Source organism: Jonesia quinghaiensis DSM 15701 (assembly GCF_000423205.1).
In the GTDB taxonomy this organism is placed as follows: Bacteria; Actinomycetota; Actinomycetes; order Actinomycetales; family Cellulomonadaceae; genus Jonesia; species Jonesia quinghaiensis.
Genome location: NZ_AUHN01000005.1, coordinates 345,848 through 461,190, shown reverse-complemented (window position 1 = coordinate 461,190; position 115,343 = coordinate 345,848). Strand labels below are relative to the sequence as shown.

94 protein-coding genes, 1 tRNA gene, 1 pseudogene and 1 riboswitch (2 of these 97 running past the window's edge) are annotated in these 115,343 nt (G+C 57.4%); of the genes and pseudogenes, 36 read left to right on the top strand and 60 right to left on the bottom strand.

From position 1 onward, the window contains the following. From nrdF to G538_RS0105195, 12 genes are all read right to left on the bottom strand, one after another. On the bottom strand, positions 1–560 hold the 5' portion of the coding sequence (gene nrdF / locus G538_RS0105255) for a class 1b ribonucleoside-diphosphate reductase subunit beta (RefSeq protein ID WP_029068500.1). 418 nt of this gene lie to the left of the window's left edge; the window shows 560 of its 978 coding nt (coding positions 1–560); the start codon lies at positions 558–560; its stop codon lies off the left edge, out of view. A 46-nt stretch (positions 561–606) separates the two neighbouring features. Next, positions 607–2,724 (bottom strand): class 1b ribonucleoside-diphosphate reductase subunit alpha, encoded by a 2,118-nt coding sequence (gene nrdE, locus G538_RS0105250; RefSeq protein WP_157544304.1) that lies wholly within the window; start codon positions 2,722–2,724, stop codon positions 607–609. Continuing rightward, on the bottom strand, positions 2,721–3,137 hold the full coding sequence (gene nrdI, locus G538_RS0105245; protein ID WP_029068498.1) for a class Ib ribonucleoside-diphosphate reductase assembly flavoprotein NrdI: 417 nt from the start codon (positions 3,135–3,137) through the stop codon (positions 2,721–2,723). Before nrdI ends, nrdE begins: the two co-directional genes overlap by 4 nt. A 70-nt stretch (positions 3,138–3,207) precedes the next feature. Beyond that, a complete protein-coding gene (gene nrdH / locus G538_RS0105240) occupies positions 3,208–3,450 on the bottom strand; it encodes a glutaredoxin-like protein NrdH (RefSeq protein ID WP_029068497.1) in 243 nt (80 codons plus the stop codon). 529 nt (positions 3,451–3,979) lie between these two features. Then, positions 3,980–5,434, bottom strand: coding sequence for a GH1 family beta-glucosidase (locus G538_RS15200; RefSeq protein WP_035833244.1), 1,455 nt, complete (start codon positions 5,432–5,434; stop codon positions 3,980–3,982). Positions 5,435–5,608: 174 nt separating this feature from the next. Then, positions 5,609–6,490 carry a LacI family DNA-binding transcriptional regulator gene (locus G538_RS15195; protein WP_084618099.1) on the bottom strand — a complete coding sequence of 294 codons (882 nt, stop codon included), beginning with the start codon at positions 6,488–6,490 and terminating at the stop codon, positions 5,609–5,611. Between the two features lie 113 nt (positions 6,491–6,603). Beyond that, positions 6,604–9,243 carry a glycoside hydrolase family 2 protein gene (locus tag G538_RS0105225; RefSeq protein ID WP_029068496.1) on the bottom strand — a complete coding sequence of 880 codons (2,640 nt, stop codon included), beginning with the start codon at positions 9,241–9,243 and terminating at the stop codon, positions 6,604–6,606. A 106-nt stretch (positions 9,244–9,349) separates the two neighbouring features. After that, positions 9,350–10,171: a carbohydrate ABC transporter permease gene (locus G538_RS0105220; protein ID WP_029068495.1), complete on the bottom strand. Its 822-nt coding sequence runs from the start codon at positions 10,169–10,171 to the stop codon at positions 9,350–9,352. Beyond that, positions 10,168–11,142: a carbohydrate ABC transporter permease gene (locus tag G538_RS0105215; RefSeq protein ID WP_029068494.1), complete on the bottom strand. Its 975-nt coding sequence runs from the start codon at positions 11,140–11,142 to the stop codon at positions 10,168–10,170. The genes G538_RS0105220 and G538_RS0105215 overlap by 4 nt, the downstream gene beginning before the upstream one ends. A gap of 120 nt (positions 11,143–11,262) precedes the next feature. After that, positions 11,263–12,567, bottom strand: coding sequence for an ABC transporter substrate-binding protein (locus tag G538_RS0105210; RefSeq protein ID WP_245566797.1), 1,305 nt, complete (start codon positions 12,565–12,567; stop codon positions 11,263–11,265). Positions 12,568–12,985: 418 nt separating this feature from the next. Beyond that, on the bottom strand, positions 12,986–13,210 hold the full coding sequence (locus G538_RS0105200; protein WP_029068492.1) for a hypothetical protein: 225 nt from the start codon (positions 13,208–13,210) through the stop codon (positions 12,986–12,988). Positions 13,211–13,241: 31 nt separating this feature from the next. After that, positions 13,242–14,486, bottom strand: a complete 1,245-nt coding sequence (locus G538_RS0105195; protein WP_029068491.1) for a hypothetical protein — start codon at positions 14,484–14,486, stop codon at positions 13,242–13,244. Positions 14,487–15,000: 514 nt separating this feature from the next. On the opposite strand from G538_RS0105195, the gene G538_RS0105185 reads away from it, so the two are divergent. The 3 genes from G538_RS0105185 to G538_RS0105175 all read left to right on the top strand — a co-directional run bounded on the left by G538_RS0105185 (position 15,001) and on the right by G538_RS0105175 (position 18,635). After that, complete coding sequence (locus G538_RS0105185) at positions 15,001–16,278, top strand: ROK family transcriptional regulator (RefSeq protein WP_035833240.1); 1,278 nt, start codon at positions 15,001–15,003, stop codon at positions 16,276–16,278. Positions 16,279–16,385: 107 nt separating this feature from the next. Further along, positions 16,386–17,357, top strand: a complete 972-nt coding sequence (locus G538_RS0105180; protein WP_029068489.1) for an acetylxylan esterase — start codon at positions 16,386–16,388, stop codon at positions 17,355–17,357. A gap of 12 nt (positions 17,358–17,369) precedes the next feature. Next, positions 17,370–18,635 carry an AGE family epimerase/isomerase gene (locus G538_RS0105175; protein WP_029068488.1) on the top strand — a complete coding sequence of 422 codons (1,266 nt, stop codon included), beginning with the start codon at positions 17,370–17,372 and terminating at the stop codon, positions 18,633–18,635. 29 nt (positions 18,636–18,664) lie between these two features. Here the strand turns inward: G538_RS0105175 and yicI are convergent, their stop codons facing one another. Both yicI and G538_RS15190 read right to left on the bottom strand, forming a co-directional pair. Continuing rightward, on the bottom strand, positions 18,665–20,947 hold the full coding sequence (yicI, locus tag G538_RS0105170) for an alpha-xylosidase (protein WP_029068487.1): 2,283 nt from the start codon (positions 20,945–20,947) through the stop codon (positions 18,665–18,667). Beyond that, positions 20,944–23,004 carry a beta-galactosidase gene (locus G538_RS15190; protein ID WP_051196588.1) on the bottom strand — a complete coding sequence of 687 codons (2,061 nt, stop codon included), beginning with the start codon at positions 23,002–23,004 and terminating at the stop codon, positions 20,944–20,946. Before G538_RS15190 ends, yicI begins: the two co-directional genes overlap by 4 nt. Before the next feature lie 183 nt (positions 23,005–23,187). Here G538_RS15190 and G538_RS0105160 point away from each other — a divergent pair, with 183 nt between their 5' ends. Then, a complete protein-coding gene (locus G538_RS0105160) occupies positions 23,188–25,734 on the top strand; it encodes a glycosyl hydrolase family 95 catalytic domain-containing protein (protein ID WP_029068486.1) in 2,547 nt (848 codons plus the stop codon). Continuing rightward, the gene (locus G538_RS15185; protein WP_051196607.1) at positions 25,721–26,773 is read left to right on the top strand and encodes a LacI family DNA-binding transcriptional regulator; all 1,053 of its coding nucleotides are present in this window, start codon (positions 25,721–25,723) and stop codon (positions 26,771–26,773) included. The genes G538_RS0105160 and G538_RS15185 overlap by 14 nt, the downstream gene beginning before the upstream one ends. Before the next feature lie 225 nt (positions 26,774–26,998). On the opposite strand, the gene G538_RS0105150 is transcribed toward G538_RS15185, so the two are convergent. The 3 genes from G538_RS0105150 to G538_RS0105140 all read right to left on the bottom strand — a co-directional run bounded on the left by G538_RS0105150 (position 26,999) and on the right by G538_RS0105140 (position 30,743). Continuing rightward, positions 26,999–28,006 carry a carbohydrate ABC transporter permease gene (locus G538_RS0105150; protein ID WP_029068485.1) on the bottom strand — a complete coding sequence of 336 codons (1,008 nt, stop codon included), beginning with the start codon at positions 28,004–28,006 and terminating at the stop codon, positions 26,999–27,001. Positions 28,007–28,008: 2 nt separating this feature from the next. Beyond that, on the bottom strand, positions 28,009–28,971 hold the full coding sequence (locus G538_RS0105145) for an ABC transporter permease (protein WP_029068484.1): 963 nt from the start codon (positions 28,969–28,971) through the stop codon (positions 28,009–28,011). An 89-nt stretch (positions 28,972–29,060) separates the two neighbouring features. Beyond that, on the bottom strand, positions 29,061–30,743 hold the full coding sequence (locus tag G538_RS0105140; protein WP_029068483.1) for a type 2 periplasmic-binding domain-containing protein: 1,683 nt from the start codon (positions 30,741–30,743) through the stop codon (positions 29,061–29,063). A 343-nt stretch (positions 30,744–31,086) separates the two neighbouring features. Between G538_RS0105140 and G538_RS15180 the strand changes: the two genes are divergently transcribed. Beyond that, the gene (locus G538_RS15180) at positions 31,087–33,969 is read left to right on the top strand and encodes a glycoside hydrolase family 3 C-terminal domain-containing protein (protein ID WP_035833238.1); all 2,883 of its coding nucleotides are present in this window, start codon (positions 31,087–31,089) and stop codon (positions 33,967–33,969) included. Between the two features lie 73 nt (positions 33,970–34,042). Here the strand turns inward: G538_RS15180 and nucS are convergent, their stop codons facing one another. The 20 genes from nucS to G538_RS0105040 form a co-directional block, all read right to left on the bottom strand. Continuing rightward, positions 34,043–34,738, bottom strand: coding sequence for an endonuclease NucS (gene nucS / locus G538_RS0105130; RefSeq protein WP_029068482.1), 696 nt, complete (start codon positions 34,736–34,738; stop codon positions 34,043–34,045). 32 nt (positions 34,739–34,770) lie between these two features. Next, a complete protein-coding gene (locus G538_RS17695; protein ID WP_157544303.1) occupies positions 34,771–35,211 on the bottom strand; it encodes a DUF2550 domain-containing protein in 441 nt (146 codons plus the stop codon). A gap of 23 nt (positions 35,212–35,234) precedes the next feature. Next, positions 35,235–35,510, bottom strand: a complete 276-nt coding sequence (locus G538_RS0105125; RefSeq protein WP_029068481.1) for a F0F1 ATP synthase subunit epsilon — start codon at positions 35,508–35,510, stop codon at positions 35,235–35,237. Positions 35,511–35,553: 43 nt separating this feature from the next. Next, positions 35,554–37,035, bottom strand: a complete 1,482-nt coding sequence (gene atpD / locus G538_RS0105120; RefSeq protein ID WP_029068480.1) for a F0F1 ATP synthase subunit beta — start codon at positions 37,033–37,035, stop codon at positions 35,554–35,556. Positions 37,036–37,129: 94 nt separating this feature from the next. Continuing rightward, complete coding sequence (locus tag G538_RS0105115; protein WP_029068479.1) at positions 37,130–38,029, bottom strand: F0F1 ATP synthase subunit gamma; 900 nt, start codon at positions 38,027–38,029, stop codon at positions 37,130–37,132. Positions 38,030–38,032: 3 nt separating this feature from the next. Beyond that, complete coding sequence (atpA, locus tag G538_RS0105110) at positions 38,033–39,664, bottom strand: F0F1 ATP synthase subunit alpha (protein ID WP_029068478.1); 1,632 nt, start codon at positions 39,662–39,664, stop codon at positions 38,033–38,035. Between the two features lie 81 nt (positions 39,665–39,745). Further along, on the bottom strand, positions 39,746–40,561 hold the full coding sequence (locus G538_RS0105105) for a F0F1 ATP synthase subunit delta (RefSeq protein ID WP_029068477.1): 816 nt from the start codon (positions 40,559–40,561) through the stop codon (positions 39,746–39,748). Continuing rightward, complete coding sequence (locus tag G538_RS0105100) at positions 40,561–41,142, bottom strand: F0F1 ATP synthase subunit B (RefSeq protein ID WP_029068476.1); 582 nt, start codon at positions 41,140–41,142, stop codon at positions 40,561–40,563. Before G538_RS0105100 ends, G538_RS0105105 begins: the two co-directional genes overlap by 1 nt. Further along, a complete protein-coding gene (locus tag G538_RS0105095; RefSeq protein ID WP_029068475.1) occupies positions 41,139–41,372 on the bottom strand; it encodes an ATP synthase F0 subunit C in 234 nt (77 codons plus the stop codon). The genes G538_RS0105100 and G538_RS0105095 overlap by 4 nt, the downstream gene beginning before the upstream one ends. Positions 41,373–41,534: 162 nt before the next feature. Continuing rightward, the gene (gene atpB / locus G538_RS0105090; RefSeq protein WP_425402177.1) at positions 41,535–42,272 is read right to left on the bottom strand and encodes a F0F1 ATP synthase subunit A; all 738 of its coding nucleotides are present in this window, start codon (positions 42,270–42,272) and stop codon (positions 41,535–41,537) included. 355 nt (positions 42,273–42,627) lie between these two features. Further along, positions 42,628–43,140 carry a Cg1360 family ATP-synthase-associated protein gene (locus G538_RS0105085; protein ID WP_029068473.1) on the bottom strand — a complete coding sequence of 171 codons (513 nt, stop codon included), beginning with the start codon at positions 43,138–43,140 and terminating at the stop codon, positions 42,628–42,630. Next, the gene (locus G538_RS15175; protein ID WP_051196586.1) at positions 43,130–44,287 is read right to left on the bottom strand and encodes an MraY family glycosyltransferase; all 1,158 of its coding nucleotides are present in this window, start codon (positions 44,285–44,287) and stop codon (positions 43,130–43,132) included. The genes G538_RS0105085 and G538_RS15175 overlap by 11 nt, the downstream gene beginning before the upstream one ends. After that, positions 44,284–44,970, bottom strand: coding sequence for an L-threonylcarbamoyladenylate synthase (locus G538_RS0105075; RefSeq protein ID WP_029068472.1), 687 nt, complete (start codon positions 44,968–44,970; stop codon positions 44,284–44,286). Before G538_RS0105075 ends, G538_RS15175 begins: the two co-directional genes overlap by 4 nt. 4 nt (positions 44,971–44,974) lie before the next feature. After that, the gene (gene prmC, locus G538_RS0105070; RefSeq protein WP_245566796.1) at positions 44,975–45,976 is read right to left on the bottom strand and encodes a peptide chain release factor N(5)-glutamine methyltransferase; all 1,002 of its coding nucleotides are present in this window, start codon (positions 45,974–45,976) and stop codon (positions 44,975–44,977) included. 3 nt (positions 45,977–45,979) lie between these two features. Then, on the bottom strand, positions 45,980–47,065 hold the full coding sequence (gene prfA, locus G538_RS0105065) for a peptide chain release factor 1 (RefSeq protein WP_029068470.1): 1,086 nt from the start codon (positions 47,063–47,065) through the stop codon (positions 45,980–45,982). 165 nt (positions 47,066–47,230) lie between these two features. Beyond that, positions 47,231–47,440: a 50S ribosomal protein L31 gene (rpmE, locus tag G538_RS0105060; RefSeq protein ID WP_029068469.1), complete on the bottom strand. Its 210-nt coding sequence runs from the start codon at positions 47,438–47,440 to the stop codon at positions 47,231–47,233. A gap of 169 nt (positions 47,441–47,609) precedes the next feature. After that, positions 47,610–49,694: a transcription termination factor Rho gene (rho, locus tag G538_RS0105055; RefSeq protein WP_029068468.1), complete on the bottom strand. Its 2,085-nt coding sequence runs from the start codon at positions 49,692–49,694 to the stop codon at positions 47,610–47,612. A gap of 318 nt (positions 49,695–50,012) precedes the next feature. Next, a complete protein-coding gene (gene thrB, locus G538_RS0105050; RefSeq protein ID WP_029068467.1) occupies positions 50,013–50,957 on the bottom strand; it encodes a homoserine kinase in 945 nt (314 codons plus the stop codon). A gap of 6 nt (positions 50,958–50,963) precedes the next feature. Beyond that, positions 50,964–52,034 carry a threonine synthase gene (gene thrC, locus G538_RS0105045; RefSeq protein WP_029068466.1) on the bottom strand — a complete coding sequence of 357 codons (1,071 nt, stop codon included), beginning with the start codon at positions 52,032–52,034 and terminating at the stop codon, positions 50,964–50,966. After that, the gene (locus G538_RS0105040) at positions 52,034–53,335 is read right to left on the bottom strand and encodes a homoserine dehydrogenase (RefSeq protein ID WP_029068465.1); all 1,302 of its coding nucleotides are present in this window, start codon (positions 53,333–53,335) and stop codon (positions 52,034–52,036) included. Before G538_RS0105040 ends, thrC begins: the two co-directional genes overlap by 1 nt. A 181-nt stretch (positions 53,336–53,516) precedes the next feature. On the opposite strand from G538_RS0105040, the gene G538_RS0105035 reads away from it, so the two are divergent. Further along, positions 53,517–53,930, top strand: coding sequence for a hypothetical protein (locus G538_RS0105035; RefSeq protein WP_029068464.1), 414 nt, complete (start codon positions 53,517–53,519; stop codon positions 53,928–53,930). Here the strand turns inward: G538_RS0105035 and lysA are convergent. Then, on the bottom strand, positions 53,927–55,318 hold the full coding sequence (lysA, locus tag G538_RS0105030; RefSeq protein ID WP_084618094.1) for a diaminopimelate decarboxylase: 1,392 nt from the start codon (positions 55,316–55,318) through the stop codon (positions 53,927–53,929). The genes G538_RS0105035 and lysA overlap by 4 nt on opposite strands. Before the next feature lie 11 nt (positions 55,319–55,329). Continuing rightward, on the bottom strand, positions 55,330–57,006 hold the full coding sequence (gene argS / locus G538_RS0105025; RefSeq protein ID WP_029068462.1) for an arginine--tRNA ligase: 1,677 nt from the start codon (positions 57,004–57,006) through the stop codon (positions 55,330–55,332). A gap of 132 nt (positions 57,007–57,138) precedes the next feature. On the opposite strand from argS, the gene G538_RS0105020 reads away from it, so the two are divergent. Further along, entirely contained in the window at positions 57,139–57,825 is a 687-nt protein-coding gene (locus G538_RS0105020; protein ID WP_029068461.1) for a FadR/GntR family transcriptional regulator, read from the top strand. Between the two features lie 39 nt (positions 57,826–57,864). After that, positions 57,865–57,937: transfer RNA gene (locus G538_RS0105015), tRNA-Arg, on the top strand. A 141-nt stretch (positions 57,938–58,078) separates the two neighbouring features. Here the strand turns inward: G538_RS0105015 and G538_RS0105010 are convergent. Beyond that, the gene (locus tag G538_RS0105010) at positions 58,079–58,846 is read right to left on the bottom strand and encodes a DeoR/GlpR family DNA-binding transcription regulator (protein ID WP_029068460.1); all 768 of its coding nucleotides are present in this window, start codon (positions 58,844–58,846) and stop codon (positions 58,079–58,081) included. Positions 58,847–59,104: 258 nt separating this feature from the next. Here G538_RS0105010 and G538_RS15170 point away from each other — a divergent pair, with 258 nt between their 5' ends. Beyond that, a complete protein-coding gene (locus tag G538_RS15170; protein ID WP_051196585.1) occupies positions 59,105–60,265 on the top strand; it encodes a CDP-glycerol glycerophosphotransferase family protein in 1,161 nt (386 codons plus the stop codon). Further along, positions 60,262–61,374 (top strand): CDP-glycerol glycerophosphotransferase family protein, encoded by a 1,113-nt coding sequence (locus tag G538_RS0105000; protein ID WP_029068459.1) that lies wholly within the window; start codon positions 60,262–60,264, stop codon positions 61,372–61,374. The genes G538_RS15170 and G538_RS0105000 overlap by 4 nt, the downstream gene beginning before the upstream one ends. A gap of 11 nt (positions 61,375–61,385) precedes the next feature. Here the strand turns inward: G538_RS0105000 and pnuC are convergent, their stop codons facing one another. Both pnuC and G538_RS15165 read right to left on the bottom strand, forming a co-directional pair. After that, positions 61,386–62,075 (bottom strand): nicotinamide riboside transporter PnuC, encoded by a 690-nt coding sequence (gene pnuC, locus G538_RS0104995; protein ID WP_029068458.1) that lies wholly within the window; start codon positions 62,073–62,075, stop codon positions 61,386–61,388. An 87-nt stretch (positions 62,076–62,162) separates the two neighbouring features. Then, positions 62,163–62,291, bottom strand: a riboswitch (FMN riboswitch). A gap of 39 nt (positions 62,292–62,330) precedes the next feature. Then, a complete protein-coding gene (locus G538_RS15165; protein ID WP_035833235.1) occupies positions 62,331–62,900 on the bottom strand; it encodes a MarR family winged helix-turn-helix transcriptional regulator in 570 nt (189 codons plus the stop codon). A 394-nt stretch (positions 62,901–63,294) separates the two neighbouring features. On the opposite strand from G538_RS15165, the gene adhE reads away from it, so the two are divergent. Next, on the top strand, positions 63,295–66,060 hold the full coding sequence (gene adhE / locus G538_RS0104985; RefSeq protein ID WP_029068457.1) for a bifunctional acetaldehyde-CoA/alcohol dehydrogenase: 2,766 nt from the start codon (positions 63,295–63,297) through the stop codon (positions 66,058–66,060). A gap of 220 nt (positions 66,061–66,280) precedes the next feature. Here the strand turns inward: adhE and G538_RS17240 are convergent, their stop codons facing one another. From G538_RS17240 to G538_RS0104970, 3 genes are all read right to left on the bottom strand, one after another. After that, entirely contained in the window at positions 66,281–68,020 is a 1,740-nt protein-coding gene (locus G538_RS17240) for a M15 family metallopeptidase (RefSeq protein ID WP_051196584.1), read from the bottom strand. A 337-nt stretch (positions 68,021–68,357) separates the two neighbouring features. Then, positions 68,358–69,422 (bottom strand): hemolysin family protein, encoded by a 1,065-nt coding sequence (locus G538_RS0104975; RefSeq protein WP_029068456.1) that lies wholly within the window; start codon positions 69,420–69,422, stop codon positions 68,358–68,360. Next, positions 69,419–70,738, bottom strand: a complete 1,320-nt coding sequence (locus G538_RS0104970; protein ID WP_029068455.1) for a hemolysin family protein — start codon at positions 70,736–70,738, stop codon at positions 69,419–69,421. Before G538_RS0104970 ends, G538_RS0104975 begins: the two co-directional genes overlap by 4 nt. Positions 70,739–70,930: 192 nt before the next feature. Here G538_RS0104970 and G538_RS0104965 point away from each other — a divergent pair, with 192 nt between their 5' ends. The 6 genes from G538_RS0104965 to G538_RS0104940 all read left to right on the top strand — a co-directional run bounded on the left by G538_RS0104965 (position 70,931) and on the right by G538_RS0104940 (position 79,472). Beyond that, positions 70,931–71,677 carry a response regulator transcription factor gene (locus tag G538_RS0104965; RefSeq protein WP_051196605.1) on the top strand — a complete coding sequence of 249 codons (747 nt, stop codon included), beginning with the start codon at positions 70,931–70,933 and terminating at the stop codon, positions 71,675–71,677. Between the two features lie 75 nt (positions 71,678–71,752). Continuing rightward, entirely contained in the window at positions 71,753–72,820 is a 1,068-nt protein-coding gene (locus tag G538_RS0104960; protein ID WP_029068453.1) for a sensor histidine kinase, read from the top strand. A gap of 26 nt (positions 72,821–72,846) precedes the next feature. After that, the gene (locus G538_RS0104955; RefSeq protein WP_029068452.1) at positions 72,847–73,761 is read left to right on the top strand and encodes an ATP-binding cassette domain-containing protein; all 915 of its coding nucleotides are present in this window, start codon (positions 72,847–72,849) and stop codon (positions 73,759–73,761) included. Further along, positions 73,761–74,570: an ABC transporter permease gene (locus G538_RS0104950; RefSeq protein ID WP_029068451.1), complete on the top strand. Its 810-nt coding sequence runs from the start codon at positions 73,761–73,763 to the stop codon at positions 74,568–74,570. The genes G538_RS0104955 and G538_RS0104950 overlap by 1 nt, the downstream gene beginning before the upstream one ends. A gap of 343 nt (positions 74,571–74,913) precedes the next feature. Then, positions 74,914–78,759: a multifunctional oxoglutarate decarboxylase/oxoglutarate dehydrogenase thiamine pyrophosphate-binding subunit/dihydrolipoyllysine-residue succinyltransferase subunit gene (locus G538_RS0104945; protein WP_245566795.1), complete on the top strand. Its 3,846-nt coding sequence runs from the start codon at positions 74,914–74,916 to the stop codon at positions 78,757–78,759. Between the two features lie 110 nt (positions 78,760–78,869). Continuing rightward, positions 78,870–79,472, top strand: a complete 603-nt coding sequence (locus tag G538_RS0104940) for a GDSL-type esterase/lipase family protein (RefSeq protein ID WP_029068449.1) — start codon at positions 78,870–78,872, stop codon at positions 79,470–79,472. A gap of 11 nt (positions 79,473–79,483) precedes the next feature. On the opposite strand, the gene G538_RS0104935 is transcribed toward G538_RS0104940, so the two are convergent. After that, positions 79,484–80,587 (bottom strand): type IV pilus twitching motility protein PilT, encoded by a 1,104-nt coding sequence (locus tag G538_RS0104935; RefSeq protein ID WP_245566794.1) that lies wholly within the window; start codon positions 80,585–80,587, stop codon positions 79,484–79,486. 132 nt (positions 80,588–80,719) lie between these two features. Here G538_RS0104935 and G538_RS18510 point away from each other — a divergent pair, with 132 nt between their 5' ends. Then, entirely contained in the window at positions 80,720–80,794 is a 75-nt protein-coding gene (locus tag G538_RS18510) for a 50S ribosomal protein bL37 (protein WP_404810762.1), read from the top strand. A gap of 61 nt (positions 80,795–80,855) precedes the next feature. Here G538_RS18510 and rsrA read toward each other — a convergent pair whose 3' ends face one another. Both rsrA and G538_RS15155 read right to left on the bottom strand, forming a co-directional pair. Next, positions 80,856–81,131 carry a mycothiol system anti-sigma-R factor gene (rsrA, locus tag G538_RS0104930; RefSeq protein WP_029068447.1) on the bottom strand — a complete coding sequence of 92 codons (276 nt, stop codon included), beginning with the start codon at positions 81,129–81,131 and terminating at the stop codon, positions 80,856–80,858. Beyond that, positions 81,128–81,859: a sigma-70 family RNA polymerase sigma factor gene (locus G538_RS15155; RefSeq protein ID WP_084618092.1), complete on the bottom strand. Its 732-nt coding sequence runs from the start codon at positions 81,857–81,859 to the stop codon at positions 81,128–81,130. Before G538_RS15155 ends, rsrA begins: the two co-directional genes overlap by 4 nt. A gap of 145 nt (positions 81,860–82,004) precedes the next feature. Here G538_RS15155 and G538_RS0104920 point away from each other — a divergent pair, with 145 nt between their 5' ends. The 5 genes from G538_RS0104920 to hisN all read left to right on the top strand — a co-directional run bounded on the left by G538_RS0104920 (position 82,005) and on the right by hisN (position 87,443). Continuing rightward, on the top strand, positions 82,005–82,493 hold the full coding sequence (locus G538_RS0104920) for a DoxX family membrane protein (RefSeq protein WP_029068446.1): 489 nt from the start codon (positions 82,005–82,007) through the stop codon (positions 82,491–82,493). Positions 82,494–82,572: 79 nt separating this feature from the next. Next, positions 82,573–83,904, top strand: coding sequence for a 3-phosphoshikimate 1-carboxyvinyltransferase (aroA, locus tag G538_RS0104915; RefSeq protein WP_029068445.1), 1,332 nt, complete (start codon positions 82,573–82,575; stop codon positions 83,902–83,904). A gap of 38 nt (positions 83,905–83,942) precedes the next feature. Further along, on the top strand, positions 83,943–85,049 hold the full coding sequence (rsgA, locus tag G538_RS0104910) for a ribosome small subunit-dependent GTPase A (protein ID WP_029068444.1): 1,107 nt from the start codon (positions 83,943–83,945) through the stop codon (positions 85,047–85,049). Positions 85,050–85,145: 96 nt separating this feature from the next. Further along, positions 85,146–86,510 carry a hypothetical protein gene (locus G538_RS0104905; protein WP_029068443.1) on the top strand — a complete coding sequence of 455 codons (1,365 nt, stop codon included), beginning with the start codon at positions 85,146–85,148 and terminating at the stop codon, positions 86,508–86,510. A 135-nt stretch (positions 86,511–86,645) separates the two neighbouring features. Next, positions 86,646–87,443, top strand: coding sequence for a histidinol-phosphatase (gene hisN, locus G538_RS0104900; RefSeq protein ID WP_029068442.1), 798 nt, complete (start codon positions 86,646–86,648; stop codon positions 87,441–87,443). A 4-nt stretch (positions 87,444–87,447) separates the two neighbouring features. On the opposite strand, the gene G538_RS0104895 is transcribed toward hisN, so the two are convergent. Genes G538_RS0104895 through G538_RS0104885 form a run of 3 tightly spaced genes read right to left on the bottom strand, consistent with a single transcriptional unit; the run spans position 87,448 to position 90,059 of the window. Next, entirely contained in the window at positions 87,448–87,939 is a 492-nt protein-coding gene (locus tag G538_RS0104895) for a DUF6912 family protein (protein WP_029068441.1), read from the bottom strand. An 18-nt stretch (positions 87,940–87,957) separates the two neighbouring features. Beyond that, a complete protein-coding gene (locus G538_RS0104890) occupies positions 87,958–89,331 on the bottom strand; it encodes a CpaE/TadZ family protein (protein ID WP_029068440.1) in 1,374 nt (457 codons plus the stop codon). Beyond that, the gene (locus G538_RS0104885; protein ID WP_029068439.1) at positions 89,328–90,059 is read right to left on the bottom strand and encodes an SAF domain-containing protein; all 732 of its coding nucleotides are present in this window, start codon (positions 90,057–90,059) and stop codon (positions 89,328–89,330) included. The genes G538_RS0104890 and G538_RS0104885 overlap by 4 nt, the downstream gene beginning before the upstream one ends. Before the next feature lie 134 nt (positions 90,060–90,193). Here G538_RS0104885 and G538_RS0104880 point away from each other — a divergent pair, with 134 nt between their 5' ends. After that, the gene (locus G538_RS0104880; RefSeq protein ID WP_029068438.1) at positions 90,194–90,409 is read left to right on the top strand and encodes a helix-turn-helix domain-containing protein; all 216 of its coding nucleotides are present in this window, start codon (positions 90,194–90,196) and stop codon (positions 90,407–90,409) included. A gap of 56 nt (positions 90,410–90,465) precedes the next feature. Here the strand turns inward: G538_RS0104880 and G538_RS17235 are convergent, their stop codons facing one another. Further along, positions 90,466–91,032 (bottom strand): hypothetical protein, encoded by a 567-nt coding sequence (locus G538_RS17235; RefSeq protein WP_029068437.1) that lies wholly within the window; start codon positions 91,030–91,032, stop codon positions 90,466–90,468. 173 nt (positions 91,033–91,205) lie between these two features. Between G538_RS17235 and G538_RS0104870 the strand changes: the two genes are divergently transcribed. Both G538_RS0104870 and G538_RS15145 read left to right on the top strand, forming a co-directional pair. Further along, positions 91,206–92,402 (top strand): hypothetical protein, encoded by a 1,197-nt coding sequence (locus G538_RS0104870; protein ID WP_029068436.1) that lies wholly within the window; start codon positions 91,206–91,208, stop codon positions 92,400–92,402. Positions 92,403–92,410: 8 nt separating this feature from the next. Continuing rightward, entirely contained in the window at positions 92,411–92,863 is a 453-nt protein-coding gene (locus tag G538_RS15145; RefSeq protein ID WP_051196583.1) for an Rv3235 family protein, read from the top strand. A 333-nt stretch (positions 92,864–93,196) separates the two neighbouring features. On the opposite strand, the pseudogene secA reads toward G538_RS15145, so the two are convergent. The 6 genes and pseudogenes from secA to mtrA all read right to left on the bottom strand — a co-directional run. Beyond that, positions 93,197–95,692 (bottom strand): annotated as a pseudogene (gene secA / locus G538_RS0104860) (preprotein translocase subunit SecA); the annotation flags it as partial. A gap of 191 nt (positions 95,693–95,883) precedes the next feature. Then, entirely contained in the window at positions 95,884–96,552 is a 669-nt protein-coding gene (gene hpf, locus G538_RS0104855) for a ribosome hibernation-promoting factor, HPF/YfiA family (protein ID WP_029068434.1), read from the bottom strand. A 145-nt stretch (positions 96,553–96,697) separates the two neighbouring features. Next, positions 96,698–97,495 (bottom strand): ComF family protein, encoded by a 798-nt coding sequence (locus G538_RS15140; RefSeq protein WP_157544302.1) that lies wholly within the window; start codon positions 97,493–97,495, stop codon positions 96,698–96,700. A gap of 112 nt (positions 97,496–97,607) precedes the next feature. Beyond that, positions 97,608–99,386 carry an LpqB family beta-propeller domain-containing protein gene (locus G538_RS0104845; protein WP_029068433.1) on the bottom strand — a complete coding sequence of 593 codons (1,779 nt, stop codon included), beginning with the start codon at positions 99,384–99,386 and terminating at the stop codon, positions 97,608–97,610. Beyond that, a complete protein-coding gene (mtrB, locus tag G538_RS15135; RefSeq protein WP_157544301.1) occupies positions 99,376–101,052 on the bottom strand; it encodes an MtrAB system histidine kinase MtrB in 1,677 nt (558 codons plus the stop codon). The genes G538_RS0104845 and mtrB overlap by 11 nt, the downstream gene beginning before the upstream one ends. Before the next feature lie 14 nt (positions 101,053–101,066). Continuing rightward, a complete protein-coding gene (gene mtrA / locus G538_RS0104835) occupies positions 101,067–101,750 on the bottom strand; it encodes an MtrAB system response regulator MtrA (protein WP_029068432.1) in 684 nt (227 codons plus the stop codon). Positions 101,751–101,914: 164 nt separating this feature from the next. Between mtrA and G538_RS0104830 the strand changes: the two genes are divergently transcribed. Genes G538_RS0104830 through G538_RS0104805 form a run of 6 tightly spaced genes read left to right on the top strand, consistent with a single transcriptional unit; the run spans position 101,915 to position 107,454 of the window. After that, complete coding sequence (locus tag G538_RS0104830) at positions 101,915–103,162, top strand: DUF3824 domain-containing protein (RefSeq protein WP_157544300.1); 1,248 nt, start codon at positions 101,915–101,917, stop codon at positions 103,160–103,162. After that, entirely contained in the window at positions 103,159–103,800 is a 642-nt protein-coding gene (locus G538_RS15130) for a DUF4129 domain-containing protein (RefSeq protein WP_051196581.1), read from the top strand. The genes G538_RS0104830 and G538_RS15130 overlap by 4 nt, the downstream gene beginning before the upstream one ends. Continuing rightward, on the top strand, positions 103,797–104,972 hold the full coding sequence (locus G538_RS0104820) for a DUF4350 domain-containing protein (protein ID WP_029068430.1): 1,176 nt from the start codon (positions 103,797–103,799) through the stop codon (positions 104,970–104,972). The genes G538_RS15130 and G538_RS0104820 overlap by 4 nt, the downstream gene beginning before the upstream one ends. Continuing rightward, positions 104,962–105,945 (top strand): AAA family ATPase, encoded by a 984-nt coding sequence (locus tag G538_RS0104815; protein WP_029068429.1) that lies wholly within the window; start codon positions 104,962–104,964, stop codon positions 105,943–105,945. Before G538_RS0104820 ends, G538_RS0104815 begins: the two co-directional genes overlap by 11 nt. A 13-nt stretch (positions 105,946–105,958) precedes the next feature. Next, entirely contained in the window at positions 105,959–107,251 is a 1,293-nt protein-coding gene (locus tag G538_RS0104810; protein ID WP_029068428.1) for a DUF58 domain-containing protein, read from the top strand. Further along, the gene (locus G538_RS0104805) at positions 107,248–107,454 is read left to right on the top strand and encodes a hypothetical protein (RefSeq protein ID WP_029068427.1); all 207 of its coding nucleotides are present in this window, start codon (positions 107,248–107,250) and stop codon (positions 107,452–107,454) included. Before G538_RS0104810 ends, G538_RS0104805 begins: the two co-directional genes overlap by 4 nt. Before the next feature lie 91 nt (positions 107,455–107,545). On the opposite strand, the gene G538_RS0104800 is transcribed toward G538_RS0104805, so the two are convergent. Further along, the gene (locus G538_RS0104800; protein ID WP_029068426.1) at positions 107,546–108,532 is read right to left on the bottom strand and encodes a stage II sporulation protein M; all 987 of its coding nucleotides are present in this window, start codon (positions 108,530–108,532) and stop codon (positions 107,546–107,548) included. Between the two features lie 97 nt (positions 108,533–108,629). Here G538_RS0104800 and G538_RS0104795 point away from each other — a divergent pair, with 97 nt between their 5' ends. Further along, a complete protein-coding gene (locus tag G538_RS0104795; RefSeq protein WP_029068425.1) occupies positions 108,630–109,433 on the top strand; it encodes an RDD family protein in 804 nt (267 codons plus the stop codon). Between the two features lie 7 nt (positions 109,434–109,440). On the opposite strand, the gene ahcY is transcribed toward G538_RS0104795, so the two are convergent. Beyond that, on the bottom strand, positions 109,441–110,928 hold the full coding sequence (gene ahcY / locus G538_RS0104790; protein ID WP_029068424.1) for an adenosylhomocysteinase: 1,488 nt from the start codon (positions 110,926–110,928) through the stop codon (positions 109,441–109,443). 233 nt (positions 110,929–111,161) lie between these two features. Here ahcY and G538_RS0104785 point away from each other — a divergent pair, with 233 nt between their 5' ends. Both G538_RS0104785 and G538_RS0104780 read left to right on the top strand, forming a co-directional pair. Then, complete coding sequence (locus G538_RS0104785) at positions 111,162–113,555, top strand: SpoIID/LytB domain-containing protein (RefSeq protein ID WP_029068423.1); 2,394 nt, start codon at positions 111,162–111,164, stop codon at positions 113,553–113,555. Positions 113,556–113,667: 112 nt separating this feature from the next. Then, positions 113,668–115,343, top strand: the 5' portion of a protein-coding gene (locus G538_RS0104780; protein ID WP_029068422.1) for an endonuclease/exonuclease/phosphatase family protein. 82 nt of this gene lie beyond the right edge of the window; 1,676 of the gene's 1,758 nt are visible here — the first part of the coding sequence; the start codon lies at positions 113,668–113,670; its stop codon lies off the right edge, out of view.

Below are 115,343 nucleotides of genomic sequence, written 5' to 3'. Positions count from 1 at the left end.
GTGTTGGTGAGCTTGGCGTGGCTTGACCAGTACATGGGCAGGTAGAACCCGGAGTAGAACAAGAACGACTCCAACAGGGTGGAGGCGACCTTACGCTTCAATGGGTCTTCACCGCGGTAGTACTGCAAAATGATTTCCGCTTTGCGCTGCAGGTGAGGGTTTTCCTCAGACCAGCGGAACGCTGTGTCAATTTCCTGGGTGGAAATCAGTGTAGAGAAAATTGAGGAGTACGACTTTGCGTGCACGGACTCCATGAACGCAATGTTCGTCAGTACCGCTTCCTCGTGCGGGGTGAGCGCATCGGGGATCAGCGAGACAGCACCTACGGTTCCCTGGATGGTGTCCAGCAACGTCAACCCAGTGAACACACGGGTGGTGAGTTCTTGTTCCTCTTTGGTGAGAGTCGCCCACGATTGGATGTCGTTAGAAACGGGTACCTTCTCAGGGAGCCAGAAGTTCCCAACAAGCCGGTCCCACACTTCGAGGTCTTTGTCGTCCTCGATGCGGTTCCAGTTGATCGCTGTCACGCTGTCAATCAGCTTCAGCTTTCCGGTGGACATGTCACTCCTTGTGTCTCAGAGCCGTTGGTGTCAGATGGCGTCGTGGTTAAAGCATGCACGAGACGCAACCTTCAACCTCGGTGCCCATCAAAGCTAGTTGGCGCAGGCGAATGTAGTACAACGTTTTGATGCCTTTACGCCAAGCGTAAATTTGTGCGCGGTTGACGTCACGGGTGGTTGCGGTGTCCTTGAAGAACAAGGTCAACGAAAGCCCTTGGTCCACGTGTTCTGTCGCAGCCGCGTAGGTGTCGATGATCTTCTCGAAACCGATCTCGTACGCGTCCTGATAGTACTCGAGGTTGTCGTTCGTCATGTAGGGCGCAGGGTAGTACACGCGCCCAATCTTGCCCTCTTTACGGATCTCAATCTTCGACACGATCGGGTGGATCGAGGAGGTTGAGTTGTTGATGTACGAGATTGACCCAGTCGGTGGCACAGCCTGGAGGTTCTGGTTGTAAATACCGTGCTCCATGACTGAAGCTTTCAGTTCACGCCAGTCATCCTGGGTGGGCAGTGCAATGCCGAACTGGTCAAACAGTTCACGCACACGCTGTGTTTGTGGCGCCCACACCTTCTCGGTGTACTTATCAAAATAAGTACCAGACGCGTAGGTTGACTGTTCAAACCCACCAAATGCCCGGCCGCGTTCAATGGCCAGCTGGTTCGATGCGCGAATCGCGTGGAATGCCACGGCGTAGAAGTACATGGACGTGAAGTCGATGCCCTCTGGTGAACCGTAGTAAATGTGTTCGCGGGCGAGGAAACCGTGCAGGTTCATTTGGCCCAGACCAATAGCGTGACCCAACTCGTTGCCGTGCTTGATGGACGGAACCGACTCGATGGAGGTTTGGTCAGACACGGCAGTCAACGCACGAATAGCAGCGTTAACGGTCTCCCCCAGGTTTCCACCATCCATCACCTTGGCGATGTTCAGTGATCCCAAGTTGCAAGAAATGTCGCGCCCGATTTCGTCATACGAGAGGTCCTCGTTGAACGTTGACGGGGTTGAGACCTGCAGGATCTCCGAGCACAGGTTTGAGTGCGTGATTTTCCCGGCGATAGGGTTCGCCCGGTTCACGGTGTCTTCGAACATCACATACGGGTAGCCAGATTCGAACTGCAACTCGGCAATGGTTTGGAAGAAGTCACGAGCTTTGATCTTCGTTTTACGGATCCGCGCATCGTCGACCATCTCGTGGTAGACGTCGCTGACGTTGATGTCAGCGAAAGGTTTGCCGTAAATGCGTTCCACGTCATATGGCGAGAAGAGGTACATGTCCTCGTTCTTTTTCGCCAGTTCAAACGTGATGTCAGGGATGACCACACCAATGGACAGCGTCTTAATGCGCACCTTCTCGTCAGCGTTTTCGCGCTTAGTGTCCAAGAACCGCATGATGTCGGGGTGGTGGGCGTGCAAGTACACGGCGCCAGCGCCTTGACGGGCACCCAACTGGTTGGCGTAGGAGAACGAGTCTTCCAGCAACTTCATCACAGGGATGACACCAGATGACTGGTTTTCGATCTTCTTGATCGGGGCACCAAACTCACGCAGGTTAGACATGAGAAGCGCCACGCCACCGCCACGCTTAGACAACTGCAGCGCAGAGTTCACGGCGCGCGCAATGGACTCCATGTTGTCTTCGATGCGTAACAAGAAGCAGGAGACGGGCTCGCCGCGTTGCTTCTTGCCCGAGTTGAGGAACGTGGGGGTAGCAGGCTGGAAACGCCCAGAGATAATTTCCTCAACAAGGTGACGAGCCAACTGCTCATCACCGTCAGCGAGTGTCAACGCGACCATGCACACGCGGTCTTCGAAACGCTCAAGGTACCGCTTGCCGTCAAAAGTTTTGAGCGTGTACGAGGTGTAGTACTTAAACGCACCAAGGAACGTTTCAAAACGGAACTTCTTTGAGTAGGCAAGCTCAAAGATGCCCTTAATGGACTCGCGGCTGTAACGCTCAAGCACGTCAGCTTCGTAGTACTCGTTCTCCACCAGGTAGTCGAGTTTTTCATCGAGCGTGTGGAAGAAAACAGTGTTCTGGTTGACGTGCTGCAAGAAGTACTGGCGAGCAGCTTCACGGTCTTTTTCGAACTGAATTTCACCGTTGGGCCCGTACAGGTTCAACATCGCGTTGAGCGCGTGGTAGTCCATTTGTGTCGTCATGCTGGGATCTGCGATTGACGTTGCCAAAATACTCTCAATCCTTCACGTACTCGATGGACATCCTCAGATGTCCCTAGCAGTTCGAACCCGTACAGGTAAGGCACCTTGCACTTGGCCGAGATAATCTTGCCGGCAAGACAGTAGGTCTCACCGAAGTTGGTGTTTCCCGCAGCGATCACGCCGCGGATCAGTGACCGGTTGTTCTCGTCATTGAGGAACCGGATAACTTGTTTCGGGACAGCCCCACCTTCTTTGCCACTCCCATATGTGGGCAGGATCAGCACAAAAGGTTCGGTTGCTGTCAGGTGGCCCTCCCGCGGGAGGAGGGGGATGCGTTGTGCGGGAAGCTTCAGCTTTTCCACAAAACGGTGGGTGTTCTCAGATGCGCTGGAGAAGTAAATGAGGTTCGACATCTTCTCCCTTTCCATGCCTTCGAAACGCTCAGCACACGTGACGCCCCGCAGGGCGTCACGGTGACATCACTTATGCGGAGACGGAAACCTGTGCAGCAACGGCTGCGATACGGTCGGGGCGGAACCCGGCCCAGTGGTCATCGCCTGCAACAACAACGGGGGCCTGCATGTAACCCAAGCCGCGAACCATGTCCATGGCTTCTGGGTCCTGCGTCAGGTCGATAACCGTGTAGGCAACGCCCTTCTTGTCGAGCGCACGGTAGGTCGCATCGCACTGAACGCAGGAGGGCTTGCTGTAGACGGTAACGCTCATCGTCGGTAACTCCTCGGTGTGGGGGGTGCTTGGCGCTAGTGGTTCGGAAACCCAGCTGGAAAGACACCGTCTATCTGTTGTTTAGTCTGTGGTGATGAGGGGTTAAGACACCTTTCACTACCGGAAAAATCTTCGTTATCCAGTAGCGCCCCGTTCACGTTCAACCACTATACCTAGTGTTTGATTCCGATCGACCCCCAACACCTTGCGGTTGAGGGTCATGATGCTCACAGTGCGTCGACTTGCCTGTGGACAAGCCTGTGGGGTACCGACCCGTAGCAAAGCCCGTTGCGCCTCGTCATCGAAAGGGCACCCTGAAAGCAGGGTCTCACGAGGGTCTGACAAACACTGAGAGCATGCGACTTTGGTGCCAACTCCCCATCCAGTGGCACAGTTATTCGCCGGCTCACTCCCCCAAAAAAAGATTATCCACCGCCTGTGGGTAACCTCATCCACAGGCGGTGGATAACTCACTGCCGAGACAAAAATTGCCTGGGTGAAACAAACAACATTGGGCGTGTCGAGATGCTCAGCCCGCCGTGGGTTGCTCGACGTACTCCACCGCATCGGGCGCAGGCAACACATTCGTGCGAGCCAACGTGCGGTACCAGAACGCCGAATCCTTCCAGATACGCTCTAAGGTCTCGTAATCAACGCGGATAATCCCAAAGCGACGATCATAACCCCAACCCCACTCAAAGTTATCCAGCAACGACCACGCAAAGTACCCGCGCACATCCACGCCAGCCTCACGAGCATCAAGAACCGCGGCAATGTGATCATGCAGGTACGCCACCCGCTCCACATCATGGACCCGGCCATCATCAGTGACCGTGTCATAAAACGCCGCACCATTTTCCGTGACCATCAACGGCTGCTGCGGGTAGCTGTCACGCAGTGACACCAACAACTCCGTCATCCCAGCAGGGTCAATGTTCCACCCCATCGCTGTGTACGGGCCAGGCATCTTCACCCACTCAACATGCTCAGAGCCCACCCACGGCGAGTGCGACGAATTGCCGTGCCCATCGTTATCCGAACCACCCTGACCCTCAGTTGCCTCACGCACCATGCCCGTGGAGTAGTAATTCACACCCAACACATCAAGCGGAATGTGAATGAGATCAGTGTCCCCCTCCAACACAAAAGACCAGTCAGTAATGCCAGCGGTGTCCTGCATGACGTCAGCCGGGTAGGCCCCCTCCAACAACGGTTGCAAAAACACCCGGTTCGCAACCCCATCGATACGGCGCAACGCATCACGATCACCGGCGTTTTCCGGGTCAAGCATCCGCGTCACATGCAGATTCAGGGTGATAGAAACCTTCGTCGACTCCCCCAACACCTCGCGAATGGCACGGCCCGCGAGACCGTGAGCAAGGTTCAAGTGGTGAACAGCCTGCAATGCGGCAAGCGGCTCGGTGCGCCCCGGTGCGTGCACCCCCGATGCGTACCCCAAGTACGCAGAACACCACGGCTCATTCAGGGTGGTCCACACGTCGATGTCTGAGCCAAGTTCCTGCGCCATTTTGCGCGCATACTCAGCAAACAGGTACGCGGTTTCGCGGTTAGTCCACCCGCCTTCGTCTTCGAGTTCTTGCGGCAAGTCCCAGTGATACAGGGTGACAACAGGCTTGATGCCGGCTTCAAGAAGTCCGGCAACCAACTGCTGGTAAAACGCAATACCTTCAGGGTTGAACTCGCCTCGCCCGCCCGGCTGAACCCGTGGCCAGGAGATTGAAAAACGGTAGGCATCGAGCACGAGTTCCTTCATGTGGGCAATGTCCTCTTGCCACCGGTGGTAGTGGTCATCGGCAACGTCGCCGGTATCGCCATTGAGGGTGCGCCCTGGGGTGTGGGAATAGGTGTCCCAGATGGAAGGGCCACGCCCGCCTTCGCGTGCGGCGCCTTCAATTTGGTAGGCGGCGGTCGCTGATCCCCAGGTGAAGTCGCTGGGGAAGGTCCGCGTTGTGTGCTTGCTCAACTGATCTCTCCTTGACCGTGCGGTGGATGCTGGCGGTCATTCGCGCAATGCCGCAGCGCCCGTGGGATCGTTCCCACGGCTGTGCGTACCCATCGTATCGAATCGATTCGACGCTGGGAAGGTGTCCGGGCGATGCGTGTAGTGGACGGGGTGCGCCGGGACAGGTCCGGAGGGTCAGGTGGAGTCGCGGGCGTTCAGTGTTGCGGTCACAACCACAGGGTCGTGCACTTCCCCGGTTGCCACGAAGGCGAGCAGGGACGCGGCGGCGTGCTGGCCCATCGCGAAAATGTCCAGGGTTGCGGTGGTCAGTGGTGGTTCCGTTAACCGGCACAGTGGTGAGTCGTCCCACGCGACGATGGCGACATCGTGCGGTACACGAAGCCCGGCGCTGCGGGCCGCGTGCAACCCGGCAACTGCCATCACATCGTTGTCGTAAATGATTGCTGTGGGCGGTGGAACAGCACGTAACGCCTGCTCAGTGAGGTGCTCCCCGGAGGTGTCGGAGTAGTCGCCCTCGAACGTGTCCACTCGCACGCCCTGCGCGGCGGCAAGAGCTGCGAGCGCTGTTTGGCGGGCGAGGGTGTGGTCGTAGGTGGTGGGGCCGCAAATGTGGGCGATTTTGCGGTGTCCTCGTTGGGCGAGGTGGTTGAAGACTGTGGTCATTGCGGCGGCGTCGTCGGCGTGGACGCTGGGTAGTGCGATGTTGGGTTGGGGTGCGCCGACGAGTACTGCGGGGATTCCGAGTTCGATGAGGAGCGCGGGGCGGGGGTCGTTGTGTTGGAGGTTGACGACGAGGACGGCGTCGACCATGCCGGTTGCTGCCCAGCGGCGGTAGGTGTTCATTTCGGCGGTGAGGTCCTCGACAACGGCGAGGAGGACGGATACGCCGTGGGGGGTGAGGCCTGATTCGACTCCGGTGATGAACTCCATGAAGAAGGGTTCGACGGTGACCATGCGTCGTGGGGCGGTGCGGATGAGTCCGACTGCCCCGCGTGGTAGTACCGGGGGTTGTGTTGTGGTGTGTGGGGTGGGGGTGTCCCCTGTTGCTGCTGTCATGCGGTGGCGTTCCGTTTCTGTCCTGCGGTGTGTCCACCCTACCTGTGGTGGGGTGAGTGGTGGTGCGTGTGCGGGCGCTTCCCCACGTGTGTGTCGCCCGCACACGCGGTGTGTTACCCCGGGATGAGTGAGTTCACGGATCGCACGATGCGGTGTGTGGTGGCGGGGTTGTTGAGGGCGTCACGGATGTCTTGTGGGCTCAGGGTGGTGGTGATGGTGAAGGTGTGGTTTTCTCCTGCGTTGAGGGTGATGAGTTGGTCGTTGATGGTGGTGTGGGGGTTGAGCCGGTCCACAAGGAGTGCCACGTCGACAGCGAGGCTGGTGGCGTGGACTGTGATGTGGACCGGGCTCGTCCCTGTTTCCGCGGTGCCGCGCGCGACCGCGGAGTGTGGTGCGGGGGTGATGTCGGTGACTGTCACTGCCCCGGGGTCAAGGGTGAGGTTTTTGAGTTCGGTGAGGTAGTGGAATGTGCGGGTGTCGCCTAGTTCCACGGTGACGTATTCGTTGGTGGGGTGGGTTGTGGTGAGGATGTGTTGCGGTAGGGGGATGGTCCCTACTGACCAGGGGGCAATGTCAACGGTGACGGTGGTGGTTTCTTCTGTGTTGCCGCTGAGGGTGCGGCGTGTGATGGTGGCGTGCCCGGTCCAGGGGTCGGCGGTGTCGTTGATGAGGTAGGCGATGGGTTGGCCGAGGGCGTCGCGCCCGTTGGGGAGGTCTTGCCCGAACTCTGCGCCGAGGGCCCTGGCGGTGGCGCCTTCTCCTGCGCCGATGGTGTCGCCTGCTGGTTTGACGGTGATGAGGCGGGGGGCGTAGGCGTGTTGCAGCCCGTAGTAGAGGGGTTTGTTGTGGCCGTGTGAGTCGATTGCTGCCCAGGAGGTCACGGGCCAGCAGTCGTTGAGTTGCCAGACGATGGCGCCTGCGGTGTGGGGCCACCGGGAGCGGAAGTGTTCGATGCCGAAGGTCACTGAGTGGCTTTGGGAGAGTTGGGTGGCCCAGTGCCAGTCTTCGAAGTCGGTGGGTAGTGGCAGGTGGGGTGCGAGGCCTTTATCGAGTTTGTTGTTGCCGTCTTCTGCTTTTTGGTGGAGGAGGAATTCGGCGCTTTCTTTGTGGAGGGCTTCTGGTGCGACCGCTGTGGTGAGGGTGCTCCAGGTGGGTGGCCCTTGGTGTCCGAATTCGGAGCAGAATCGTGGGGTGTAGTCGAGGTGGGTGAGGTGGTCTTGGCGGTTCCACACTTCCCATTCGTGGCGGGTGCCGTGGTGTTGGTCGTTGGGGTGGGCGGTGGTGGTGCCGGTGGCTAGTTCTTGGGTGAAGCCTGGTGAGTAGGGGCTTCCGGCGCAGTAGATGCGGGTGGGGTCTAGTTCGTTGAGGAGGCGTGGGAAGAGGTCGGTGTAGTAGCCGAGCCCCCAGGTTTTACCGGCGAGTTCTTCTTTCCATCCCCAGTCCAGGTAGCCCCAGAGGTTTTCGTTGCCGCCGTTCCATACGGCGAGCGCCGGGTAGGGGGTGAGGCGGGTGATGTTGTCGCGGGCTTCTGCTTCGAATTCTGACCAGAAGGGTTCTTCTTCGGGGTAGGCGCCACAGGCGAGGAGGAAGTCTTGCCAGACGAGTAGTCCGTGTTGGGAGCACAGGTCGTAGAAGTCGTGGGTTTCGTAGATTCCGCCGCCCCAGATCCGTAGCAGATTCATGTTGGCGTCGCGGGCTGCGAGGATGCGGTGTTCGAGCTGGTTGCGGGTGATGCGGGTGAGGAGGTGGTCGTCGGGGATCCAGTTGGCGCCGCGTACGAAGATGGGTTGCCCGTTGACGATCAGGGTGAAGGGGGTGCCGTGGTCGTCAGGCGTGGTGTTGGCGGTGATGGTGCGGAAACCGATGCGCCGGTTAAGGAGTGCGGTGGTCTCGTTGTTGAGGTTGAGTGTCAGGGTCGCGTCGAAGAGTGGTTGCTCGCCGTAACCTGCGGGCCACCACAGGGGGGCGTCTGGTACGTCGAGTGTCACGGTGGCGTAGGTGTCGCCTGGGGTCACGGTCACGGTGGCGGAGGTGGCGGGTAGTCCATAACCGTCGGCGAGTGCGATGGTGATGTCGGCGGGTTGGGTGGCTTCTGGCGCCCAGGTGAGTTGGGTTGTTGCGGTGATGTGGCCGGTGCCGTTGTCGTCAACGGTGGTGATGAGGCTGTGGTTGTGGGCACGCACGGTGTGCCAGCGCTCGAGTGTGACGGGTTTCCATAGCCCAGCAGTTTGGAGGTCTGGCCCCCAGTCCCATCCGAAGGAGCACGCCATTTTGCGGACCATGTTGAAAGGGTTGTCGTAGGCGCGTGGGCGGTCCCCCAGTTGGTTGATGTTGTTGCGTGCGGCGGCGATTGCGCTGGCGAAGTCGACGGTGAGGGTGTTGTTGTCGGTGAGGTGATCGGTGATGTCAAAGGAGTAGGTGCGGTGTTGGTTCGCTGTGTCAGCGATGTGGTGCCCGTTGAGGGTAATGGTTGCGACGGTGTCGATACCTTCGAAGATCAGCTCACACCGCTCCCCTGGTGTTAATGGCTCTGCGGTGAACTGGGTGGTGTACTGCCAGTCGCAGTCTTTCATCCACGCGAGGCGTTGTTCTGCCAACCCAATGTAGGGGTCTTCGATGAGCCCAGCATCAAGAAGGTCGGTGTGGACGCTCCCGGGGACGGTGGCGGGGATCGCTTGGATGGTGAGGTCATCTGGGGCTGTTCCGCCGGTGTGGCGCAGGGTCCAGCCGTTGACCAAAGGTGTGGTGGTCATCGTCGAATTCTCCTTGTGCAGGCTGCGGGCGCGCGGTGGCGTGCGCCCGCAGTAGTGCGAATGGTCAGGGCGAGGGTGCGGGCTGTGGGCAGGCGCGCATCGTGAGTTATTTGGTGGCTCCTGAGGTCAGGCCGTTGTAGATGTAGCGCTGGAGGAATAGGAACAGCAGGAGGGTAGGGATCAACACGATGATCACACCGGCTGAGATCACTTCCCATTGCGCACCGAAGGGGCCTTTGAACCGGAACAGTGAGGTGGAGATGACTCCGAGGTCGCGTGAAGGCATGTACAGGAACGGGATGTAGAACTCGTTGTAGATCGCGATTCCCTTGATGATCACGACGGTGGCGATCGCTGGTTTCAGCAGGGGGAAGATGATCCGTGCGTAGATGGTCATGTGGTTCGCGCCGTCCAGGACGGCTGCTTCGTCCAAGGACCGGTCAATGGACCGCATGAACTGCACAAAAATGTAGATCGAGACGATGTCCGTCCCCATGAACAGCAGCATGACCGCTGCCCGGGTGTTGTAGAGGTCCAGGGCGTTAATGACCTGGAATGTTGCGACCTGTGTGGTAACAGCTGGGACCAGTGTGGCAAGGAGGAACCCGGCAAGAACCAGGGTTCGCCCACGGAACCGGAACCTGTCGATGGCGTAGGCGGCCATGGTGCCGATAATGATCGTTCCGGTGATGGCTACCGCAAGGATGATGACCGTGTTCATGAACCCTTGAACCATGTTGCCTTTGGTGAAGGCGATGACAAAGTTATCCAGGTTGAATGTTTGTGGCAGGTCAAAGGGGCCGGTGTCGCGGAACTCTTGTTTTGTTTTGAAGGCCGCCATGAAAACCACGCCAATGGGCAGCAGCGTCACGAGGCAGGCAACGATGAGGGAGAAGTATTTTACGGTGTTGGCGAGGACGTACTTCATGACTGGTTGACTTTCTCGTCGGGGATGAGGCGTTTCTGCATCCACGTGACCACCAAAACAATGGCAAGCAGGACAACGGCCATCGCTGAGGCTTGCCCAACTTTGTTGAATTTGAAGGCGGTATCCACTGTTTTGATGACGAAGGTTTCAGTGCCGTTGGCGCCACCGGTCATGACGTAGGGGATTTCAAAGACCGACAGTGACCCGGAGATAGCAAGAATGAAGGATAGGCCGATGATCGGACGGATTGAGGGAGCAATGATGTACCGGAATTGGTGCCACTTGTTCGCTCCGTCAATTTCAGCAGCTTCGTAGATTTCCCCTGGGATGGATTGGATGGCACCGAGGAACAACACGAAGTTCAGGCCGGTGTATCGCCATACTGAGGTTGCGGCGAGGGAATAGTTCGCAATGGAGCGCTCCCCCAGCCAGTGTTGGGTGTGATCGCCGAGCCCAAGGATCCCCATGAGAGCGTCCAGGGTGCCGTCGGGGCGGAAGAAGTACAAGAAGATGAAGCCAATTGCCACACCGTTAATCAGGTAGGGGAAGAACAGCACCCCTTTGAAGAAGTTCCTGAATCGGGTGTTAAAGCTAAGGACTGTGGCGAAGTACAAGGCGATGCCCATTTGCAGGAATGAGGCAAAGAAGTAGTACAGCGACACTTTGAAGACGGCGAAGTATTCAGGGCTGGTGAACACGGTGACGAAGTTGTCAAAACCAACAAAATCTTTGGTTTTGGCTAGACCGTCCCAGTCAGTGACTGAGTACCAAAACATGTTGGCTACCGGGTAGTACGTCAACCCGAGGAGCAAGATCACGGGGACAAGAAGGAAGAGGTACGGGGTCCCTACCCACCCCCATCCGCTGGACCGGCGGCGCCGGCGAGGGCTGGGGTCATTGTGTTGAATGTCGTTCTTTCGGAGCTTCTTAGCTACCCGGGCGGGTGCTGAGCCATCGGTATGCGTTGCCATGGTTTCCTCGCGTCACTGCGGGTCTCAAGGGTGGGGTGGGTGCGCGTTGCCCTGGGGCGGGCGCCTGAAGTCACGGCGCCCGCCACGATTGTGAGTGGGCTGTTATGCGCTAGGGGTGGATTAGCCCATGACCTCTGCGCGGGCTTCCTTCCACCGTGCGTTGAGGTCAGCGAAGATGTCCTCTTTGGTTTCATCTGCTTGGCCACGTGCTGCGTCGATGATGCGCTTGCGGTACATGTCCTGCCACAAACCGATCTCGGCGGTGTTGTCGATCTCGTCGATTTTGCCTTCCATGCCGGGCTCGGCTGGGAGTTGTTCTACGTATTCCACGCCTGCTGCCGCGAAGTCTTGGAGGACTTGTGGTTCTGGGGAGTCCTTCAGTGGGGACAGACCACCCTGTGACTCTGCGTAGCCTGATTCGTTGTTGAACCAGTCAATCCACAGGCGTGCTTCTTCTTTGTGCTCTGAGTTGACGTTGATTGCTTGGTTGTAGTCGCCGCCCACTGAACCGTGGAACTTTCCATCAACCTGGTATGGGAAAGGCATGTAGCCGATGTCCTCAGCGGCACCGCCGTTGTCAACCGCAGCTTGTTGCATCTGAACGATCGCCCAGGAACCAAGCACCATGGTGGCGACGTCACCGGTGGCGAGGAGGTCTTTGGACAGTTCCCAGTCGGTGGTGGTGGGGTCTTCTTCGATCAGTCCTGCTGCGACTGTGTCATAGAGCAGTGAGTCAATGACGAAGTGGTCTGACCCTTGCGTCCAGGGGTTGTCCGTTTCGAGCAGTGAGTTGACGTAGTTTGGGTCAGCTGAGATTTCTCCGCGGTGCCCTTCCCACTGGGTCAGGGTCCAACCAGCTGCGTAGTTGGTGTACATGGGCACGGCGTCGGTGGAGGATTTGATCTTTTCCAGTGCCGCGATGAAGTCTTCAGGGGTGGTGGGGTAGTCAGTGAGGCCAGCTTCGGCCCACACATTTTTGTTGTACACGATTCCCTGAGTGTTTCCCACAACTGGAATACCGTACACCTGGCCGTCATAGGCCTTTTCTCGAACGAACCGGTAGGTTTCTTCAATCTCATCAACGGTGCCTAGTGGTTCGAAGAAGTCACCGAGTTGGTTGGGTTGGACTGTTCCCACAATGCCGAGAACATCGCCGTAGTTGTCGGTGCTCATACGGGTTTTGACTTCACCTTCGTAGTCAGTGATCCCTTCGAACTCGACGTTGATGGTGGGGTTGGCTTCGGTGAAGCGCTCTGCGTATTCGTCGAATGTGCCGTCTTCAACCAGGTCGGTGCGCCAGGTGAGTACTTTGAGGGTGACATCGCCTTCTGCAGAGTCAGAGTCGGATGAGCAGGCACTGAGTGCCAGCATCGAGGCGATTGCGCCAACGGCGGCAATCTGTCGCGCGGTGCGAGGGAACATCATTGATCCTCTCCTTGACTCAACACAGCCATTGTGTTGAGGGTCGTGGTGTGCGAACGGGGTGATGTGCGTCTCCCCTTGCAGTATTCTTAATCAATTGAATAAAGTAAGTCAACAGCAGTGACCAGATCGTTGCCAAACACCTCAACCAGTGATGGTCCACCACGGCGAAGATGCCCGGGCATACTGGATGTGCACCATACGCGTCGTCCCACACACCGCGGGCGAAGACGCCCTGCTATCATGCACTCTTCTTGTAACAGCGCCGGTAGTCAACGGCACATAAGGAGCACTTTGATCCGATCAAGAACGCTATGCATCGTAGGACCGAATTGCATATCTAACCACTCTAACGCGCCACTCGTCGCACACAGCAAAGTGTGCTTCAGAACGCTCTGAAGCACACTTTGCCGATCGTATGTTAGGCGGCGAGGTCTACTACCCAAGCGATAACAGCCGTGATCGTGAAGGCTAGGAACACCACGAAAGTAGCCCAATCTGATCTGCCAAATCCTTCTCGGAATTCCTTTACTCCGAAAGGCTTATCAGGCTCTGTAACGGCGCGTTCGTTCTTGCTGATGATGAACATCAGCACAAACGACAAAGCGAGCCCAACCGAAAGTATCGTAAAGACGATTTTCTCCACTAGATTACTTCTTTCCCTTACGATCGAATCGCTAGAGTGCGTCCACCATTTCCCAGCATTGATACACCCCAAAGGCCGTTCCAACCGCCTTCGCGCCTTCTTGCAGGAATGTGACTGCTGCTCGACCTTTCGCTCCAGCAACGGAGCGATGCCTACCCAAGGCGCGGTTACCGTGTTTCACGACTAAGCTAGCAAGACTCTTAATTTGCTTTCCGAATTCAGCAAATCGCTTTGAGTCAGTTGAGCCTAGCTTTTTCCAAGCACTATACGCTCTGCCCAATTTGCTCGCACTTGAAGCCTTCTTCATCTGCACCACAAGTTTCGCGATACTGACCGAAACGCGAGCATATCCAAAAGTTGCCATGGCAAGAACACCACTTGCACATGCAGCACCTTTCTTTACCCACCAAGTCCAACTAGGATCTGCGATGACCGGATATGCAGTGTCTTCCGTTGTAGCGATTTTTTGAATCAACGCTGTTCCATTAAGAACGTACTCGGTCTCAAGGGCTTTTCCGTTTGCGTCAATGGCCCAGGGTTCTTCGATGACAGCAATCTCTTGGATGCTTGTCACCGTTTTGGTTTCCGCATCAGGTATATCAGCCAACGCATTCCACTGTTCATCAGTCAGTGAATCAAGGTCATCAAGTGTTACGTTAGCACCAATAATCTGCTCTGCCTGCGCTTCTATACGTGCATCTTCACCGGGTAGAGACACTTCAATTTCCACTGGTGCGCTGATTGTGATTGACCCATCAGGCAGTTGGGTAAGTGTAGCGGCATCAGGAACATCTAAGTCGAATGCTAGTTCTTGTGCTGTCTTTTGGTTATCGATGACTGCAACGACTTGAGCTCCATTTGGTGTCGCACGCGATACGGATTCAATACCCATATCAGGATCACCGCTCACAGCTACCCCATCAACGATGTCAGCACTACCAGCGCCTGAGAGTTTCAGGCCAACCGAGGTCTCGTCATCAAACCCTCCGGCTATCCATGCATCATTAATATCTACGTCGGGTGCGTCATTGATGTAAATACTTTCTTCGGGCGCAACAACGTCTACTAGGTCAATGACGGAGGCTTTGTTGCTTGCGTCATAGTTATCGATCGCCGCACTTAGTTCACCAGCATCAACCTGATCGGCAATAGCCTTGGATGCTGTTTCTAAAAGGCCAGAATTTTCTCCTGCCGAGGCACTGACATTGATTAGAGATAGCGCGCTTGTTATAACAAGGGCTACAGGTAGGCTCCATGCGCTGTTCTGTACTTTCATACTATTTACCGTAACACACCGGTTGACCCTATTCTAAACGCAGCAGGACTTCTTAGCCATCATTTCAAGGTATTTAGTCGAAATTACGGGCACGGTTCAGCTCTCCACCCAGTTCATGTGACGGGCTTCAAAAAGGCTTCTCGGCGCACTCGCGCATATTCTTACAGGTTCTCTATCTAAGGCATTTCACACCGCTTTGACGTCAGAATGCTATGCGCATTGCGCCAACGGCAGCAATCTGTCGCGCGGTGCGAGGGAACATCATTGATCCTCTCCTTGACTCAACACAGCCATTGTGTTGAGGGTCGTGGTGTGCGAACGGGGTGATGTGCGTCTCCCCTTGCAGTATTCTTAATCAATTGAATAAAGTAAGTCAACAGCAGTGACCAGATCGTTGCCAAACACCTCAACCAGTGATGGTCCACCACGGCGAAGATGCCCGGGCATACTGGATGTGCACCATACGCGTCGTCCCACACACCGCGGGCGAAGACGCCTCGAACAGGAGAACACCGTGAGACAGCAGCCACGCACCCTGGCCACCACCGGCAGCACCTCTGTGGTTCTCGATGCCATTCGCGCAGCAGGAACCATCTCACGCGTGGGCATCGCCAGCGTGACCGGCCTGACCGGCGCAACCGTGTCCAATGTGGTCCGCAAGCTCTTAGACGCAGACTTAGTTATCGAAATTGGGCGGGCCGAATCAACGGGCGGAAAACCCCGAGTCCTCCTCGAACTCAACCCCACGGCCCGCTACGCGGTAGGCGTTCACCTTGACCACGGCGCGATCACCTACGCCGTGACAAACCTGGCTGGCGCACCCGTAGCACGCCTTGCTCGCCCCGGCCCAGGCCACGCTGACCCCACCGAAGTTGTCGACCGCATGGCCAAAGAAATCGACATGCTCGTCGAATCTATCGGGATAGCCCGCGAGCGCATCCTTGGTTTAGGGCTGGTTTCTCCTGGGCCTTTGTCCTCGCGGGCGGGTATGCATTTGACGCCGCCTTTTATGCGGTCGTGGGAGGATTTTCCCCTTGATACTCGCCTTGCGGAGGTCTCCGGGTTGCCGGTGCTTTTGGAGAACGATGCCACGGCGGCGGCGATCGGTGAGTACTGGGCTGGGGGGACGCAGCGTGAGGAGAATTTCGCGGCGCTTTATTTGGGTACTGGGCTTGGTGCGGGCATTGTGATTAATGGGACGGCGTACCGCGGGGCTTCGGGGAATGCCGGGGAGATTGGTCATACCAGCGCAAATATTGATGGTCCGGTGTGTTGGTGTGGGGCTCGTGGGTGTTTTGAGGCACTGGCGGGACCTGCTGCGGTGGTCGCGGAGGCTGCTCTTGATCCGCGGATTGTGCAGGCTGCCGGGTTGGACGCACTTGGGGAAGGGTCTCCGATTACTCAGCGGTTTGCGGCGATTGCTCGGGCTTCGCGGATGGGTGATGCTGGGGCGCGGCAGTTGTTGGAACGTTCTGCCCGTTATGTGGGAGTGGCTGCGCAGTCTGTGGCGAACATGTTGGATGTTCGGATGTTGGTGTTGACGGGGTCGAGTTTCGCGGCGGCGAGTCACATTTATGTTCCAGCGATTCGAGAAACGTTGGCATCGTCGTTTTTTGCGCGTGATAACCATGCGGTGGAGGTGCGATTGTCGCAGTCTGCGGAGACTGCTCCGGCTATTGGCGCCGCTGCGTTAGTGTTGCAGGCGCAGTTTGTGCCCGAGCGTTCGACGTCGTTGGCTGCCAATGTCCGCAAATCTGGTGTGGTGAGCGAGCTGTCGACCCTGTCACCGTAATTGTTTACCGCATAAACTTAAGCCGTGCGTACGCCGCAGGGACGCAGCGCACGCATCGGCACCTGACACGTAATGACAATCCACTACCCTCGTCACCAAGGAACACCATGGCTTTTTTTGATTTGTCCCCCGCTGAACTTGCCACCTACACCCCTGATGTACGCCGCCCGGCGGACTTCACCGATTTTTGGGATAACACCCTGGCGCAAGCTCGCAGCTTCGACGTTGATGTCACGCTGAACGAGATCGACGCGAACCTGCCTCACGTGCGGATCTGGGACGTGGAATATTCCGGGTTTGGTGGGCACCGCATCAAAGCATGGCTGACGATGCCCGCCCACGCTGACGCCCCGTTGCCAGCGTTGGTGGAGTATGTCGGGTACGGCGGTGGGCGCGGTTTGCCGCACGAAAACCTGCTGTGGGCCAACGCAGGGTATGTTCACCTGAAAATGGACACCCGTGGTCAAGGTTCTGCATGGGGTAATGGTGGGCACACACCCGACCCGACTGGTTCTGGACCTGCACTGCCCGGGTATATGACTCAAGGCATTCAGGACCCCAACGAGTACTACTACCGCCGAGTATTCACTGATGCTGTGCGCGCCATTGACGCTGTTGCCACCCTGCCCCAAGTCGACCCCAACCGCATCGCGGTGGTGGGCGCAAGCCAAGGTGGGGGCATCGCACTGGCCGCTGCGGGCCTAGCCGGGACGAGCATCGTCGCTGCGATGCCTGATGTGCCGTTCTTGTGTAACTATGAGCGGGCAACGTCGATCACTGATTCTGACCCGTACCATGAAATTACCCGGTATCTCGCAGTGCACCGCAACCAGGTTGACCACGTGTTCACCACGCTGTCGTATTTTGACGGTGTGAACTTTGCTCGCAACGCCACAGCACCCACGCTATTCTCCGTTGCCCTCATGGACGCCATTTGCCCACCCTCAACGGTATACAGCGCTTTTAATGCGTACCAAGCAACCGATAAGACCATAGAGGTGTACCCCTACAACGGACACGAAGGGGGGCAACTACACCACACGGCACGACAACTCACCTGGCTCGCAGCACGCATCTGACCAAGGAAGAACATGACTGACCACACTGGCCCAGCACTGACCTCAGCCACCCACCACTCCTGGTTGGCCACCGAGGCACACGCACTGCTCGACTTCGCCCAACACACAATGGTAGACGGGCGCGGGGCAGGCTGGCTTGACGAGCACGGAACCGTTGACCCCCGCCACGGCATTCAGACGTGGATCACCTGCCGCATGGTGCACTGCTATGCCATTGGCGCCCTGATGGGGCACGAAGGCGCCCAAAAGATCGCCCAAAACGGGCTCGACGCACTGATCAGCGGCCCGTTGCGTGACCACACCAACGGAGGGTGGAACGCCCGGATCGACGCTGACCCAGACCTCTACGACACCGCAGATGACACCACAAAAAGCGCCTACGCGCACGCCTTTGTTGTCCTTGCCGCAACCTCAGCGGTTGCTGCCGGCCTACGCGGAGCCGAGCAACTCCTCACAGACGCACTGGAAGTTTTAGACCTCCGCTTCTTCGAAGAGTCCAGCGGCCTACACGTTGATGAGTGGGACGCATCGTGGACCCAGCTCAGCGACTACCGTGGTGTGAACGCAAACATGCACGCCGTTGAGGCGCTGCTTGCAGCCGGAGATGTCACCGGTGAAACCCGGTGGCACGACCGCGCACTGGGCATAGCCCGCACAGTTGCACTCAGCTGGGCAGCACCCAATGGGTGGCGCATCCCGGAACACTTCACCCCTGCATGGAAACCCCTGCTGGAGTACAACGAAGACCGAAAAGACGACAAATTCAAACCATACGGTGCAACAGTGGGACACGGTATCGAGTGGGCGCGCCTCCTGCTCCACCTTGATGCACTACAACCCGGTGAACACCCCTGGCTCCAGGAGTCTGCACGCTCACTGTACTCACGTGCCATTGGTGACGGTTGGCGCCGCTCCACCGCAGGTGAAATGGGGTTTGTGTACACCACTAACTGGCACGGCACCCCTGTGGTGGAAACCCGAATGCACTGGGTCCCAGCAGAAGCGCTCGCGGCTGCGGCAGCATTGTTCCACGCTACTGATGCCCCGTTTTATGCGAAAGACTACGAAGAATGGCTGGGGCATGTGCGCCGTTTCTTCCGGGATGACATCAACGGGTCCTGGCACCACGAGTTGGACACCCACAACCAGCCAAGTGGTCACGTGTGGCCTGGTAAGCCTGACATTTACCACGCCTTTGGGGCAATGCTCACCCCCCTGCTGCCGTTAACCCCTACGTTGGCTAGCGCAGTGAAAGCGAAAGCCGGCCAGCTAGGCTGACCGACTCTCACCTCACCTGCGTCTCGGTGTCACTGATTCAGTGACACCGAGACGTTGTCGTTGTGGGTTTTTTCACTGACCCCACCGCCCGCGACCTCAAGCGCCCACGGCCCGGTTCCCGCAGTGCGCTGCGCACGCACAACATCGCCGATGCGCTCCACCTGGAACTGCGCCGCCTCATAGGCAGGGTCGTTAGACGGGATGGCGACAGTGACACTGTCTCCATCGGCTAGCTCGTAGGCGCGCAGAGTTACCCCATGCGCCCAGTCATAGTCGGGGCGGGTGTGATCACTCCCCACCGGAATGACAGCGCCGGGGCGAGCCAAAATAGGCATGTCATCAAAACCATAATCACGGGTCACCCAGAGCGGTCCAGTGAACTTCTCCCCCGTCAGCACTGACGTCCACGTGCCCTGCGGCACATAAAACTCCGCTGTTGTCGCTGAGAACACTGGAGCAACAAGAAGGTTGTCACCCAACATGTATTGGGTACCCAATGACCGGGCTGTGCGGTCGTGCGGGAACTCTAAGAGCATCGGGCGCATGACGGGGATACCTTGGCCGGCGGCTTCTGCCCCCAACCGCCCGAGGTATGGCATGAGGGACATTTTCAGGTTCGAGAACAGCCGGGTGACCTCAACTGCCTCGTCATCAAAGACCCATGGGACACGGTATGAGTTTGACCCGTGGAACCTCGAATGTGACGACATAAACCCAAACGCAACCCAGCGTTTAAACACCGCCGCATCAGGGACGCCCTCAAAACCACCAATGTCATGGCTCCAGTACCCAAACCCGCCCATGGACAACGACAACCCGCCACGCAACGACTCTGCCATCGCCACAAACGTCGATTCACAGTCACCACCCCAGTGCACAGGGAACTGCTGGGAACCAACAGTTGCTGAGCGGCCAAAGAGAACTGCCTCCCCCTGCCCGCGTTCCTTTTCCAGCAGCTCAAACACGCACTGGTTGAACAGGTAGGTGTAGTAGTTGTGCATGCGTTGCGGGTCTGAACCGTCATGCCACACCACATCGGTGGGGATGCGCTCACCAAAGTCTGTCTTAAACGCATCAACACCCATGTCAAGCAAAGCTTGTAGTTTTGAGGTGTACCACGCGGTAGCTTCAGGGTTTGTGAAATCAACAAGCGCCATACCGGCTTGCCACATGTCCCACTGCCACACTGAACCATCAGGTTCAGTCACAAAATAGCCGCGCTCCATACCTTCATCAAACAAATATGACCGTTGGGCAATGTACGGGTTGATCCATACACACACTTTCAGCCCCTTGGCTTTAATACGATCCAACATACCCTGAGGGTCAGGGAAGGTCTCAGGGTGCCAGATGAAATCTGACCAGTGGAAGCCGCGCATCCAGAAACAGTCAAAGTGGAACACTGACAACGGAAGGTCACGGTCAATCATGCCGTCGATAAACGACATGACGGTGCCTTCGTCATACTCAGTGGTGAATGAGGTCGACAACCATGTCCCGTATGACCACGCCGGCACAGCCGCTGGGCGCCCGGTCAGTTCGGTGTAGCGGGTCAAAATTTCCTTGGGGGTCGCCCCGTAAATGATGTAGTACTGCAAGTGATCGCCTGGCACCGAGAACTGGGTGCGAGAAACAACCTCAGATCCAATCTCGAACGACACCTTCTCTGGGTGATCAACGAAAACCCCGTACCCGGCATCCGAGACGTAAAATGGGACGTTTTTATACGCCTGTTCTGAGGCTGTTCCACCGTCCTCATTCCACACATCAACAACCTGACCGTTTTTAATGAACGCACCAAAGCGTTCACCCAGGCCAAAGATGTTCTCCGCAACCCCCATGGTCAGCTGCTCATACACATACTTAGCGCCATCGGTATGAGACACCACACCCACTGAACGGTCCATCGAGGAGGTTAAATGCCGGCCCTCACCCGTGAAATCAACATGCCAGGGGCCATCGGTGGAAATCGCTGCCGTTAACCGGCCAGAAGTAATCGTGGCAGGCTGCCCACTATCCCGAATAGGAACAGAAATCTTGGGTTGAGTAGCGTCATGATGCACCGCAAAATGCGGCCCTGGGTCGCGCCGCCCACGGTGATGCTCCACCCGCACCCCAATGACATCCTCCAATGGGGCGGTATAGGTCATCGAAATCAGCGGCCGATTAAGCGTGTCACCCCTCGTGGTGATCGGCGCAGTCGGCGCATAGACCGCGAGCGCACCGTCGCGCTCTTCGACCGCGTCGATGTCTTTGGGGCGCAGGATGGTGTAGCCGTCTTGGACGAGCCAGTATCCATTGGAGAATTTCATGCGTTGAGCTCCTTGGTCTCGCTCACTGCGGGTGCAGCGACGAGTATCGTTGCGTCATATGGAGGGAGCGTGAGGCTGTCCTCCACTGGGGCGCCGGTCATGGCGCAAAAAAGGTTCTGCTGGTCTGTGGTGATGTCTGCGAGCGCGATGCGCTGATGCTCGTTGGTGTGGTTGATCACGGCCAGATGCGTGGGAGCACTGACAACATCAACACCGTGTGGCGGTTCAGCGGGTAGCCGGGTACTGGAGGGCAGTGCGGCTCTAAGCAGGTGGGTCAGCGCATCGGGCGAGAGGCGTGCCGCGCAGTACCAGGTGTTGGTGCCGGCGTTGTGGGTGATGGCTGGATGCCCCGCAAGATCATGGGGTGCATCATCAGTAAAGTGGGCGATTGTGGTGGTGAGGTCGCTGGTCACGGTGATGTGTTCAGCGAAGTCCGCTACTGCATACTGGGCGCCTGCCATGTCGATGTTCACCCCAGCTTCCAATGGAACCCAGTCGTTACCGTGAGTGCCTGTGAGGTCAGCTAAGGGGACAGGGAAACCACCGCGGTGAATGTGCCCATGGTGGTCAGCAACCGCAGTAAATGGCCCCACAATCAGCGGAACAAGGTGGTCACTGCGTTCAACACAGTCACGCAGGTTTGCAAGCGCTTGAGGGGAAGCCTGGTACAGGTTAGGTACGACCACGGCAGCGTACTCACCGAGTGGGTCAGTGGGCGCAACGATGTCTGAGGTGACGCCCAAACGCAGCAGTGCGGTGTGCCAGTCAGCCAAAATGTCTCGGGCATCAAGCCGGTTAGTGGGAAGTGCTGGTTCTTGGGTTGCCCACCAGCTTTCCCAATCGAAAACCAGCGCTACCCGCTGAGGTGTTGCCAACGGTGCAGCGTTCTCTAAGACCGTACTGAGGGTGTCCAGCTCACTGCCGAGTGCTCGTATTGCCTGGTGGGTGGCGCTTGTTGGGCCTTGGTGAGGCACCATCGCCGAGTGGAAACGTTCCGAACCAGCCGTTGACGCCCGCCATTGGAAGAAACACACGCCCCGTGCGCCACGCGCAATAGCAGACAGGGTTTCTCGGCGCGTTTGATGCAACGGCTTTGGGACGTTGTGCGCACGCCAATTCACTGCGGTGATAGCTTGCTCCATGATCATCCACGGTTTACCGCGAGCCAGGGAACGCATCAGCGTGTGAGTCATCGCCGTGGTGTGCCAGGAGTCAGGATCACTGGGATCGGGGTAGATGTCATCAGCAATAACGTCGAGGTGCGGTGCCCAGTGCTGATAGTTCACGGGGGCAAAAAACCCCATAAAGTTCGTGGTCACAACCGCCTGCGGGTCAGCTTGGCGAATGATGTCGCGTTGTTCCAAGAAACATTCCAACATCAGGTCAGAGCTGTAGCGCCGGAAATCAAGGTTCAAACCTGGGTTAATTAAGTACGGCGCAGTTCGCGGCGGAATGATCTCATCAATGGTGGAGTACCGCTGTGACCAAAAAGCTGTTCCCCATGCTTCGTTAATTGCCTCCAGCGTGCCGTAGCGCTTCACCAGCCATGCTCGGAACCGTTCAGCTGACTCATCGGAGTAGCACATTTGCCCGTATTCGTTGCCCACGTGCCACATGACTACTGCAGGGTGCCCTGCGTAGCGTTCAACAAGGCGAGTAACGATGCGTTCGCTGTGGTCCCGGTAGGTTTGCGATGCTGGTGAGAAGTGGTTGCGCGACCCCCAGTGCATGGTGGTTCCGTCGGCGTTGCGCGCCAAGGTGTCAGGGTGTAGTCGTCCCATCCAGGGCGGTGGTGATGCGGTGGGAGTGGCGAGGTCAACGCAGATACCTGCGGCGTGCAGGAGGTTCATGACTTCGTCTAACCATGCGAAGTCGTATTCCCCTGGGCGTGGTTCGAGGCATGCCCAACTGAACACTCCGAGGGTGACGAGGTTGACGCCAGCGTGGGTCATCAACTCGATGTCTTCCCGCCAGATGTCTGGGGACCATTGTTCTGGGTTGTAGTCACCGCCATAGGCGATGCGGTGGGTGAGAAGGGGCTGTCCCGTTCGGTGCACCGTTGCTCCTTGGGTCTATCAGCGTGTGGGCGAGGAAAAATTGGTGTGCTTCCCCTGCGGCTGACTCCACGATATCATCGAAGCGGTTCAACAATCTATCGTCGATGATGACGATTTTTTGAACACCTCACACCGTCACACTTTGGTTTGTGTATTGCCCGTACAACCTTCTGGATAGGTGCCATGAACGGCAACAGAGCAACGAAAAATCACCTTGACACAAACGCCTGCCATCCGCATGCACTAACCCTAGATTCCCCGTGCAAACAATGGGTCGAAGCGCTTCCCCTTGGAAACGGAATTATTGGGGTCATGGAAAATGCTGCACTCCACCGCATTTCCCTTGACCTCAACCATCATGCAGCGTGGTCCGGCGAGCCGCACAGCGCATACTCCCTGCCACCCGCAGCACACAACCCCGCCTGGCTTCACGATGTCCGCAGCGCACTAGACGTTGAAGACTACGAGGGTGCTGAAACGCTACTGACCACCACACAAACAACACACAGCCAAGCGTTTTTACCGCTTGGTGCTCTGCGCATCACCGGTGTCACCGGTGATGCGCCCCTCACCTTCGCCACCCGGCACCTCGACTTCGCCACCGCAACAGCAACCGCGCAATACACCACCGCAGCACACGACACCATCATCCACACCACGTGGGTTCAGCGAGCCGACTCCTACCCTGCACCCGCGCATCTGCCCCACCCAGAATCACCAGATGCGCAACGCGGCGAAGGAAGCGCGATAATCCACCGAATCATCAACAACGGCGCCCACCCCGTGGACATTCACCTTGAGTTCTCATCGCAGCTCAAACACGCCTTACACCACCACAACACCCCAACAACCCGCCACATCGACCTGTTACTGCCCACCGATGTTGCCCCCACCCACGAAAACACTGCCGAACACGTCACGTACGGGACACACAGCGCCACCCTCCCCCTCACCTGGGCGGCAACCGACACCCTCGAAACCTGCCCCGAACACCTCTGGGTGCCACCACACGGCGAAACCAGCATCATCGTGACCATGGGCAGCCCGCAACACCCCACCACTACCCCACCCGCCCACAACCATCAGGGGAATGGGCAGCAGGAAACCCATGAAATAAACGACATCACCGGCCTGTGTAACGCCGCGCGGCGCATCGCCCAACATCCCACGCCACACGAGCTACACGCCCGAAACATCACCGCCCACAGCGAGCTCTACGACCGATGCTCACTACACCTCGGCAATCAACCCGCGTTAACCCGCCAATTTCACATGGGCCGCTACCTCGCAATCAGCGGATGGCACCCCCAAGCACTCCCCTTAACGCTGCAAGGCTTATGGAACGCCGAACTACCACCACCATGGAGTTCCAACTACACACTGAACATCAACACCCCTATGAATTACTGGGCTCTGCCACACGTGGGATTAGGCTGCGCCACCGGCAACCTGCAACGGTGGCTCATCAACGTGGCGACCGGACCGGGCGCTCACGCGGCCAAACAGCTTTACGATGCCCCAGGGTTTGTTTTGCACCACAACAGCGATCGGTGGGGACACCCAACACCGGTCGGCGCAGGCGAAGGGGACCCCGCCTGGTCGTATTGGCCACTGGGTGGCATATGGCTCACCGTCGAAGCGTGGCGCCACACCACACACGGCAATGACGCGGAGGGGTTACGTGACCTATGGCCAGCGCTCGAAGGAGCAGGCCAGTTCGCAGCGTGGTGGTTACAAGACCGGGACGGGACAACCGTTTCCTCACCATCAACCTCACCTGAACACTGTTTCACAGTAGGCGGCACAGCCCACTCCGTGTCACAGACCGCCACCATGGATATTTACCTGTTCCGAGAACTCGCCAATGCGGTCCGGCACACCACTAACCACCTCATCGAACAAGGTGACCTCCACGAGATCCCCGACTGGTTAGTCCCTTTGGAAAAGCTCGTCTCACACCTGCCGGAACCACGGATCACAGCGGATGGACAACTCGCTGAATGGCTCCACGACTACCCCAGCGCCGAGCCCACCCACCGTCACGTGTCGCACCTGATTGGCTTGTACCCGCTACGCCACATCACCGCACCACACGAGGTCACCGCAGCACTCGCGTCGATGCGCGCCCGCGGCCCCGAATCCACCGGCTGGGCGTTAGCGTGGCGCATCGCGCTTGGAGCCCGCGCCCGCGATACACACAGTGTCGAATTTTTCGCCGCCCAGGCACTCAGGCCAGCACAAGATAACGCCGGCGGTCACCGGGGCGGCATCTACCCCTCACTGCTCTCAGCTCACCCACCATTTCAGATTGACGGCAATCTCGGCCTCCTGGCGGGAGTGTGTGAAGCGCTCGTTGACACCAACAATGGGGACATTGAGCTTCTGCCAGCATTGCCGGCTTCCTGGGGCGACGGGTCAATCCATGGGATAGTTCTGCCCGGCCACGTGACATTGACCATGACCTGGCACAACTCAGTACCCCACCACGTCACCATCACCAACACCGCAACAATTGCCGCAACCAACGCCGCAACCAGCAACAAGACTGTCCAACGCCACCTACGATTCAACGGTCACAGCACCACCGTCACTATCCCACCGGGTGAAACGGTTCAACTAACCGGTGAAACACTGCAAAAGACCACCACCACCACGATTAACCTTGGAGACAGCGCGATGACACATAGGCGTGCCACACCACCACGAAAAGCGACCAATGGCCACAATTGATGATGTAGCGAAAGCAGCCGGGGTTTCAACCTCGACTGTCTCATACGTACTGAGCGGAAAACGCCCCATCTCGGGCCCCACACGGGCCCGCGTTGAAAAAGCAATCCGAGACCTCGGTTATCGCCCTCATGCTGGAGCACGAGCACTAGCCTCATCACGCACCAACGTCATCGCTCTCGTCGCGCCCTTGCGCGTTGCGGTCAACGTCAACGTCATCATGGAGTTCGTAACCGGCGTTGTCACCGCAGCACGCAACCACAACTACGACGTTCTACTCCTCACCCAAGAAGACGCCACAGGGATAGACAGGGTCTCATCAGGATCAATGGTGGATGCCATCATCGCCATGGACATTGAAGAAGACGACCCACGTATCCCCCTCCTCAAAGCGGCGAGACAACCCGCAGTCCTCATTGGGCTACCCCGCGACAACGCCGGACTCTCCTGCGTGGACCTCGACTTCTTTGGGGCGGGGGCAGCCACCATACGCCACCTTGCTCACCTCGGACACACCCGCATCGGGATGCTCGGAGCACCCACTGCCGTGTGGCAACGCCACACCTCCTTCTGGGACCGCACCCTCTCCGGGGCGCACTACGAAGCAACCAGCAAAGGGGTCACCTTCACAGCAATCCCCTGCGAAGCATCCGAAGTTGGCGCCCACCAAAGCGTCACCGAATTGCTACGCAAAGCCCCCGATATCACTGGGCTGGTTGTCCACAACGAAGCAGCGCTACCCCACGTGGTCGCCGCACTGCGAGACACCGGGCGCGCCATCCCAGAGGACATCTCAGTGGTCGCGATTTGCCCACAACACCTAGCAACGTCCCAGCCACAACCGCTCACCTCAGTGACAATCCCCGCCACCGCCATTGGGAAAGTCGCTGTCGACATGGCCATGCAACGACTCAGCGACCCAGAACAACCAGCCGAAACACGACTGCTCGCCGCTGAGCTCACCCAACGAGCAACCACAGCAACACTCCACAGCGCGGCAGAAAACACCTCGGGCGACACCGCGTCAATCGGACTGATGTAACCACTCTGATCTGCAGTTCATCCACCGTCACCTGGTGAGTGAACAGCACCCCGCACACCACACAAGGAAGGGCGGGAGGTTCCCCCCGGAACCTCCCGCCCTGCTTTCCCTCTCCCCCGTGGCGCTCAACGCGCCAGGTACTGGCTAAGGTGACACCATGCACGGCAGTCACCTCACCATGGTGATGCCCGCCGCGAGTCGCGCACCTACGGCGGGCATCAGTCATCAACCCTTGATTGCCCCGAAGATCACTCCCTTGGTGAAGTGCCTTTGGACAAACGGGTACACCACTAGGATAGGCAATACTGCCAGTACCATGATGGCCATTTTGAGTGACACGGTGTTCATTTCACCCTGTGCAACGGTGAAGTCCACCCCTGGAATCGACTGACCTTGAAGCACATACTGGCGTAAAACCATCTGTAACGGCCACTTTGATGAATCGTCGATATAGAGCACAGCGTTAAAGAACGCGTTCCAAAAGCCCACCCCATAAAACAGGGCGATCACAGCTGTCACAGCCTTGGACATCGGCATGACGATGGAGAAGAGAATCCTCCACTCTGATGCTCCGTCAATACGTGCAGCTTCAATAATTCCGGTATCAATCCCCATGAAGAAGTTACGCATAATCAGCAGATTGAACGCAGAAACACAGGTCGGCAAAATAAGGGCCCACAAACTGTTTCGAAGACCCAATGATGAGATCCACAAATACGTAGGAATAAGGCCGGCCGAGAAGAACATCGTAATGATGAAGAGGAACAGAATCGGGCGGTGCAGTGCGGTGCCCGGTTTCGACAGCCCGTACGCTGCGAGAGCCGACACCGTCGTGGCGATGACCGTACCAGTCACGGTGACAATCACAGACACCCAGGCCGCCTTGGCAACAACGCCCCCGGACAACAACTGAACGTATGACGCGAAGGTAATTCCCTTCGGCAACAGCACAAGACCACCTGAGTCCTGGACCGTTTTCGCGTCAGACAACGAGGTCACCACGATCCCCCACATCGGAATCGCAACAATCCCCACAACAACCGTCAGGATAAGGAACTTACCGATGAGACCCCACGTGGACGGGCTTTCTTCCCAGACTGGCCGATTGGGGTTGCGGTGTCGGCGCTGATTCGGGAGCCCATCAATGCGGTGATCAATGGGGAGCACCGCAATCTCTGGCGGGGTGAACACTTTTTGTGGCCCACGGGCCGCTTCAGATAGTTCAACAGACACTATTATCCCGCCTTCTGGTAGACGCCGGCTTCACCCATACGGTGAGCAAGGTTGTTCGCACCAAGAACCAACAAGAGCGCAACGATCCCCTTCATCAGTCCAGCTGCGAGTGCGAATCCCCACTTGGAATACTGAATACCTTCGAAATACACGAAAGTATCGAGGACATCGGATGCCCCTGATCCGACCGCGTCACGTTGGAGGTACATTTGCTCGAACCCCACGTTGAGCGAGTCCCCAAGACGCAAGATGAGAAGCAAAATGATGACCGGTCGCAACGCTGGCAACGTGATGTGCCAGAGGCGGCGCATTTTTCCTGCCCCGTCTACGACTGCTGCTTCGTACAAGCTGGGGTTCACCGTTGAGATTGCCGCCAAGAAGATGATCATTCCCCACCCTGCGTCTTTCCAGATCGCTTGGGTGGTGACCAGAGCAATGAATGAGTCAGGGTTGGTCATGATCTGTAACGGCCCCTCCCCGTTGCGGATCATCCACTGGGAAAGCGGGCTTGCCCCACCCACGAACTGTTGGAAGATCGTGATAACCAGAACCCAAGAGAAGAAGTGTGGCAGGTAGATGACCGACTGCACGACAGTCCTGACTTTGGTGCTCAGAATGGAGTTCATGAGCACCGCAAGAAAGATGGGGACTGGGAAGTAGAACAAGAGCGAAAACAACGTAATGAGGAGGGTGTTCTTCAAGGCGTTGGCGAATGATGCTGAGGTGAGAACATCAAGAAAGTTCTCGAACCCAACCCATGGACTGCCAGTGACACCCCCGTAGGGGTTGTAGTCCTGGAATGCTCCTATGTTCCCGATCATCGGGATGTAGTTAAAAACGATAATAAGGACGACCGCGGGGATCGTCATAATGATGAATGTGCGGTCTCGCACGATTTTTTGCCACAGGGTAATCCTACGGACCGGGATCTCACCGGTGTAGGGCTCGTGGTGGGTGGTGGTCATACCTCGTCCCCCCGCCCCCCGCACTGGGGTGCCCACACGTTCGGGCACCCCATGTGTAGAGGACGTTGTGTCGGCCTCGTTGACGGATGTCACGCGGGAAGTTCGTCTAGGATTTTCTTGTAGTAGTCACGCAGGGCGTCTCCACCATCTTTGCGCCACTGGTCCACTCGTTCACGCATAACATCAATGGATGCGCGTCCACGCTGGACTTCGGTTTCCAAGTCTGAAATACCTGCTTCAATGTCCCGGTACTCGTCTGGTACAACGACGTTGATTCCTAGGAAAGGCGAGGACTTGATGTATTGGCCAGCGGCCGCTGAGTAGGCGGAGTATGTTTCCACGTATCCGGGGTACTGGAAGTCAGCAGCGACTCCTGGAGGTGAAGCAAGGAACATGTATGAGGGGACAACCTCTGTGTTGCCGAGTTCTGTTTTCACCGGTTCGCCGACTTCCCCGAGGTTGTAGTGCACCCCTTCGACACCGTTGGCCACGAGATCGTATTCTTCGGTTCCGTATGGTGCGGCAAGGAAGTCTGCCGATGTGAGGATGGCCTTGATCTTTTCCTCACCGATTCCCTTTTTGATGAAGGACCAGAATGAGGCGGGCGCTGCACGCCAGTAGACAGGTTCGCCACCGTTGTAGCCGAACGGAACAACAGCGTCCATCTCAAAGGTCTCATTGACGCCGACTTGGCTGGCGACCATTTCTCGCCACCCTCCTAGCCCGTCACCATTGAAGTAGACGTTGCCGTCAAGGAATGTTTGGCGACCAGCCGAATCGTCGGGGTGGACGAGGTTTTCTTTGTAGCATTTGGCCACGAAGTCAAGGCAGTCGAAGTAGTTGTCGGTTTCCATGCGGTGGATAACTTTGCCGTCAATGACGGTCCACCCTGATTGCACCCCGAAGGCGATGTTCGTCAGTGCAGTCCATGGGTTGAGGGTGGCGTAGCGTCCAGCACCTGGGTCGTTGATTTCTTTGTACATGGCAAAGAGATCGTCGATGCTGGTGGGGGCAACCTCAGTGATGCCTTTTTCTGCCAGAAGGTCCTTGCGGTAAAAGTAGGTCATATCGAGTGCGCCACCAGGCATGGGGATCGCGTAGATCTTGTTTTCCCAACTCGAGTTCATCCACGCTTCCGTGGGGATGTTGGCTAGGTGAGGGTACTCAAGGACCTTGTCACCGGTGAGGTGTGATGTGAGGTCCTCGAACACTGCCGGCGCGATCTCAGAACCGAACTTTGCGTTACCTGAAACCGTCCATGTAGGGAGAGCGAACCAGTCAGGCAGGGAGTTGGCATCTGCTAATCGGGTCTGAGCGATGTCCCAAATGTCGTTCCCAGACAGGAGATTCAGGTCAATAGTGTTGCCGATAGCTTCGTTGATTGCGGTGAAGTACTGCCCCTTAGTATCCGGGATGGGCGACCATGTTGGCGCTGCAGCTGTGATCGTGACGCCGCTTCCCGGTGGCGCGTCATACGCTTTGACGAAATCTGGACGGCTGGTGTATCCCGGCAACGTGCCGTTTACTGAGGGGAAGTCAGGTTCAACGTATTGGATGGGCTGGTAGCTGGGAGCAATTGAACCGTCTGAAGTTGCGGTAGGGGCTCCTCCACCGCCCTTTGCGCTGTCTCCGGGTAATGGTTCGCTTTGAGCGCACGATGCAAGCAATGAGGGGACACCGATCGTTGCGGCACCTGCTGCGAGCAGGCCCAGAAATGATCGGCGGTTGATCGGCGCGTTTAAGAATGTCGATCCTTCACGCTGAGTGTTCATGAGCGTCCTTCACTTCGTTGTGGATACGCAGCACATGTGTGCTTTTTGTGGAATCGCTTACACCGTCGAAGCGATTCGATAAGTGGACTTTAGCGCACCGCACACCTATGCGGCAAGGGGCGCGGGAATTAATTCACTAACGATCACCAAACCGTTATGTTATCTAGGCTGTTCTGCAGAAACACCCTAGACATCAGGGGCCTACGCCGACCGCACCAGCATGTCGAACCGTTTCGAGTAACTACTAGTCTTCACCCGTCATACTGGCATATAGTGGGCCACCACGGGATCGCGCAATGACGCCCACCCGTCCCCTACCTGACTCACGCACCGAGGGCCACCAGTGACAACTCAACACACCGCACCCCAACCATCCTCACCGACAGCATCCACATACGCCCACGAGACAGCAACGCTCCTGGTACAGCGACTGTCAACACCCCAAAAAATCTCACTCCTCCACCAAGCTGCCCCCGCCATAGAAGACCCCAAGCTCGCAGCCTTCACCACCGGCACCGAAGCGCTCCACGGCCTGTCCTGGCTCGGCACAGCTACTGTTTTTCCCCAGCCTATTGGGCTCGCCGCCACGTGGGATCTCGATCTCATTGAACGCATCGGGGATGCTGTCGCCACAGAAGTACGAGCAAAACACACAAGCAACCCAAGTGTCTCACTCAATGTGTGGGCACCAGTAGTCAACCCGCTGCGACACCCTCTGTGGGGACGCAACGAAGAGGGCTACTCCGAAGACCCTCACCTCACCGCAGACTGCGCCATCGCCTACACCCGTGGCCTACGCGGGGACCACCCAAGCATCTGGAAAACCGTTCCCACCCTCAAACACTTTCTCGCCTACAACAACGAAATTGACCGTGCTGTCACGTCCTCCGACATGCGCGCCCGTGTCCTTCAAGAATACGAATACCCCGCATTCCGGCGCCCCCTAGAAGCCGGATGCGTCGGTGCGGTCATGCCGTCATACAACCTCGTCAACGACCGGCCAAACCACGTAGCTCGATCACTGTTGAACACCCTGCGCAGCTGGTCACCACACCCCATCGCCGTCGTGTCAGATGCTGCAGCACCTGGAAACCTCGTTGACGGAGAACGCTACTTCCCCGACCACATCGCCTCACACGCCGCTCTCCTCCACGCCGGAGTCGACTCGTTCACCGACAACGACCGCAATGCCACACCAACCATCGAACGCATCACAGCCGCACTACACCAAGGTCTCATCACCGAAGAAGAGATCAACACCGCCGTGTACCGCATGCTCTACCTGCGCGCTCTCACCGGCGAATTCTCCAATGACAACCCCTACAACACCATCACGGCAGAACACATCGACCTGCCAGAACACCGCACCCTCGCCCGTGAAGCAGCAGCAAAAGGTGTTGTCCTCCTCAAAAACAATGGCGCCCTGCCGCTTAGGCACGAAAAAGTTGCTGTCATCGGTCCCTTCGCCAATCACGTCGTCACAGACTGGTACTCCGGCACACCGCCCTACACGGTAAGCATCACCGAAGGCCTAGCAGCCCAGCACGGCGCCAACAACGTCACCCATACCACCGGATCAGACCACATAGCACTGTGGTCCCCCACAGCACACGGGTACCTCACTACCACCCCTGACGGCCTCGTATCCGCAAACGCCGCAGAAGCACACGCCCAAGAAAGCTGGGAACTCACCGACTGGGGTGACGGCATCAGCTCGCTACGCTCCACCAACACCGGAAAATACCTGAGCGGCGCAGACTGGATCCTCAGCGCAACCTCACCGCGCATCGGCGGATGGGTCGCACACGAAGCATTCACCCTGCACCACCACTCAGACGGCACCGTCTCACTCAACCACCGCGGCTCAGGCAAATGGATCCGCGTGCAACACGGGGCTCACCTTCTCGTCGCTGACACAACTGACCCACAACAGGCTGAACGGTTCGACCTACGCACCCTACGAAACGCCGACGAACAGTTACAACAACTGTGCTCTGAAGCCGACCACATCATCCTGACCGTCGGAAACGACCCCCACCTGTCAGGCCGAGAAACAGAAGACCGCCCACACCTCAACCTTCCCCTGCCCGCCCAACGCATGTGGCGCATCGCCAAGGAAAGTGGCCGCCCCGTCACCCTTGCCATCATCTCCTCATACCCCTACGCGCTCGGAGAGATCGCCAACCAAGCAGACGCCATCGTGTGGTCATCACACGCAGGGCAAGAACTCGGTAACGGGCTCGCCGATGTCCTCACCGGTGCCAGCGAACCATACGGGCGCCTCGCACAAGAATGGGTGACTGACGACACCTGCCCCCCGCATATCTTGAACTACGACATCATCGCCTCCGGGGGCACCTACTGGTACAACACCTGCGAACCAGCTTTCGCGTTCGGGACAGGGCTGAACTACGGAACAGTGACCTACACCGAGCTCGCACTACACACCACCGCGACACCTGAGCACCCCAGCAACCCCACAGTGCCAACTCACGCAACCGTCACCATCACAAACACCAGCGACCGCACCGTTGCTGAACTCGTCCAAATCTACGTTGGTCACACCTGGGCACCCCATGTGCGCTCACAGGCGCCAGCCCGCCGACTCGCCGGGTACCACCGGGTTTACCTCGCCCCCGGAGAAACAGCCTCCGTGAACGTTGAACTCAACCACGAAGCCTTCACAACATACGATCCACGAACCGGCACACACATCGCAGGCGGTGATTACCGTATCTGGGTGGGAACAGCCCGCACCGAACACATCTCAACAGAACATGTGATTGACGTAGATGCCTCCCCCACACCGGTTGCTGGGCAGACACTACTAGCAGCGGATTTTGACACACCACACCAGGTCAGGCTGTCCGATGTCAACCAACTAGAAGGCGACTGCGTGGCTGTGGCTCGTGGACACCATGTCGGCTACATCGACTTCCACGACATTGACCTCACTGACGTGGATGGTGTTACAGCAACCCTGGCCACCGATACCGCAGGGCCCGCGGGCGGACTCACCGTTGAGGTCCTCGCACAGGACACACAACACCCCGTTGCACGGGGAACAATCACTGAACCGTGGGTGACACCCGATGCCAGCCGGTACGCCTGGCACACAGCAGCCCTGCCCCTGACATGGAGCAACGACGCACCGCGCATCGGCACCCTACGGATGACGCTCACCGGAAACATCCGGTTGCACACCCTCTCCTTCACCGCCGGGTGACAAACAGCGGGGCGGTCATCGGATGATGACCGCCCCCTAGCGTTATGTTGGACAACACCTCAGTGTGTTGCCCCTAGAAGAGTCGAGAATCGACGTCGTCGAAGCCCTTCATTTCCTCATAATTAAGTACCACACAGTGAATACCTCGGTCTGTCGCCAGCACACGCGCTTGAGGCTTAATTTCCTGAGCAGCGAAAACACCACGAACCGGCGCGAGCAAGGGATCCCTGTTGAGCAGCTCTAGGTAGCGGGTCAGTTGCTCGACACCATCAATATCACCACGGCGCTTAATTTCCACGGCCACTGTTGACCCGTTAGGTGCCTTGGCGAGAATATCTACTGGGCCAATAGCTGTTGGATACTCACGTCGCACAAGCGTGTGTCCGGGACCAAGAAGGTCAATTTGCTCCGCCAACATGCGTTGCAGGTGTGCCTCAACCCCATCTTTTACCAACCCAGGGTCAACACCCAGCTCATGGCTGGAGTCATGGAAAACATCAAATAACTCGATATCGAGGCGGTCATCAGCCTTTGCGTGCTGCACACGCCATACCTGGGTCACCCCACGTTGTGATTGCAGGTCATCTGGTTCTTTAACCACCACAGAACACGGAGGGCTCATCCAGTTCAAAGGCTTATAAGAACCGCCATCAGAGTGGAGGAGGACGCTACCATCAGCTTTCACCACAATGAGGCGACGAGCCTTAGGCAGATGAGCTGCCAAACGTCCTGAATAGTGTGCCTGACACTCCGCAACGACCAAACGCAAGAAGAACCCCTGTCCAAGAAGATCGGGCAGGCTCAGAGAGCGTACCCCTGTGTTGCCGGTGGCGCTGATTCCGTCCACGACGACAACCCATGATACGCCTCTGCGGACATCATCAACTCAAAGCTGCGCCCCTGATACCGGCACTGTACAAGGTAGAGGCCTGGCAAGTCGGCTTGGTCGAGAGGAACACGCCCCGCGATGTCAAAGAGCGACCGGTCCCATCGCTCTTGAGGTGTGGCTGACAGCGAATAGAATCGCCACCACACTAATTCTTGAGTTCGGTACTCAGCAAGGCCATGTGACCAGTGCTCGGTACTTCGCCATGGCGTAGCCCGGGACCGTGATGGGGCACGCCAGGCACAATCGAAAACTCCCACTTGTCTGGAGAGACGACGAAGCCGCAGGTACCCCCACAGGACCACACTCAGCACCAGTACTACTAGTGCAACAATGATCCATTCGAGGGTACCCACGGCGTCAAACCTATCCAGTGCCGTTAGTGACCTGGAGTGTCAGCGTCTGTGGCATTATCAACCACAATCGTGACAACATCTTGGTCAACTGACAGGAAGCCACCGCTGACAACAAAAACGCGTTTGTTGCCACGTGGGTCCGTGACACGGACACTGCCCGACGTCAGAGCGGACAACATGGGTGAGTGGCCCGCAAGGATACCGATCTCACCATCAGCTGCCGGAGCGCTGACGAGTGTTGCGTCGCCGGACCAGACCTTACGGTCAGCTGCGACAACGTCTACTGACATGTGTGCCACTGTGAACTCCTTGAATGCGGTGAAACGGTTGTGCCGCTAAGCGTCACAGACCGAATTCCTTCTGGATGCGTGCCCAGTTCTTCTCGAGGTCTTCAAGACCACCGATGTTGAAGAAGGCCTGCTCGGCGATGTGGTCGTACTTACCCTCTGCGATTCCCTTGAACGCCTCAATGGTTTCGGTCATCGGCACCGTGGAACCTGGTACGCCGGTGAACTGAGTTGCCATGTAGGTGTTCTGTGACAAGAACTGCTGGATACGACGAGCACGCGAAACAATGGTCTTGTCCTCTTCGGACAATTCGTCAACACCAAGAATCGCAATGATGTCTTGGAGTTCCTTGTTACGCTGCAGAATCGACTTCACGTGGGTTGCCACATCGTAGTGCTCTTGGCCAACATAACGTGGGTCAAGGATGCGCGAGGTGGACGCCAGTGGGTCAATCGCTGGGTACAGACCACGTGACGCGATTTCACGCGACAGTTCGGTCGTTGCATCCAAGTGCGCGAAGGTCGTCGCCGGAGCTGGGTCGGTGTAGTCATCCGCTGGCACGTAGATCGCCTGAAGTGAGGTGATGGAGTGACCACGGGTTGAGGTGATGCGTTCTTGGAGAACACCCATCTCATCAGCGAGGTTAGGTTGGTAACCCACGGCAGAAGGCATACGCCCAAGCAGCGTGGAAACCTCTGAACCAGCCTGAGTAAAACGGAAGATGTTGTCAATGAAGAGCAGAACGTCTTGCTTCTGCACGTCACGGAAGTACTCCGCCATTGTCAGCGCCGACAAAGCAACACGAAGACGCGTGCCTGGTGGCTCATCCATCTGGCCAAATACAAGTGCTGTCTGTTTGATAACACCTGACTCGGTCATTTCCTCAATGAGGTCGTTCCCTTCACGGGTACGCTCTCCAACACCAGCAAACACAGAAACACCATTGTGGTTGTTCGCCACACGGTAGATCATTTCCTGGATGAGGACGGTTTTACCCACACCAGCACCACCGAACAGACCAATCTTTCCACCCTGAACGTAGGGGGTCAGAAGGTCAATCGACTTAATACCGGTCTCGAACATTTGAGTCTTTGACTCAAGTTGGTCGAATGCTGGTGGCTTGCGGTGAATAGGCCACCGTTCGGTGACCTCAATCTTCTCGCCCTCTTTGAGGTTAAGAACCTCACCGGTCACGTCAAAAACGTGACCCTTGGTGACATCGCCGACTGGCACCGAGATAGGTGCACCAGTGTCTGTGACAGCTGCGCCGCGCACCAAACCATCGGTTGGCTTCAGTGCGATAGCACGGATAAGTGAGTCACCCAGGTGCTGGGCAACCTCAAGTGTCATGGTGAATTTCTTTTCGCCTTCGCCCTGTGCAGACAGGTCGACGTCAACGGTCAGAGCGTTGTAGATCTCTGGGATTGCCTCTGACGGAAACTCGATGTCTACAACAGGACCAATGACGCGGGCAATACGACCCGCGGCTGAGCCCGAGCCTGTGCCGGGCGTTGCTTCGACTGTGGTGGCAGTCATGACTGGCCTCGCTTCACTCTGTTGGGCTATTGCCCAACCAGGTATGTGTGTTGTCCTAATACTGGATTCCGGACTGGTGTGACGTCCGGTTGCTTCAGGATCCTGCTAGTGCGTCCGCTCCGGACACAATCTCGCTGATTTCCTGGGTGATCTCTGCCTGACGTGCCGAGTTCGCTTGCCGGGTGTAAGTACGAATGAGGTCCTGTGCGTTCTCCGTGGCGGTGTGCATTGCACTCTGCCGCGCAGCAAGCTCAGATGCTGAGGATTCAAGAAGGAAACTGAAGATCCTGCTACGCACATAACGTGGCAGCAAGGCGTCCAGCACTTCCTCAGCAGAAGGCTCAAAGTCGTACAGTGGGTAAGCCTCAACCTCATGCTCACCATCAGCCGGCGCGTCAACAACCTCAAGAGGAAGCAGACGTACAACCCGAGGGCGCTGAGTAACCATGTTGACGAACTGCGTGTACACGACGTGCAGAGCGCCTACTCCCCCGTTCGAGGCATCCGCAAGGAACGCTTCGAGGAGGGTGTCCGCAACATCTTCCGCAATTTCCACGGTTGGCGCGTCCGAAGCACCGGTCCAGCTCTTTGCAATCTCGCGACCACGGAACTGGTAGAAACTTACTCCTCGGCGACCAGCAACATACAGGTCAACCTCTTTGCCTTCGCCGTGAAGTCGCTGAATCAATGCTTCAGCTTCCCTCAAAGCAGTGGCGGAGTAAGCTCCAGCCATTCCTCGGTCAGAGGTCACAACCAAGACAGCAACACGGTTAGTGTCGTTGCGCTCTGTCGTTAACGGGTGCTCCACATCAGAGTGTGTCGCTACCGCACCGACAGCCTGGGTGATCGCTTCCGCATAGGGCACGGTAGCTTTCACGCGAGCTCTGGCTTTACCAATCCGGGAGGCAGCAATCAACTCCATCGCCCGGAAGATCTTCTTCAGCGACTGAGTCGACTTGATGCGTGCTTTAAAGACACGCTGGTTGCCCGCCACAGGTCACGCCTTCTTCGAACGGACGATCTTTTCCTGCTCAACCTCAGCAGGTGCATCGACCTCTTCTTCGGAATCTACGAGCGAAACGCCATCACCCTTGAGGAACAGGTTACGGAAAGCAATAACTCCCGCTTCCAGTTCTTCTTCAGTCTCGTCAGTGAGCTTCCCGGAGTCAGCAATTGTCGAGAGAACAGCGGTGTTGCGCTTGAGGTAGTCCAGCAACTCTGACTCGAATCGCAGCACGTCCTCAACAGGAACATCGTCGAGTTTTCCGTGGGTGCCAGCCCAGATAGAGACCACTTGGTCTTCTGACGGGTATGGCGTGTACTGCCCCTGCTTGAGCAGTTCCATCAAGCGGGCACCACGGGTGAGCTGTGCCTTTGATGCTGCGTCAAGGTCAGAAGCGAAGAGGGCAAATGCTTCCAGCGACCGGTACTGCGCAAGCTCCAGCTTGAGCGTTCCAGAAACCTTCTTCATTGCCTTCGTCTGAGCGGAACCACCAACACGTGACACGGAAATACCCACGTCAACAGCAGGACGCTGGTTTGCGTTGAACAGGTCAGACTGCAAGAAGATCTGTCCGTCAGTAATCGAGATGACGTTTGTTGGAATATATGCCGACACGTCGTTTGCCTTGGTTTCGATGATTGGTAGACCAGTCATCGACCCTGCACCAAGCTCATCTGAGAGCTTTGCACAACGCTCAAGGAGTCGAGAGTGCAAGTAGAAGACGTCACCTGGGTAAGCTTCACGGCCTGGTGGGCGGCGGAGCAACAGTGACACGGCACGGTAGGCTTCTGCCTGCTTTGACAAGTCATCAAAGATGATGAGGACGTGCTTGCCCTCGTACATCCAGTGCTGACCGATAGCAGAACCCGTGTAAGGAGCTAGGTACTTGAACCCAGCGGGGTCAGAAGCAGGAGCTGCCACAATCGTGGTGTATTCCAGTGCGCCGGCCTCTTCGAGAGCACCACGCACCGCTGCGATAGTGGATCCCTTTTGACCAATAGCTACATAAATGCAGCGCACTTGCTTCGTTGGGTCGCCGGTCTCCCAGTTCGCCTTTTGGTTAATGATGGTGTCAACAGCGATTGCTGTTTTACCTGTTTGACGGTCACCAATGATCAGTTGCCGCTGTCCACGACCGATGGGGATCATCGAGTCAATAGCCTTGAGACCGGTCTGGAGAGGCTCGTGCACTGACTTACGCTGCATAACGCCGGGAGCTTGGAGCTCCAACGCGCGACGGCCAGAGGTTTCGATCTCACCAAGACCATCAATTGCCATACCCAATGGGTCAACAACGCGGCCGAGGTAGCCGTCACCGACTGGCACGGAAAGAACTTCACCAGTACGGCGAACTTCTTGTCCTTCTTCAATCCCAGTGAATTCACCGAGAACAACAACACCGATCTCTCGGACGTCAAGGCTCAGTGCCAAGCCCAAGGTACCGTCTTCAAATTGCAATAGCTCATTGGCCATTGCGCCCGGAAGTCCTTCAACCTGTGCGATACCGTCGCCAGCCAGTGAGACCCGGCCGACCTCTTCGGTCACCACTTGCGCAGGCTTGTAGGACTTCACAAAGCTGTCTAGAGCGGCACGGATTTCCTCCGGCCGGATCGTCAGCTCAGCCATTTGCATTACTCCTGTCGTGACCGCCGGGCGGCCAACTGTTTGTCCATGGATGCCGGCACAAGCCGGCTACGTGAAAGGGCGTTAACTTGCCAGTTTGCGCTGTGCCTGGGTGAGGCGAGCAAGAAGGGTTGAATCGATAACATCTGACCCAACCTGGATGCGGACACCACCAACGACGTGTGGGTCGACGGTGATGTTCATTTGCATCGCCTGTCCATACGATGAGGCCAGAACACCCGATAACCGAGCAACATGCTCGGGCTTGAGGGGTGCACTTACCGTCACGTGCGCGACTCTGCGATGGCGTCGCTCTGCTGCCATGTCACTAATACCCGCCAGCAGTGGAACAAACAGTCTCCCGCGTGGAGCGATTGCAACACGGTTAGCGAGTGCAAGTGTTACCTCGTCAACCCGGCTAGCGATCAGCGACACAAGAAGCTGTGAACGGCGTTCCGTCGGGATGGTGGTGTCTGACAAAACCTTGCGGAATTCGCGTTGCCCACTCAGCGACCGGGTAATTGCGAAAAGTTCTGACTCAACTGTCTCCAGAACTCCTCGTGACTCGGCTGCGCTGAGGTAAGCGTCGATTCCTAAGGTTGAAACCGCATCAACAACATCGCGCTCAGCAGACCACCGTTGCGAAACGAGGATCTTCACGATCTCGACAGTCTTTTTGTCGAACCGTGCCCCAAGGAGGTCACCCACGAGAGTGGCTTTGTCCTGAGCGGGACGAGATGGATCAGCCAGAGACCGACGCAACGCCCCTGACGAGTCAAGCGCATCAACAATGGAGAACAGCTGCTCTCCGATAGAGGTGGCGTCTCGACCTGCAGCAGCGAGCAAAACTTCCGCCTGCTTGCGGGTTGCTGTGAGTGACGCCTGGCTGGTCCCGCGCATCACTTCCCCTTTGCTGCAGGTGTCGTTGTTGAAGCCTCGAGGTCATCCAAGAAACGCTCAACAACACGTGACTGGCGTGCAACGTCGTCGAGGGATTCCCCAACGATCTTTGACGCAAGTTCAGTGGCGAGGGTGCCAACATCATTACGCAGAGAGATCGCTGCGGCCTGACGTTCTGCCTCGATCTGGCGGCTAGCGTTCTCAAGGATCCGCTCAGCTTCAGCTGACGCTTTGGTTTGTGCCTCGGCGAGAATTTGGCTGGCCTCAGTGCGTGCACCTTCACGGATACTGCCCGCTTCGGTCCGCGCTTCGCTGAGCAGTTGCTTGTATTCAGCGATGAGACGTTCAGCTTCTTCTTGAGCAGCCTGAGCTTGGTTGAGCCCGCCCTCGATCTTCGCAGTGCGCTCATCGAGGATTTCCGTAAAGCGCGGCAGAATCTTCTTGTAGAAGAAGAACGCAATGAACGCCAAAACTATTGCGGAACCGATGATGTCATATTCCGGTGGAAGGAAGAGATCTAAACCCTCGACCTCATCACCTCCAGCCGCAAGCACCGCTATGGTCGTGGTCGCATCGATCATGAGAAGAGGAACCCTGCGACGAAGCCGAGGAGTGCAAGAAGTTCAACGAATGCCACACCGATGAACATGGTGGTGCGGAGCTGGCCTGCTACTTCAGGCTGACGTGCCATGCCTTCAACGGTTTTACCAATGAGAATACCCAGACCGATACCAGGGCCGAGTGTGGAGATACCGTAACCGATAACTGAAACGGAGCCGGAAACTTCTGCAAGGGTAGTGGTGGTGTCCACGGGTGGATTCCTTCCGTAAGGCACCCGCTCTTTGCGGGTGTCGTGTGGTGATGTGAAATGAAGTTCATGAAAAGCTCGCCGTGAGGCGAACCAACCCTTAACGAGACGAAAGGCGGAGGGAAAAAGTTCCGCTACCTTAGGTCTCGTTGCTGCTGCGCGTTGTCAGTGTTCTTCCTCGATCGCCATGTTGATGTAGACCGCGGTGAGCAAGGTGAAAACGTAAGCCTGAAGGCCCGCAACGAGGATCTCAAAGAGTGTGAAAGCAAGCCCTGCAGTCAGGGTGACTGCGGAGAGGGCCTTCATAGCACCTGCCGCGTGAATGAAGAAGAAGTTACTCGCCCCGAAGCACAGCACCAACAAGAGGTGCCCCGCAATCATGTTCGCAGTGAGACGCAGTGCAAGTGTCAGCGGGCGGAAGACGAATACCTGAAGAATCTCAATCGGAGTGATCAGAATGTAGAGGAAAACAGGAATACCCGGCGGAAACAGGGCGTTCTTGAGGTAGCCTCCCACACCGAACTTTTTGATCCCCGAGGAGAGGTAGACCAGGTACGTCCACAGCGCCAGCACCAAAGGCATAGCGATCAGCGAGGTACTCGCGATGTTGAGGAATGGAATGACACCAGTGATGTTGAACGCAAGGATCGCGAAGAACATCGTGGTGAGCATCGGAAGGTACTTGCGCGCGGAGTGACCAAGAATTTCTTCGGCGATGTTGACTCGCACGAAGTCCAGCGCCATTTCGGCGATGTTCTGGCTGCGTCCTGGCACTAAGGTGGCGCGCTTAGCGGCCATCGTGAACAGGGTAACCAGAACTACGGCTGCAATGATCCGCACCAGGTGGATGCGGTTGAACTCGAATGAGCCGAATTCGACAATGGCCGTTGGAAAAAACTCCAGAATTGATGGTGGGTGGAACCCGCCATCGTCACCAGACGCGGCGAGGTACTGAATCGTCGCTAGGGTGGACAGTGTAATCTCCCGGTAGTCATGGCACGGCGCTTGCTTGCAACGGCAACGTCACCTGCACGCGTGTGCCTATCCGTTATGGATCGCAAGAATCTTAACCCATCCATCACGCAAAAATCACAGCGCTACTGGGCAAGACATCATGCTTCTTCTTGTCACAACCGCCATCGAACAGCAGTGATACTGCTGGGTATGGCTGCAATGAACGACGTGGCTGGGCTTTTCTACCTGCTGTAACTCACCAGCAAAGCATGAGCACTTTGGGCAGTGATTCCCATCACAAAAACTATTTTAAGGGTGTGACATAGGGCGTTCGTCCCTTGGAGACCGCCCACATGTCCAGTATGGCGCTGCCCATGATCCCGATCAGCATGACGATTGCGAAGATGACACGGTGATAAAACTCCATGTCACGTAGCACCGCCAAGAGGATAAGGAACACCAACATCTTTGCCAACCACGCGCCCATCACTACCGCCATAGTCATGTTTGGGTCTTTGTCAGCGGTATACAGCATGGACCAAATGGTTGTTCCTGAGAACAACAGAGTAATTCCCACACCCATCAACGCTCCCCACACCCCGGGCATGTCGGCAATGAGGTAAGCCACCGGGGTGCCAATCACGAGGAGCGCAAGAAGGAGGACCACTAGGGCCTTCCACGACGTCTGAAACACTTCTTTGTTGACGTGGTGGGGCACAACAGGAAGGTCCCGCATAACCTCAGGGATGTCATCCTCGCCATGAGACGTTGACGAGCCGTTTTCTGGCGGGGTGGGGTTGTGTGAATCAGAGGCCATGCGCCTCTCCCTTCGGTTGTGTTAATGCGCTACGTGATGCCACATATTTGGGTAGCATCGTCACGCCAATCATCAGCAGAATCGCCACCGCTCCGATAGCCGCAATGATTTGAAACCGTACCAAGAACAAAGCAACGCCACCAAAGGCAAACACTGCACTCCACATGTACATGATGAGCACTGCTTGCATATGGCTATGCCCTAGACCGAGAAGGCGGTGGTGGATATGCAAGCGATCGGGGGCAAATGGTGATTTCCCAGCCCACAAGCGTCGCAGCACAGCCATCGTCATATCCAACAGCGGAAGCACGAGGACTGCAGCAGGTAGGAGCAGAGGCGCATATGCCGGGATAGCTTCACCAACGGTGACCTGAGAGGGGTCGATCTGGCCTGCAACAAGGATCGAAGCTGCCGCCATCAAGAAGCCCAGCAGCATTGACCCGGAGTCTCCCATGAAGATCTTTGCCGGGTGGAAGTTGTGTGGGAGAAAACCAAGACAGGCACCAATCACTGCAGCTAAAACGGTGATTGCGACAGATGCGTAAGAACCCGGGCTCGTTTGTTGAGTGAGTAAGTAGGTGTAGATAAAAAACCCAGAGCCACCAATGGCAACAATGCCAGCAGCCAAACCATCTAAACCATCAACAAAGTTCACAGCGTTCATGACAAGAACGATGACAAAGACAGTGACGATCATTGAGATTCTGGCAGATCCTATGGTCAATCCACCAATAGGTAAGGACACCAGTTGCACACCCTGCCAAGCGACAAAACCCGCAGCAAGTGTTTGACCAGCGAACTTCACCATCCAGTCAAGGTCCCACACGTCATCAGCTATTCCTAATAGCGTGACGAACGCACCACCTATTAACAGCGCCCACGCTGAATCACATAATCCTGGGGAACACTGGGCACCGTTTTTAACAAATATCCCTTGAAGAAAGGGAATTTGGGAAGCAAAAACAAAGGAAACCCCCACTCCCACCAGCATTGCTGCCCCGCCGAGGCGAGGAGTAGGAATGGAGTGCACATCTCGCGCACGCACTGCTGTGACCGCCCCAAGGCGCAAAGCGAGCCATCTGGCGAAGGGGGTAAAGAGATACGTCACTACTGCCGAAAGGAGGATGACGAGGACATATACCTTCACTCGGAGTAGCTCTCTCCTGTTGCTGGAGCTGGAAGCTCATCGCGGTCCATGACCTCGGTCACCTCACGCAGTTGCTCAATACTGATCGCCCCTGACCGCACTACCCGGAGGGTGTCTGTAGTCGCGTCAACAATGGTGGAGGCCACTCCCCCGGGCGCATGACCGGCGTCCAAGTAAACACTGACAGAGCTTCCCAGCTGGTCGTGTGCTTCTTGGGCGGTCATCGCTGCAGGTGCACCCGTTTTGTTCGCGGAGGATACTGCCAGAGGCCCCGTCCGTTGCAAAAGCGCTAGTGCTGTTGGGTGATCTGGAACGCGCAGCGCTACGGTGCCTTGCGTTTCGCCCAAATCCCACGCCAACGATGGTTGAGCATGACATATTAAAGTCAGTCCGCCGGGCCAAAAAGCCTCCGCAAGCAACTTCGCTCCGTGCGGGACATTTGTTGCCAGCGCATCAATTGTTGCTGATGACGCGACAAGCACAGGAGGCGGCATGTGCCGTCCCCGTCCTTTTGCCCGGAGCAAGGTGTTCACTGCGGTGGGGTTGAAAGCATCAGCACCAATTCCGTACACCGTATCGGTTGGAAGAACGATTGGCGCGCCACGGTGAAGTTGATTGATTGCCTCGTCGAGTGCTGGGCCCCACTCGGTGGCGTCATGTGCAGGGCGAATCGTGCTTGTCACGGAATTATCCTTCCACGTGCTCGGGCGGGTGACGCCGTGCTACGACCATGCGTGGTCGCCCGGTGAAGTCGGGTTGGGTGTGGGCGGGTTGAAAAAGACGGGTTGAATCCACCATGGCGCGGGCAGTGTGCGCTTGGCTTTCTGCATGTTCCATGATGTATAGCCCGGAGGGTCGTAAAAGTTTCGCTGCATGTGCGGTGATTCCGCGAGGCACTTCTAACCCGTCGACACCCAGGCCATAAAGTGCTACCTGTGGATCCCAGCGGGCAACCTCTGGGTCGCGTGGCACTGCATCAGGCGGAATGTAAGGCGGATTGGAGACCACAATATCTGCGCGTCCCGCTAAATGTGCGAGCGCCGTGCGAGCATCACCACGGTATAAGTGTACTGGGTCACCGTGGCGCCTATTGTTGCGTTGCGCCCAACGGTGGGCGTCTTCGTCGAGTTCCACAGCGTAGACGGTTGCTGTAGGAATTTCCGTAGCAAGTGCGAGTGCGATAGCCCCTGAGCCGGTGCATAAATCAATGATGAGTGGCGCTTGGATACCAGTAGAAATGAGGTGTTGCGCCTCGTCAATGGCTTGCTGGGCAACAATTTCAGTTTCTGGCCGTGGCACAAAAACTCCTTGCCCAACCTCTAGAGTGAGGTAGCGAAAAGCTGCGTGCCCCACGATGTGCTGCAAAGGTTCACGGGTGAGTCGGCGGTGAACGAGTGTTTTGAGCTCGTCGTGTTGCTCCCAGGTCAGCACGTCTGTCATGGCATGACCCATCACCATGTAGTGTTGTACCTCTGCCCTTGACAAGCCGCTTACATGCTCAAGAAGGGCGGATGCATCGGCTGCGGCTTGATCGATCCCTGCTTGTGCAAAGACACGTTGTAGCGAAACGAGGTTTTCCCGCACAGACGCATCGGGCTTAATTTCCCATGCATCGCCGATGCGAGGACCGGCCGGGTTCTCCGCATTGACATGATTGGTATGGGAGTCAGGTTCAGCAGCCGGAACCACGGTTCACTCTCCCGCGATAGCAAGCCGAGCAGCTTGGTCAGCATCGATCGCTGACTGAACAACTGGCTGCAGATCACCATCAAGCACTTGGTCAAGGTTGTACGACTTGTAACCTGTCCGGTGGTCAGCGATCCGGTTTTCTGGGTAGTTATAGGTTCTGATCCGCTCAGAGCGGTCAACAGTGCGCACTTGGGATTTGCGGATGTCTTGCGCAGCGGCGGCGGCCTCTTCCTGCTTTGCAGCGAGAAGCCTGGCGCGCAAGACGCGCATCGCCTGTTCACGGTTTTGCAACTGCGACTTTTCGTTTTGCATCGACACCACGATGCCCGTGGGTAAGTGGGTGATACGAACAGCTGAATCTGTCGTGTTCACCGATTGCCCACCGGGACCCGAGGATCGGTAGACATCAATGCGTAGATCATTGGTGTCTATCTCGACTTCGCCTTCGTCCTCAACTTCGAGGAACACCAAGACGCCCGCAGCTGAGGTGTGGATTCTGCCCTGGGATTCAGTCACAGGTACGCGCTGCACGCGGTGCACTCCACCTTCGTATTTCAGGTGTGCCCACACTCCCTCTTCCGGAGTGACCGTTCCCTTAGCTTTCACTGCGATTTGAACGTCTTTGTACCCGCCAAGATCAGACTCTGTCGCTTCAATAATTTCGGTTTTCCACCCTTGGCGTTCTGCGTAGCGCATGTACATACGCAACAGATCCCCAGCAAATAGGGCGGATTCTGCGCCACCTTCACCAGCTTTGATTTCCATGATGACGTCACGGGAGTCATCAGGGTCGCGGGGAATGAGGACGGTGCGTAGTCGGTCACGTGCTTGTTCCTCAGTGACCACCATGTCAGGAATTTCTGAGGCGAAGGATGGGTCTTCTTCAGCCATTTCACGTGCGGCGGCAAGGTCATCGGCGGCAGATTTCCACGCACGGTAAGCACCCACGACCTGACCAAGTTCTGCGTAGCGGCGGCCGAGCTGGCGTGCACGAGCTTGGTCTGCATGGACAGAGGCGTCAGAGAGCTGCGCCTCGATGTCTGCGTGTTCTGCAAGCAGTGGTTCTACAGCGGCGAAAGTCTCTGACATTTCTGATTCCTTGGTCCGCGCGCGTTGGGGTTTTCCCGGCATGTGCGCTGGCTGATACTGGTTGAGCTATAGGGTGGTGGACAGCAACAGCGCCGGCCAGATGCCCGCACCAACTGCCCCTGGAGAGGTTGTTGGGCGGCACATCCGACCGGCGCTGGAGAGTCGCTAGTTCTTCTTGCCGTAGCGAGCCTGGAAACGAGCCACGCGGCCACCGGTGTCGAGGATCTTCTGCTTGCCAGTGTAGAACGGGTGGCAAGCGGAGCAGACGTCAGCGTTGATGACGCCTGAAGTCTGGGTGCTGCGGGTTTCGAACTCGTTACCGCAGGTGCACTTCACCGTGGTGGTGACGTACTCGGGGTGAATGTTAGCCTTCACTGCTTTTCTCCTTGATATGTGCGCGCCTGGGTCAGCACCTGTTGGGAGCTGTGAACCAGCCACTGTTCCCCATGCACCATTGTGCTGGGGCAACACTCTATTGTGCCAGAATCTGCCCGCCGCCTGAACAATGGGTCACGGGCAGATTCTGTGACATCCCGAACAGGGATTAGACTTCGTGCTCGTCGCCGCGAAGATCGGCTAGAGAGTCTGGCGTTGTCTTTTGAACAGACAAGAGGAACTCAATATTCCGCGGGTGGTCCTTGAGTTTCTTGATGAGTAGTTCAACTGCTTGTGTCTGTTCCAAAGCGTGTAGTACCCGACGCAACTTGTACATGACCTTGAGTTCGTCTGGGCGGACCAGCAGTTCTTCACGGCGGGTTCCGGAACCGGAGACATCGATTGCGGGGAAGATGCGCTTCTCGGCCAATTGGCGAGACAGGCGCAATTCCATGTTCCCGGTGCCTTTGAACTCCTCAAAGATGACCTCGTCCATTTTGGATCCGGTTTCCACGAGGGCTGACGCCAAAATCGTCAATGACCCACCGTGTTCGATGTTACGAGCAGCTCCAAAGAACTTCTTGGGTGGGTACAGTGCTGCGGCATCGACACCACCGGACAAGATACGACCTGAGGCAGGGGCTGCCAGGTTGTATGCGCGACCCAAACGAGTAATGGAGTCCAGGAGAACAACAACATCTTGACCAAGCTCAACCAGGCGCTTTGCCCGCTCAATGGCGAGTTCAGCGACGATGGTGTGGTCAGTTGCTGGGCGGTCGAACGTCGAGGCAATGACTTCACCGTTCACGGTGCGTTCCATGTCCGTGACTTCTTCTGGCCGCTCGTCCACTAGGACAACCATGAGGTGAACCTCTGGGTTGTTCATGGAGATCGCGTTGGCGATCTGCTGCATGACAATTGTTTTACCGGCCTTAGGCGGAGCAACAATCAATCCACGTTGGCCCTTACCGATGGGGGCAAGGATGTCGATGATGCGTGGCGCTAGACGGTTGGAGTCAGCGTTTTCCAACTGGAGGCGTTCGTTGGGGTACAGCGGGGTGAGCTTGTTGAAGTCTGGTCGGTTCCGCGCTTCTTCTGGAGCCAAGCCGTTGACTGTATCCAGTCGCACCAAAGCGTTGAACTTCTGACGTGCATTGTTGTCGCCGTCACGAGGGGGACGAATCGCACCAGTGATCGCATCGCCGCGGCGCAAACCGGACTTCTTCACTTGCCCCAAGGAGACATACACGTCGTTTGGCCCGGGCAGATACCCGGTGGTGCGCACAAAAGCGTAGTTGTCGAGAACATCGAGGATTCCCGCTACTGGAATCAGTACTTCGTCTTCTGACACATCGGTGTCGTCAAAGGCGATGTCGTTGTTGTTGCGACGGTTGTTGCGCTTGCGGTCACCCTGGCGGTCCCGGTCCCGGTCACGGTCACGGTGGCGATCGCGCCCACGACGCCGCCGGTTTGACCGGTCATCATCGTCGGAGAAGGAGTCGCGTGTGTCTCGGTTGTTTCCTTGGCCTTGGCCTTGGCCTTGGTTTTGACCCTGATTTTGGCTTTGGTTTTGGTTGCCAGAGGATCGGTCACGCTGACGGTCATTGCCATCTGTGGAATCGTTGGTGTCGCGCTGCCGGTCACGGTCGCGGTTGCGGTTGCGGTTACGACCCTCAGACTCTTGGTTGTCGCGCCCACCTCGGCGGTCGCGGCGACGGTCATTGTCACCAGGTTCTGGAAGTTTGATTTCGAAATCTCCGATCACAGCTGCGTTGGATGAGCTTGCAGCAGGTGAACGGTCCTCCCCAGCATCGCGGGGGGTAGTTGTTGGTGCGTCTTGCGTTGGAGCCTGGGAACGGCTGTCCTGCTGGCGATCTGCTGACCGGTTGTTGCGGCGGCGAGAATCTGATGAAGAGCGCTGGGATGAAGCTTTGGGGGCTTCTGAGGCTGTCTCGTTGTCGGCTCGCTTCTCAGCGGCCGGTTTCTCTGGCGTGCTATCGCCTTGTTGAGCAGGAGCTGGTGCCTCAGACTTTGTGGAGCGACGTGGTGCCCGCTCGGAAGATCCGGAGTTGTTCGCAGCCTTTTTCGGTGCGCTCCCTTGCGCTTGCTCGATCGCTGCGATCACATCACTCTTCCGCATTTTGGAAATTCCACGGACTCCGAGTTGCGTGGCAATACCCTGCAGCTCGGGGAGCCGCAGGCTGGTGAGCGCGCCTGATGAAGCACGCGATTTTTCTGGGGTGGTTTGTGACACGAAGGACCCTTCCCCCTCGTCATGACTCTCGTATGAGTCGTGGGCGGATGTGCACAGCAGCAAGGCTATGCGGGATAACTAGGAAGTTTCTTACCGCGACGCTCACAGAAAGGTCTCTCACGGAACACACAAAGAACATCATCGCGATGTCAGTAATTGTGGGTTGAGCAGAAGTGCTCGATGGGAGAAACGCTGCCGGGATGATCAGTCAAGCGATGAAGACATCGGGTAACAGTGAGTTACAACCCTGGCACTGTGAGTGCGTCAAGAACTAAGTGCCACTATATCACCAGTCGTCAAGATAACGCGGCCGACGCTTTACGGTGTGATGCGCTCCACCCGTGCCCCGGTGTAGTCGATGTGTGGTGAGCGGACAAGCCATTGGTCGCTGTGCCCCTCAGTGATCTCTTCAAGAGCCTCAGTAATATGGTCGCTGACCACGTGCGTTGCATTTTTTGTGTGCAGGACCAAGACTGTTGGCCCCGCTCCCGAGACAACGGCGGCAAGACCTCGACGACGTAGGGCACGGATCAGTTCCCATGAGCGAGGCATAACGCCTGAACGAAACTCCTGGTGCAGCTTATCTTCGGTAGCGTCAAAGAGGAGGTCTGGGTTTTCCGCCATGGCATGGACCAATAACGCGCTACGGCCAACGTTAAATGCGGCGTTTGCGTGAGCGACCGCTGGGGGGAGAACTCCCCGCGCCCGGTGAGTGGATAGGCGTGTGGTGGGAACAATAACGGTGGGCTGTAGATCTGCGTGAAGTCGCAGTTGCGCAGCGCACGGTTGGTCATGGGCGGTCATCCACGCGGTTGTGGCCCCACCAAGGATCGCTGGAGCAGCGTTATCAGGGTGGCCTTCAATCTGAGTTGCCAAATTGAGGATGACATCGTCGCTGAGCGCCTCGGGGTCCGAAATGAACCCTCGCGCGGCAAACAAACCTGCAACGACAGCAGCCGCCGATGACCCCAATCCCCGCCCGTGTGGAATCGTGTTTCGAGCAACGAGACGCAAGCCCGTTTGCGAGGCGCCCACATGGTCAAGGGCACGTCGAATTGTGGCAGCTACCAGGTGTGACGCGTCGCGCGGGACCTCATCTGCGCCTTCACCGTCAATATCGACGGTGACATCACTGTTCCCCAGTGCGTAGACGGTCAGTTCGTCATGCCAGTCCAATGCGAGCCCTAGGGCGTCAAAACCTGGGCCAAGATTGGCGCTGGTCGCGGGAACAGTGACTTTAACGGCGTCGGCAACGATTCTCATGAGGGATCAGCTCAGCCCCAAGGCCTGTGCGATGGAGACAACATCTGCTGTGACGCGTTGTGGCGTGACGTCGCTGCCGTCTTCTGTGCGCAACGCCCACGCTGGGTCTTTGAGTCCGTGCCCGGTCACTGTAATAACGATGGTTGCCCCGGCAGGCACTTCACCAGCGCGAGCTTTTTTCAGCACGCCTGCAGCACCCGCTGCTGAAGCTGGCTCCACGAAAACACCGACGTCTGCTGACAGGATCCGATGCGCGGCAAGGATTTCCTCATCAGTGACTGCCTCGATGACACCACCTGACGTGTCGCGCGCTTCGATAGCTTTGTCCCAGGAAGCGGGGTTCCCAATGCGGATCGCGGTTGCGATAGTTTCTGGTTCATCGAATGGGTGACCAGCCACAATAGGGGATGCGCCTGCTGCTTGGAATCCCCACATCGCTGGGGTGTGGGTTGCGTGCCCAGCAGCGTGGTACTCCTGGTAGCCCTTCCAGTACGCGGTGATGTTCCCGGCATTACCGACGGGTAGTGCGTGAATGTCGGGGGCGTCGCCTAGCACATCGACAACCTCAAATGATCCTGTTTTTTGGCCTTCAATACGGTCAGGGTTCACAGAGTTCACGAGTTCGACCGGGTATGACTCTGCTAGTTTGCGCGCTGCCACCAAGCAGTCATCGAAGTTGCCGTCGACTTGAAGCAGTTGCGCTCCGTGAGCAATTGCTTGGGAGAGTTTACCCATCGCAATTTTTCCTTCGGGCACCAGTACCGCGCAGACCATCCCCGCGTGGGTTGCGTAGGCAGCAGCGGAAGCTGAGGTGTTCCCCGTTGACGCGCACACCACGGCTTTAGCCCCGTTGGCGGCAGCTGCAGACATTGCGGTGGTCATGCCACGGTCTTTGAACGACCCTGTGGGGTTCATGCCTTCCACCTTGAGGTACACGGTTGCTCCGGTGGCTGCTGACAGCGCTGGTGCGGGAACTAACGGTGTGCCGCCCTCACCTAGAGTGACAATGTTGGTTTTCAGGTGATCTGGCAGGAAGTCAGAGTACTCCGCAATAATGCCTTGCCACACGTGCGCCATTAGGATCCTTCAATTCGTAGAACAGACATGACTTCATCCACGGCGGCGAGAGGTTTTAATGCCTCAACTGTGCCGGCGAGCGCTGACTCGCGGGACGTATGGGTGGCAACAACCAGGTAGGCGTAGCCGGGTTTGTCTTCACGCACCGCTTGCGTGACTGTTTCGATGGAGACTTCGTGTTTCGCGAAGACATCCGCGATTTGTGCGAGTACCCCACGTTGGTCGAGTACGCTGAGCCTCATTTGGTACCTGGTGAGTGCTTCTCCTGATGGGAGGAGGGTCAGGTTTGCTGCGGCTGATTCCCCTGCACCGCGGGCACCAAGGACCCGGTTGCGGGCTGCTGTGACGAGGTCTCCCATGACCGCCGATGCGGTGGGTGCGCCACCTGCACCTTGGCCGTAGAACATGAGCGGCCCGGCATTTTCTGCTTCGACGAACACTGCGTTGAAGGCGTCTCCTACGCTTGCCAGTGGGTGGCTGAGTGGGACAAGTGCTGGGTGGACTCGTGCTGCGACACCAGCGGGGGTGCGTTCACAGATTGCTAGGAGTTTAATGACATGACCGCTGCGGGCAGCCCAAGCGACGTCTTGTGCGGTGACGTGGGTGATTCCCTCGCAGGCGACGTCGTCGAGTGCGACTCGCGTGTGGAAGGCAAGTGAGGCAAGTATGGCTGCTTTCGCGGCGGCGTCGTGCCCTTCAACGTCTGCGGTGGGGTCAGCTTCGGCATAGCCGAGGCGTTGAGCGTCACGCACTGCAGTGTCGAGGTCGAGGTTGTGACGGGTCATTTGGTCTAGGACATAGTTTGTTGTCCCGTTGACGATCCCCAGCACGCGTGTGATGTTGTCCCCTGCTAGCGATTCGCGAATTGGGCGAATGATGGGGATGGCCCCGGCTACTGCGGCCTCGTAGGACAGGTCTACCTCGTGGTGGGAGGCGGTTTCATACAGTGATGGGCCGTGCTGTGCGAGTAGCGCTTTATTGGCAGTGACTACCGATGCTCCGTGGCGTAGAGCGTGGTCGATAAGTTCTCGAGCGGGTTCGATGCCGCCCATGACTTCAACAACGATGTCTGCTTGTTCCACTAAAGCGTGGGCGTCGGTGGTGAGTAGGTCGCGGGGAATGACAGCGTCACGTTCGGTGTCGAGCGAGCGCACAGCAATTCCGAGCACGTTGAGTTGCGCTCCGACGCGCCGGGTCAGGGAGTCCTTCTCCTGAAGAAGGATGCGTGCCACTTGGGTTCCCACAACACCGCAGCCGAGTAGCGCGACCTGGAGAGCGCCTTGTTGATCCTGAGTGGGCACGAATGCCACCTTCCCTCATCGAGCCGGACAATGACGTGGTTCTGACGTTCCTCACCCAACAATAGCCGCGGGTAGGTGCGAAGAAGCGATGCGTTCAGTAACCGGACGAAAATCCACCCATCCGCGCTGATCGCAAGGCAGTGGCGTTGCGGGAGCGGGCTGTGGGACATACCTTGACTTCATGGCATTGACTCGACCAACCACCGAGCAGCAGGCTCTTCTTGACGCAATTGTTCAGGCCAGCGGCGATTTGCACCCCGCATTGTCTGCACAGTTCGAGGACGCCCTTGTGGTGAATGAGGAGTGCCCTATCTGTTTTGACATTGCGGTGTCATCAGATCAGACAGTCACCGATATCTCTCGGGCGCGCCTTGCTCGCCTTGATAGTCCATTGGTGTTTGAAACGTTTCTCGACTCCACTGAACTCCATGACCCACACTCTCCCGCCGAGGAGGACCCACCCCATGTGCTGCTGTGGCACGCGGGTGGCATCGTGACCTCCGTTGAGGTGGTGTGGACCACCGGGGAACATCCCGAATTAGAGGACCTTCGCACTCCCCTATCCCTTGAACCACCAGATCCCGATATCGCCTAACCGCAGTCAGTGGCGAGCAGGTCGTCTTCAGTTTCGCGTCGCACGATCACCCGCGCCACCCCGTCCCGCACAGCAACAACTGGTGGACGCAAAAGGTTGTTGTAGTTCGACGCCATGGACCGGTTGTATGCGCCGGTTGCCGCGACCGCAATGAGGTCACCGCGGCGAATGTCGGCAGGCATGATCACTTCATCAAGGATGATGTCCCCCGATTCACAGTGCTTACCCACAACGCGGGCGAGAGCTCCAGCACTGTCACCTGCACGGTTCGCGAGGCGCGCAGTGTACTGCGCTCCGTACAGTGCGGGGCGAATGTTGTCGCTCATGCCCCCATCTACTGACACGTACAGGCGCGTAAAGCCTTCCTCCGTCACCACTGGTTTCACGACCCCCACCCGGTACACGGTGATCATGGCTGGCCCAACCACGGAACGGCCAGGTTCAATAGACAACCGCGGCACTGAGGTGTTCAGTTCCTTGGCAACACCTGCGATGGTGTCCGCCAACCGTTGAGCAAGGTCCGGCACGTCAATGGGTGTTTCGCTGGGGGTATAGGCAATGCCGTAGCCACCACCAAGGTCAAGTTCTGGCATCAGGTAATCACGCTGGGCGTGCAGATCAGCACGCAACGTCAACATTTTGCGGGCGTTCAGTTCAAAAGCAGTGGCATCTTGAATTTGAGAACCGATGTGCGCGTGGGCACCCAGCAAGTGCAACTCCGGGTGGTCCAACACTCGGCTCAGCGCCTCCAACGCTGTACCGCCAGCAAGGGAAAGCCCAAACTTTTGGTCCTCGCGTGCAGTGGCAATGAAATCATGACCACCGGCATGAATGCCGGTAGTTACCCGCACCATCACGGGAACTGGGTCCTGCGCCCCCCGCCCCAACGACGTGGCACAAGCAACAATCTGCTCAATCTCATCGAGGGAATCAATAACAATTCTCCCAACGCGCCCCGAAATGGCCCGCCGAATTTCCGCATCGGACTTGTTATTGCCGTGCAGCCCGATGTCCTCCCCTGCGATCCCCGCACGTTCCGCTACAGCAAGTTCGCCACCTGACGCAGTATCAATGCGCAGCCCTTCCTCGTGCGCCCACCGGGCAACCGCAACCGAGAGGAAAGACTTGCCCGCATAGTAGACATCAACCTCAACACCAAGAGGAGAAAAAGCCTGCCGAAATGCCGACACAAAACGCTTGGCGCGTTCGCGGAAATCTTGCTCATCCAAAAAGAATGTGGGAGTTCCGTGTTCGCCAGCAAGTTCACTCACAGGCAGACCAGCAACGTGAAGCTCACCGTCCACGAGGCGCGCAGTCGCGGGCCACACATGCGCGGAGAGGGCTTCACGTTCGCTGACCGGTGCATCGGCCGTTACGGGGAAAGTCACAGGTACTGTCCTTACATGCGCTCGGGGGCAGAAACCCCGAGGAGGTCGAGAGCGTTACGCAAAACTTGCCCAGTAGCATCATTGAGCCATAGACGGGTGCGGTGCTGATCCGTGACAGACTCCCCGGATAGTGGGGTCACCCGGCACTCGCCGTACCACTTGTGGTACGCACCAGCCAACGCCTCCGCGTAGCGAGCCACCCGGTGCTGTTCGCGCAACTGCGCAGCCTGCTCAACAATACGAGGGAACTCAGTCAAGCGGCCCAGCAACTCTGTTTCCGTGGCGTGATCCAACGTTGACGGATCAAAAGCATCATCACGACGCACACCGGCGGCCTCAGCATTACGGGCAACATTCGCAGTCCGCGCGTGGGCGTACTGTACGTAAAACACAGGGTTCTCATTGGACGCTTTAGCCAACACGTCAAGATCAATATCAATGGACTGGTCAACTGAGGAACGCGCCAAAGAATAGCGGGCAGCGTCCACACCGACGATCTCCACAAGATCCTCCAGCGTCACCACCGTGCCCGCACGCTTAGACATGCGCAACGGTTCGCCATCCTTCACGAGGTTAACCATCTGCCCAATAAGCACCTCAAGGTTCTTATGCGGAGTGTCACCAAACGCAGCACACACCGCCATGAGGCGGCCAATGTAACCGTGGTGATCAGCACCCAACATCATGACCACTTCATCAGCGCCACGCTCACGCTTATCGAGGTAATAGGCGATGTCACCGGCAATGTACGCGGCATCCCCATCAGACTTCAGCACCACACGGTCTTTGTCATCCCCAAAGTCAGTGGTGCGCAACCAGGTTGCCCCCTCAGACTCAAAAATATGCCCAAGCTCGCGCAACCGCGCGATAGCCCGCTCCACCTGACCAGTCTCATACAGGTGGTTCTCGTGGAAAAACACATCAAATTCCACACCAAAGTTGTGCAACGACTCTTTGATTTCCTCAAACATGAGATCAACACCGCGCGCACGGAAAAACTCCTGCGCATCGGCGTCGCCAAGAGCCGTGGTATCAACACCCTCAGCTTCCGCAAGGCGAAGAACAGCGGCAGCAATGTCATGAATGTACTGCCCGCCATAACCATCCTCAGGAACAGCCTGACCACGAGCAGCAGCCAACAACGACCGAGCAAAACGATCAATCTGCGCGCCATGGTCATTGAAGTAATACTCACGAGTCACATCCGCACCCGTCGCACTGAGAATACGAGCAAGCGAATCACCAACAGCAGCCCACCGGGTACCACCAATGTGGATTGGCCCAGTAGGGTTCGCTGACACAAACTCCAAGTTAATGCTGCGACCAGCACGTGCCGTGGAACGGCCATACCCCGAGCCAGCCTGCACAATACTGCGCGCCAACTCACCAGCGGCAGCCTTATCAAGAACAATATTGAGGAACCCAGGCCCAGCAATATCAACGCGTGCCACACCAGAAGCCTGCCCCAGACGCTGCGCAAGAACTTCAGCGAACTGACGCGGAGCCATTCCCGCCTTCTTCGCCAACTGCATCGCAATGTTCGTCGCCCAATCACCATGCTCACGCTGACGGGGTCGCTCAACATGAATAGACTCAGGCAACTGATCAAGCGGCAACGGTAAAGCACCGTCATTGATCGCTGCAGTAAGGGCGGTGTGCAATGCGTGGGAGAGTTCTTCAGGAGTCACCCACCGATTCTATCTGCTGTAGTAGGCCTTGCGTCATTACCGCACGCCTGCCGGACACGCTAGGCTAATGAGCAGATCAATGGTTGTGAGCTCAATGTCGCGCTCACGTGAGTCACAAGAAACTAGGCACGCATGACGACGCAACGTTCCAACCTTATTGAGCAAGCTGTTGCTGCTCTGCGCGCTCGCATCCGTTCCGGAGAGTGGGCGGTTGGCGAACGCATCCCCACGGAACCTGACCTCACCCAACTCCTTGGGGTCGGGCGAAACACGGTACGTGAGGCTGTTCAGGCGCTTGTCCATGCCGGTTTACTTACCCGCCGGCAAGGCTCAGGGACATACGTTCGTTCCACATCGGAAATGAGCCAGGCAATGGGGCGCCACCTCGAAGACGCCAACTACCAGCACATTCTTGAGGTGCGCCGCAGTCTTGAAGTGGAAGCTGCGCGCCTGGCAGCCCAACGGCGAACCCCAGCTGACATTCAGTTACTGCGCGATACAAACGCTGCCCGCCAAGCAGCATTTTCCTCCGGTGACGTCGACCTCATGGTTGACGCCGACGTTGCGTTGCACTCCGCCGTCACGCGCGCGGCACACAACCCTGTTCTTGCCTCACTGTACGAAGGACTACTTGAAGCAGTGAGCCAAAACATTCGGCGCAACGTGGAACACATCGTGTCAGCACACACCAACGACGACCACGATGACCTCGTGGAAGCCATTATTTTGGGTGATCAATACCTCGCCATGGAAGAGATGGCCGGATACATCGATCACTATATTGAGAGACGCGACACATCAGTGGCGCTCGATGCGTGACGAGCCCTGACATGCTGGTATTCTGATACGCGGTTGCCTGCCCTCGTAGCTCAGGGGATAGAGCGTCTGCCTCCGGAGCAGAAGGTCGTAGGTTCGAATCCTATCGAGGGCACCCACAGAAGGAGGGGCGAGACATCTCAGATGTCTCGCCCCTCCTTTGTTGCGTGTGTGCGTGTTGCGTGACCACCTAGGTGAGAGTCGCTATAACTGTTGCCTCTCAGATTGTTCGTAAGCCTTTAAGTAGGGCTGGCGGTCACGCAACGATGACAGTGATTCCACGTTCCGCGAGCGCGTCGTGCGGCACAGTTGGGTGTTCGCCGTCAGTGATAAGAATATCAACGTCTTCGAGGGCAGCGAAGTTCACTGTTGCTGCTCGTCCGAACTTTTCGGTGTCGGCAAGGATCACCACTGTGCGGGCTGCGGCAACAAGTGCGCGTTTGACTGCTGCTTCTTCGGGGTCTGGGGTGGAGAACCCGTGGTCGAGGCTGATGCCATTGGTGCCGAGGAAGACCACGTCAATGTGCAGGCGTGAAATGGCGTCTACGGTGAAGGAACCGACTGCCGCTTGGGTTGTCGTGCGTACTTTTCCCGGCAGTAGGTGCAGTTCGATGTGCGGCAAGTTAGCGAGGCGAGCCGCGATGGGCACCCCGTGGGTGAAGGCTGTGAGGTGGGTGTCGCGGGGAAGGAAATGTGCGAGGCGCGCAGTGGTGCTGCCCGCGTCGATGGCGATGCTGCCACCGGTGGGTGGTAGGTGCTCAATTGCGGCGAGGGCGATGCGCTCTTTTTCGCGCGCTTTGCTGGAGTCGCGTTCGTCGAGTCCGCTTTCCATGACTGTCAGTGATGCGGCGGGCACTGCCCCACCGTGAAGGCGGCGGACAAGTCGCATGCGCTCTAAGGCGCTGAGGTCTCGCCGGACTGTTTCCGAGGTGACAGAAAATTCTTGGGCGAGTTCGCTGACAGAAACCCGTCCGCGCGCCATGACGAGTTGCGCCATGGCTTGTTGTCGTTCTTGCGCGTACACCGTGATCCTTTCACATGCCAGTCCGCACGTTTCGTGGGGCTGCACGATGTGATCGTACACGCAGTCGCCCCAGAGTCACGAGTGCGTTTCCCGTTTCTACGGCGGTCAGCGCGCTGCAGATCCCGCATGCTGGCATGTCCGCTGATGGGCAGTATAACCGGGGTAGCTCTTTGGGCAACGCGTGACCTGCGCATTGCTCCGTGGAGTCATCACATTCGCCCCACAAAAAGCGCTGGAAAGACACGTTAAAATGGCGGAATGCCACAGCCCCATTCGGCGAAGTCGCTCCTGCAGACTCTGCGCCAGACCCCTTACATCCTCGGATACCTTTTCTTTCGGGTCGTGCGCCGCCAACGGGACATGGTCCTGTTCCTCTCAACGTCTTCTGACCGGCTTGTGGGAAACATGGCGGCGGTCCATGACGAACTCACCGAACGCGGTGTCCACATTGAGGCAGTCCTCAAACGGAGTTTGCGCCACCACCTCCCCTTACGTGAACGCATCCGCCTGTGCCGGCTCATGGCAACAGCCAAGGTCATTGTGTTGGACGATTTCTACCCGATGATCTACCAAATCCCCATCAGCTCTAAAACTCAGTTGCTCCAACTGTGGCACGCCTCTGGGGCGTTCAAAACGATGGGATTCTCCCGTTCTGGTAAACCCGGTGGGCCCATTGCGGGGTCACGCACACACCGCAATTACACTGCAGCAATAGTTTCTGCACCGTCAGTGCGAGCTAACTTTGCTGAGGCTTTTGGGATTGACCTATCCCGGGTCCACGCCACCGGCGTTCCGCGTACCGACCCATTTTTTGATGCCGCAACAGTGACTCGAACGTCACTTCGAGTGCGCGACCAACTGGACATCCCTGACAATAAAAAGTTCCTCGTTTTTGCCCCCACTTTCCGTGGTAACGGCCAACTCACCGCCCACTATGCACATGAGTGGATTGATTGGGAAGATTTGGGGGCACGGTTGGGACCTGACTGGATTATCGGATACAAACCTCACCCGTTTGTCACTACTCGCCCAGCCATTCAGGATGACCCGCGGTTCCGCGATCTCAGTGACTTCGCGGACACCAACTCGCTACTCATGGCAGCGGATCTACTCATCACTGATTATTCATCAATCATTTTTGATTACGCACTACTTGGGCGACCAACGATATTCTTCTGCCCTGACCTGGAAGAATATATTGCCTCCCGCGACTTCTACTACCCCTACGAGCGGTACACTTTTGGGCCAGTCGCACGAAACTACGATGAGTTAATTTCCGCCATTGAAATGGACAGGTGGGACCGTGACGCCCAAGCCGAGTTCCTCGACTTCTTTTGCGGCGCATGTGACGGGCACTCCACCAGTCGCGTAACCGACCAACTCATCATGCCTTTCCTCAGCGCGGGAGCAGGCCGTTGATTCGCTACGCCGCATATTTTCTCCGCGGTGTCCTTGCTGTTCTTTACGCGCCGATGCGTCTGTTACGTCGCCGCGACAAAGTCACGCTGATTTCGCGTCAAAGCAACACGCCCTCCATTGATTTCCAGCTCCTTGTTCAGGAATTTCACCGCCAGTCCCCCACCACTGACGTGGTGGTTCTGACCTACGAGTTTCACACCAGCGTGCTACGCAAAGTGGGGTACTTGGGGCACATTTTTACCCAGATGCGGCACATAGCTACCTCACGCATCGTCATTGTGGACACATACTGCATCCCTGTTTCTCTCCTCCGCCACAAACCCGGCCTCACCATCATCCAAATATGGCATGCACTAGGTTCGTTGAAGCGATTCGGGTACTCCATTCTCGATGCTGGAGAAGGATCCAGCAGTGAGATCGCCACCATCATGCGCATGCACCAGAACTACGATCTCGTCATGTGCAGTGCACCGGCCTGCGTTCCTGCCTTCGCGGAGGCGTTCAACACCACAACACAGTACGTTGCCGTCAACCCTTTGCCCCGCGTGGATCTCCTCGCAAATCCCCACTACATGGGCGAGCAGCGTCGCCGTTTACACCGGCTTTTCCCTGAACTGGCGCAACGACCAACAGTTCTTTTTGCTCCAACTTTCCAAAAGGGGCAGCACTTTGCTGCTGATGAACTTCACCGCTACTTCGCGCAGCGCGGGTACAACCTCATCGCGAAACCACACCCAGTTGCGCTGGCAGGTTCACTTGATACCACCTCTGTACGCTACGCAGGGCACAGCGCCTTCGAATTGATAGCGGCCGCTGACTTTTTGGTGACCGACTACTCTTCCATCATGTTGGAAGCTGCCGTTGCGGATGTCCCGGTATTTATTCTTGCCCCTGATTATGAGGACTACCAGGAAAAACGGAGTTTCTATATCGACTTCGACGCCGAGGTCCCTTCAGCAATCGCGGGAAGCTTTGATGACCTGCTGAACCACCTCGAAACGTGGGATGGTGACAAAACTCGATTGCGGCGTTTTGCCTCACAGTATGTTTCTGTTCCTCCTGATGGGACCTGCACTGAGCATCTGGTGAAAACCGCCCTCAGTGCTTGAGTGTCGAAGTGTTAGTTCACGGGTGTCGAGGCGGAGTGATCAGCAGCGTTGAGCATGCGTTCTCGTTGGCGCGACACACGGAGCCACACAAAGAAGCCAGCCAACGTGAAGACCCCGTAGAACACGTACATCAGCCCGGTGGCGTAGTACCCGGCTGAGAACAGCAGCGGCACACCAACGATGTCCACGGCAACCCAGATGAGCCAAAACTCAGTCCACCCTTTTGCCATGCCGTAGGTCGCAAGCAGGGAACCCATGAAAATCCAGGCGTCCGCCCATACTGGCTCATATGAACCCAATGCGCGGAAAGCCGGTGTCAAGATCGCGGTCCCACCAACCAGCGCAACGATCAGAAGAAGGCGTTCTTTCCGAGAGGCCCACCGCGGCACTATTTGCGCTTCGGCGCCGCTTGTGCGGCTTTTCCACTGGTGCCAGCCATAAATCGACACGGCGATGAACATGACTTGGCGGCCAGCTTGGCCTAGCAAGTTCACATGTTGCGCGGAATGGAAAATGGATCCCATAAAAACGGTGAACAATAAAATATTGCCCGCTATCCCAACAGGCCACGCCCAAACTTTGCGCCGCATCCCGCCTAATGCGGAGGCTAACCCAAAAAGATTACCGATGAGTTCCCGCCACAGCAGGCTTTGATCGCCAAGGTGCAGTTGCGCGTTAAATAGCCATTCGATGACAGTCATGTTCCTCCATATCCGAACGTGCCGTCGGGGAGGACATACTCGTACTCCGGTGCGCGCGAGTATATCGGCTCGCTGCAGAGCAGAGCTAGTGTGCTTCTCCCATCCAGACTTTGACTGTCGGTACCGGAGTTCCACCGGTTCAACCGTTCGAGGTTCCTCGTTCGGGTCGCGGACTATCACCGCCGGTTCGGACTTTCACCGACCCCGGAGCACATGTGCGCACTACACGCACAGAAGTATCTTACGTGAACTGACTTAGATGACGTACTCATCCAAGCTACTGGGTAAAGCGCCTGACCGAGTGTCAGCGGTATAAGCGGCCCACTGGGCACTGATGCCTTGCACAAGCCGGGTAAAAGTCTCTCGTTCTTTCGGGGTCCAGTCAGATATAACGGCATCAAGTTGTTGTTGGGCAGCTTTGAAATATCGGGTTGCCGCCGCCTGCCCCTGAGGAGCGAGCACGATGTAGTTCGCTCGCCGGTCCATCGGGTCCGACTCGCGGACGACGTATTCTGCTGCAGCAAGCCGGGCTACCAGTTTTGACACTGCTGAGGGTCCGATGCCTCGCAGACGGGCAAGCTCTGAGGGGTGCATTTTTTCATATCGTGCAAAGAACGAAAAGTGTGGGAGGTCAACCGCATCAATGCGGAGTTCGGCCTGGTCCACAAATGATTGAAGCATGACCGGAGTTGTCCACTCCATGACGAGGCGGATGAGTTCAGCGACAGGATGTGCACGGTACTGGCTGGCCTGCGCGTGGTACTCAGCGCTCTCGCGTGCCAATTCCTCTGCTTCATGCTCAGTTATGCCACCACTGCGGTCCATCGCTTGCCCTCACTGTTCTTGCCATCATCGAGTTCATGCACACAGTATGAGTCCCTTCGACTGGAAGAAGCCACATACCTACCAGGTGTTAACTAAAAAGTGCAAAACCGGACTCTACCTACATATTCGGCCATGCCCCCGTGGGAATGAGGCAGGTAAGCCAACGTTTCGCCTTCTCTCGTACATTTCACCCGGTCTGCACAGGGGATGTTTTTCACCCGTTGTGGGTTTTCGGCGTATTAGTGCAGGCACATGAGACATGGCGACGCGCGTCACAGAATTCTTTGGCAACAAAACAAATCATGGGACGTTTGGGCCTATGTGGTCAGGCCACAGGGGGCTAGTCTGAAGAAGTAAAGAAAACGGTAAGAACGCCCCTCTGGAGAGGCTCACCATGACTGCCACAGAAAACGTCGTCCACACTCCTGCACAACAGGAGGTGCACGCGCTCGTCACCAAAGCGCAAGTAGCGCTCAACGAATTCCTCAAGCTTGACCAAGAAGCAGTTGACTACATCGTCAAAAAAGCTTCTGTCGCTGCCCTCAGCGTCCACGGCGACCTCGCACTGTCCGCTGTGAAAGAAACCGGCCGCGGTGTCTTCGAAGACAAAGCAGTGAAGAACATCTTCGCTTGTGAACACGTCACTAACTCGATGCTCTCCCTGCGTACCGCAGGTGTCATCAGCCACGACGAAATCACCGGTATCACCGAAATCGCTGAACCAGTTGGTGTTATCTGCGGTGTTACCCCAGTCACCAACCCCACGTCAACGGCAATCTTCAAAGCTCTCATCTCCCTGAAGACCCGTAACCCCATCGTCTTCGGGTTCCACCCCTCAGCACAGAACTGCTCAGTAGAAGCAGCCAAAGTTGTTCGCGACGCAGCTGTTGCAGCAGGTGCCCCTGAAGACTGCATCCAGTGGGTTGAACACCCATCATTGGAAGCAACCAGCGCACTGATGAACCACTCAGGCGTTGCCCTGATCCTCGCAACTGGCGGAAACGCCATGGTTCGCGCCGCCTACTCCTGTGGCAAGCCAGCCCTCGGTGTCGGCGCCGGTAACGTCCCCGCGTTCATCGAGCGCTCAGCCCGCCTCAAGCGTGCTGTCAACGATGTCGTCCTTTCCAAGGCATTCGACAACGGAATGATCTGCGCCTCTGAGCAAGCAGTCATCCTTGACGCCCCCATCTACGACGAGGCCATGGTGGAGTTCAAGAAACTCCACGCACACCTCGCATCACCCGCAGAAAAGAAGATGCTCGAAGAGTTCATCTTCGGCGTCAACGCCAACAGCGCCAACTGCGGCGAAGCAAAGCTCAACGCCACTGTGGTTGGTAAGTCACCAGTATGGATCGCCGAGCAAGCAGGCTTCAGCGTCCCAGAAGACACCTCCATCATCCTGGCCGAAATCAGCGAAGTTGGACCAAACGAACCACTTTCCCGCGAGAAGCTCAGCCCAGTTCTTGCCGTACTACGCGCCGAGAGCGCCGAAGAGGGCATCCGCCTCTCCGAGCAAATGGTGGAATTTGATGGACTAGGCCACTCCGGTGCCATCCACTCAGAAGACCAAGACATCATCCGCGAGTTCGGTACTCGGGTGAAGGCCGTACGCATCATCACCAACGCACCATCAGCACTCGGTGGTATCGGCGACATCTACAACGCGTTCATCCCATCCCTCACCCTGGGCTGCGGATCCTACGGTCACAACTCTGTCTCCAACAACGTGTCGGCGGTTAACCTCGTGAACATCAAGCGCATTGGACGCCGGAACAACAACCTCCAGTGGTTCAAGGTTCCAGCCAAGACGTACTTCGAGCCCAACGCGATCCGCTACCTGGCTGACATGCGCGGCATCAACCGCGTCACCATCGTCACCGACCCAACGATGACCAAGCTGGGCTTTGTCGACAAAATCCTCGACGTCCTGAACCGCCGTCCAGGCAACCGCATCGCACTGCAAATCATCGACAACGTGATGCCTGAACCAACCGTGACCTTCGTGCAGGAAGGTGCCGCTCAAATGCGCAACTTCCAGCCCGACACCATCATCGCCCTCGGTGGCGGTAGCCCCATGGACGCCGCAAAGGTCATGTGGTTGCTGTACGAACACCCAGACATCGAGTTCTCGGACATGAAGGAAAAGTTCTTCGACGTCCGCAAGCGTGCTTTCAAGTTCCCTGACCTTGGGAACCTAGCCAAGCTCGTCTGCATCCCCACCACCTCGGGAACCGGCTCGGAAATGACCCCATTCGCGGTTATTTCTGACCCAGAGAAGGGCAAGAAGTACCCACTTGCGGACTACGCTCTGACCCCAACCGTGGCCATCGTTGACCCAGTCCTCACCGAAATGATGCCAAACTTCCTGGCAGCGGACACCGGGTTCGACGCGCTGACCCACGCAACCGAAGCGTACGTCTCGGTATACGCCAACGACTACACCGATGGTCTTGCCCTGCACGCCATCAAGTTGATCTTCGACAACATCACCCTGAGCGTTAAGGGTGGCCCTGGTTCGAAGGACACCAAGGTTGTTAAGGCACGCGAAAAGATGCACAACGCTGGCGCAATTGCCGGTATGGCATTCGGTAACGCGTTCCTGGGCATAGTCCACGCAATGTCACACGTGACAGGGTCAACGTTCCACCTGGTCCACGGCCGCACCAACGCGACCTACTTGCCACACGTGATCCGCTACAACGGAACTATCCCCACCAAGCTCAACGCATGGCCCAAGTACGAGCACTACATCGCTCCAGAGCGTTTCCAGGAGATCGCCCAGCATCTTGGTCTCCCAGCCTCAACCCCTGAAGAAGGCGTGGAATCCTACGCACGGGCTGTTGAAGAACTGCGTGACGCTGTGGGCATCCCCGCATCCTTCAAGTTGCAGGGTGTCAACGAGGAAGACTTCATCGGTCGCCTCGACGAGATCGCCATGGGCGCATACGAGGACCAGTGCGCACCAGCGAACCCACGTATGCCAATGCTTGAGGACATGAAAACCATCATTGAGGCCGCCTACTACGGCACCAGCTTCTCTGAGGTTCGGGCCCGCCGCCGCGCAGCTCAAGCTGCCGAGGTTGCAGGCACCACTGAGACTGCTGAGGAGACTGTGGCAGTTCCTGAGCAGGAGACCAAGACTCGCGGCAAGCGCAAGTGAGTTAACGGCTCCAGAGTAACGGCCGGTGGCCCAGGGCATATGCCCTGGGCCACCGGCCGTTGTCATAGATAAAAGTCACCCGTCACCGCATCGGTCAGTGTGGGGGTGAGATTGACACAAGGACGTGTACACGCGCGCACCACAAGAATGACCCTACAGCGGGCGCACGAAAGTACTGTGTTACGCAGAAAGGAAAGAAAGAAGAGGCAGAGAAAACGCCTTAGGACATTTCAGTAACGCCGGCTGTGAATTCCCAGTGCCATGGCTCATAGGAACGTGACGCCCAGTCCGGCTGCGCCCACCCGTAGGTTGGGCCGTTTTCATTGAGCCAGTTCCACTTGTCCCACGCCTGGTAGGAGTCAGCACAAATGTCGATGGCTAAGCCCCACCCGTGGTTGGATGTCCCTGGGGTAGCTGCCAGTGAACCCTTTGTCGCTTTCAGGGTGTACTGCGAAGACAACGTCCGGTATCCGTCGGTCAGGCACATAGCGTGCCCAAAACGGGCTTGATACTGCTCGTTCAAAGCAGCAAGAGCAACCGCTGCGTCAGCCCGAAGGTACTGGTTGTTCATGACACGGCACAGGGTGCTTGTGGCAAGCTGACCGTTGGTGCCGTTGGGTCGAATTCCGGAGTCGCAGCCCTCAAGCACTTCACGCTGCTCTGAGCGTGACGCCACGAGGTAGGCTCGCTGGTCCTCGGTGACAGATTGGGCGATACCCGCTGGAACTGCGCCAGACACTGCACCGGCAGTCACAACATCAACGGTGCTTGGTCCACCGTATTCAACGGGGCCAGAGTCTGCGAAAATCGCTGTGTCTTCGGCTGCGCCGGACATCAGAATAGGGGTAGCAATGGTGGCTGCTGCAATTGATCCGAGCACCGCAAACCGTGACATCCAGCGTTGCGACCCTGAACCAGTGCGCGTTGAGCGTTCCCGGCTGGTTTTACGCTTGTCGATTCCCACGGACGTGCTGGGAGCCAACAATCCGTCGAGGTGAACATGCCCGTGCGGTTGCGCAATTGCTGGTGATACTGCGGAACGCACTGGTTGGTGGCAGGCACTGTCTGGGCTGGAGGCGCGCAGTGGTGTGTTCGCAGAACGCGCCGACTGAGGGCTCACTACCGAGAGGAATGATGGTGCTGGCGTAGGTGAAAAGGCACTCGGCGCAGTGACCATGCTGTGTGGGGTGCTTGCGCTGTGTGCGTTACTGACAGCTTGCGGGAATGCCCCAGTGGCAGTGTCTGCTGGCGATGCGGCGGTCCCGCCTGAACCAAGAATAAGGACTGGCTTGCTGGGGTGTGGGTCTGGCGCGACGAGCGCGGCTTCGACCCGAGCAACAACAGCGTTAACTTCAGCGACGATGTCCGCAACGTTGCGGTCGTCATCACCACTCGGCACAGAAGCTGCCATGGGAACTGCTGGGCTCATCGCCGGAGATGGAGTACTTGGGGCTGTCGTGGCCAGGTTCTGTGCTTCCTGGAGGTGCTCATCGGATTGCGCGAGCATCTTCTCATAAGACGTGGGGACTTCTTGAGCCGAAGAAACGGACCGAGTACGAACTTCAGCGCGTGTAATCGCAGGAATCTTTGCTGGCGTACTTGGTGCCAGTGGCTGCGGAGTCACAAAGGTTTGAGCAGCGAGCGCCTGGAGTTCCGCGAGCGCAGAACTGGTGTCTGGCGTCGACGGTGTGGTGCGCTGACGCATTTGTGGTGCGGGTACCACGGGAGGTTGAGTCGCTTCGATCTGGGAGCGTTCCATGGCCCGTAATTGCGCTCTGGTGAGGCCTTGCGTCGATGGTGCGGCAGCGGGAGGCTGTGGGGCCGCAACTGGTGCTGGTGAGGCACTGTGAGCCCGTTGCGCAGGGTGGGATTCGGGGGCGGATGCAGTCACTGCTGCTTCACGCATTTGGCGTCGGGTCAGTGGTGGCTGGAGTGGGGATCCCTCTCTGTGCTCTTCCACGACGTGACTCCTCGGTTACCTGACGGGCGGTCTACGCACCATCTGGCCAACACGATGCGCTCACAGCGAGCTGTGAAACACAACGATCTACAGGTGTGCTTTTTGGCGGTGCACACACCGTAGTTGATTCAGCGGTAACGCCCTGTCCAGGGGTGCGTTGTTTACCGATCATAACCAAGGTGCCCTGCCTTTCCAACCCCTTCGTTCACTGAGAAGTACCCCAAGGAGTGTTGACAGGACACAGAATCCGCACGCTGGTGCGCGACACACCGGGATGCATCGTGCGATGGGGCGAGGGCCACTGTGGTGAAGTCTTGCTGATTGGTGCGTTTATCGGTTAATGGGCTTCTCGCCATTGGGGACGCTGCATGGCGTCACGCACCTCCCCCACCAGCTCTTCGAGAATGTCTTCGAGGAACACCACTCCGATGGTTTCACCGTGCTCAAGGACACGAGCGAGGTGGGCGCCGGAGTGTTGCATGGCTAAGAGTGCGTCTTCAACGTCGTCGTGGGGGCGGGCTACTGCGAGCGCGCGGTGACGGTAGTGGGCGATTGGTTCGTGACGTATTGCACTGTCTATGGTTCCGGTGTCAGCGAAGAGGATGTCTTTGATGTGGAGGTACCCAACGATTGCGCCGTCGTGGGTGACGGGGAATCTGGAGTATCCGGTTTTGGTGACCAAAGTTTCGATGTCGGCGGGGGTTGAGCCTTGCTCTGTTGTGGTGAGTTTTTCGAGCGGGATCATGACGTCCCGTGCTTTTTTTTCGGAGAATTCCAGCGCCCCGCTGAGCAGGCCTTGTTCGTCGTGGAGGAGCCCTTGGGCTTGAGAGTGTTCAACGATGGATTGAACTTCTTGAGCGGTGTAGGCGGTGGAGACTTCGTCGCGGGGTTGAACACCTGTGGCGGCGACAACGTGGTTGGCAAACCAGTTCAGTACCACGATGATGGGGCGCACGATGCGTGCGAACCACACGAGTGGTGGCCCAAACCACAGGACTGCCCGGTCGGGGCTGGCTACGGAGAGGTTTTTGGGAACCATCTCTCCCACCACAACGTGCAGGTACACCACGAGGGCGAGAGAGAATGCGAACGCGATGGGGTGTACGAGGTTGTGTGGCACCTGCAGGGTGTCAAGGAGTGGTTCTACGGCCCGGGCGATGGCTGGTTCTGCAACGACACCAAGTCCTACGGAACAAGCGGTGATACCCAACTGGCATGCGGCGAGCATCAGGGAGACGTGTTCCATGGCCCATAGGACGGTTTGTGCGCGGCGGTTTCCTTGTGCGGCTAGGGGTTCTATTGCTGATCGCCGGGAGGACAAGATGGAAAACTCTGCTCCAACGAAGAAGGCGTTTGCGGCCAGGAGTGCTATCGCTATGCCTATAGCTACGGTGATGCTCATGGGGTGTCCGTTCGACGCACGCGAATTCGGTCTACGCGTCGGCCGTCCATCGCTTCGACGGTGAGTTGTACTGTGCTGGACTGATCAGAGGAATGGACAGTAACACTGTCGCTTATTTGTGGAATGCGCCCGAGTTCTTTCATGATGAGTCCTGCGAGGGTTTCGTAGTCGGCGTGTTCCGGTAGATGCACGGTGGTTCGCTCGGCGAATTCGTCTGGTCGCAGGTGGCCTGGCACAGCCCATGATCCGTCGCTTGCGTACAGCACTCCTGCGCGCCGTGGGTCGTGTTCGTCGGCGACGTCGCCGACGAGTTCCTCAATGACGTCTTCTAGGGTGACTATTCCTGCTGTGCCACCGTATTCGTCTTCGACAACAGCCATTTGCATGCCGAAGTCACGGAGTTGCACAAGGAGTGGACCTAGCCGCACTGTTTCTGGGACTCGGGGGGCGTCGTCCATAATCGCTGCTGCGGGCACACTGTCGCGGCGCTCATAGGGAACAGCGATTGCTTTGCGCAGGTGGACAAGGCCCAGGATGTTGTCTCGTGATTCGTCAATGACGGGGAATCGCGAGTGTCCGGTGTCGCGGGCGCGCAGAATGACGTCGTGGGCGGTGGCATCTCGGTTGAGTGCGACGATGCGCGTGCGGTCCGTCATCACGTCGGAGGCGTCGAGGGAGTCGAGTTCCACTGCGTTGGTGATGAGTTGGGCGACAGAGTCTTGCAGTGTTCCTTGTTCTGCTGAGCGTTTCACCAGAAACGCTAGTTCAGTCGAGGAACGCGCTCCTGATAGTTCCTCACGGGGCTCAACACCAAGTTTGCGCAGGATCGCGTTCGCGGACCCGTTGAGCGTGACAATGATGGGTTTGGCGATTGTGGTGAAGATGCGTTGTAGTGGCACCACGGCCCGCGCTGTTGGTAGGGGCGCGGAGAGTGCGAAGTTCTTGGGGACGAGTTCACCGAACAGCATGGAGAACACGTTGACGATGATGAACGCAACTACCCCAGCGACTACTGACGCTATGGCTGAGGTGTAACCAGCTGCCCCGAACCATCCGGTGAGCAACGTATTAAGTGCGGGTTGAGCGGTGTAGCCCAGAAGAATTGTTGTCAGGGTGATGCCCACTTGGGATGAGGACAACTCTGTTGACAGGCGGGTGAGGGACGTTCTTAGCGCTCGGTCTCGCCAGTGGGGGCGAGCATCGTCGCGTTCGAGGGTTGCAGAATCAATGGTGACCAGCGAAAACTCTGAGGCCACAAATATTGCGGTTCCCACCGTGAGTGCTACTCCGATGAGGACACCGAGCCAGTCAGACACTCAGTGCCTTTCGACGCAGCGGGTGGGACGTGGTGGGGCGGTAGATGCCGTCTGCAGTCATAGTGGCTTGATTCTATGGCACCGCGTGGGAGGTTGCATGGAGGCAACGCCTCATAACATGCACCAAGACTTCACAGGATTTATCCAGCGAAAATCGAGCAAGACCACATGAAGTTGTGCCACAGTGTTGGTATGTCACTATCTCATGGGCACAGTGCAACCTCCCCGCAGCGTCCGGGCGGTGCGGTGTCAACAATTTTGATCGTCGAGGACGAGCCTGCCATCGCCACCGCGATTGCGCAACGCCTCACCGCTGAAGGCTGGCGCACCGAGGTCGCACGCGATGGCGTATCAGCCGTCGACGCTGCCGCACGCCTCCAACCCGACGCTGTTGTTCTTGACGTCATGCTTCCGGGCATCGATGGGCTTGAAGTGTGCCGCCGCATCCAAGCCGAACGCCCTGTCCCGGTGTTGATGTTGACTGCCCGCGATGACGAAACTGACATGCTTGTGGGATTGGGGGTTGGCGCCGACGACTACATGACCAAACCCTTCTCGATGCGTGAGCTCGTTGCTCGCCTTAAAGCACTCCTGCGCCGCGTTGACCGCGCTGCTCAGGTCTCTGCTACTCCGTCGGCAGAAAGCAAAATCGAAGTGGGAGACGTTGTTGTCGACCGTGACCAACGGCGCGTCTACCGCATGGATGAGGAAATCCACCTCACCCCCACAGAATTCGACCTGCTGGTCATGCTCGCTTCTGCACCAAAGACTGTGCTGACCCGTGAACGTCTCCTCGCTGAAGTGTGGGATTGGGTAGACGCCAGCGGAACCCGAACTGTTGACTCTCACATCAAAGCGTTGCGCCGCAAACTTGGTGCTGATTTGATTCGCACCGTGCATGGCGTGGGGTATGCCTTCGAACCACCAGAAGGGATCTAAGACAAGGCGCTACGGCGCGTATGTCTCCCGTCTTAACAAACCCGCGATACGTTCCCGCGATCTGAGGTACCCCTTTTGTCTGACAATCGCCAGCACCCACGGCTGCGTGCAACGATTCCCGATGTCCGCCCGCTGGATCGAGCGCGATCGCTGAAGGTCAAACTCTCAGTCATTGTGGTGGTGTCCGTGCTATTAGCGGCCGTGATCACCTGGCTGGGTTTACGTAACAGTTTGGGCCCCACCAAAACCTTCCCCTTGGCCATCATTTTTTCATTGTCTTTCACGCTCCTCATCTCTCGCGGCATGACTTCGCCTCTGCGGGAGATGACTGCTGCTGTCAGTGCAATGGCCGAAGGTGATTATTCCCAACGGGTTAGGGCGACAAGCCACGATGAAGTGGGGCAACTTGCTACGGCGTTTAACGCCATGGTGGAGGAGATTGCGTCCTCGGACCAGATTCGCCGAGACGTCATAGCGAATGTATCCCATGAGTTGCGCACCCCGGTTGCGGCATTGCACGCACAATTGGAGAACCTGGTTGATGGTGTCGTTGAACCCACACCCGCGACATTAAATACAGCCCTCACCCAGACGGAACGCTTGTCACGGCTAATTTCTTACCTGTTGGACCTTTCACGCATTGAAGCAGGCGCTGCTGAACTGCGATCGTCAGAGTTTGAGGTTGGTGATTTTCTCGAAGACGCCGTCGGCGCGCTCACAATGCTGGAGGCTGGAAAGCAACTGGAATTTGTCGTTGATGTGGACCCTGGGGATCTCGTTATTACGTCAGACCCGGAAAGACTGCGCCAGATTGTCACGAATCTTGTTCAGAACGCTATTCGTCACTCTCCCTATGGCGGTACGGTGACTGTAAGAGCACGCGAAGATGCGGACAGTATCATTTTCGATTTCCTTGATGAAGGTCCAGGCATCGCAGTGGAGGACCGCGAACGAATCTTCCAGCGGTTCGCCCGCGGCGGCCCGAACTCACGGAGCGTAAATCACCCAACATCCGGGGGAACAGGCATCGGGCTAGCGATCGTTCGATGGGCCGTGGATCTCCACGGCGGCGCCGTTCGGGCGTTGGAATCTCAACGCGGTGCACACATCCAAGTCAGGATCCCAAAAAACCCCTTGTTATAGAACCACTAGAACTATATGATGACGGCATGGCCCAACCAACCGACATCACCATTTCGCATGTCACCAAACAGTTCGGATCGGCCCTCGCGGTCGATGACCTCTCATTTACCGTACCCGCAGGCAAAGTCACCGGGTTTCTCGGTCCTAACGGTTCAGGCAAAACCACAACCCTGCGCATCCTGCTCGGACTAGTTTCGGCAACTTCGGGCGAGGCGACATTCGCCGGCACCCCCTACAAAGAACTCACCACACCCTTAGCAACCGTCGGAGCCTCGTTGGAGGCGACAAGTTTCCACCCCGGCCGCACCGCTTTTCACCATTTGCGCAGTTACGCACCACTGGCCGGTGCAACCGACGATCGGTGCCGCGAACTCATTGCCCTCGTCGGTTTGCAAGACGCCATGAACCAGCGAATCGGACAGTTTTCACTCGGCATGCGTCAACGCCTTGCCTTAGCAACAGCTCTTCTCGGCGACCCGGACTATCTCCTGCTCGACGAACCAGCCAATGGACTTGACCCAGCTGGCATTCGCTGGCTACGCGGATTCCTTCGCGATCTCGCCGCACATGGCAAAACAGTCCTTGTTTCCTCCCACATGCTGTCCGAAGTTCAACACTCCGTTGATGAAGTTGTGGTGATCTCCCGAGGGCGACTACGCCACCAATCGCCCGTGGGCGACTTGCACGCACTGTCCGTTCCACGAGTTCAAGTCATCACTCCAGATGTGGAGAAACTCCGCCGAATCACCCAGCACAACGGCTGGTCCATCGTGTCCGAGCAACCCGTTCACGAATCCACCCATGCAGTGGTTTTTGAAGGCACAAACCCCCAAGAAGTCGGGGAGGCATGTTTTGTCGCGGGCATCATGCTGCACGAATTAATGGATCTCACCGAGTCCTTAGAAGATGTCTTCTTGCGACTCACTGAAGGAGTGGCGTGATGATTGCCGTAGTGACCAGCGAGTACCGCAAACTCTTTTCAACACGCATGTGGTGGGTACTGCTCATCGTCATGGCCGCCTACATGGGCCTGACTGCCACAATGCTCGCTGCAATGTTTGGCCTCGGCGAATCTGCTGGCCTCGGAACCTCAGACGCACCACTGGCCATACTGCCAGACGAGCAAAAAGTCGCCTCCGTTTACACAACAGCCGTGTCCTTTGGGTATGTTTTCCCAGCGATCATTGGCGTGATGTCTTTTGGTGGCGAATTCCGCCATAAAACGATTACTGACACTCTTCTTGCTGTCCCCAACCGCACCCAACTACTGGGCGCAAAGCTCATCTCCGCCCTACCCATGGGATTGATGTATGGGCTTATTGGTACAGCGAGTTGCGTTGCCTTTGGTGGCGCAGTATTTGCCATGACAGGGATAGATCCCTTGCTGACCACGGTTGGTACGTGGGAAATCATTGGCCGCTCGGTGCTGGCTTTGACGCTCTGGCTCATCACTGGCGTAGCTCTCGGCGCACTACTGACCAACCAAATAACTGCCATCGTTGTCCTGCTCGTGTTCACGCAGTTCCTTGAACCAATCCTCCGCATTGTTCTGCCACGTTTTTCCTGGGGCCAAAACATTACGCAGTACCTTCCCGGCGCCGCTGGTGACTCAATTGCTGGCGGAAGCTTCTTTAATACGGTCGGGGCCTCTCTGCTCCCGATGTGGCAAGGCGTCGTGATCCTCTTGGCCTACACCGTGGTGTTTGCTGTCGTCGGACGGATGACCTCGCTTGCGCGCGACATCTCCTAGCCACGGCGAATCGACGCCTCGTTAACCACTCCCCCAGCACCAAACCGTCCACCATGTGGACGATTCTTTCCCCCTCACGCCTGTTCGCTTGAAGCGAACAGGCGTGAGGGTAAACAGCGCCCCTTACTTCTCCACCCAACATCGGCCACATGCCGAACATCACAAGACGAACTTTAACGACCACAAAGCCTCCCATGAGAAGCGCTTTACCCCCGAGACACGCACACGCAACAAGGCCAGCAACACACCTTGTCCACCCCCTGATGCGTCACAGACGATCTAGGTCTTAGGCCCTAACCTTGGTAGTGGTAGCCGCCTCACCCGGCGGAAATAAAGTGTGAAAGTGGGCGATCCCAAAGTGTCCTCCAATGCTGAGTCAAAGTCGATCGGCACGGCGAGCGCGGTGTTTGGTGCAAACGAGTGGCTCGTGGACGAAATTCGCGAGCAATATCTGCGTGACGCGGACTCAGTCGCCCCCGAATGGCGTGAGTACTTCACAGACAGCGGCACTCCCGCGCCTCAAGAAACCAAAGAACCTCAAAAGCCCCAAGAACAACCCCCCGCACCACCCCAACCCTCCAAGGCAGCCAGCGTGACCACCACACACGAGCCCACCTCTGCGACCCCTCCAGCGCAGACTCCCAGCCAACCTAGCGCCACAAGCCCTGCACCCACCGGGAACCGGACGCCACAGGCACACGAAGAGCAAGCATCGGCGGCTGCTCTACCCGTCGCAACTGCGCAACCCGCAACCGCACCCTACGCAGCTCAAGCGAAACGCTCCTCCCACGTCGTTGATGACGACGCGCCAGACAATATTGAGCGGCTCAAAGGCCCCGCTGCGCGACTCATCAAAAACATGGAAACCAGCCTTGAGGTGCCAACAGCGACCTCAGTGCGAGCCATTCCCGCAAAGTTGATGGTCGACAACAGAATTGTCATCAACAACCACCTCGTTCGTACCCGTGGTGGGAAGGTTTCGTTCACTCACCTCATCGGTTTCGCGCTGGTCGAAGCCCTTGCGGAAATGCCAGCAATGAACGCCGGCTATGTCGAACAAGAAGGTAAACCAGCTGCTGTTTACCCCACTCATGTCAACCTTGGGTTGGCTATTGATATTCAAAAACCCGACGGTTCCCGCCAATTGTTAGTGCCCGCAATTAAAAAAGCGGACACCATGGACTTTGCCCAGTTTGTCGAGGCCTACGAAGACGTCGTGCGGCGCGCCCGCCAAGGCAAACTAGGGGTGCCCGATTTCCAAGGCGTCACCGTATCCTTGACGAACCCTGGAACCATTGGGACAGTACACTCGGTGCCTCGTTTGATGAAGGGGCAGGGCGCCATTGTTGGTGTCGGCGCCATGGACTACCCGGCAGAGTTCGCTGGGGCTTCCACAGAGCGCTTGGCCCTCATGGGTGTGTCCAAGGTCTTGACCCTGACGTCAACCTACGATCACCGCATCATCCAAGGAGCCCAATCGGGTGACTTCCTGCGGATCATCAACAATAAACTCATCGGTCAGGACGGTTTTTACGACCGTGTTTTCCAGGCTCTGCGTATTCCTTATGAGCCTGTGCGCTGGGTACGCGACAACACTGTTGATGCGGATGCTGAGGCTCAAAAACCAGCACGCATCGCAGAGCTGATCCACTCGTACCGTTCACGCGGGCACTTCATGGCTGACACTGACCCGTTGGCGTACCGGCAACGGCGTCACACTGACCTTGACATTCAAACGCACGGACTGACTCTGTGGGACTTGGACCGGACCTTCCCCGTTCACGGGTTTGCGGGCAAGTCAAAGATGACCCTGCGTGACATCTTAGGTATTTTGCGTGACTCTTATTGCCGGACCGTAGGTATTGAGTACATGCACATTGGGGACCGTGAACAGCGGACCTGGTTCCAGGAACGCTTGGAAAACCCTTACGAGCGCACCCCCCGTGAAGAACAATTGCGGATTCTGCGGCGCTTGAACGCTGCTGAAGCGTTTGAGACGTTCCTGCAAACCAAGTTTGTGGGTCAAAAGCGTTTCTCGCTGGAGGGCGGGGAATCTATCATCCCGATGCTCGACGCAATTTTGTCTGGCGCCGCTGAAGGTGGGCTGGACGAAGTGTCGATTGGGATGGCACACCGTGGACGCCTCAACGTCTTAGCGAATATCGCTGGGAAGAGTTATGGGCAGATCTTCGCAGAATTTGAAGGCAACCTTGACCAGCGCACGTACCAGGGCTCTGGTGACGTGAAATACCACCTTGGCACTGAAGGAACCTTCACCGCAGAAAACGGCGCCAAAACCAAGGTCTCTTTGGCTGCAAACCCTTCACACCTTGAAGCTGTTGACCCTGTCCTAGAAGGGATTGTGCGGGCCAAGCAGGACCGCATCGACCTTGGTGGGGACGGGTTCTCTGTCCTTCCAATACTTGTTCACGGTGATGCCGCATTTGCCGGACAAGGCGTTGTGATGGAAGTGCTGAACCTGTCACAACTGCGTGGTTACCGCACTGGTGGCACCATCCACCTGATCATCAACAACCAGGTGGGCTTCACCACCGGGCCATCAAACTCCCGGTCAACCCACTACGCCACCGATGTGGCTAAGGGCTACCAAGTTCCTATTTTCCATGTCAATGGGGATGACCCTGAAGCAGTAGTGCGGGTTGCTCGCCTTGCGTTTGAGTACCGTGAGCGGTTCAACCGTGACGTCATTATTGACATGGTCTGCTACCGGCGTCGCGGTCACAACGAGGGTGATGACCCATCGATGACCCAGCCACTGATGTATAACCTCATCGAGGCCAAGCGGTCGGTGCGTAAGTTGTATACCGAAACCTTGGTGTCACGTGGTGATATCTCTGACGATGAGGCTGCAGAGGCCCTGCAGGACTACCAAAACCAGTTGGAGCGGGTATTCACTGAAACCCGCGAAGGCGGGTTCCTCCCACCAGCTGAAACGGAACCGGTCGCTGGTCTGGAACGTCCTGAATCCCAGCGTGAAGATGCCGGAACGATGGTCGGGTGGCAAACCGCGGTTCCGCAGAGTGTGCTGACCCGCATCGGCGAAGCGCACATTAGCCCACCCGCTGGGTTCACGGTGCACACCAAACTGCGTCAACTGCTCGACAAGCGCCACAAGATGGTCTCTGACGGTGGTATTGACTGGGGTTACGCGGAGATCCTCGCGTTTGGTTCCCTGCTCATGGAAGGCACCCCTGTGCGCCTTGCTGGGCAAGATTCTCGGCGCGGCACTTTTGTGCAACGGCACGCGGTCCTGCATGACCGCAACACCGGTGCCGAGTGGACACCACTGCTGTATCTCTCTGCGGACCAAGCAAAGTTCTGGGTATACGACTCTTCACTGTCGGAGTACGCGTGCCTCGGATTTGAGTACGGTTACTCTGTTGAACGCCCTGACGCACTGGTGCTGTGGGAAGCGCAGTTTGGTGACTTTGTGAATGGCGCGCAGACCGTCATTGACGAGTTCATCTCTTCCGCTGAGCAAAAGTGGTCACAACACTCCTCAGTGGTGTTGCTCCTCCCCCACGGGTTTGAGGGTCAGGGTCCAGACCACTCGTCGGCTCGTGTGGAACGGTTCTTGCAGTTGTGTGCTGAAGACAACATGACGATCGCTTACCCGTCAACACCTGCTCAGTACTTCCACTTGTTGCGCCGTCAAGCGTATGTTCGCCCCCGCCGTCCACTTGTGGTGATGACTCCGAAGTCAATGTTGCGGCTCAAGGCTGCTGCCTCAGACCCCGGTGATTTCACAACAGGCACGTTCCAGCCTGTTATCGGAGATGACGCAGCTGCTGCACGGGTTGCATCGGGTGACGCAGTGAACCGGGTTGTGCTGTGCACGGGGAAGGTCTACCACGACCTTGTCGCCTACGCGCAGCGCGAAGGGATTACCTCAACGGCGTTTGTTCGCCTTGAGCAGTTGTACCCGCTTGACGCACAGGGATTGCACGATGCGTTGGAGCCTTTTGGCAACGCCGACATTGTGTGGGCTCAAGAGGAACCTGAAAACCAAGGCGCTTGGCCGTTCTTGGCATTGCATCTGCCAAACATGGTTGAGGGGCGCAACCTTCAGGTTGTTGCTCGCGCAGCATCTGCCTCACCAGCGGTGGGAGCTGCAAAGGTTCACAAACAGGAACAAGAAGACCTGGTTGCCCGCGCTGTCGGTATGTGATTCTGTGCTGATGCCGGTGGATTGAGCGACACCATACGCTGCCCTAAGCGCCGATTCGCCCACCGGCGCTTAGGGTTGGTGTAGGAACTCAACGCAGGCAAGGAGTGCGCGTGTCAGAAACACAGCTGCGAATCGCGATCATCGGTGATGAATTGGTCGCAGGCGTCGGCGACCCCAAAGGTCTGGGGTGGCTAGGACGGGTGATGGCTCGTACCGACGCTGGCGTCACGACGATGGCTTTTCCCTTGGCTGTGCCTGGTGAAACAACCACCGAAATGTCAGCCCGTTGGGAAGGCGAGTTCGCTCGCCGTGCATCAAGTGATCCCGATGTTGATCATCGGTTAGTCATTGGGTTAGGAATCGCGGACATCACGGCAGGGTTGTCGGTTGCCCGGTCTCGTCTGAACTTGGCGAACATTCTTGACCTCGCTGACCAACACAAAGTCAAAACTTTTGTTGTGGGCCCACCGCCCACTGTGCCTGAACTCAACGAACATGTTCAGGAGTTGTCTCACGCTTACGCTGACGTCGCTGACCGGCGGCGCGTGCCCTACGTGGACACTTACACCCCACTTGTGGGGCACGACCAGTGGTATTCCGATCTTGCAGTCAATGCTGGCCCATACCCCGCTCAAGCAGGGTACGGACTCATTGCCTGGTTGGTATTGCACTCAGGGTGGTACAGCTGGTTAGGCCTGCCGGATGACCAGTAAGCCCGTGGGAACTATGCGATCAGCCCTGCACCGCGTAGTTCGATGGTGAGGTCTTGGGGATTACTGGCTACTGTGCAGGCGTCCTCGTACCGCACAACACCGTCCCGGACTAAGCCGAAGAGGTGCTGGTCGAAGGTTTGCATGTTGTAGTACTCACCATCAGCAATAAGGTCTGTCAAAGACGTGCCGTTTCCTGGGGCCACGATGGCTTCGGCGGTGCGGCCGGTGTTAATCAACACTTCAGCGACGACATGCCTGCCTTGATTGTCAGCTCGGCGCACCAATCGTTGTGACACGATGCCCCGGAGTGATTGGGCCAGCGCCATACGCACTTGCATTTGCTCGTGGGCGGGGAAGAAATCGACGATCCGGTTGACGGTTTCTTCCGCGTCGAGGGTGTGCAGGGTTGAGAGCACGAGGTGTCCTGTTTCACCTGCTTGCAGTGCGGCGCGCACAGTTTCTGCGTCACGCATCTCACCGACCAAAATAACGTCAGGGTCTTGGCGCATCGCGCCGCGCAACGCGGAGTTGAAGTCAACGGTGTCATGGCGTACTTCACGCTGGGAGACAATCGCTTTTTTGTCGGTGTGGAGTACCTCAATGGGGTCTTCGATGGTGACGATGTTGACTTCACGCAGCGTGTTGATGAGGTCCACCATGGAGGCGAGGGTCGTTGATTTACCTGACCCTGTTGGTCCCGTGACGAGCACAAGCCCGCGCGGTTCTAGTGCGAGTTCACCCACGACTTCAGGAAGCCCTAGTTCGTGAAGAGACATCGCTTGTTCTGCGACTCGGCGAAAGACAATTCCTACCATGCCACGCGCATGGTATGCATTGACGCGGAAGCGCCCAACTCCGGGTAGGTGGTACGCAAAATCGGCCTCGTGGCTTTCCAGAAAGTCCGCCAACAGGTGGGCAGGCAATACCTCTTCGAGCATCCGGCAAGTGTCAGAGTCTGTCAGGTCAGGGGTTTGCAGCTTGCGTAAGCGACCATCGACCCGTACTCGTGGGGCAGAGCCCACTTTGACGTGGAGGTCTGACCCGCCAGTGGAGGCGAGCGCGTGCAAGAGTGGAATAACAGACTGTTGTTGTGTCACACCGGGCTTATCGGCCACCGAAGGCCAGTCCTTAACCCCACGTCACGCCAGTGAGGTGCGCTGCATCACATGTGACACTGTGCACCGCGTTTTTCCCTGCCGCGATGTTGTGGAAAAATAGGCAGGTATACCTCACGTAAGGAGAAAACGATGAGCAAGCGCGGACGTAAGCGTCGCAGCCGTGCCGGCAAGGCCGCAAACCACGGTAAGCGTCCAAACGCATGAGAAAGAGGGACCCCATCGGGGTCCCTCTTCTTTTTGGTTCACACGATTTTGGTTGCCGGAATTACTCGATAAACCGGATGCTGGTGAACTGTGCGTGGATCGCTACCCGCAAATGTTCAGGGGCTTTCTCTGCACAGGAGCGTTTGAGGACCCGTTTAATCATTTCCTCAATGGACATTTCAGCAAGACACGGCGAGCATTCGGCAACATGCCGGCGCATTCGCAGAGCATCGTCTTCAGTCATTTCTGAATCCAGATACTCATAAATATGTGCGGCAACCGATTGGCATTCCGCTTTGTTGAGGTCGATCTCCTCGTGCGTCTCATTCTCACTCATGAGGCACCTTCTTCTCGGCGGCCAGTGGACGGGGTGGTGTTGATTCCGCGGCCTTGCGCGTAATCGGACAAGAGTTCCCGTAGCTGGGCTCTGCCTCGGTGAAGACGTGACATCACAGTACCGATGGGGCTGCCCATGATCTCCGCGATCTCCTTGTAGGGGAACCCTTCAACATCCGCGAGGTAAACTGCGATCCGGCGGTCCTCCGGGAGTTCCTGCAAAGCCCGCTTAATATCGGTGTCTGGTAGACGTTCCAACGCTTCAACTTCAGCAGATTTCAACCCACTGGATGTGTGTTGAGCGGCGCGTGCTATTTGCCAGTCCTCAATGTCTTCAGCTTGAGACTGCTGGGGTTCACGCTGCTTCTTGCGATAAGAGTTGATGTACGTGTTCGTCAAAATACGGTACAGCCACGCTTTGAGATTGGTGTCAGGCCGATATTGATGAAACGCAGCAAACGCTTTCGCGAAGGTTTCCTGTACTAAGTCCTCAGCATCTTGAGGGTTGCGGGTCATCCGCAACCCTGCCGCATACATTTGGTCAAGGTAAACCAAAGCTTCCTGCTCAAAACGCAGGTGCCGTTGCGCATCGTCTTCGCTGCCAGGGGCGCGGGTTGTTGGCTCGTCGGTGGTCATCACCTCAGAGCCTAATCCCCTTGGGCTGGCGATGCGCGTTTCACTGCTGCGGGCTGAGTTGGTGTCGGTCACTGTGCACGTCACGTGAGGCATAACCTGACACCGCTCACCGATATTCCCTCACGGCTTCTCCACTGGTGACAGGTAACGTCTTCAGTAGACGGTGGGGTGTTGGCGTAGCAGGCATGCTCACTCCCCGATAGGCTGAGTGAAGAATCCACCACCAAGGGAGTTCCTCATGTTTGTTCGCCGTCTGGCTCAACCGATGATCGCATCACTGTTGATCGCCCAAAGTTGGGAAGCGCTGCGCCACCCACAGCCGCACGTCGATGCTTCACGGGAGAAAGTAGACCGCGTGACGACAGCAGCAGGGATCGGCCCGGTATCTCCACGGCAACTCACCACGATTGTCCGCGCTCACGCCGGGCTGACACTAGCGCTAGGAATCCGGGTCGCTTTGGGGCGCACACCACGGACCAGCGCAACGTTACTCGCATTAGCAACAGTGCCCGTCGTGTCGCTCTACATGCCTGAAAACGCCGAAGAGGCGAAAGACCCCGACATTTCTGGCCCCTTCCTGCAGCGTCTCACCGCTCTTGGTGGACTTGTGATGATTGCCGGCGACCGCGGTGGCAAACCATCCTTAGGGTGGCGTGTCGGCAAAGCGAAAGACCACATGAAGGACAGCATCGTGGAACGCCGTGATGCACTGCGAGGCGATGCGTGACCACACCATCACCGCGATGGTGCGTTCTACCCTGCAAGACGTTCGACCACGCCCCGTTACCACCCTCTAGGCTGATCCCATGACGAACGATGGAGTCTCCTCAGCCAACCTGTGGCACGCCCCGCACGCCACAGACCTCACTGGCCCCCTCAATGCCTTGGTTACCGTACCGGGATCAAAATCACTGACAAACAGGTACCTGCTGCTCGCAGGCCTAGCACATGAACCGTCAGTGGTGCGTGGTGCGCTGCAATCACGGGATTCACAGCTCATGATTGACGCGCTGACCACACTCGGCGCAACAATCACCGCCTCCCCCGATGGCACCGAAGTACACGTCACACCCCTAACTGTGAGCGCTGACATCGGCGATGTCACGTTGGACTGCGGGCTTGCTGGCACAGTGATGCGGTTTATCCCCGCCGTTGCCGCTCTTGTCCGAGGGAACGTCACCATCGATGGTGATGAAGGCGCCCGGGCGCGCCCCATGGGTCCGGTCATCACCGCACTCGAAGACCTTGGTGTGGCGATAACCCGCCACAGCGGGGAATTCCTTCCCTTCACCGTGCACGGTACTGGGCAAGTCACCGGCGGCACGGTAACCGTTGATGCCTCTGCATCAAGCCAATTCATCTCCGGTTTGTTGTTGTCCGCAGCACGGTTTGACCAGGGACTCACGGTGCGCCACAACGGTTCACGTGTTCCTAGCCTTCCGCACATCGACATGACCTGCGATGTCCTGTCCGAACTGGGCGTCATCGCATCGTCAGCAGCCAGCGGGGCGTGGACTGTCGAAGCTGGCCCCATCAGGGGCGGCGAAGTTTACGTAGAACCCGATCTCTCCAACGCAACCCCCTTCATGGCTGCGGCCCTGGTGCTCGGCGGAACCGTGACCATACCGGGGTGGCCACTAAAAACCACCCAACCCGGTGCCCTTGCTCCATCAATTTTTGAGCGCATGGGTGCCCGCTGCGACATCAACGAACGCGGCCTCACCATCACCGGTAATGGTGTGATCCACGGCCTCGGGCACCTTGACCTGTCGGCAGCTGGTGAACTTGCCCCCACCTTCGCTGCTCTTGCCGCACTCGCCTCAAGCCCCACAGAAATCCACGGAATCGCACACCTGCGAGGCCATGAAACTGACCGCCTGGCGGCACTATCCGGTGAAATCAACCGGATGGGCGGCAACTGCGAACAACACGAAGATGGCCTACTCATCACACCGGTACCTCTCCACGGCGGGGTGTTCCAGACCTATCACGATCACCGCATGGCCACGGCAGGGGCAATCATCGGGTTACGAGTCACGGACGTGGCGGTCGAAAATATCGACACCACAGCCAAAACTCTTCCCGGGTTCGCCACAATGTGGCGCGACATGCTGAACACAGCCGGGACGGCATCGTAAAATGCTCATGCCCACCTTGCACTGAGCGAACGGACCCCATGCCTGCACACCCTCTCGACGAATCCTCGTTCTCCTCACGCCCCTCGCGGCGGGGGTCACGGCCGCGAACCAAAATCCGCCCAGCGCACGTTGACGCGGTGGGCGGAATGGTGACAGCAGTAGACCGCGGACGCTACACAGTGCTTGTCGGAGCTGATGTTGGCACTGGGCTCCTTGTCCGAAACCCCGGCGTGGGTGAGGAACGCGTCATTACCGCGATGAAAGCCCGGGAACTCACCCGGGACCGGATTGTGTGCGGGGATGTCGTGGAGATGGTGGGCGACGTCAGCGGCGCTGAAGGCAGCCTCGCCCGAATTGTGCGGATCGCAGAACGACGCAGTGTCCTGAGGCGAACAGCAGACGACACTGACCCGTACGAGCGGGTTGTTGTGGCAAACGCCGACCAACTCGTCATTGTCACCGCCCTGGCAGACCCAGAACCACGCACCCGCATGATTGACCGATGCGTGGTTGCAGCAACAGCGGCAGGTATGGACACTGTTTTGTGCCTCACGAAAGCGGACCTTGCTGACCCTGGTCCGCTCCGGGCACTGTACGAGCCAGTGGGGGTTCATGTTGTGGTGACCCAGCAGGATGAAGACGGTGCCATCACCCCACTAGAAGCGGTGCGTGAGGTTCTTGCCGGGCGGTTGTCAGTGTTAGTTGGTCACTCCGGGGTGGGGAAATCGACCCTGGTGAATGCGCTTGTCCCCCAAGCTTCACGCGCCACAGGCCACGTCAATGCGGTGACCGGGCGCGGACGTCACACCTCCACCTCAGCTGTTGCCTTGCGCCTTCCTGGGGAGGACGGAAGTGACCTTGGGTGGGTCATTGACACCCCAGGTGTGCGCTCCTTCGGGTTGGCTCACGTTGAAACTGACGATGTCCTCAAAGGTTTCGAAGACCTCACCGACATTCTCGACACCTGCCCTCGCGGGTGTACACACCTTGACTCTGCACCTGACTGCGCCTTGGATGACTGGCTCACTCAGGCGGGGAAAACCCCAGATAAAGAGGCTGGGGTGCTTGCGTCACGAACAGCGCGCATCGAATCGCTGCGGCGCTTACTTGATGCTCGGCAAGACTCTTCCCATTCTCACGAGTAAACGGGGTGTAGAACGGGACATCTGTGCAGGCGGTCGATAGTATGAGCGTATTGTGCCGCTCGGTGTATATCGCGCACCGCTTCACCCCATGGTGGAGTGACATACACCGGAGCAAGCACCATTCGTGAATGGACCTTACCTGTGCAGTCTCACCTCCATAAACGCCGTTACACCTGCTGGACGGCTGCCCTCGGCGTGTCGTTACTTCTCGCCTCGTGTGCCACGGAGCCCGCAACACCAGCTGAATCGTCAACCCCTTCGGACACCACTGCCGATGCAGGAACCGTCTCGGAACCAGCTGAGAACATCACCATCACCACCCCTGACGGGCAGGAACTGGCCTACCAGGAGATCTCGCTCGATAGTGTGAGCCCACTGACCGAGAGCGACGGCTTCGCGGTCACTACTGAGTGGGAGTCACCAGATGGACGCAACGCGAACCTGGTGGCACTCGATGGAACCACAGCACTTCTTGAACTGAGCGACAAAGATGCAGTTGATATGGGCAAGATGGAGGTGCTCTCCAGTACCCGTATGGCCACACTGAACCTCGACACCGAGGAAACAATAGAATTTGACGGCACCGAAGACCTCGGCCTTGATGAAAACTACCGGGTACCAGCAGGTGGTGACCTGTCGATGCACTCAGCAGCTTGGTTAGAGACCACCGGTTTACAGGCAGGTTGGGAAAACTGGCGGCTGTTTGCCACTGCACCTGAAGCTGGCGCCCAACCGCGCCTGGTGACCCGCAATGAAGACTTTGATGACACCGACAACGCATTGATGAACGTTTCTGGCCCAAGCATTGTTGGGGACCGGATCCTCCTGGGAGTCACGACCCCTGACGACGCCGGTCACATCACAAGCAATGTGGTCACCTATGGCGTTGGCGGCGAAGGCCCAACCATCGAGATGACCAATGGTGTTGCCCCTGTACCACTCTCTTCAGGTTTCGCAGCATTTGCGACCATCTTTGATGAGTCACTTGTTGGCGACACGGAGGAAGAGCCCGCCGCGAGCCCTTACCGGGTGGGCGACCTCGTCCTCACCGAATTCGATGGTGAACCTGAAGCGTTCCTCAGCATCACCGCTGAAGACGAAGCCGACCCACGAAACGTTCCGGTTGGGTCACTGGCCGCAGACGGCGGGAGCCTCATCGCTTTCACGTCAAACACCCACCTCTATGTGACGCCCGCTGATGGGACGCAAACCCACCGGATCGCTCTGGGTGGAACACCAACGGTTGATGACGTTCAGGTATGCGGTGAACGTGTGCTGTGGTCCCAAGAGAGCACCAACGCTGAAGGTGCCAACCACTGGTACATGTACGACACGTCAACACAATCGGTGGGTGAAGTGCCCGTAGGCGACGGCGTGTACTCGGTCGTCTGCAGCGCATCCACTGTTGTGTGGCAGGAAGGCTCAGAAACACCAGGGAAGATCACTGCCGCTACGTGGTAGTGGGGCAAAGCGCATCAGATGACGGGGTTGGTACGCGCCGTGCGCGTGTACCAACCCCGTTGTGCATGATGGAACTGCTGATTTTATGCGGGTCGCGCACGGGGCATCGTCGCTGAACACGGTAGATTAAGCGGCATGAATGCCTCACGCTACGAAGATGACTTGCGCCTTGCACTGGTTTTAGCCGATCAGGTAGATAACATCACCATGTCACGCTTCAAAGCGCTGGACCTGCGGGTTGAGTCCAAACCTGACACCACCCCGGTTTCTGACGCCGACCGCACCGCTGAAGAGGTTATCCGTTCTCAACTGTCGCGTAGCAGGTCACGTGATGCCATTGTTGGTGAAGAGTATGGCACTACGGGGCATTCTTCACGGCGGTGGATCATTGACCCCATTGACGGCACGAAGAACTTTGTCCGCGGGGTACCCGTGTGGGCGACTCTCATTGCGCTAGCTGAAGGCGACGATGTTGTTGTGGGCGTAGTGAGTGCGCCGGCGTTGGGTCGCCGCTGGTGGGCCGCTCAAGGCTCAGGTGCGTGGAGTGGACGGTCGCTGTCGACGGCAACGAGACTAAACGTGTCAAAGGTTTCTTCATTGGCCGATGCGTCACTGTCGTACTCGTCGTTGACCGGTTGGTCCGGGTTGGGGTTGCGTGACGAGTTCCTCACCTTGACCGACTCTGTGTGGCGCACAAGGGCGTACGGAGATTTTTGGTCGTACATGCTGGTCGCTGAGGGGGCCGTGGACGCCGCCATGGAACCAGAGTTGGAACTGTATGACATGGCGGCGCTCGTGCCTATTGTCACCGAGGCCGGTGGTACTTTCACCAGTGTGGACGGTTCGGTAAGTGGACCGTGGGGGCCCAATGCCATTGCCTCAAACGGTGTGCTGCACGGCAGCATCCTTGAGGCGCTGACTCCTGGGCGCTAGTTTTTTACTCTTCTTCGGCGGTGAACTCAGTGATTTCTGAGGCGTCATACCACAGCAATTCACGGTCAACGAGTGCGTCCACTGCACCTTCTTCGCCGCCAAAGATACCTTGAATGTCCTCGGCTGCTTCCATCTCATCAACGTGGATACACACGATAGGAACATCTGTGAGTTCACGGGTGAGTTCTACCGCTGAGGCTGACACTTCATCATCATCGGCGCCTTCAGTTACCTGCCCTACGGCGTCATCAGGGACATCAAGGGAAATGATGAGGCGCTGCCAGGGAACCTCTGGCTGTTCCACAATGAGCATGAGGGAGTCATGCGCTGCAGCTAGGTGCGCAGCGTATTCAACTTCCTCAATGTCTGTGATGCCTTCCGCGGCAAGTTCACTCACCAATTCTGGGGTAGCCGTGTGGGCTCGCCGTGGCTGCAACGTGATGGTGTTACGGACGCCGCGCAATTCATTGAGCGTGGCAGGTATATACAAGCGCATGTCTCAAGTGTGCCACCTTCACACCGCGCCTGCTGCCACTGGTTCCGCAGCTTGCGGGGCGGGCGCCTGAGCTTGGTCGCCGAACCCTGCAACGATCAGATCAATCAGTGCGACCAGTTCTTTCCCAAGCCCTGAGTTTGGTGACTCTTCAAGTATTACTCGCCCATTCATGAGTGCTTTATCTGCGAGCGCTGGGGCGTCGGAGAGGAGGACTGGTGGGAGTTCTTGGGTGAACCGTGACAGTGCGAGGCGGATACCTCGAGGGCTGGAGGGTCCTGCGGTGGTGGAGCGTACTTTGTTGACGACGACTATGCGGGGAATGTGCGCGAGGTCGGGGTTGGTGGAGATCGTATCGAGTGCTCGGACCATGCGGGTGGTTCCCACGGGGTCGCCGGTTCCGGTGACCAGGATGAGGTCGGCGTGGTGGAGGCTGGTGGTGGTTGCTGCGTTGCGTCGTGGTGCGCGCGGGTCGAATGCTGCGAAGTCGTCTTCGTCGATGTCTGGGGCGCAGTCAACGAGGGTCCAGTGGGCGGCTGTGCGGGCTGCAGTGAAGACTGTTTCTAGGTTGGGTGCGGAGAGTTCAGGCCACCGCGATGCGCGGGGTAGGCCGGTCAGCACGCCGAGTTGTGGGGTGATTCCGGCGAGGTATTTGGTGAGTGCGCGGGTGTTGAGGAGTCCTTGGCTGGCGGCACGGCAGGCTTGTGCAAGGCCGGAGGATTCGTCGAGGAGTCCGAGGGCTTGGGTGATGGATGGGGATTGGGTGTCTGCGTCGACGATGATTGCGGAGGTTGCGGTTTCTGGGGTGGGGTTTGTTTTACGGCGGCGTTTGGTGAGTTGGTTTCGGTGTGCGAGACCGTAGGCGAGGTTGGTGGTGAGTGTTGAACGCCCTGGTGCTCCGTGTGTTCCCCATACTGCGATGATGCGCCCGTTGGTGGTTGGCGGTTCGAGGGTGAGGTTGTGGTTTTCGCGGGAACTGGTCCACTCGATGGGGAGGTCTTCGTTGGTGGTTGGGGTGGTGTGCGCCTTGGTGAGGGTGTCGATGAGGCGGGTGGAGACGTCTTTGTAGGTCAGTGTGTGGCGTACTCCAAGCGCGGCGAGGCGTTGTGTGGAGTATTGGTCGTCAGGGTTGTTGAGGACCACCAGGGTGACGTTGTGTGTAGCGAAGGCATCGACTGCGCTGCGGTCGAAGCCGGGGAAGTCGGAGCTCATGATGATCGCGTTGGCGATCCCTGCCCCTGCGTACCCGCGGGCTTCTGTCATGTCTGCGCAGCGGCGCACGATGTCGATGGTGGTGCGTTGGCGCGAAAGCAACTCAATGATGGCTGGTTCTTGCGCTGAGGTGATGGCGGTGAGGACCCGTAGTGGTGTGGTGTGGACGTCGTGGGTGGTCATGAATTGTCCCCCTCGGTGTCGGTACCGGTGGTGGTTGTGTCTTCTGTGCTGCCACTTGGTGCTTGGGGGGTGGTGTGTGGCACGGGTAGTGCGGTCAGGGCGCCTTTGGTTTGGGTTGCGGCAAGGACGTCAGCGATGTTGTCTTCTGGCACGACAACGTGCAGGTATGAGTTGGTGCCCACACCGAAGGCTCCGCCTTCTTCTGGGATTTGTGCCACTGTGAGGCCGGTGGCCACTGAGGTTGGGTCTTCGGTTTCGCCGGTGTTGTCTTGGGCGGGGGCAAACCATAGGTCTACGATGCTGCCTGCGTTGACTTGAGCCGGTAGTTGCCCGGTGATGGGCACAGCGATGATGCGGGAGGTGACATCGTCGGGGCTGCCGGTGGCGACGATGGGGATGAGTTGGCCTTGGCGTAACGGTTCGAGGGCGACGCTGCCTGGTGTGAGGTTCTCCGGGGTGAGGTAGCTGCTGAGTTGTTGGCCGAGTTCAACGTCGATGGGTTGTAGGTCGTTTGCGGTGATTTCCTCACCGGCTTGGATGGTGCGGGCGGGGATGTATGCCGTTTCGAGGGTGCGCCCGGTGTCTAATGCCCAGGCTCCGAGCCATACAGAAAGGGCAACAAGAACTATGCCGATGCTTAACCGGGGATCTTTGAGGCTTGGTTGACGCATACGGGGGGCAGTGAATGCGGCAGGGGTGCCGGACACTGCAGGGGCAGCCTGTGGCATAGGTATGTCCTTCATGATGGGGGGCGGTTGCTGGAACGGCTCTCACCATATCGGGTGGCCACGCAGCATATTCATGTAACCGCAGACCTGTGGAAAAACAACATGGGCATGCCTCTCCATGCCACACTAGTGCTATGGCATCGCGCTTTCTGACACTCGCTGACGTAACTGAGGTGTTGAACATCTCCTCAGCCCAGGCTTACGCCCTGGTTCGCTCTGGCGAACTCCCTGCTATCCAGGTGGGAGGGCGTGGCCAGTGGCGCGTCGAGGCGAGTGAGTTGGAGGGGTACATCCAACGGAAATATGACGAAACTCGCGCTCGCGTTGCTGCTGGTGAGTTTGAGGAGTAGTTCCGGGGAGCGCTCCCCGTCATGGGTGATGGGTGGCGTGAACACATCGGTTGCTTCTATGAGTCGAGGGCAATCCAATCAATACTGGGTAGCGCCACCGCGACGGTGGTAAATGACTGCCCGCCCATCACACCTGGCGCTGATTTCACTGCGAGGTCGATGGTGTCTGCGTGGACATCGAGTGCGTAGCCCTGTTCTGTGTGCCCGGCACAGTTAACGGTCAGGTATGCCCTGCGTGCGGCTAGTTCTCTGAGCATTCTGGGAATGGTGATTTCTCGGGTGCGCCGTAGCGCGTTGTCTTGCCCGTAAACACTTTCTTCGGGGACAGCTCCCTGTAAACCTGTGATTGTTGCGATGCGTGCGATCGGGACGACGTTGTCCCTACCTGCAGCGGTGAGAAGTACCCACTGTGGTTGGGCATCGAGGACGGTGCCGTGCACGTAACCTCCGTGCGTCGTTCGCACTGTCACTGTTTTCCCTTGCCCTGCTAAGAGGCGTTGCCAGAGGGCGATCCGGGATATTTCTGCACGTCGCAGCTCATCTGCAGCTCCGACGATGTCGCCTTCGCTTTCAGCTTCCAGTGCCGTTTCGAGATCCCGAAACAGCGTTGACCACCGGTCCATCTGTGCCTCTTTTCTGCTGTCAGTGTGCGTTCAGGATTCTTCCACACCATGCCCAGGACTGGACAAACCAAGAAACATCTAGTTTCATCAAACTACATCAAACAACATCAACGAGGGTTAGGCGGGGACATCAGTTCTCTGATCGCCCCCACCCCAAGGAGACACAGCACCTCATGAACACCACCGCAGTTGCCGCAAAAGCAGGCCTAGGCGCAGCACTCGCTAGCGCAGCAACCTGCCTCTTCACTCTCCGACTGAGCATGCTGCTGGGCGATGTGGACAGCATCGTCTCCGGGACTGCCTCCGTTGACACACAACTACGCACCGTTATCGAACTGTTTGTCATGGCAGTGGGCGCAATCGCCGCGGTGTGGTGGGCTCTGTCATACCTTCTCGTCCTTGCAGCACTCGCTGCAGGCACCACCAGCATGGTGGGACGCAGCGCCAGAGCACTTGTCCAACGCTACGGTTCACGTTCAGCACGGGCGATGCTCGCTTCAGCCGCAGGCATGACACTCGCGTTTGGTGCGGTGCCCGCCACAGCAGCCCCCATGCTCGCCGACTCCGCCCCCACCAGTTCCACCCAACAAGCAACCGACGTCACAGGTACAGCCACACCGCTCACCTTCCTGGGCGGGGCAAGTGACACTGAATCTGGTGACACCACTGACGAAGACACCACGCAGGCAGACACCTCAGAACAGGCCACGGACAACGATTCTGAGATCAACACTCCTGACAGCGCCGAAGACTCCGCAGGAACAACCGACCAAAAACCAGCGCCAGAACAGAGCACCCCTGAGCAACACACACCAGAGACTGACGGCGAAACTACTGGTAGTGGCACAAACACCAGCCCTGCAGCTACGGACATCCCCTCGTTTGCCGACAGCGAATCAATCGCTGACAAAGCAGGGGAACCCGGCGCTGAATCGGACGCTGAAAAAGCCACAACATCTCAACCAAACGGCGCCACCACCCAGGCGGCGACACACACGCCTGCAGCTCACACATCGCAAGCTACCTCCACAGACACGACCCGACACAGCACGCAAAACAGCAGCGTCAGCCTGCTGATGCTCGCCGAGATTCCCACCGCCAGCACCACAACTGCCACCGACACCGACACCTCCACGGGGCAAGATGCTCCAAGCGAGTTGCGGGTGGCTGCAGGCGATTCTCTGTGGAGCATCACCAGTGCCGCACTGCCAGAGGGTGCAACCAACGCTGAGATCGCCGCGGCATGGCCAGCGGTGTATGAAGCAAACCGAGATGTCATCGGTGAGGACCCCAACAACATCACCCCGGGAACGGTCATCACCATTCCCACCACCCTGAACTCCGCCACCAGCAACGCCACTGCGAAATGAGGACCACCATGACTGCCGTACTCGACGCCCCCATCATGCCTGACGCTCCAGTTCTCGACGAGGTCCGCGCCATGCTCGCACACAGTGACGACACTCCCCTCGCAGAACGTCACGCTCGCGGAGAAAAACTCAGTGACCCAACAGCACTCTGCTGCGCGGTAGCACGAAGCGCCGTGGAAGCCTTCCACGGCATCCGCCCCGTCCACCAGCTCACTCAATGGTTGGCACCGCACATTCTCGAATCCCTCAGTGCGCGGGCCCACGTACGCTCCACCATGAACGATGCATCGCAGGGCGGGAAGAAACCTGTGCGAGTTGTGCGGGCGCGTGTTGAACGGGTCTCCCCCATCGCTGCCGAGGCAACCGTTGTGATCGCTGATGGCCCCCGAGTACGCGCCGTTGCTCTGCGGGTGGAAGAACACCGTGGCCGCTGGCGCGCCGTTGATCTCCTCATCGGCTAACACCCACCGCCCTGTGCGGCGGGTAGTTACCCACCACGTAGGCCGACAAACACGACAACGCCTTCGGGGTGTGACACATAAACATGTGTCACACCCCGAAGGCGTTGTTAGTGCTTCTATGTGTTACTTACGGCGGCGAGCCTTCTTCTGACTAGCGCGACGCTCCGCACGGTTGTTGCCCTCTGAACCCTCAGAGTCACCCGCACTTGAACCATCAGATGACGAATACTGCAGACGCTGAGGGGTGCGATTTTCATCAAGCCCCTTCGCAACAATGACGTCCTCTTCGATGTCAGGGATGCCGTCACCGTCAATGTCGATTTCCTTCTTCTCCACCTTCACCTGAAGGTTGTACAAGAAGCCAACAGACTCTTCCTTGATGCCTTCCAGCATCGCGGTGAACATGTCGTACCCTTCGCGCTGGTACTCCACCAGTGGGTCACGTTGCGCCATAGCACGCAAACCGATTCCCTCTTTGAGGTAGTCCATCTCGTAGAGGTGTTCACGCCACTTGCGGTCAACCACAGACAACACAATGCGACGTTCGAGGTCACGGAGGTTCTCGGCACCCAGTTCTGCTTCACGGCGCTCGTAGGCGATCCGGGCATCGGACAGGATCTCTTCAAGGAGTTCCTTGGCCTTAATGTTTGTGCGCCCACCAGCTTGCTCTTCCACTTCCTCAATGGTGATGGAGATGGGGTACACAGATTTCAGGGAAGCCCACAGGGCGTCAAGGTCCCACTCGTTTTGGTCATTTGAGATCGTGGTGGCTTCCACATACGCCGTGATGACGTCGGTGATGAAGTGTTGAATTTGGTCTTGCATGTCTTCGCCTTCAAGCACACGGCGGCGCTCGTCATAAATGACGGTGCGCTGGCGGGACATCACGTCATCGTATTTAAGGACGTTCTTACGGATTTCTAGGTTGCGCGATTCCACCTGTCCCTGAGCGGACGCAATACCGCGGGACACCATTTTGGATTCCAGTGGCATGTCATCGGGGAACCCGGCACGGTTCATCATCGCTTCGGCAAGCCCTGAACCAAAGAGACGCATCAATTCGTCTTCCATGGACAGGTAGAACCGGGATTCACCAGGGTCACCCTGACGTCCAGAACGACCACGCAACTGGTTGTCGATACGGCGTGACTCGTGACGCTCGGTACCTAGGACGTACAAGCCGCCGAGTTCAACAACTTCGTCGTGTTCGTCTTTCACCGCTTGCTGAGCGGAGGCGAGCACCTGGTCCCAGGCCGCTTGGTATTCATCTTCGTGTTCAACCGGGTCGAGCCCGCGGCGCTTGAGTTCAGCGTGAGCCGTGAACTCAGCGTTACCACCAAGCATGATGTCCGTACCACGACCAGCCATGTTGGTGGCAACGGTGACCGCACCCTTGCGCCCAGCCATCGCAATGATCGCTGCTTCACGGGCGTGTTGCTTAGCGTTAAGCACCTCGTGCGGCACGCCTTGCTTCTTCAGCATGGTGGACAACAACTCAGATTTTTCCACCGATGTTGTTCCCACGAGGACTGGTTGTCCTTTGGCGTGACGCTCAACAATGTCCTCGACAACAGCCTGGAACTTCCCCATCTCTGTTTTGTAGATGAGGTCGGAGCCATCTACACGTTGCACTGGGCGGTGCGTGGGGATGGGAACTACACCGAGGTTGTAGGTGGAGTTAAACTCTGCAGCTTCGGTGTCTGCGGTACCGGTCATACCTGACAGGTTGTTATACAGGCGGAAGTAGTTTTGCAGGGTAATGGTTGCCAGCGTCTGGTTCTCAGCCTTGATGGTGACGCTTTCTTTGGCTTCGATAGCCTGGTGCATGCCTTCGTTGTAGCGACGCCCGGCGAGAATACGCCCGGTGTGCTCGTCAACGATCATGACTTCACCGTTCATCACGACATAGTCTTTGTCGCGTTTGAAGAGTTCTTTCGCTTTGATCGAGTTGTTGAGGAACCCGATCAGCGGGGTGTTGAGAGATTCGTAGAGGTTGTCGATGCCCAGGTAGTCTTCTACCTTTTCGATGCCTGGCTCGAGAATACCGATGGTGCGCTTTTTCTCGTCCACTTCGTAGTCTTCGCCAGCGGTAAGGCGGCGTGAAACCTTGGCGAACTCGGTGTACCACTTGTTGATGTCACCGTCTGATGGTCCAGAGATGATCAGAGGGGTACGGGCTTCATCGATGAGGATCGAGTCAACTTCATCGACAATAGAGAAGTTGTGGCCACGCTGGACAAGATCTTTCACAGACCACGCCATGTTGTCGCGCAAGTAGTCAAAGCCGAACTCATTGTTTGTGCCGTAGGTGATGTCAGCGGCGTACTGTTCACGGCGAGTTGCAGGGTCTTGACCAGAAACGATGCACCCGGTGGTCAGCCCAAGGAACCGGAAAACACGGCCCATGATGTCGGACTGGTACTGCGCCAAGTAATCGTTGACAGTGACAATGTGCACGCCTTTACCTGACAGTGCGTTCAGGTACGCAGGCAGTGTTGCAACCAGGGTTTTACCTTCACCGGTTTTCATCTCGGCGATGTTCCCCATGTGCAACGCTGCACCACCCATGAGCTGAACGTCGTAGTGACGTTGGCCAAGGGTTCGCGACGATGCTTCACGGACTACCGCGAATGCTTGGGGAAGAAGGGAATCGAGGGTGGTGCCTTGGGCAATGTCCTCTTTGAACCGCTCTGTTTCTTCGCGGAGTTCTTCGTCGGTAAAAGCCTGGTAGTGGTCTTCGAGGGCGTTCACCTGCTGAGCGATGCCGTTCAGTTTCTTCAGGATCTTTCCCTCACCAAAACGGAGGACTTTCTCCAGGATGTTTGCCACGCGGAACTCCCGTTGTCAGCTGTGCGGTCCCTTACCTCGTTGTGCAAGGGCAATCAACTGTCCATCGTATTAGGTTTTGCAGGTTTACGGGGACACACGTCACGCTGGCCGGAAAAAATACGCCGTGGGCGTAGAGCACAGGACATGGCGATGCCCACCCCCCAACGTGGAGGTGGGCATCGCCAGTGAGGTTATGGCTTCTGCGGGGTTTCGCAGTCGCACGCAGTGTCGAGTGCGAGTACACCGTACGTCCAACCGCGCCGGCGGTAGGCGACAGATGGTCGTTTTGACTCACTGTCAACGAAGAGGAAGAAGTCGTGGCCGACAAGTTCCATTTCGTCGATGGCGTCGTCGAGGGTCATCGCATTCGCGGTGTGCAATTTTTGGCGGATGATGACTGGGGAGTCACCTCGTTGCACTTCCACAGTTTCACCCGGTTGGGTGGGGTGTGGAACGCCTGTCTGCGGCTCTGACGGTGTGTCATCGGTGATCTCAGGGATCATTTCCAGTGCTTCGATGTCCTTGGGGACATCAAGGTTGCGCGGGATACGACGCTTTGAGGTGTGTTTACGCTCGTGCGCACGCCGCAGGCGTTCTTGCAGTTTGTCGAGCGCGAGGTCAAGTGCCCCAAATCGATCGTCTGACGCTGCCTCAGCCCGAATGACTGGGCCCTTGTCCCGAACGGTCAACTCCACACGTTCGTTGCGTGAGGATTGGCGCGGGTTGTATTCGTGGGTGACTTCGACATCGACGCGCCGTGCTGTCGGTGCGTACTGCGCAATCTTGCTGAGTTTTTCTTCAGCGTGTTGGCGGAATCGGTCAGCTACTTCGGTGTGGCGTCCCACTACGACGATTTCCATTAAGGCCTCCTGAGAGTGAGGGGCGCTCCTTGAGCGCCGGGGCGATGTTGTGTGCGTTCCGTTGGCGGACGCGGGTTCTATCACCTCCCTTGCTGTGCTGGGATGTGAAACTACAGTACCCCGTAATGTGCCCGTGGTCACTTTGTTAGGTGGTGTTTCCCGAGTGTTCTTGTCGCGATTTCGCTCCTGGCGTGATGGCTAAGGCAAACCCTGCGACAAAAGTCCCCGTACTGGGTGCCAGTGCAGACAGTCCGTGGGCAAGTGTGGCCCCAGTAGTGACAACATCATCGACAAGAATGATGCGTTGCGCTGCGGCGATAACGTCACGATGGCGGTGAATTAGGCGCACAGCGCCGTGGAGGTTAGCAAACCGATCACGAGCATCGAGGGTCTTTTGTGTTGATTTTTTCGCTGTGGATAATGCCGGGATCACAACAGCGTCCCGCCCAACCTCGCGATGGGCTTGCGCAACAACACGGGCAAGTTCTGCGGAGGGTGAAAATCCGCGGCGCCTCGTTGCGGTCGAGGTAGATGGCACTGGAACGACCACAGTCGCACCGTCGCTCACGCTTAACTCATCTGCGGCTTGTTGCACTAATTGCGTGGCAGCCGCCCCGGCGAGCGCAACGAGCGGATTGGTGAGGTCACCACGGCCATGTTCTTTCCAAGCGGTGATGACGTCTCGTACCGGGCCCTGGTAGGGGGCGCAAGCCCAGACAGGCAGGCGGGTTCGTGGGGCATGATGAGCAGTCACACCACTATCTCCGCCTTCCGGAGTGAGGACAAGTCGCGGCGCTAGATGGTCGGCGCGGCGCGGCATGGTACTGAACAGGGCCGCGCATCGGGCGCACAAAGGGGTGTCGTAGCGCCCGCACCCTGGGCAGCTTTGTGGAACGAGGAGAAGTGAGAGTTCACGCAGGTAGGTGCGCACGGGAGAAGACACCCGTGCAGTGTGTCAGTTTGGGGCATCGTTATTGTGCCGTGTGGTGTTGGTTGTCCACACCTGCATAAACACAAGGTGCATGATGGGCTGTGGACAACCAGATTCCGCACGCTTACCCCGGGAAAGTTGGTAAAGCGCCTTCCTCGACAACTGTCACCCATGCGGCACCAGTCGCCGCGCGGGACAGGATAGAGCCGTCCTTGGTGCCCACATACACTGCGCGCAACCCGCGCCCAGCGCCGAGTGTGGCAACGTTCTCCAAGGCAGAAATATACTCCGAGGTTCCGCCTACTTGAACACTGTAGAAACCTTGACCGCCGTTGTCTTGAGCGGAGGTAATCACCGCCAAGGTTGACTCATCAATCCATTCCAGTAGTTCCGGGCTGGTAATTCCCCCGCCGACGGAAATCGGTTCACTGACTGCTTGGGGCACGTTGTCAGCGTCACGGGTAATTGCCGCCACCTCAATGAGGCGGCGCCCAGGTGCTGCAGAGATCACGGCAATGCGTGCGCCATCATGAGATACCCGGATCTCAGAAATTGTGCGGCCTGCAAGCCACGGTATAGCAACAGGCACAGTGGTTCCGTCACCTGTAACTACCTGTAGTTCGCTGGTGTCGCCTTGCTCTACTTCTCCTGTCCACACCCAATTGAACCTGTCGATGCTTGGGGCAATGAGGTCATCACCTCTCGCTAGGACAGCCCCGCTGTCCTGCCCTGCTGAGACTCGGCGCAGTGTGTCTTGGTCATCAAGAATTACTTGCAATGATCGGTCACCGTTCACGGCAAGCCCCGTGACGTCATAGGGGCTGAGGTCTACCGGCGGGTCGAGAGGTTCTACTGCCCCTTGTGTTACCTGCGATAGTCCGGTGCCCGTGACGATTATCGGGGAGGTCGCCAGCGTGGGGTCGCGTTGAAGTTCTGGGAGATCTCCCACTTGCAGTTCAATGGAGTTCGCTTGAATCGCAACATTGCGGATCCCGGGAAGCCGTGTCAGGGCGGAACGGATTTGGGTGGCAAGGAGCGAACGATCTTGTGGTGTTGCTGTGGTGACCTGTGAAGAGAGGTTCACCGTGGCTGTGCCACCGTCAACATTGACCGCGTCATATACCAACCGCGTGCCGTCAGGGAAGAGGTTGGTTACTGAGTCTGCGAGCCAATCAGAGGGGCCAGAGAGCAGCGCATTGACGACGTAGGTTTCTGTGCGAGTCCGGGGGAACCACCGAACCTCAGGGACAAGGAACTCTTCATCGGCTGACACAAAATAGATGGTGGTTGACCGGTAGAGGGATTCAAAGTTTGGTTCTGCCATGAAGATGTCGTCAGACAACGCACTGATGCGCCATTGGTCTTCTGCATCACGGACAAGTTCAAACGTTGTCAGGGATTGCGAACCTTCCAACGATTCGGTGTATGCGCCCACGTCATTGAGGGTCCCGGTGAGGTCAGCTTGGGCCTCAATGGTTACGGACGTTGCCGTGGCGAGATCGACGATGCCGCCGTCAGTGGCGTTGTCGTCCTCTGATGGCGCGCTTTCATCACTATTTTGCGGTGGCCGCGCAGCTGAGAGGTCTAGTTCTCCGCTGTACACGTTGACCGTTGCTCCTGGGGACCAAGAATCTGCTGTGGCATCAGTGAGGAACTGGCGAGCTGTTGACCAGTTGTCGGTCAGACCAGCAGATTGAGCGTTGATGAACCCCGACACGATGTCTTGTGGGCTGGCGTCACTCACTGGCCCTTTTGCTGCAAAAAATACGGGTCCGGAATCTTGCACGGTGATGTCCGCTGAACTGACGGCTGATTGGGAAGGGATCGCAGCGCAACCACCTAGTGACACCGCTACGGTGAGGGTCACGGCGAGCGCAATGCGGCGCGTGATGTCAGTCGTCATCGGAGTCCTCGGGGTAGTCATCTTTGGAGTCGAAACGCGGCACAGAGGCTGGTCCGTGTTCGTCGTCCGCAGGAATGGGGGTGGGGGCTTCGTACAGGGATTCCTTGTGTTCTAGGGCGATGGGGGAACTGGTCAAGATGATGCCTGCGCGGCGTGGCAGGGTAAGGCGGAAGGAAGATCCGAACCCTGGACGCCCCCAGGCTTCGAGCCATCCGCCGTGGAGGCGTGCGTCTTCTTTAGCGATAGATAGCCCCAACCCCGAACCTCCGGTGGTGCGGGCACGGGCTGGGTCTGCTCGCCAGAATCGGTCAAAGACTCGGGTGACTGCTTCGCGGTCCATGCCTATTCCGCGGTCTTGGACAACAACTGCCACAGCCTCGGGGCTGGTCCCGATGGTGATGGTGATGGGGTTGCCTTCTGCATGTTCGATGGCGTTGACCAAGAGATTCCGCAAGATTCGTTCGACTCGGCGTGAGTCGTAGTCGGCTCGGGTGGAGGTTGTGCCGAGGTCTGCGGAGATCCACACGCCTTTCTTCTCGGCGAGTGGTAGCTCGTGGTCGATGACGCGCACGACGGTGTCGGACAGGTCGCGGGCTTCGACGTCGAGCATTGCTGCGCCGGCGTCGAACCGGGAGATTTCGAGGAGGTCGGCGAGGAGGTCTTCGAACCGGTCGAGTTGGGTGTGCAGGAGTTCGGTGGAGCGTTTGACGATGGGGTCAAAATCGTCGCGTGATTCGTGGAGGATCTCTGCGGCCATGCGCACAGTGGTCAGGGGGGTACGCAACTCGTGGGATACGTCGGACACAAATTGTCGTTGCACCGCTGAGAGTTGGGCGAGTTGATCGATTTGGTGCTGCAGGGACCCGGTCATGGCGTTGAAGGACCGGGCGAGGGTGGCTACTTCGTCTTGGCCGCGCACGATGAGTCGTTCGTTGAGGTTGCCGTCAGCGATACGTTCAGCAGCCACGGATGCTTGCTTAACGGGGCGCACAATTTGACGGGTAACCACGTAGATCAGGGTCGCTAACACTCCGATGAGGACCGCCCCAGCGAACGCAATGGTGTTTTGCAGGAACGTCAAGCTTTCTTGTTCCGAGGCGAGGGAGTAGAGAAAGTACACCTCGAAGGCGCCTGCTTGAGGAACGTCAACGATTGCCCCGACGATAACTCCGGGATTGTCCGGTCCGATGTTCACGGACTGCCAGTGTTGTTGTTGCGGGTTGTTTGTGACGGTGTCTCGAATGGCTGGGCTGATGAGGCCTTCCGCGGCGGGAGCAGTGGAGAGGTCAAGGACCCGCACTGGGGAGTTGTTTGTTTGGGCTCGCAGGAGGAACACTTCACGCCCAGATGTTCCTCCAGATTGCAGAGCCGGGAGGAGGTCGTTGAGTGTTTGTTGAACTTGGGATGTGGAGGTTGCCGTGGAGGAGTTCAGGGTGGTTTGCGTTTGAGAAAGCGACCGTGCTGATTCTCCGAGGATTTCGTCGAGGCGCCGCTCGAAGAGTCCATCGCGCATGGCGATGGACAGGTAAAGCGACAGCAACAGCAAGGAGATCAGTGAGAAACTCACTGCGATCACAAGGAGCCGAAACTGGACGGATGTTTGGAAAGGCCGCGCAATAGCTCTGGCTATGTGGCGCACCCTACGCCGCAGGAGGTTGCGTCGCATGGTGATGGATCGTTTCATCCCTTACGGACGCCTGCCTTGTAGCCAACACCACGCACGGTCATGACGATCTCTGGGTTTTCTGGGTCGTGTTCAATTTTGGATCGCAGCCGTTGGACGTGAACATTCACCAGGCGGGTGTCTGCAGCGTGACGGTAGCCCCACACTTTTTCGAGGAGAACTTCACGGGAGAGCACTTGCCAAGGTTGGCGCGCCAGGGCAACAAGAAGGTCAAATTCGAGTGGGGTGAGGGATATTTGGTTGCCGTCACGCGCAACTTTGTGACCTGTGACATCGATGTCGAGGTCGCCGATGTGCAAGATTTCGGGTTCGGGTTCATCGATGCGGCGCAGGCGGGCGCGGATGCGGGCTACGAGTTCTTTGGGTTTGAAGGGTTTGGACACGTAGTCATCTGCACCGGCTTCGAGGCCTGCAACAACGTCAACGGTGTCACTTTTTGCGGTGAGCATGATGATGGGGATGCCTGACTCGCGGCGGATCTCTCGGCACACCACTGTGCCGTCTTTGCCTGGCAGCATGAGGTCGAGCAGAACGAGGTCGGGCTGGTAGTTCTGGAAGGTTGCGAAGGCGGAGTCGCCGTCTGCACAGAATTCGGCGTCGAAGCCCTCGGTTTTGAGGACAATGCCGATCATCTCTGCGAGTGCGGTGTCGTCGTCTACTACTAGCACGCGATGTGTCATGCCGCTATCTTGCCACTTTTCTGCCCTGATCTTCGATGTGTGGGGAGTTTTGTGGCATGTGAGTGTCGAGATACGGATATTCTTCACTCATTCTCCAGTGTTGTTCAGTAGAGTGTTCGCTGGAACAGTTTTGGGAGCGGGTATCCGCTGGTTGGGAGTGAGTGATGTCTGCGCCACAGGATCCGTCGTCGGAGAAGAAGAATTGGGCTGCCCCGGGTAGTTCTCAGCACGGTGGATCGTCACCTGAACCTACGCCGCAGTATGGTCAGCAGCAGCCTGGGGACCAGGAGCCACAACCGCGTGAACAGCCTAAGTATGGACAGTACGCACCCCCAGGTTCTCAGCCGGGCGAGGCAACTCCCCAATATGGGCAGCAACCTCAATATGGGCAGCAGCCGCAGTATGGTCAGCAACCTCAGTACGGACAGGCCGGTGGGCAACCGCCAAACGGGCAGATGCCACCGCAGCCAGCTTTCGCTCCTCGCGAGGGCATCATTCCGCTGCGGCCACTAGGGCTTGGCGGGATTTTTGATGGTTCTTTCCAGGCGGTACGTAAAGCACCTGGATCAATCATCGGGCTGTCGTTTTTGGTTGTGGCAGTGTTCAGTATCGCTGGTGCAGCAATCGGGTACTTGTATGCCCCGTGGGTTGCCAACCAGATTTTTGGCGATTTATTGAGTATTTTTGACGATCCGGCCCTCGCTGAAGGGCCTTTTGCGATGAGTTCTGGGTCATTGTCCGTGAGTTATGTGGTGTCGATCGCCGCGTCGCTTTCTACCTACATTGCGACTGCAGTTGTTATTGCCGCTGTCGGCCAGCTCATTGTGAACCGCCCAGCACCGATGGGGGAGGTATGGGATAAAGTTCGCGCACGTTTCTGGGCGATTCTCGGGGTGTCCTTCCTAGTTGGCCTGCTCATGCTCCTGCCATGGATCTTGTTCCTTCTTGCCATATTCGCTGTCCCGGATGCAACGCTCACAGCTGGGGGCGCTATCGCCACCCTTGTGGTTTCTCTTGCGCTCTTAGCGTGGACGTGCTTTGTCCTTGTCAAATGGCTGTTCGCCCCGATGGCTTTGATCCTTGAAGACCAGTCCGTCATTGGTGCGATGCGCCGCTCATGGGGGCTGACTAAAGGGTCTTGGTGGCGCATCTTTGGTATTTATTTGCTGTCCTCAATCGTTATGCAAATCATTGTTGGTGTGCTTGCAGGGGCAGTCGAAATTGTCCGGGCACTCATTTTTGGTTCGGACTTCGATCGCGATGTGCTTGCACTGGCAACATATGTTGCTGAAATTGTTGCAGTGCAAACAATTGCCGTGGCGTTCCTCGCCGCTGTCCTTTCGTTGCTGTACATTGATGTCCGCATCCGCAAGGAGGCGTTGGACGTTCAACTTGCGCAGGCGATGCAGTGACCCCCATCAGGTTCGACATTCCCCTCACTCCCGACCAAGACACTGGCCGGCAATGGCTGGAAACTGAACTATCTCAGGCGGTGTACCAACAAAGCGAAGGGCTATTTGCTCGCATCCAACGGTTCTTCATGGACTGGTTGGAATCGTTTGACGGTTCAGTGGCTGGAACGGCTTGGTCATTCGCTGGGCTTCTGGCGCTCGGGTTACTCATCATTGGGTTCGCTTACTTTCGTATGCGCGGAAAACGTTTGATCACACGGGCAGAGAAAACCGGAAGCATCGGTGTGGATCAAGATATTTCCGCCGATGAATACCTCAACCTAGCCCGTGAAGCAGCCGCAAAGGGTAGCTGGCATGATGCTGCAGTGGCACAGTTCAGAGCCTTGGTGAAGAGCGCTGAGGAACGAGTCATCATCTCTGTTGATCCCAGCCGCACCGCGTTGGAAGCCGCCAACACCTTGCGACAAGACTCTCCGGAACTTGAAGCCCCTGTAACAGCTGCCGCACACACGTTCGACGCTGTCGTGTACGGGCACGATGATGCAACACGCCGCGACTACGACACCGTTGTGGCGGGGTACAAAGCGGCACAAGAAGCGTTTGAAACCCGCCGCAAAGAACGGGTGAATGCATCATGACAACATCGATGATCACCGCTCGTGAAACGGCGAACCATGCTCTCCGCCGCCGCGTGAAGTCCACCTTCCTGCCTTTAGGTGCCCTCGCTACGGTGTTGCTCGTCTCGTGGTTGATCGTGACATTCATTCCAAGTTTCAGTGGGGTGCCCCTCGGACACGACAACCCCTACCCCAAGGGGGCCCGCGCTCTAGCGCAGGTTCTGTCCTCACGTGGCGTTGACGTGACCCCCGCATCAAACATTGATGGTGTGCAAGCCAATTCCACACCAGGGACAACGCTGCTGGTCACGTCAACCGATAACCTCAACGAGGCCACCACTCGATCTTTAGTGACTAGTGGCGCTGACCTGGTGTTCCTCGCTCCAAGCCGGGACACACTAGAAACTCTTGGCCTAGGGATTGACTACGCAGGCGGGTTCTCCGCTGATGGCCCCACCGCCGCCGAGTGTGTACTGGACGCCGCACAAAACGCTCGCGAGATTATTTCGCAAGGGACGTCCCTCACGGTGAGTCCCGAACGTGAGTCCGATGCGTACACGACGTGTTTCCCCTCCGCATTTGGGCACCACCTGATCCAGCTCGACACCGGCTCCACCCTTGTCAGCGTTCTGGATGATGCGTACATGTTCTCCAACGAGAACATCACCAAAGCAGGGCACGCCTCACTCGCATTAAACCTCCTTGGAGGACACGAAGACCTCGTGTGGTTTGTGCCCGAAGGCCCCGACCCAGACACCCTCCTCGCTGACGGCGAACCTGACCTGCCACAACGATTCAGCATTGCTGCAGTGATGCTGCTCATCGCTGGTGGGCTTGCAGTGCTTGCTGCGATGCGACGGTTGGGACCAGTTGCTAGTGAACAACTGCCCGTTGTGGTGCGCGCCAGTGAAACAACCCGCGGCCGTGGGCGGCTCTACCGGCTAGCTCACGCACACGGACGGGCAGGGCGCACCATGCAAGCAGCGACCGCTGCTGCTTGTGCACGCCACCTTGGTATTCAACGCAGTGCGTCACGTGACGCACTGGTGTCTGCTGTGGCACGCGCATCGGGTCGCCCTGACCTTGAGGTTTACGACCTTCTCTTCCACAACACAGCACGCTCTGACCACGAATTAGTGCAGCTTGCCGCCCGTTTGAAGTCCTTGGAAAGTGAGATCAAAGATGTCCCATGACACCCCCGCGTACGGATCAAGCGCCGATCGGGCGCGCGCATCACTTGACCAGGTGCGCCAAGAAGTCGCGAAAGCGGTTGTTGGGCAAGACGCTGCAGTATCCACGCTGATTATTGGTTTGTTATGCCAGGGGCACGTTCTCCTTGAGGGGGTTCCTGGTGTTGCTAAAACCCTGCTGGTGCGGTCGCTTTCTCACGCACTGAGTGTTGACACCAAGCGGGTGCAGTTCACCCCAGACCTTATGCCGTCAGACATCACCGGGTCGCTGGTGTACTCCGCGAAAACTGAGGACTTTACGTTCAAACACGGGCCAGTGTTCACAAACCTGCTGCTCGCCGATGAAATTAACCGCACCCCGCCCAAAACCCAATCTGCGCTCTTGGAAGCAATGGAAGAACGCCAGGTGTCCGTTGACGGCACCCCGCAACCATTGCCATCACCGTTCATGGTGATCGCTACCCAAAACCCCATTGAACATGCGGGAACCTATACCCTGCCCGAAGCCCAACTTGACCGATTCTTGCTCAAGGCTGTCCTCCCGATGCCTGAACGTGACGGTGAAATCGACGTGCTAGCACGGCACGCTGAAGGTTTTAGCCCTCGTGACCTGACCGGTGCAGGCTTGCGTCAAGTAGCAACCATTGAGGACCTCGACGTGGCCCGCCAGGAGGTGGCGCGTGTTTCTGTTGCCCCTGAAATCCTGGGCTACATTGTTGATGTTTGCAGGGCTTCACGCGTATCACCTTCCATTTCGGTTGGCGTTTCACCTCGTGGTGCCACTGCCCTTTTGGCCACCTCGCGGGCTTGGGCTTGGTTGTCGGGGCGCGACTATGTCACCCCTGATGACGTGAAGGCGCTGGCGCCATCGACGTTGTCCCACCGGTTATCTTTGCGCCCTGAAGCCGAAATTGAGGGTGTTTCTGTGGAATCAGTGATGCGCACTATCCTCAGTTCAGTTCCCGTACCACGCTGATGGAGGGTGCCTTGTGGCTTTAAGTTGGCGCCCAGCGGCGTTCTTTGCGGCGGGTTTGATTCCTGCGCTGATCTTCGGTGAATGGCATGTGGTGATTGCGTGGGGTGTGCTCACGGTGTTGTTGATCGTGGGTGATGCTTTGCGTGCAGCATCCCCACGTTCGTTGGAGATCACCCGGAGCATGCCTTTTCAGGTGCGCTTGGGTGAGGTTGCCCGCGGGGAATTTGTGGTGCGTAATACTGGGCGTCGCCGCGCTAAGGGGCTGCTTCACGATGTGTGGCCCCCCTCTGCGGGTGTGAGTGTCCCGATGCATCGGTTAGCTATCCGCGCCGGTGACGCTATCCGCTTGCCGTCAGTGCTGCGCCCTACCCGTCGCGGTGACCGGGTTGCTGCTCATGTGACGGTGCGGTTGTTTGGGCCGTTGGGGTTCGCTGCGCGTCAACTGACGCTGCAGGCGCCTTCAACAATTAAGGTTCTGCCGGAGTTTCGCTCGGCACGGCACTTGCCGTCACGGGTGACATTGCTTCGTGAAATTGAGGGTGGCTCAGCGGTTCAGGTGCGTGGGCAGGGCACCGAATTTGATTCGTTGCGCCCCTATGTTGAAGGTGACGATGTTCGGTCCATTGACTGGCGGGCAACGGCGCGTTCACGTGAAGTGACGGTACGGACTTGGCGGCCTGAGCGGGACCGGCGTGTGGTTATTGTTGTGGATACCTCACGCACTAGTGCTCCGCGTGTTGCCGGTGAGACCCGCCTTGACGCCTATTTGGAAGCGGCGATGCTCCTTGGGGCGTTGGCCGCGCAGGCTGGTGACCGGGTTGAACTTATTGCGTTTGACCGGGCTCAACGTGCTCACGTGTCAGCACCTGCTGGTGGTGGGGTGCTCCATGAGATGGCTGTCGCTTTAGCGGGGGTCTCCCCTGTGCTGGTGGAAGCTGATTGGACAGCAATTACTACGAAGATTCACTCACGGGTGTGGCAGCGTTCGTTGATTGTGGTGCTGACTAACTCTGATCTCACAGTCCCCGAAACGGGGTTCCTGAGCGCGATGGGTGCTTTGTCACAGCGTCACAGCGTCATTGTTGCGGGTGTTGAAGACCCTGAAACTGTGTCGATCAGCAAAAACATCGATGATTCAGCTGCGGTGTTTGATGCTGCTGCTGCCACTGCGTCGTTGTTGGCGCGCCGTGCGGCAACGTCAGTGCTGGAACGTTCACAGGTGGTCGTTGTAGACTCGCTGCCTGACGATCTCGCCCCCCGTGTCGCTGACACGTACCTGATGTTGAAGGCAGCTGGACGACTATGACCGATCCGCGCAAGACCGCCAAGAACTCTTCCTCCGCCGATGCCCGCCGTGCGGCTGGCCGTGAGGCACGCCCAGTGTCTCGCCCTGATTGGGAACCGGTTGGTGCGCGGCGGCAACGCTCAGCCCGCCGGATTGCTTTGGTGTTGGTGTTTGCTCTCATCGCCTCCGCGATGGTCCCAGCACTGGCAGGGCTCTTCTCGTAGTATCCGTTCCACTCATTGAATGCGTAAGCCCGGGGCAGCATGTGCTGCCCCGGGCTTACGCATTCTGATGACTTGCCAGCTTTTTGCTGGGTTATGCGTATTGCTGGTAGTAGCCAGCTTCTTCTTCGCTGAGGTCACCTGTGGCACCTCGGCGTACTGCAGCACGACCGAGGGTGTACACGTAGGTCCAGAAGGCTGCTAATGCGATGGCCCCGATGACGATCTTCACCCACCACAGCATCGTGGAACCGGTGACGAAACCTTCAATGATCCCTGACAACCCCAATGCAAACACCAACGCTCCGGCAACAAGCATGAGGGACCTACCCTCTTGAGCTAGGGCAACACTGCGGGGGCGACGCCCCGGGTTCACTAAAGCCCAAAACAGTTTGAGCCCTGCCCCACCTGCAACAAAAATTGAGGTGAGTTCAAGGAGCCCGTGGGGGCTAATGAGTTGGAGGAATAACCCCAACTCGCCGTAGGCGGCCATCAGGCCAGCGATCATCCCAACATTGACGGCGTTGCTTGCCATCACGAAGATAGGCCAAATGCCGGTGACACCAAAAGCCACGCACTGCACTGCAATCCACGCGTTATTGGTCCACACCATCGCTGCGAACTCACCGCCGGGTTCGTAGTATTCAGCAAATGCTTGGTTGACGTAGGCGTCACGTTCTTGCACGCTACCTAAACGCTCTAACCCTTCAGGGGTGGTAGCAACCCACACGGCCATGACTGCGGCGATGATGAAAAAACCTGCTGTCACGCCGTGAGTCCACCAGCGCGAACGGTACAACGCGGCAGGCATGGACTCGGTGAATAAGGTAACTACACCGCGCCAGTTTGTGTCCCTGGACCCTGTAATGCGGGTTCGGGCAGTGGACAACATGAGGGAAAGATCTGAGATAAGTGTGGGGTCAGGGGCGGTGGAACGCACCACTGACAGGTGGCTGGAGACAATTTGGTACAACAAAACGAGCTCGTCTGCTTCTTCGCCAGTGAGTGACCGGCGCTTGGAGAGCACCTTGAGTCGTTCCCACTCGTCGCGGTGTGATGTAGTGAAAGCCTCGAAATCCACAGAACTACTGTCCCACAACACGGTAGGCTTTCACCGTGACAGCCCACGTGGTGGGCGTGTTGTGTCAGTGGCTGAGTATGTGAGTTGAAGGAGCAGCATGGACGACCCGATCATCATCGGCGAAGGTGTCATCCTTGATGTCCGGCCAGCGTCATTCCTGACACGTGGAGTGGCTCTGATCATTGACTACGTGCTCTACTGGCTCGTTGTTGTCTTCGCAATTTTCCTTGCCAGTGAGTACATTTTCACGTTTGATAGCACATACGGTGGGCTCATCACGGGGATTGTGCTGATGGTGGTTCTGTTTGTCATAGTCCCCTCAGTGGTGGAGAACCTCACTAAAGGCCGTTCGTTGGGTAAGTGGGCCATGGGTGTTCGAGTGGTCCGTGATGACGGCGGGCCGGTTGTGTGGCGGCACTCGCTGATCAGGCACACCGTCGCCGTGCTGGAGATTGTCATCACTGCGGGTGCTGTTGCGATTATCGTGTCGCTGTTTAACCAGCGTGGTAAGCGCGTGGGAGATTTCCTTGCTGGCACCTATGTTATTCGGGTGCGTAACGGCAAATCCCGCCTCCATCAGGTACTGATGCCACAACGACTGGTGCCTTGGGCGCAAGCAGCGGACATTGCGAAACTCCCTGACGGTTTAGCTCTGAACGTTCGCCAATTTTTGTCTCGTGCGCCTAATCTCCACCCGCATTCGCGTGAATCATTGGGGGCTGCACTCGCTGAGAAGGTTTCGGCGTTTGTTGCTCCCGCCCCACCATTCGCGGTCAGCCATGAAGAATACTTAGCTGCCGTCATCGTGGAACGCGGAAACCGCGATCTCGATAACGAACTACGCCGCCGTGAGATGGCCGCTTCGGTGCGGAAACAAATCGAAACGCTCCCCTTCAGCTGACAACAGGCTAGTAGCGGTAATGCTCTGGTTTGTATGGGCCAGTAACCGGTACTCCAATGTATTGCGCTTGTTGTGGTGAGAGTTCGGTGAGCCGTGCTCCTAGCGCATCGAGGTGGAGGCGGGCGACTTTCTCGTCCAATATTTTTGGGAGTCGGTACACACCAGTCGGGTATTGGCCGTGAGACGCCTTCGTGAACAACTCGATTTGTGCGATCACTTGGTTTGCGAATGAGTTCGACATGACAAAACTGGGGTGACCAGTAGCGTTGCCCAAGTTCAACAGCCGCCCTTCAGAGAGCACAATGACTGAGCGCCCATTGGGTAAGTTCCACTCGTGTACTTGGGGTTTAATTTCTACTTTGCTGACGCCATCCACCGCTGCGATCCCAGCAATGTCGATTTCGTTGTCGAAGTGACCAATATTTCCTACCACCGCTTTGTCTTTCATGGCAAGGACGTGCTCGGCACGAATAACATCGAAGTTCCCGGTGGTGGTTATGAAAAAGTCTGCTTGATCAACAACGTCTTCGAGGCGGGCCACTTGGAAACCATCCATTGCTGCTTGCAGCGCACAGATGGGATCAACTTCAGAGACAATCACCCGTGCACCTTGGCCACGGAATGCCTCAGCAGCGCCTTTACCAACGTCCCCGTAGCCCGCAACAAAAGCAACTTTCCCACCGATCAAAATGTCGGTGGCACGGTTGATTCCGTCTGGGAGTGAGTGGCGGATTCCGTACTTGTTATCGAACTTTGATTTCGTCACAGAATCGTTGACGTTGATCGCGGGGAACAGTAACTGTTCTTTCTCTGCTAGAGCGTAGAGGCGGTGCACACCGGTTGTGGTTTCTTCCGTGACACCCAAGATGTCATTGGCGATTTGTGTCCAGTGCATGCCTGATTCGACAACAGAGTCACGCAAGATCCGGTGGATTTCTTCTTTTTCGGCGTTGTACCCGGCATCCCCTGGGAATAGCGCCTCGGGAACGGACCCGTCTTTTTCATACTGCACCCCAAGGTGCACAAATAATGTGGCGTCCCCACCATCATCGAGGATCATGTTGGGGCCAATGCGCCGCCCGTCAGCGTCAGTCCACAGCATGATTTGTTCCGTGCAGTCCCAGTACTCGGTGAGGGTTTCACCTTTCCACGCGAATACCGGAACACCTTGCGGGCTACTTGGAGTTCCGGTGGGGCCAACAGCCACGGCGGCTGCGGCTTCGTCTTGGGTGGAGAAAATATTGCACGATGCCCATCGCACCTGCGCCCCAAGCGCCACGAGCGTTTCGATGAGTACTGCGGTTTGGACCGTCATGTGCAGCGAACCGGCGATGCGGGCACCGGTCAGTGGGCGGGTGAATTTATATTCCTCTCGCAATGCCATGAGCCCAGGCATTTCGTGCTCAGCGAGACGGATTTGGTGGCGGCCTGCCTCAGCAAGGGTGAGGTCACGAACTTTGTAGCGGCCGGGAGCTTCGTCGAACTGAGCAGTCATGGCTTTTCCGTTCACATCACTGGGTTTCGGAGAGTTCATGGGCAGTCTATCGGCTTGCTTCGCGTTGTCGAGTGGAACGCGAAATCTGAGATATCGACGAGAAAAAGACAAAGATGCGCGACCCGCCGGCCGATGGGAACCGGTACAGGCACGTGTCCGCGATATCGTCAACGAACGAGTGACCGTTATCTTTCCGTAATACGACATCCAGAAAGTGACTGCACACTATAATCATGCGTTACCTGACTGCACTTCGGATAATGCTTGTTGCGACCTTGGTCGCAGCCGGTGTTTCTTTGACCGCCACCGCCCCTGCCAGCGCAGCATCACCCAATCGCATTACCGTGACAGCAAACAAATCGGTTGTTCTCAAAGGACAATCCGCCACGTTGAAAGCTAAGTTCTACAAGAACAACGCGCTACAACGTTCAGGTAGTTTGCTGCTGCAGTACAAGTCTGGGTCTCAATGGAAAACGGCCCGCAAAGTGCCGATTACCAATGGTGTTGCGACAACTACTGCGAAGCCACCAAAGAACCGTTCATACCGGTTAGCGACCACCACAAAAAAGACCGTCTCGGCTGTAAAGACCGTCAAACTTCAGCACGGTTTCACCTCGAAGGTGTCCTCCGCGTCGGTCAACCCTAAAACTAAAACGACGTTCTCCACTGAGTACTTCCAAAAAGGTAAGGCTGCGACAGGCAAAGTCCAGTTGCAGTACAAGGCTGGTAGCCGGTGGAAGACACTTAAAACAATGACGTTGAAGAGTGGGAAAGCGACGTTTACTCGTGTTCCGAAGTCAACGTCTACTTACCGGTGGCGTTCGGTATCGACTGGTTCAACGACAAAATCTTTCAAGGTGACGGTCAAACCCCAGGCCACAATCCGGGCGTCAAGTAAAAGTATCAGCAAGGGCTCTTCAACAAAGCTCACCGTCGGGTACACAAAAAACGGTAAAGCTGTACCAAAAGCTAGCGTTCGTTTGCAGTATCACACCGGGTCATCGTGGAAAACTCTGCGTAGTTTGACCATCAAAAACGGGACAGCAACCACAACAATCAAACCGTCAAAAACCACGAAGTACCGAGTTGTTGCCGCGACTGCGCGCACTGGTACGTACACCATTAGTGTTGCTGACTCCTCTGCAACCTATTGGGTGAACTCAAGTGTGGGTTTGAATGCCCGTTCTGGCCCAGGCACCAACTATGGCAGTGTGGGTAAGTTTGCGAATGGCACAAAGTTGTCACACAACCCTGCTGATGTTTCAGTCGCTGGCGGGTACACCTGGCGCAAAGTGACAGGGCCCCTTGGTGGTAAAACAGTCACAGCGTGGGTTGCAGACACCTACCTGACAACCAAAGCTCCCACCACACCAGCGCCACCAGCGAACGGGGTCCCTTCGTCCTTCACGGTCAGTGGTTCTGGTTTTGGTCACGGCATCGGGATGTCCCAGTTCGGGGCATACCAGATGGCACGTGAGGGTAAAACAGCTGCGCAGATCCTCCAGCACTACTATTCCGGCAACACCGTGAAGAACTACACGTCGTCAAAGCAGTACATCAACGTGCAACTTCTTGGCCCTGGTTTCAACAATCCGAAGTACACCACCAGGACTATTAGCTTCAAAAACGGCGCAAAAGGCTGGTGGACGTTAGTTGATGCGCAGGGCAATAAGCTCCGCGGGTTCGAGAAAGTCTCCACCACCCAGTCCGTGCGTATGCAAGTGTCTGGCTCGAACGTCAAAGCAACGTTGTTGAACTCGTCGGGGTCCGCTACATCGACAACAGCATCGAGCTCTGCGGTGTACGTCAGGTGGTCCGGTACTAATCGTTACAACCCCACCGGTGGACCATCTGTTGCCACAGTGCAGGGTTCCATTACATCGAGCCGTTCCGGTAACTACCGTCACGGGCAGTTGATTGTGACGTCAAGCAGCGGCGCGTTGAACGTTGTCAACAATCTGAAGTTCCAAACCGAGTACATGTACGGTATCGCTGAGATGCCATCAGGCTGGGGATACAACGGTGGAGCTGCCGCTTTGCAAGCGCAGGCCATCACCGCCCGCACCTACGCACAAAACCGGTTGAACAGTTCGTTGAACAAAACCTGCAACTGCCACATTGTTGACACCACCCAGCACCAGTTCTTTACCGGGTGGGACAAGGAGAACGAGGGCTCGAACGGGTACTACGGCAAGAAGTGGAAAGAAGCAGTAAATGCAACGCACTCAAGCGCTTCCACTGGCAAGTTGCTGTTCAACGGTAACTCGCTATCTGGCTCGTATTACTACTCGGCTTCGGGCGGACGTACGGCAAACTCTGAGGATGTCTGGTCCTCTAAGGTGAGCTACCTGCGGTCGGTCAATGACCCGTACAGCCTTCGAGCTCCAGGTAACTCAAACGTGTCGTGGACCCAGTCGGTCACGCAGTCCAAGATGAAGGGCATTTTCCCTTCACTCTCGGACGTCAAATCAGTGACCGTCTCAGCGAAGTACTCATCCGGTCAAGTAAAGTCATTGACCGCAACCTCGAGTACTGGAGCAAAGCAGACAGTCACCTATAAAGCCGACGTATGGCGCACAAAATTGGGAACCAAAGCCTCGTGGGTCTCCAAAATCGCTGCAAACTAAGCTCCTGATCACCAGGGACTAAAAAGCCCCGCTGAGTTGTCGATAGTAAGAGAGACAACTCAGCGGGGCTTTCCCGTTTGACAGCGCACCAGCCTGACAGCAAGGACACACGATGCCCGGCTCCCCCACACCGCGTCACCGTCTAACAATCTCCGCAATCACCGCATTGGCGCTCCTCAGCAGCGTAGCCGCAGCGCCTGCAGCTACCGCAAGTAGCGCATCGACAAACACGCCAATGCCCGCCACAGTGACCCTCAACGCCGCTGCACACGCAACCGCAGCAACAGGCGTCGCTTCAGTGAGTCCGGCATCGTTCAGCATGGTGCCACAGCACACAGCTGGGTTTATCTTCACCGCAAAAAAGCCAGCTAAACCCAAGGTCAACATTATCCCTGGGTCTAAGCGGCTAACCGTGAAATGGCCGAAGGTCTCCGGTGCTTCCAAGTACCAAGTTGTGTACTCGTTGCGTAAAGACTTCAAAGGTGCCAAAAAAGTCACCACCAAAACGACCGCTAAATCGTTGACCAAGTTGAAAAAAGGCAAGGTCTACTACGTGAAGGTGCGCGCCCTTAAAGGCAAAGTCGCCTCGGGGTACAGCAAAGCCATCAAGGTCAAAACAGTCAGCGCCACACCAGCAACTGTCAGCGTCAAAGCAGTGCCCGCTGGTGTCAACAAAATCAAAGTGACGTGGTCACAACCGGCCCGCGCTGAGTCACTGAAAATTTTGGTGTCACACAACAACAAAGCACTAGAGAAATCATCAACACGATTCACCGTGTCAGCACCAGTACACAAGAACTCAGCGATCGTCACAATCCCATCGTCGTGGCGCTCGAAGATTGGTGATGGCTCAGGCAACCCTGCGTTTGTGCGAGTGCTCGTCACAAATGCTGGGAAAACAAAAAAGACGAAGATCACCCACACGTACACCACTGCGCGTTCCGCGAAGGGCACCAGCGCCCAGAAACTGCGTTTCGCCGCATATAACGTTGGTTCCGTTGCCGCAACGAAGAACCTCGCAGGCCGCTCATGGACTCAACGCCAAGCAGCGGTTGTGCGCGCCGTTGAACGTTCCAAAGCTGACGTAATTGCGTTCCAGGAGCTCACCACAGCACCGGTAAATGGAACAGACAGCCCCCGCCAATACCTCGCTTTAGCTAAGGCACTCGCCCCGACATACAAGTCAGCGCTCACAGAAGCGCAGGTTGGCACCGCACCAGGTGCCACCACAAAGGGCGCTCACATTTTTTACAACCCCACCAAGGTGCGGAAGATCAGTTCCGGCCTGCACTCCACCAAAGCTGTGACCAGTGTTCCTTACAAGCGGGACTCCACAACGAATGAAACTGTGAAGTACTTCGCGTGGGCGTACATGGAAAACATCGCCACGAAAGACCGGTTCTACGTGGTGTCACTGCACATCCCTAAGGGCACCAGCGCGGAAGCTCAGCGCCTCCGGTTGGGTATCACCGAGGGCGTGAATAAGTTCATTGCCGCGAAAAGCGGCGGGAAAACTCTTCCCGTGGTGATCATGGGTGACCTCAACACTGACGTTGCCCGCTACCCCAACGGGGCAACCACCTGGCTGGCAGCCAACGGCTACTACTCTGCTGCACACGCTAAGAAACGCGTGAACATGGGTATCGGGACAACCAATAACCAAACAGCGAAAACTGATGGCGGGTACCCCCGTAAACCCTTCAAGTACGCCTACGTGGGGACCCGCATTGACCACATCTTTATCAAGAACTCCCCTGGTTCTTCGTACTACGAAAACCAGGCTGTCCT

What these genes read in the sequence shown, in the direction of transcription:
- nrdE (WP_157544304.1), bottom strand. Translation starts at nt 2,724, where the DNA reads ATGACGACACAAATGGACTACCACGCGCTCAACGCGATGTTGAACCTG.
- nrdI (WP_029068498.1), bottom strand. Translation starts at nt 3,137, where the DNA reads ATGTCGAACCTCATTTACTTCTCCAGCGCATCTGAGAACACCCACCGT.
- nrdH (WP_029068497.1), bottom strand. Translation starts at nt 3,450, where the DNA reads ATGAGCGTTACCGTCTACAGCAAGCCCTCCTGCGTTCAGTGCGATGCG.
- G538_RS15195 (WP_084618099.1), bottom strand. Translation starts at nt 6,490, where the DNA reads ATGACAGCAGCAACAGGGGACACCCCCACCCCACACACCACAACACAA.
- G538_RS0105225 (WP_029068496.1), bottom strand. Translation starts at nt 9,243, where the DNA reads ATGACCACCACACCTTTGGTCAACGGCTGGACCCTGCGCCACACCGGC.
- G538_RS0105220 (WP_029068495.1), bottom strand. Translation starts at nt 10,171, where the DNA reads ATGAAGTACGTCCTCGCCAACACCGTAAAATACTTCTCCCTCATCGTT.
- G538_RS0105215 (WP_029068494.1), bottom strand. Translation starts at nt 11,142, where the DNA reads ATGGCAACGCATACCGATGGCTCAGCACCCGCCCGGGTAGCTAAGAAG.
- G538_RS0105210 (WP_245566797.1), bottom strand. Translation starts at nt 12,567, where the DNA reads ATGATGTTCCCTCGCACCGCGCGACAGATTGCCGCCGTTGGCGCAATC.
- G538_RS0105195 (WP_029068491.1), bottom strand. Translation starts at nt 14,486, where the DNA reads ATGAAAGTACAGAACAGCGCATGGAGCCTACCTGTAGCCCTTGTTATA.
- G538_RS0105180 (WP_029068489.1), top strand. Translation starts at nt 16,386, where the DNA reads ATGGCTTTTTTTGATTTGTCCCCCGCTGAACTTGCCACCTACACCCCT.
- G538_RS0105175 (WP_029068488.1), top strand. Translation starts at nt 17,370, where the DNA reads ATGACTGACCACACTGGCCCAGCACTGACCTCAGCCACCCACCACTCC.
- yicI (WP_029068487.1), bottom strand. Translation starts at nt 20,947, where the DNA reads ATGAAATTCTCCAATGGATACTGGCTCGTCCAAGACGGCTACACCATC.
- G538_RS0105160 (WP_029068486.1), top strand. Translation starts at nt 23,188, where the DNA reads ATGAACGGCAACAGAGCAACGAAAAATCACCTTGACACAAACGCCTGC.
- G538_RS15185 (WP_051196607.1), top strand. Translation starts at nt 25,721, where the DNA reads ATGGCCACAATTGATGATGTAGCGAAAGCAGCCGGGGTTTCAACCTCG.
- G538_RS0105145 (WP_029068484.1), bottom strand. Translation starts at nt 28,971, where the DNA reads ATGACCACCACCCACCACGAGCCCTACACCGGTGAGATCCCGGTCCGT.
- G538_RS0105140 (WP_029068483.1), bottom strand. Translation starts at nt 30,743, where the DNA reads ATGAACACTCAGCGTGAAGGATCGACATTCTTAAACGCGCCGATCAAC.
- atpD (WP_029068480.1), bottom strand. Translation starts at nt 37,035, where the DNA reads ATGACTGCCACCACAGTCGAAGCAACGCCCGGCACAGGCTCGGGCTCA.
- atpA (WP_029068478.1), bottom strand. Translation starts at nt 39,664, where the DNA reads ATGGCTGAGCTGACGATCCGGCCGGAGGAAATCCGTGCCGCTCTAGAC.
- G538_RS0105105 (WP_029068477.1), bottom strand. Translation starts at nt 40,561, where the DNA reads ATGCGCGGGACCAGCCAGGCGTCACTCACAGCAACCCGCAAGCAGGCG.
- G538_RS0105100 (WP_029068476.1), bottom strand. Translation starts at nt 41,142, where the DNA reads ATGATCGATGCGACCACGACCATAGCGGTGCTTGCGGCTGGAGGTGAT.
- G538_RS0105085 (WP_029068473.1), bottom strand. Translation starts at nt 43,140, where the DNA reads ATGGCCTCTGATTCACACAACCCCACCCCGCCAGAAAACGGCTCGTCA.
- prfA (WP_029068470.1), bottom strand. Translation starts at nt 47,065, where the DNA reads ATGTCAGAGACTTTCGCCGCTGTAGAACCACTGCTTGCAGAACACGCA.
- thrB (WP_029068467.1), bottom strand. Translation starts at nt 50,957, where the DNA reads ATGAGAATCGTTGCCGACGCCGTTAAAGTCACTGTTCCCGCGACCAGC.
- thrC (WP_029068466.1), bottom strand. Translation starts at nt 52,034, where the DNA reads ATGGCGCACGTGTGGCAAGGCATTATTGCGGAGTACTCTGACTTCCTG.
- G538_RS0105035 (WP_029068464.1), top strand. Translation starts at nt 53,517, where the DNA reads ATGGCATTGACTCGACCAACCACCGAGCAGCAGGCTCTTCTTGACGCA.
- G538_RS0105020 (WP_029068461.1), top strand. Translation starts at nt 57,139, where the DNA reads ATGACGACGCAACGTTCCAACCTTATTGAGCAAGCTGTTGCTGCTCTG.
- G538_RS15170 (WP_051196585.1), top strand. Translation starts at nt 59,105, where the DNA reads ATGCCACAGCCCCATTCGGCGAAGTCGCTCCTGCAGACTCTGCGCCAG.
- pnuC (WP_029068458.1), bottom strand. Translation starts at nt 62,075, where the DNA reads ATGACTGTCATCGAATGGCTATTTAACGCGCAACTGCACCTTGGCGAT.
- G538_RS15165 (WP_035833235.1), bottom strand. Translation starts at nt 62,900, where the DNA reads ATGGACCGCAGTGGTGGCATAACTGAGCATGAAGCAGAGGAATTGGCA.
- adhE (WP_029068457.1), top strand. Translation starts at nt 63,295, where the DNA reads ATGACTGCCACAGAAAACGTCGTCCACACTCCTGCACAACAGGAGGTG.
- G538_RS0104975 (WP_029068456.1), bottom strand. Translation starts at nt 69,422, where the DNA reads ATGAGCATCACCGTAGCTATAGGCATAGCGATAGCACTCCTGGCCGCA.
- G538_RS0104965 (WP_051196605.1), top strand. Translation starts at nt 70,931, where the DNA reads ATGTCACTATCTCATGGGCACAGTGCAACCTCCCCGCAGCGTCCGGGC.
- G538_RS0104955 (WP_029068452.1), top strand. Translation starts at nt 72,847, where the DNA reads ATGGCCCAACCAACCGACATCACCATTTCGCATGTCACCAAACAGTTC.
- G538_RS0104950 (WP_029068451.1), top strand. Translation starts at nt 73,761, where the DNA reads ATGATTGCCGTAGTGACCAGCGAGTACCGCAAACTCTTTTCAACACGC.
- rsrA (WP_029068447.1), bottom strand. Translation starts at nt 81,131, where the DNA reads ATGAGTGAGAATGAGACGCACGAGGAGATCGACCTCAACAAAGCGGAA.
- G538_RS15155 (WP_084618092.1), bottom strand. Translation starts at nt 81,859, where the DNA reads ATGCCTCACGTGACGTGCACAGTGACCGACACCAACTCAGCCCGCAGC.
- G538_RS0104920 (WP_029068446.1), top strand. Translation starts at nt 82,005, where the DNA reads ATGTTTGTTCGCCGTCTGGCTCAACCGATGATCGCATCACTGTTGATC.
- aroA (WP_029068445.1), top strand. Translation starts at nt 82,573, where the DNA reads ATGACGAACGATGGAGTCTCCTCAGCCAACCTGTGGCACGCCCCGCAC.
- rsgA (WP_029068444.1), top strand. Translation starts at nt 83,943, where the DNA reads ATGCCTGCACACCCTCTCGACGAATCCTCGTTCTCCTCACGCCCCTCG.
- hisN (WP_029068442.1), top strand. Translation starts at nt 86,646, where the DNA reads ATGAATGCCTCACGCTACGAAGATGACTTGCGCCTTGCACTGGTTTTA.
- G538_RS0104895 (WP_029068441.1), bottom strand. Translation starts at nt 87,939, where the DNA reads ATGCGCTTGTATATACCTGCCACGCTCAATGAATTGCGCGGCGTCCGT.
- G538_RS0104890 (WP_029068440.1), bottom strand. Translation starts at nt 89,331, where the DNA reads ATGACCACCCACGACGTCCACACCACACCACTACGGGTCCTCACCGCC.
- G538_RS0104885 (WP_029068439.1), bottom strand. Translation starts at nt 90,059, where the DNA reads ATGCCACAGGCTGCCCCTGCAGTGTCCGGCACCCCTGCCGCATTCACT.
- G538_RS0104880 (WP_029068438.1), top strand. Translation starts at nt 90,194, where the DNA reads ATGGCATCGCGCTTTCTGACACTCGCTGACGTAACTGAGGTGTTGAAC.
- G538_RS17235 (WP_029068437.1), bottom strand. Translation starts at nt 91,032, where the DNA reads ATGGACCGGTGGTCAACGCTGTTTCGGGATCTCGAAACGGCACTGGAA.
- G538_RS0104870 (WP_029068436.1), top strand. Translation starts at nt 91,206, where the DNA reads ATGAACACCACCGCAGTTGCCGCAAAAGCAGGCCTAGGCGCAGCACTC.
- G538_RS15145 (WP_051196583.1), top strand. Translation starts at nt 92,411, where the DNA reads ATGACTGCCGTACTCGACGCCCCCATCATGCCTGACGCTCCAGTTCTC.
- hpf (WP_029068434.1), bottom strand. Translation starts at nt 96,552, where the DNA reads ATGGAAATCGTCGTAGTGGGACGCCACACCGAAGTAGCTGACCGATTC.
- G538_RS0104845 (WP_029068433.1), bottom strand. Translation starts at nt 99,386, where the DNA reads ATGACGACTGACATCACGCGCCGCATTGCGCTCGCCGTGACCCTCACC.
- mtrB (WP_157544301.1), bottom strand. Translation starts at nt 101,052, where the DNA reads ATGCGACGCAACCTCCTGCGGCGTAGGGTGCGCCACATAGCCAGAGCT.
- mtrA (WP_029068432.1), bottom strand. Translation starts at nt 101,750, where the DNA reads ATGACACATCGCGTGCTAGTAGTAGACGACGACACCGCACTCGCAGAG.
- G538_RS0104830 (WP_157544300.1), top strand. Translation starts at nt 101,915, where the DNA reads ATGTCTGCGCCACAGGATCCGTCGTCGGAGAAGAAGAATTGGGCTGCC.
- G538_RS0104820 (WP_029068430.1), top strand. Translation starts at nt 103,797, where the DNA reads ATGACAACATCGATGATCACCGCTCGTGAAACGGCGAACCATGCTCTC.
- G538_RS0104815 (WP_029068429.1), top strand. Translation starts at nt 104,962, where the DNA reads ATGTCCCATGACACCCCCGCGTACGGATCAAGCGCCGATCGGGCGCGC.
- G538_RS0104805 (WP_029068427.1), top strand. Translation starts at nt 107,248, where the DNA reads ATGACCGATCCGCGCAAGACCGCCAAGAACTCTTCCTCCGCCGATGCC.
- G538_RS0104795 (WP_029068425.1), top strand. Translation starts at nt 108,630, where the DNA reads ATGGACGACCCGATCATCATCGGCGAAGGTGTCATCCTTGATGTCCGG.
- ahcY (WP_029068424.1), bottom strand. Translation starts at nt 110,928, where the DNA reads ATGACTGCTCAGTTCGACGAAGCTCCCGGCCGCTACAAAGTTCGTGAC.
- G538_RS0104785 (WP_029068423.1), top strand. Translation starts at nt 111,162, where the DNA reads ATGCGTTACCTGACTGCACTTCGGATAATGCTTGTTGCGACCTTGGTC.